Origin of the sequence: Chelatococcus asaccharovorans (genome assembly GCF_003201475.1) — a bacterium.
GTDB classification, from domain to species: Bacteria; Pseudomonadota; Alphaproteobacteria; order Rhizobiales; family Beijerinckiaceae; genus Chelatococcus; species Chelatococcus asaccharovorans.
Genome location: NZ_QJJK01000021.1, coordinates 1 through 84,777, shown reverse-complemented (window position 1 = coordinate 84,777; position 84,777 = coordinate 1). Strand labels below are relative to the sequence as shown.

At 62.8% G+C, this 84,777-nt stretch carries 88 protein-coding genes and 2 pseudogenes; 45 read left to right on the top strand and 45 right to left on the bottom strand.

The window, feature by feature from the left end; translation table 11 throughout:
* Together C7450_RS35260 and C7450_RS31750 are read left to right on the top strand one after the other, a co-directional pair.
* Positions 1-105, top strand: a 105-nt coding sequence (locus C7450_RS35260) for a Tn3 family transposase (protein WP_146227607.1), incomplete at its 5' end; no start/stop codon positions are given.
* A 129-nt stretch (positions 106-234) separates the two neighbouring features.
* On the top strand, positions 235-1,152 hold the full coding sequence (locus C7450_RS31750; protein ID WP_068185016.1) for a recombinase family protein: 918 nt from the start codon (positions 235-237) through the stop codon (positions 1,150-1,152).
* A 50-nt stretch (positions 1,153-1,202) separates the two neighbouring features.
* On the opposite strand, the gene C7450_RS31745 is transcribed toward C7450_RS31750, so the two are convergent.
* From C7450_RS31745 to repA, 5 genes are all read right to left on the bottom strand, one after another.
* A complete protein-coding gene (locus tag C7450_RS31745) occupies positions 1,203-1,715 on the bottom strand; it encodes a hypothetical protein (RefSeq protein ID WP_110378430.1) in 513 nt (170 codons plus the stop codon).
* Between the two features lie 184 nt (positions 1,716-1,899).
* The gene (locus tag C7450_RS31740; protein ID WP_068184897.1) at positions 1,900-2,814 is read right to left on the bottom strand and encodes a DUF3991 and toprim domain-containing protein; all 915 of its coding nucleotides are present in this window, start codon (positions 2,812-2,814) and stop codon (positions 1,900-1,902) included.
* A gap of 192 nt (positions 2,815-3,006) precedes the next feature.
* The gene (gene repC, locus C7450_RS31735; protein WP_068184899.1) at positions 3,007-4,290 is read right to left on the bottom strand and encodes a plasmid replication protein RepC; all 1,284 of its coding nucleotides are present in this window, start codon (positions 4,288-4,290) and stop codon (positions 3,007-3,009) included.
* Between the two features lie 237 nt (positions 4,291-4,527).
* Entirely contained in the window at positions 4,528-5,577 is a 1,050-nt protein-coding gene (repB, locus tag C7450_RS31730) for a plasmid partitioning protein RepB (RefSeq protein ID WP_245450281.1), read from the bottom strand.
* Complete coding sequence (repA, locus tag C7450_RS31725; RefSeq protein WP_068185019.1) at positions 5,574-6,797, bottom strand: plasmid partitioning protein RepA; 1,224 nt, start codon at positions 6,795-6,797, stop codon at positions 5,574-5,576. Before repA ends, repB begins: the two co-directional genes overlap by 4 nt.
* A gap of 387 nt (positions 6,798-7,184) precedes the next feature.
* Here repA and traI point away from each other — a divergent pair, with 387 nt between their 5' ends.
* From traI to C7450_RS31660, 13 genes are all read left to right on the top strand, one after another.
* Complete coding sequence (gene traI, locus C7450_RS31720) at positions 7,185-7,808, top strand: acyl-homoserine-lactone synthase (RefSeq protein ID WP_068184905.1); 624 nt, start codon at positions 7,185-7,187, stop codon at positions 7,806-7,808.
* 15 nt (positions 7,809-7,823) lie between these two features.
* Complete coding sequence (gene trbB / locus C7450_RS31715) at positions 7,824-8,792, top strand: P-type conjugative transfer ATPase TrbB (RefSeq protein WP_068184907.1); 969 nt, start codon at positions 7,824-7,826, stop codon at positions 8,790-8,792.
* Positions 8,782-9,165: a TrbC/VirB2 family protein gene (locus tag C7450_RS31710; RefSeq protein WP_068184910.1), complete on the top strand. Its 384-nt coding sequence runs from the start codon at positions 8,782-8,784 to the stop codon at positions 9,163-9,165. The genes trbB and C7450_RS31710 overlap by 11 nt, the downstream gene beginning before the upstream one ends.
* A complete protein-coding gene (locus C7450_RS31705) occupies positions 9,158-9,457 on the top strand; it encodes a conjugal transfer protein TrbD (RefSeq protein WP_068184913.1) in 300 nt (99 codons plus the stop codon). The genes C7450_RS31710 and C7450_RS31705 overlap by 8 nt, the downstream gene beginning before the upstream one ends.
* Positions 9,458-9,465: 8 nt before the next feature.
* Positions 9,466-11,925 carry a conjugal transfer protein TrbE gene (locus C7450_RS31700; protein WP_068184915.1) on the top strand — a complete coding sequence of 820 codons (2,460 nt, stop codon included), beginning with the start codon at positions 9,466-9,468 and terminating at the stop codon, positions 11,923-11,925.
* Positions 11,891-12,706 (top strand): P-type conjugative transfer protein TrbJ, encoded by an 816-nt coding sequence (gene trbJ, locus C7450_RS31695; RefSeq protein WP_068184919.1) that lies wholly within the window; start codon positions 11,891-11,893, stop codon positions 12,704-12,706. Before C7450_RS31700 ends, trbJ begins: the two co-directional genes overlap by 35 nt.
* Positions 12,700-12,876: an entry exclusion protein TrbK gene (gene trbK, locus C7450_RS31690; RefSeq protein ID WP_082736916.1), complete on the top strand. Its 177-nt coding sequence runs from the start codon at positions 12,700-12,702 to the stop codon at positions 12,874-12,876. The genes trbJ and trbK overlap by 7 nt, the downstream gene beginning before the upstream one ends.
* A complete protein-coding gene (trbL, locus tag C7450_RS31685) occupies positions 12,870-14,045 on the top strand; it encodes a P-type conjugative transfer protein TrbL (protein ID WP_082736917.1) in 1,176 nt (391 codons plus the stop codon). The genes trbK and trbL overlap by 7 nt, the downstream gene beginning before the upstream one ends.
* A 14-nt stretch (positions 14,046-14,059) precedes the next feature.
* Positions 14,060-14,725 carry a conjugal transfer protein TrbF gene (gene trbF, locus C7450_RS31680; RefSeq protein WP_245450280.1) on the top strand — a complete coding sequence of 222 codons (666 nt, stop codon included), beginning with the start codon at positions 14,060-14,062 and terminating at the stop codon, positions 14,723-14,725.
* 17 nt (positions 14,726-14,742) lie between these two features.
* Positions 14,743-15,573: a P-type conjugative transfer protein TrbG gene (gene trbG / locus C7450_RS31675; RefSeq protein ID WP_082736918.1), complete on the top strand. Its 831-nt coding sequence runs from the start codon at positions 14,743-14,745 to the stop codon at positions 15,571-15,573.
* A gap of 4 nt (positions 15,574-15,577) precedes the next feature.
* The gene (gene trbH / locus C7450_RS31670; protein ID WP_068184925.1) at positions 15,578-16,039 is read left to right on the top strand and encodes a conjugal transfer protein TrbH; all 462 of its coding nucleotides are present in this window, start codon (positions 15,578-15,580) and stop codon (positions 16,037-16,039) included.
* Positions 16,040-16,050: 11 nt separating this feature from the next.
* Complete coding sequence (gene trbI, locus C7450_RS31665; RefSeq protein ID WP_068184928.1) at positions 16,051-17,355, top strand: IncP-type conjugal transfer protein TrbI; 1,305 nt, start codon at positions 16,051-16,053, stop codon at positions 17,353-17,355.
* Between the two features lie 117 nt (positions 17,356-17,472).
* A complete protein-coding gene (locus C7450_RS31660) occupies positions 17,473-18,108 on the top strand; it encodes a response regulator transcription factor (protein ID WP_068184931.1) in 636 nt (211 codons plus the stop codon).
* A gap of 10 nt (positions 18,109-18,118) precedes the next feature.
* On the opposite strand, the gene C7450_RS31655 is transcribed toward C7450_RS31660, so the two are convergent.
* The gene (locus C7450_RS31655; protein WP_170147546.1) at positions 18,119-19,906 is read right to left on the bottom strand and encodes an ATP-binding protein; all 1,788 of its coding nucleotides are present in this window, start codon (positions 19,904-19,906) and stop codon (positions 18,119-18,121) included.
* Between the two features lie 1,144 nt (positions 19,907-21,050).
* On the opposite strand from C7450_RS31655, the gene C7450_RS31650 reads away from it, so the two are divergent.
* The 3 genes from C7450_RS31650 to C7450_RS31640 are packed head-to-tail and all read left to right on the top strand — an operon-like array spanning position 21,051 to position 25,821.
* The gene (locus C7450_RS31650) at positions 21,051-21,608 is read left to right on the top strand and encodes a MotA/TolQ/ExbB proton channel family protein (RefSeq protein ID WP_210206593.1); all 558 of its coding nucleotides are present in this window, start codon (positions 21,051-21,053) and stop codon (positions 21,606-21,608) included.
* Positions 21,605-23,389 carry a hypothetical protein gene (locus tag C7450_RS31645; RefSeq protein WP_068184934.1) on the top strand — a complete coding sequence of 595 codons (1,785 nt, stop codon included), beginning with the start codon at positions 21,605-21,607 and terminating at the stop codon, positions 23,387-23,389. The genes C7450_RS31650 and C7450_RS31645 overlap by 4 nt, the downstream gene beginning before the upstream one ends.
* A gap of 8 nt (positions 23,390-23,397) precedes the next feature.
* Positions 23,398-25,821: a PDZ domain-containing protein gene (locus C7450_RS31640; RefSeq protein WP_170147545.1), complete on the top strand. Its 2,424-nt coding sequence runs from the start codon at positions 23,398-23,400 to the stop codon at positions 25,819-25,821.
* 8 nt (positions 25,822-25,829) lie between these two features.
* Here the strand turns inward: C7450_RS31640 and C7450_RS31635 are convergent, their stop codons facing one another.
* The 10 genes from C7450_RS31635 to C7450_RS33760 form a co-directional block, all read right to left on the bottom strand.
* Positions 25,830-27,035, bottom strand: a complete 1,206-nt coding sequence (locus C7450_RS31635; RefSeq protein ID WP_146227606.1) for a hypothetical protein — start codon at positions 27,033-27,035, stop codon at positions 25,830-25,832.
* Positions 27,036-27,236: 201 nt separating this feature from the next.
* On the bottom strand, positions 27,237-28,334 hold the full coding sequence (locus tag C7450_RS31630; protein WP_068184941.1) for a hypothetical protein: 1,098 nt from the start codon (positions 28,332-28,334) through the stop codon (positions 27,237-27,239).
* A gap of 138 nt (positions 28,335-28,472) precedes the next feature.
* Positions 28,473-29,039, bottom strand: coding sequence for a hypothetical protein (locus tag C7450_RS31625; protein ID WP_061027590.1), 567 nt, complete (start codon positions 29,037-29,039; stop codon positions 28,473-28,475).
* A 29-nt stretch (positions 29,040-29,068) separates the two neighbouring features.
* Positions 29,069-29,530 carry a hypothetical protein gene (locus C7450_RS31620; protein WP_068184944.1) on the bottom strand — a complete coding sequence of 154 codons (462 nt, stop codon included), beginning with the start codon at positions 29,528-29,530 and terminating at the stop codon, positions 29,069-29,071.
* A 3-nt stretch (positions 29,531-29,533) separates the two neighbouring features.
* Positions 29,534-31,846 (bottom strand): hypothetical protein, encoded by a 2,313-nt coding sequence (locus C7450_RS31615; RefSeq protein WP_146227605.1) that lies wholly within the window; start codon positions 31,844-31,846, stop codon positions 29,534-29,536.
* A complete protein-coding gene (locus C7450_RS31610) occupies positions 31,830-32,495 on the bottom strand; it encodes a hypothetical protein (RefSeq protein ID WP_146227604.1) in 666 nt (221 codons plus the stop codon). The genes C7450_RS31615 and C7450_RS31610 overlap by 17 nt, the downstream gene beginning before the upstream one ends.
* Positions 32,496-32,631: 136 nt before the next feature.
* Positions 32,632-33,093, bottom strand: a complete 462-nt coding sequence (locus C7450_RS31605) for a M23 family metallopeptidase (RefSeq protein WP_068184951.1) — start codon at positions 33,091-33,093, stop codon at positions 32,632-32,634.
* Complete coding sequence (locus tag C7450_RS31600) at positions 33,090-33,518, bottom strand: hypothetical protein (RefSeq protein WP_146227603.1); 429 nt, start codon at positions 33,516-33,518, stop codon at positions 33,090-33,092. Before C7450_RS31600 ends, C7450_RS31605 begins: the two co-directional genes overlap by 4 nt.
* Before the next feature lie 111 nt (positions 33,519-33,629).
* Positions 33,630-34,151 (bottom strand): DUF4189 domain-containing protein, encoded by a 522-nt coding sequence (locus tag C7450_RS31595; protein WP_061027584.1) that lies wholly within the window; start codon positions 34,149-34,151, stop codon positions 33,630-33,632.
* 123 nt (positions 34,152-34,274) lie between these two features.
* Positions 34,275-35,045 (bottom strand): hypothetical protein, encoded by a 771-nt coding sequence (locus tag C7450_RS33760; RefSeq protein ID WP_146227602.1) that lies wholly within the window; start codon positions 35,043-35,045, stop codon positions 34,275-34,277.
* A gap of 68 nt (positions 35,046-35,113) precedes the next feature.
* On the opposite strand from C7450_RS33760, the gene C7450_RS31590 reads away from it, so the two are divergent.
* The 3 genes from C7450_RS31590 (at position 35,114) to C7450_RS33755 (ending at position 37,568) form a co-directional block, all read left to right on the top strand.
* Complete coding sequence (locus C7450_RS31590; protein ID WP_068184957.1) at positions 35,114-35,488, top strand: helix-turn-helix domain-containing protein; 375 nt, start codon at positions 35,114-35,116, stop codon at positions 35,486-35,488.
* Positions 35,489-35,532: 44 nt separating this feature from the next.
* Positions 35,533-37,011: a VIT domain-containing protein gene (locus C7450_RS31585; protein WP_110378426.1), complete on the top strand. Its 1,479-nt coding sequence runs from the start codon at positions 35,533-35,535 to the stop codon at positions 37,009-37,011.
* Between the two features lie 185 nt (positions 37,012-37,196).
* On the top strand, positions 37,197-37,568 hold the full coding sequence (locus tag C7450_RS33755; RefSeq protein WP_068184963.1) for a hypothetical protein: 372 nt from the start codon (positions 37,197-37,199) through the stop codon (positions 37,566-37,568).
* A 219-nt stretch (positions 37,569-37,787) separates the two neighbouring features.
* Here the strand turns inward: C7450_RS33755 and C7450_RS31580 are convergent.
* Positions 37,788-37,892 (bottom strand): annotated as a pseudogene (locus C7450_RS31580) (ATP-binding protein); the annotation flags it as partial.
* A 230-nt stretch (positions 37,893-38,122) separates the two neighbouring features.
* On the opposite strand from C7450_RS31580, the gene C7450_RS31575 reads away from it, so the two are divergent.
* Genes C7450_RS31575 through C7450_RS31560 form a run of 4 tightly spaced genes read left to right on the top strand, consistent with a single transcriptional unit; the run spans position 38,123 to position 42,851 of the window.
* Entirely contained in the window at positions 38,123-38,920 is a 798-nt protein-coding gene (locus C7450_RS31575) for a MotA/TolQ/ExbB proton channel family protein (RefSeq protein ID WP_068184966.1), read from the top strand.
* A gap of 6 nt (positions 38,921-38,926) precedes the next feature.
* A complete protein-coding gene (locus C7450_RS31570) occupies positions 38,927-40,234 on the top strand; it encodes a coiled-coil domain-containing protein (protein ID WP_068184971.1) in 1,308 nt (435 codons plus the stop codon).
* A 22-nt stretch (positions 40,235-40,256) separates the two neighbouring features.
* The gene (locus C7450_RS31565; protein WP_068184975.1) at positions 40,257-41,510 is read left to right on the top strand and encodes a tetratricopeptide repeat protein; all 1,254 of its coding nucleotides are present in this window, start codon (positions 40,257-40,259) and stop codon (positions 41,508-41,510) included.
* A 39-nt stretch (positions 41,511-41,549) separates the two neighbouring features.
* Positions 41,550-42,851: a tetratricopeptide repeat protein gene (locus tag C7450_RS31560; protein ID WP_068184979.1), complete on the top strand. Its 1,302-nt coding sequence runs from the start codon at positions 41,550-41,552 to the stop codon at positions 42,849-42,851.
* Between the two features lie 121 nt (positions 42,852-42,972).
* Here C7450_RS31560 and C7450_RS31555 read toward each other — a convergent pair whose 3' ends face one another.
* Positions 42,973-43,749, bottom strand: coding sequence for a hypothetical protein (locus C7450_RS31555; protein WP_068184982.1), 777 nt, complete (start codon positions 43,747-43,749; stop codon positions 42,973-42,975).
* Complete coding sequence (locus tag C7450_RS31550; protein WP_210206592.1) at positions 43,746-44,306, bottom strand: M23 family metallopeptidase; 561 nt, start codon at positions 44,304-44,306, stop codon at positions 43,746-43,748. The genes C7450_RS31555 and C7450_RS31550 overlap by 4 nt, the downstream gene beginning before the upstream one ends.
* 408 nt (positions 44,307-44,714) lie before the next feature.
* On the opposite strand from C7450_RS31550, the gene C7450_RS31545 reads away from it, so the two are divergent.
* From C7450_RS31545 to C7450_RS31525, 5 genes are all read left to right on the top strand, one after another.
* The gene (locus tag C7450_RS31545; protein WP_068184989.1) at positions 44,715-45,215 is read left to right on the top strand and encodes a tetratricopeptide repeat protein; all 501 of its coding nucleotides are present in this window, start codon (positions 44,715-44,717) and stop codon (positions 45,213-45,215) included.
* Between the two features lie 176 nt (positions 45,216-45,391).
* Positions 45,392-46,192, top strand: coding sequence for a hypothetical protein (locus C7450_RS31540; protein WP_146227601.1), 801 nt, complete (start codon positions 45,392-45,394; stop codon positions 46,190-46,192).
* 34 nt (positions 46,193-46,226) lie between these two features.
* Positions 46,227-47,132 (top strand): hypothetical protein, encoded by a 906-nt coding sequence (locus C7450_RS31535; RefSeq protein ID WP_068184997.1) that lies wholly within the window; start codon positions 46,227-46,229, stop codon positions 47,130-47,132.
* Positions 47,132-48,916: an SUMF1/EgtB/PvdO family nonheme iron enzyme gene (locus C7450_RS31530; RefSeq protein WP_082736922.1), complete on the top strand. Its 1,785-nt coding sequence runs from the start codon at positions 47,132-47,134 to the stop codon at positions 48,914-48,916. Before C7450_RS31535 ends, C7450_RS31530 begins: the two co-directional genes overlap by 1 nt.
* A 107-nt stretch (positions 48,917-49,023) precedes the next feature.
* A complete protein-coding gene (locus C7450_RS31525; protein ID WP_146227599.1) occupies positions 49,024-49,731 on the top strand; it encodes a hypothetical protein in 708 nt (235 codons plus the stop codon).
* A gap of 51 nt (positions 49,732-49,782) precedes the next feature.
* Here the strand turns inward: C7450_RS31525 and C7450_RS31520 are convergent, their stop codons facing one another.
* Positions 49,783-50,289 carry a DUF4189 domain-containing protein gene (locus C7450_RS31520; protein WP_110378424.1) on the bottom strand — a complete coding sequence of 169 codons (507 nt, stop codon included), beginning with the start codon at positions 50,287-50,289 and terminating at the stop codon, positions 49,783-49,785.
* Between the two features lie 109 nt (positions 50,290-50,398).
* Between C7450_RS31520 and C7450_RS31515 the strand changes: the two genes are divergently transcribed.
* The 4 genes from C7450_RS31515 (at position 50,399) to C7450_RS31500 (ending at position 54,517) form a co-directional block, all read left to right on the top strand.
* On the top strand, positions 50,399-50,866 hold the full coding sequence (locus tag C7450_RS31515) for an HAD family hydrolase (protein ID WP_068184792.1): 468 nt from the start codon (positions 50,399-50,401) through the stop codon (positions 50,864-50,866).
* Between the two features lie 209 nt (positions 50,867-51,075).
* On the top strand, positions 51,076-51,537 hold the full coding sequence (locus tag C7450_RS31510) for a hypothetical protein (protein WP_068184794.1): 462 nt from the start codon (positions 51,076-51,078) through the stop codon (positions 51,535-51,537).
* Between the two features lie 8 nt (positions 51,538-51,545).
* Positions 51,546-52,874: a radical SAM/SPASM domain-containing protein gene (locus C7450_RS31505; protein WP_068184797.1), complete on the top strand. Its 1,329-nt coding sequence runs from the start codon at positions 51,546-51,548 to the stop codon at positions 52,872-52,874.
* Between the two features lie 170 nt (positions 52,875-53,044).
* Complete coding sequence (locus C7450_RS31500; protein WP_068184800.1) at positions 53,045-54,517, top strand: ARPP-1 family domain-containing protein; 1,473 nt, start codon at positions 53,045-53,047, stop codon at positions 54,515-54,517.
* A gap of 16 nt (positions 54,518-54,533) precedes the next feature.
* On the opposite strand, the gene C7450_RS31495 is transcribed toward C7450_RS31500, so the two are convergent.
* From C7450_RS31495 to C7450_RS31480, 5 genes are all read right to left on the bottom strand, one after another.
* Positions 54,534-55,337, bottom strand: coding sequence for a hypothetical protein (locus C7450_RS31495; RefSeq protein WP_068184802.1), 804 nt, complete (start codon positions 55,335-55,337; stop codon positions 54,534-54,536).
* Positions 55,338-55,703: 366 nt separating this feature from the next.
* Positions 55,704-56,018 (bottom strand): hypothetical protein, encoded by a 315-nt coding sequence (locus tag C7450_RS31490; protein ID WP_068184805.1) that lies wholly within the window; start codon positions 56,016-56,018, stop codon positions 55,704-55,706.
* Positions 56,019-56,228: 210 nt separating this feature from the next.
* Positions 56,229-56,774, bottom strand: coding sequence for a riboflavin biosynthesis intermediates N-glycosidase (locus tag C7450_RS31485; RefSeq protein WP_068184808.1), 546 nt, complete (start codon positions 56,772-56,774; stop codon positions 56,229-56,231).
* A 194-nt stretch (positions 56,775-56,968) separates the two neighbouring features.
* Complete coding sequence (locus C7450_RS34225) at positions 56,969-57,130, bottom strand: hypothetical protein (RefSeq protein ID WP_170147544.1); 162 nt, start codon at positions 57,128-57,130, stop codon at positions 56,969-56,971.
* Between the two features lie 14 nt (positions 57,131-57,144).
* Complete coding sequence (locus C7450_RS31480; RefSeq protein ID WP_068184811.1) at positions 57,145-57,612, bottom strand: hypothetical protein; 468 nt, start codon at positions 57,610-57,612, stop codon at positions 57,145-57,147.
* An 802-nt stretch (positions 57,613-58,414) separates the two neighbouring features.
* Between C7450_RS31480 and traR the strand changes: the two genes are divergently transcribed.
* On the top strand, positions 58,415-59,242 hold the full coding sequence (traR, locus tag C7450_RS31475) for an autoinducer-binding transcriptional regulator TraR (protein WP_245450279.1): 828 nt from the start codon (positions 58,415-58,417) through the stop codon (positions 59,240-59,242).
* 7 nt (positions 59,243-59,249) lie between these two features.
* On the opposite strand, the gene C7450_RS31470 is transcribed toward traR, so the two are convergent.
* Positions 59,250-59,564 carry a transcriptional repressor TraM gene (locus C7450_RS31470; protein WP_245450283.1) on the bottom strand — a complete coding sequence of 105 codons (315 nt, stop codon included), beginning with the start codon at positions 59,562-59,564 and terminating at the stop codon, positions 59,250-59,252.
* A 391-nt stretch (positions 59,565-59,955) separates the two neighbouring features.
* Here C7450_RS31470 and C7450_RS31465 point away from each other — a divergent pair, with 391 nt between their 5' ends.
* From C7450_RS31465 to C7450_RS31455, 3 genes are all read left to right on the top strand, one after another.
* Entirely contained in the window at positions 59,956-60,189 is a 234-nt protein-coding gene (locus tag C7450_RS31465) for a helix-turn-helix domain-containing protein (protein WP_068184816.1), read from the top strand.
* Positions 60,186-61,445 (top strand): type II toxin-antitoxin system HipA family toxin, encoded by a 1,260-nt coding sequence (locus C7450_RS31460; RefSeq protein ID WP_068184819.1) that lies wholly within the window; start codon positions 60,186-60,188, stop codon positions 61,443-61,445. Before C7450_RS31465 ends, C7450_RS31460 begins: the two co-directional genes overlap by 4 nt.
* Before the next feature lie 191 nt (positions 61,446-61,636).
* The gene (locus C7450_RS31455) at positions 61,637-61,891 is read left to right on the top strand and encodes a type II toxin-antitoxin system Phd/YefM family antitoxin (protein WP_061027572.1); all 255 of its coding nucleotides are present in this window, start codon (positions 61,637-61,639) and stop codon (positions 61,889-61,891) included.
* A gap of 476 nt (positions 61,892-62,367) precedes the next feature.
* Here C7450_RS31455 and C7450_RS31445 read toward each other — a convergent pair whose 3' ends face one another.
* From C7450_RS31445 to traA, 4 genes are all read right to left on the bottom strand, one after another.
* Positions 62,368-62,991, bottom strand: a complete 624-nt coding sequence (locus tag C7450_RS31445) for a TraH family protein (protein ID WP_068184822.1) — start codon at positions 62,989-62,991, stop codon at positions 62,368-62,370.
* Between the two features lie 14 nt (positions 62,992-63,005).
* On the bottom strand, positions 63,006-64,175 hold the full coding sequence (locus C7450_RS31440) for a conjugal transfer protein TraB (RefSeq protein ID WP_245450278.1): 1,170 nt from the start codon (positions 64,173-64,175) through the stop codon (positions 63,006-63,008).
* Positions 64,159-64,647: a conjugative transfer signal peptidase TraF gene (gene traF / locus C7450_RS31435; RefSeq protein WP_068184825.1), complete on the bottom strand. Its 489-nt coding sequence runs from the start codon at positions 64,645-64,647 to the stop codon at positions 64,159-64,161. Before traF ends, C7450_RS31440 begins: the two co-directional genes overlap by 17 nt.
* A gap of 107 nt (positions 64,648-64,754) precedes the next feature.
* Complete coding sequence (gene traA / locus C7450_RS31430; RefSeq protein WP_068184828.1) at positions 64,755-68,348, bottom strand: Ti-type conjugative transfer relaxase TraA; 3,594 nt, start codon at positions 68,346-68,348, stop codon at positions 64,755-64,757.
* A 277-nt stretch (positions 68,349-68,625) separates the two neighbouring features.
* Here traA and traC point away from each other — a divergent pair, with 277 nt between their 5' ends.
* From traC to C7450_RS31405, 5 genes are all read left to right on the top strand, one after another.
* On the top strand, positions 68,626-68,925 hold the full coding sequence (traC, locus tag C7450_RS31425) for a conjugal transfer protein TraC (protein WP_068184830.1): 300 nt from the start codon (positions 68,626-68,628) through the stop codon (positions 68,923-68,925).
* Between the two features lie 4 nt (positions 68,926-68,929).
* Positions 68,930-69,145 carry a type IV conjugative transfer system coupling protein TraD gene (traD, locus tag C7450_RS31420; protein ID WP_068184833.1) on the top strand — a complete coding sequence of 72 codons (216 nt, stop codon included), beginning with the start codon at positions 68,930-68,932 and terminating at the stop codon, positions 69,143-69,145.
* Positions 69,132-71,054 (top strand): Ti-type conjugative transfer system protein TraG, encoded by a 1,923-nt coding sequence (traG, locus tag C7450_RS31415; RefSeq protein WP_068184836.1) that lies wholly within the window; start codon positions 69,132-69,134, stop codon positions 71,052-71,054. The genes traD and traG overlap by 14 nt, the downstream gene beginning before the upstream one ends.
* On the top strand, positions 71,051-71,572 hold the full coding sequence (locus tag C7450_RS31410) for a thermonuclease family protein (RefSeq protein ID WP_082736915.1): 522 nt from the start codon (positions 71,051-71,053) through the stop codon (positions 71,570-71,572). Before traG ends, C7450_RS31410 begins: the two co-directional genes overlap by 4 nt.
* A gap of 155 nt (positions 71,573-71,727) precedes the next feature.
* Entirely contained in the window at positions 71,728-71,988 is a 261-nt protein-coding gene (locus C7450_RS31405) for a WGR domain-containing protein (protein WP_068184839.1), read from the top strand.
* 92 nt (positions 71,989-72,080) lie between these two features.
* Here the strand turns inward: C7450_RS31405 and C7450_RS31400 are convergent, their stop codons facing one another.
* The 9 genes from C7450_RS31400 to C7450_RS31360 all read right to left on the bottom strand — a co-directional run bounded on the left by C7450_RS31400 (position 72,081) and on the right by C7450_RS31360 (position 78,133).
* Complete coding sequence (locus C7450_RS31400) at positions 72,081-72,266, bottom strand: hypothetical protein (RefSeq protein ID WP_068184842.1); 186 nt, start codon at positions 72,264-72,266, stop codon at positions 72,081-72,083.
* A 765-nt stretch (positions 72,267-73,031) separates the two neighbouring features.
* The gene (locus tag C7450_RS31395) at positions 73,032-73,445 is read right to left on the bottom strand and encodes a hypothetical protein (protein WP_061027528.1); all 414 of its coding nucleotides are present in this window, start codon (positions 73,443-73,445) and stop codon (positions 73,032-73,034) included.
* A gap of 147 nt (positions 73,446-73,592) precedes the next feature.
* On the bottom strand, positions 73,593-73,745 hold the full coding sequence (locus C7450_RS34220) for a hypothetical protein (RefSeq protein ID WP_170147543.1): 153 nt from the start codon (positions 73,743-73,745) through the stop codon (positions 73,593-73,595).
* Between the two features lie 322 nt (positions 73,746-74,067).
* Positions 74,068-74,382: a DUF736 domain-containing protein gene (locus C7450_RS31385; protein ID WP_068184848.1), complete on the bottom strand. Its 315-nt coding sequence runs from the start codon at positions 74,380-74,382 to the stop codon at positions 74,068-74,070.
* 684 nt (positions 74,383-75,066) lie between these two features.
* Positions 75,067-75,354 carry a type II toxin-antitoxin system RelE/ParE family toxin gene (locus C7450_RS31380; RefSeq protein WP_061021135.1) on the bottom strand — a complete coding sequence of 96 codons (288 nt, stop codon included), beginning with the start codon at positions 75,352-75,354 and terminating at the stop codon, positions 75,067-75,069.
* Positions 75,351-75,659 carry a type II toxin-antitoxin system RelB/DinJ family antitoxin gene (locus tag C7450_RS31375; RefSeq protein WP_068184851.1) on the bottom strand — a complete coding sequence of 103 codons (309 nt, stop codon included), beginning with the start codon at positions 75,657-75,659 and terminating at the stop codon, positions 75,351-75,353. The genes C7450_RS31380 and C7450_RS31375 overlap by 4 nt, the downstream gene beginning before the upstream one ends.
* 55 nt (positions 75,660-75,714) lie before the next feature.
* Complete coding sequence (locus tag C7450_RS31370; protein WP_068184854.1) at positions 75,715-76,656, bottom strand: adenine nucleotide alpha hydrolase family protein; 942 nt, start codon at positions 76,654-76,656, stop codon at positions 75,715-75,717.
* Positions 76,656-77,207 (bottom strand): hypothetical protein, encoded by a 552-nt coding sequence (locus C7450_RS31365; protein ID WP_068184857.1) that lies wholly within the window; start codon positions 77,205-77,207, stop codon positions 76,656-76,658. The genes C7450_RS31370 and C7450_RS31365 overlap by 1 nt, the downstream gene beginning before the upstream one ends.
* On the bottom strand, positions 77,207-78,133 hold the full coding sequence (locus C7450_RS31360; RefSeq protein ID WP_061021127.1) for an ArdC family protein: 927 nt from the start codon (positions 78,131-78,133) through the stop codon (positions 77,207-77,209). Before C7450_RS31360 ends, C7450_RS31365 begins: the two co-directional genes overlap by 1 nt.
* A 309-nt stretch (positions 78,134-78,442) precedes the next feature.
* On the opposite strand from C7450_RS31360, the gene C7450_RS31355 reads away from it, so the two are divergent.
* Entirely contained in the window at positions 78,443-78,745 is a 303-nt protein-coding gene (locus C7450_RS31355; protein ID WP_068184859.1) for a type II toxin-antitoxin system Phd/YefM family antitoxin, read from the top strand.
* Positions 78,742-79,215 carry a type II toxin-antitoxin system VapC family toxin gene (locus tag C7450_RS31350; protein WP_068184862.1) on the top strand — a complete coding sequence of 158 codons (474 nt, stop codon included), beginning with the start codon at positions 78,742-78,744 and terminating at the stop codon, positions 79,213-79,215. The genes C7450_RS31355 and C7450_RS31350 overlap by 4 nt, the downstream gene beginning before the upstream one ends.
* An 88-nt stretch (positions 79,216-79,303) precedes the next feature.
* Here the strand turns inward: C7450_RS31350 and C7450_RS31345 are convergent, their stop codons facing one another.
* The 6 genes and pseudogenes from C7450_RS31345 to C7450_RS31310 form a co-directional block, all read right to left on the bottom strand.
* On the bottom strand, positions 79,304-79,885 hold the full coding sequence (locus tag C7450_RS31345; protein WP_068184865.1) for a hypothetical protein: 582 nt from the start codon (positions 79,883-79,885) through the stop codon (positions 79,304-79,306).
* 459 nt (positions 79,886-80,344) lie between these two features.
* Positions 80,345-80,674 (bottom strand): hypothetical protein, encoded by a 330-nt coding sequence (locus C7450_RS31335; protein ID WP_068184868.1) that lies wholly within the window; start codon positions 80,672-80,674, stop codon positions 80,345-80,347.
* Positions 80,671-81,555, bottom strand: coding sequence for a DUF7007 domain-containing protein (locus C7450_RS31330; protein WP_068184871.1), 885 nt, complete (start codon positions 81,553-81,555; stop codon positions 80,671-80,673). Before C7450_RS31330 ends, C7450_RS31335 begins: the two co-directional genes overlap by 4 nt.
* Positions 81,552-82,028: a hypothetical protein gene (locus C7450_RS31325; protein WP_068184874.1), complete on the bottom strand. Its 477-nt coding sequence runs from the start codon at positions 82,026-82,028 to the stop codon at positions 81,552-81,554. Before C7450_RS31325 ends, C7450_RS31330 begins: the two co-directional genes overlap by 4 nt.
* Positions 82,029-82,121: 93 nt before the next feature.
* Positions 82,122-83,801 (bottom strand): ParB/RepB/Spo0J family partition protein, encoded by a 1,680-nt coding sequence (locus tag C7450_RS31320; protein ID WP_068184876.1) that lies wholly within the window; start codon positions 83,799-83,801, stop codon positions 82,122-82,124.
* A gap of 303 nt (positions 83,802-84,104) precedes the next feature.
* Positions 84,105-84,683 (bottom strand): annotated as a pseudogene (locus C7450_RS31310) (lactate dehydrogenase); the annotation flags it as partial.
* Between the last annotated feature and the right edge of the window lie 94 nt (positions 84,684-84,777).

Sequence of the window (84,777 nt, the reverse complement as noted above, 5' to 3'; positions counted from 1 at the left end):
AAACGCGATGGAAAGCTGCTATCGCCCGATCTCTTGGCCCATGTTTCGCCGCTCGGATGGGAACACATCAATCTCACCGGAGAATATCGCTGGCCAAAGCCTTAGCGTAGGATTCCGCCCCCTCCCGCAAACGACCCCAAAAATGCCGAACTTCAGCGAATTCATCGAGGCGAATCGACGATTTCGGGCGTGCCGACCCGCCCAATGTGCGCGCTATCCCCTGCCGGCCTGCCGATGAAAGGGCCCGGGTCGAAGCAACGCTTGATCGGCTATGCCCGTGTCTCGACCGACGAACAGGCTACCGAGGCGCAGGAAATCGAGCTGCGCGCCGCCGGCTGCGAAACCATCGTGGTGGAACACGGGTCCGGCGCATCGAGAGCACGGCCGGCGCTGGCCCGGCTCGTCAATACGATCACAGCCGGCGAGGTGCTTGTGGTCGCCCGGCTCGATCGCCTCGCCCGTTCCGTCAGCCACCTTCTCGACGTGATCGAGGATCTCAGCGCCAAGGGGGCGCATTTCCGCTCGCTGCGCGATCCGATCGATACCTCGACGCCGCAGGGCATGTTTTCGCTTCAGGTTCTCGGCGCCGTCGCCCAGCTCGAGCGCGCACTGATCTCCGAACGCACCAAGGCCGGGATCGCGGCCGCCCGGAAAAAGGGAAAACTCCCGGGCAATCCCGGCGTGCGGGCTCGTCGACCGGAAGCAATGGCGAAAATTGCGGCGGCGAGGCAGGCGGCCTATAGCGCGAGCGTCCACGCAACGATGAACGACTGGCTTCCCACGGTTCGACGGATGCGTCCCGACCATCCATGGGACGATGTCGTCCGCGTGCTGAACCAGAAGGGAGCACGGTGGACCGAGGCTCGATTGCGCCGGGCGGTCCGATGGCTCGTCAAGGAACATCTCGCCGATACGGCCTTGCTGAACAAGTCCCCTCCCCGCCTCCCGGAAGATCGGCTGATGACCTTAGTCGCCGGCATCGCGGCATCCAATCCGGACCATTCGATGCGCGATATCGCCATCCAGCTCGAACGCCTGCACGAACGAACGCCGCGCGGGAGCTCCAAATGGTCGCCTTCCTCGGTGAAGAATCTGCTCGATCGCGCCCAAAGAGCGGGGCTCCTTGTCCGCGAGAGTTCCACAACGACGTGATCCGGCGCGAGCCGCTCTCGCTCTGGGCCGGAGGCGTTGGATTGTGGCGGCTAGTTCAGGTTCTGACGGGGCGACAAATCGGGCGCGCTCCGCATTTTGCTCATCACGTCACCGACCGCCATTCGAAGTTCGTCCTGGGCATCATCCATTCCCACGTTCGCGGTGTAGGCTGATAGCGCGGCCAATTTAAGTGCGGCGAGCATGGTCGCCTCACTTCCCAGCTCTCGCGAGACCCTCGTCGTCGGGTGCCGTTTCAGAACATCTGTTGCAGCGCGCGAAATTGCACCGGCGAGTTCGTGGATAAGTGCGTCGAAAGTTTCTATCTCGACGTCGGCCTCCGACCGGCTCGGCCGCGGACCTGGCGACACGTTCCGAATTGCTTGAGTGACTTCCCCAACCGCTGCATCAACCAGACCGACGAGTTCATCGGCACGGGCGTCAAGTTCCTCCCAAGGAATGCAGCGCGTCCCGAGACCCAGTTGCGCACGTAGCTCCGCGGGCGAGCGGGCCGAAATGGAGGCATGGATAGTGAGGCCGCTAGAGCCGTCACCGTAAATGGTCAAGAGCCGGACACGAGGCGGCCGATCGCAACGACGCCGCAGTTCCTCGACCCGATCGAGAGCTGCGGCGATCGCGCTCCGACAGATGTCCGGTTCTCTCCCATTTCGCACCTCCCCAATCCGCCTTCACACGTCGGACATGGTATCCGAGTCGGCTCGTGGCAGCGAGTCGTTACGAGACATTGATTCAACCGTCCGACGTCTGCCCGGCGCGCGATTGCTGAATGTGCTCATTCCAGTCCTCTGCGTCTGGCCACAGCCGGAGATATTGCGCACCCGCTTCGGCTGCGATGTGCCGGAGGCGCTCCGCATAAGTATCCCCCTGGTCGTTGCCATCCGAAGCCGCGACGATCTGCGCGCCCGGTCGGGAAGCGAATGCTCTGATCTGGCTTTCTGTCGACGGCGCCCAACCGCCCCCCGTGCTGGCGTAGGCGCTATCGGGTCGGCGCTCTTCCAAAGCCGCAAGACTCATCGCGTCGATAGCCGCTTCGGTGACGCAAAGGCGAAGCGCCTTGTCGCTTCCAATTGAGAAAAGCGCCTTCCCGCCGCCGCGTGCGAACCCACGCCAATTTGGACCCCGCTCCTCCCAGCCCACAACAATGCCGGAGGCGTCGAAATGCCCCGCCCAAATGGATCCCTTAGGGCCTTCACGGAGCCGGCCGGCAGCGACTGCTGCTGACACGACCGCTTCGGGGATGGCGCGAGTGAGGGTCAAATAGGACCACGCCGCAGAGCCCGGTCTCGGGAGCGCGCGCTCCGACCACCGACTGATGATGGCCCCGGGCGAATATTGTTTCGACTTTCGCTGCCAGGCCGGAGCTGATGGCTCAAAGCCCACCAGATCAGCAACCGCCTTCGCGGCGGAAGCAAAGTCTGGCGAGCCGAGACGCTGGGCAAGAGAAAGCACGTCGCCCTTGGCGTCCGAAGTCGGATCAAACCACCCTCTTCCTTGATGGATGACCACGATGATTTCGCCTTCACCGCGCCGATATTTGATGGCTCTTGGCGTGCTCTCCCGCAGATCGACCTTCCACCCATTGGTTTCGAGAAGCGCTGGGCACGTCACGGCGGCTTTGAGCGCATCGATGTCATAGCGGGGCATGCCGTACCCCTGAAATTATGCCGAGCTTCGCGGACCTTCCCGTTTGAGGGATTACAGTTGTTACCCCACTCTGCCAACCATTTGAAATAACGGTTATTTCTGTCTCACGCGGGCGCTCAGCCCTCGGCGAAGTTCCGCCATATGCCATGCCCGGTAGCGGAAGAGTAACAACTGTAACCCCCCACGCCTCTCTCATTGCGTGCTCCCCGCTCCTCGCTTGAAGGCGCCATCGGCCAGTCCGAACAAGCTCTTTTCGAGGTGCAACTGGCCCTCCACAGCGCGATCGATCATTGCCCGGAAGTAGCCGCCGGGGCTCGATATCTGATCCGGCGATCGAGCAGACTTTTCGAGCACGGTGGCGAGGATTGCCGCTGCGGCGTATCGTCCAACCCTACCCACGCCATCCACCCATCCCGCTTCCGAGAGGCCGATCATCACCCTCATCACAGGCGCTGCCGCAGCGAGTTCAGGCCAACTCCTGAACTCCTTCCCCGCCATCTCGCATGCCTGCGGGCACGCTGCCCGCAGCAATCCGACCGAAACCGATGCAAGCACGGAAGATTGAATTTCATCAACCGAAGTCGAGCGCTTTTCTCCGCGTGAAGCTTCGACGTGCGGCCGAATCAGCTCAGACTTTTTTTCGGTTGATGCGGCGACCGCGAAGCGGTCGTAAGCCTGAGAGGAAATTTCTCGCTCGATAGAGCGAGGCCGTTCATTCTTACTTTCAATAGAGTTTTGAGAGGTTGTATTAATATTAGGGCTGACTCCGATGTCACCCTCGGCTGACATATCATGCTGCACATATTCATCGGTAACTTCGGCCACAATCCCGGTGTGCATGTCCTCCAGCGCCGCGGCCTCTTCTTCCAGGTTAAGGCCAAGGCCCTTCACGCGCTCAAGCTCTTCCGACCATCTCGCAGCAAGCTCCGGATAAGCCTCGCATGCGTCCACAATCGCACGAGAGAGTCGCGTGACCGTCCTGCGCGCCTCTTGCTCGCTGTTTAGCCGCGCCTGGAACTCGTCAACGAGGGCCTTTAGCTCCTTTATGCGAACCTGGGCAGGGGTGAAGTCCAGCCCATAGCCCTTGGAAATATCTCCGTCCTTGCCGCGATAGACGAAGCGCCGGCCGGTCGGGCTGTCCCGATAAGCCACGATACCGGCCTCGACGAGCCGCCGAATGCAACGCGTAACCTGGCGCTCCGATCGGCAGGTGTACTCCGCGAGCTTGGCGTTAGAGATCGCGACGATCGGACGGTTGGCGCCCTTCCAATCGTCCGCCCGGGATAGCCCGATCAGGATGTCCATGATGTGATAGGTCGAGCCGTCTATTCCCAAGATAGGCGCAGCCTTTTTGAGAATGATAGCGACCTCTGCCTTCGACGTTTCAGGAATGTCGTTGGCCATCGCAAGGCGGGCGCTTGCAAGGATTCCCGGCGTGATGCGTCTGAACGACGCGATTTCCATAGATTGGGCCATAACCAGCCATTCCGCGACCCTTCGGTTGCGGCTCCCATCGCTTGAATGAAAGACAGGCCAGCAAATCGGCGCACAACATCACGCCCGGACTGGAAACCAGGGCTTGATTGTGCAAGCACTCCATCATAGAATCAGTTTGTCACTGCTGATGCCGATGGAGCGAACCGCTCTGTTAGCCAGGGATCCAAGGGCTTGCCGATTGCAGTCGGCGAGCCCTTTTCCTGTCTAGGTGTCAGGTCATGACTTCGCCCCTTGTTCCGAACGTTTGAATTCATCCACCAACTCCGGCAGTCGCCCGAGTAACCAAGCTGACAATCCGGGGGCGGCGGCGTTTGGAATTGAGAACTGCGTGGACTTCGGCGTCTTCTTCGTCGTAACGATGAGACCGTCACCGAGATCGACTTCCTGGATCGCCCTCTCCTTCGCCGGCGTCGGCCGATCGAGCGTTCGAAGCACAGCAGCCAATCTGTCGTCGGAGCCCAGTGCCTGCCACTGCTCGGACCCCACCAAACCATTGATGGCTGAATTCAGATCGGGCGGCAGCTTCTGATCCTTGAAGAACGAGCCGAGCTTCTCCCATTTTGGCCGACCAGTCGACTTTGCGGGTCCGATCTTCCGGACCAGCGCCTCGGGAACCGCACTGGCCGTCGCAGTCAGGATCGAGATGTAGGGCAGGGCTTTTTCTTCGTTTCGACCGAGGGCTCTGGCGATGACCTCGCGCGAGAAACCGCGCTTCTTAAGGTCGTTGGCGTATAAGGCCTGTTCGATGAACGAAGGATTCTCCCGCTCGGCGTTCTCGATCCCCTGCGCGACGACAAGTTCCTCGTCCGTTAGTGGCGCGACAACCGCCCGAACAGGAATTCCGAGGATCTGGCATGCGCGATGTCGCCGATGTCCATAGGCGACCTGGTAATGACCTGGGCGATCAGGCAAGGGCCGGACAAGGATAGGAAGCTTCTGCCCCTCCCTGCGAATGCCCTCGACGAAATTCAAAAACTCGGGATCGTCCTCAAAGTCCATCCGGTCGCGCACAAAGGCTGGGTCGACATTCGCCGGATCGAGTTCAACTGCAATCTCGGCCGACTGAAGCTGAGCGCGCAGCCGTTCGTTCTCTGCCTCGACCGCCGAGAAAGTTTGCTGCATCGACTTGACCGCTCCCGACGTACCGGGGGCGTGGGTCCGCGACTTGTCGGCGACCGGGGAGGGGATATGCTTCTCCAGCTCGGCGCGATCGACATTGCCGAACAGGTTCTTCATCCGGTTAGATCGGTCCTTGGCATTCGTCATGGCCGCCCCCACACATGTTTGAGGTGGTTCAGGACCTCCTGATTGACTGCATCGACGGACTCGAGCGCGCGATTGAGAGTGTCCCGCCCAACAGCGCCTCTCGCCATTTCGTAGAGGCTCTTCTTCTCGAGCCCGGCAGACGCGATCGCCGTCGTTTCGACCACGGCCGGCGCCAGCACGTCCGCTCCAAACAGCGATCGGAGGAGCGCTACGATGTTCACCTGCGGGACGTCGTGAGGATCGTGCCGCGTCAGCAGGTATCGGATGAAATCGTGCTTAAGGTCGCCACCGTTCTCCTGGATGACATGGAGGATGTCGCTCGTCATCTTGAGAAACTGATTCATGCTCGATACGTCGAGCATGGCCGGATGAACCGTTACGAGGAGAGCCGTAGCCGCGTAAAGCGCGCCAAGAGTCAGATATCCAAGCTGTGGAGGAGCGTCGATCAGCACGACGTCATAGTCGTCTTCGACGCTGTTGATCACGGAACGTAGCCGGCGAAAGAACATGCCTTCGCCGCGGCCTTCGCCACGAGCGATAGCCTGCGGCGTCTCATGCTCGTATTCCATGAGCTCGAGATTACCCGGAACGAGGTCGACGCCGTCGAAATAGGTCTTTCGGATGACTTCGCGGAGCGGAACACGCAGGTCGTCGTCGTAGCGGATCGCTCCATAGACGGTCTGATTCTCGTCAACGTCCAATTCCGGCTGGAATCCGAACATCGTCGAAAGAGAAGCCTGCGGATCAAGATCGATCGCGAGAACGCGCAGTCCCTGAAGCGCAAGAAAATGCGCGAGGTGGACCGTTGTCGTCGTCTTTGCTGAACCACCCTTGAAATTGGCCACGGCGACGATCTGCAATTTTTCGCCAGGCCGCCGGCGCGGCAGGAAATTCAATGCTTCTTTCGGGCGCTTCTGTGCGAGATGCGCTCGAATCTCGTTGATTTGCGTGAGCGTATAGGCGCGGCGACGATTGTCCCTGCCATGAAGCTCGGGCGCCACGCTCTCGCCGTCCAGCGACATTTGCCTCAAGGTCGATTCGGCGATCCCGACCATTGCGGCGGCCTCGCGCGAGGTGAAAGTCTTCAGCGACTTTTTCGCTTCGGGAGGGTACATCTGTGATCGTAGCGACTGGAGCTGCGCCGCGAGCAGATGCGAGTGCCGCGTGATCTTGGCGATCGACTCCTCGCTATCGGATTTATAGGCACTCACTGCGGTCATATCGCTCTCGACGGAAATTTCCTGATAATCGCTGAAAAAACGTCGGGTGACGATTACGCGATTCCCGTGGGCGGTCAAATCCTATTTGGTTAACAGATACTTAACGACGTGCTCGCGCGGCACGATCGACTCGACCCGTCTGCGGCGTTTAGCGCATTGCAATCAATGCCATAGCTTCACGGCGAACCGAGCAACCAGCCTCGAGACCACTCATACTTTTATTAGGGTAAGACGATCACTATTCGGCGCGTGGCAACCGCCTTTCGGGCTCTCACTACGCCGACTCACCCTCGATTCCGAGAATCGCACTCATAAATTCGCTAGTCGCGGTCGCCATCGGATGGTGGCTTTTAGTTCTCCGACCTTCACGGATTCGGAGCAATACGCATGCGGGCCATCGCCGTCTCATCCAATACCAATAGTAATTCGGCCGTACTTCTCGATTCGATGCACAGACTTCGCGCGCGCGTTTTCGGCGAGCGCATGAAGTGGGATGTCGTCGTCAAGGATGGCCGTGAGGCGGACGAGTTCGATGCTTGCCGACCGACCTATGTGCTGGCGCTATCCGATACCAACCAGGTCGCCGGTTGCGCGCGACTGCTGCCGGCGACCGGACCGACATTGCTGTCGGTGCTGTTCCCTGAACTTGTCGATTCGGGGGCGTTCAACCCGCACGCAGCGATGATCGAGAGCTCGCGCTTCTGCGTCGACACGTCGATTGACACGGGGAGGGCAGGGCAGGCGCTTCACGACGCCACCTGGACTATGTTCGCCGCGATCATCGAATGGTCGATGGCGAACGGCTACCGCGAACTCATCACCGTCACCGATGTTCGCATCGAGCGAATCCTACGCCGCGCGGGATGGCCGATGACGCGGATCGGCGAACCAAAGCCGATCGGAGACACGACTGCTGTGGTCGGCGTGCTTTTCACAGACGAAGCCAGCTTCGAGCGCGTGCGCCCTGCAAGCTACTTCTCCTCGATCAACCCGCTTCCGCAGGCGGCTTGAGAGGGACTCGACGCGATGACGCAATTGCTCTCGCATCCGCGTCTGATCCGCAAGCTGCAGGAGGCTCTCGGCGACCAGCTCTGCGTTGCGCTCGACGACGCTTCCGTGGTCGAGATCATGCTCAACCCGGACGGCCGGCTCTACATTGAACGCCTCGGTCACGGCATGGCCGCGGCCGGAGAGATGAGCAGCGCCGCAGCGGAGATCGTCATCGGCAGCGTCGCCCATGCTCTCAATTCAGAGGCCGATGGGGAGCAACCGATCATCTCCGGGGAGCTTCCCATCGGCGGGCACCGGTTTGAGGGGCTACTGCCTCCGATCGTGAGAGCGCCGACCTTCACAATCCGCCGGCGTGCGTCACGGCTGATCCCACTGGACGACTATGTGAGAACGCGTGTGATGACCGAACGCCAGGCGGACATTATCCGCAACGGCGTCGCCTCGCGCCTCAACATCGTGATCTCCGGCGGAACGGGCTCGGGAAAAACGACGCTCGCGAACGCCATCATCGCCGAAATCAGCGAGACGGCGCCCGACGATCGCGTCCTGATTCTCGAAGATACCGCCGAGATCCAGTGCCCGGCGGAAAACGCTGTCGCGCTCCACACGTCCGACACCGTCGACATGGCGCGGCTGCTGAAGAGCACCATGCGCCTGCGGCCCGATCGCATCATCGTCGGCGAGGTCCGCGACGGTGCGGCGCTCACGCTCCTGAAGGCGTGGAACACAGGCCATCCCGGAGGCGTCGCCACAGTCCACGCCAACACCGCGGAATCGGCGTTGCGCCGGCTCGAGCAATTGACCGCGGAAGCCAGCCAACAGCCGATGCGCGAGGTGATCGGCGAAGCGGTCGACCTTATCGTCTCGATCGAACGGACCACGAGAGGGCGCGTGCTGCGCGACATTCTTCACGTCAACGGCTTCGCCAACGGCCGCTACCAGACCGAATCCTATGTTTCGCAGGAGGAAGCCCATGTCGCATGAACGCCTTGCCACCCGCCTGATTCTGGGGGTCGTGCTCGGCCTGCTGATCGCTCACCCGGCGCTTGCCTCGTCAGGCGGGAGCTTGCCTTGGGAAAGCCCACTCGAGCAGATCCAGAAATCCATCACCGGCCCGGTCGCCGGCTTCATCGCGCTCGCGGCCGTCGCGGTCGCCGGCGGCATGCTGATCTTCGGCGGTGAGCTCAATGATTTCGCGCGGCGACTGATGTATGTCGTGCTCGTCGCCGGCATCCTGCTCGGCGCCACGCAGATCGTCGCCCTGTTCGGCTCGACCGGCGCGTCCATTGGCACGGTAGCGTCAGCATCGAATAGTGCTCCCGTTCCGCCCGGAAGCAGGGCAGGGGCTCATGGCTGAAGCCGGGTCCACGCTCGCACGCTCGCGCATCCATCGCGCACTCTCACGTCCCAACCTGCTGATGGGCGCTGACCGCGAGCTCGTCCTGCTGACGGGCCTTGCGGCGATCATTCTGATCTTCGTGGTTCTGACCTGGTATGCGGCGCTGTTCGGGGTCGCTATCTGGACAGTTGTCGTCGGTCTGCTGCGGATGATGGCGAAAGCCGATCCGGCGATGCGCCGCATCTACATACGCCATGTCGGCTACCGCCAGCACTATCGCCCGACTTCGTCGCCCTGGCGGCGTTTCTGAGGTCCGGTATGGTTGCTCTGCGTTCCTTTCGCCATTCCGGTCCGTCTTTCGCCGATCTCGTGCCCTATGCGGGCCTCGTCGATGACGGCGTCGTCCTTCTCAAGGACGGCTCGCTCATGGCCGGCTGGTATTTTGCCGGCCCGGATTCGGAGAGCTCGACGGACGCCGAGCGCAACGACGTCTCGCGCCAGATCAACGCCATTCTCGCCCGTCTCGGCTCAGGCTGGATGATCCAGGTCGAGGCGTTGCGCATTCCGACGACGCACTATCCAGCGCGCAAGGACGGCCATTTCCCCGATGCGGTCACGCGTGCGATCGACGAAGAGCGCCGCGGCCATTTCGAGCGGGAGAGAGGGCACTATGAAAGCCGGCACGCGCTCATCCTGACCTGGCGGCCGCCTGAGCGGCGCAAGTCGGGCATCGCCAAATACGTCTATTCCGACAGGGACAGCCGCTCGGCGAGTTTCGCGGACACGGCGCTTGCGAATTTCAGGACGTCGATCCGCGAGATCGAGCAATATCTGTCGAACCTGCTGTCGATCCAGCGCATGCGAACCCGCGAAACAACCGAGCGCGGTGGAGAGCGTGTCGCCCGCTACGACGAACTCTTCCAGTTCGTCCGCTTCTGCGTCACCGGGGAAAACCATCCGGTCCGGCTGCCCGATGTCCCGATGTATCTCGATTGGCTCGTCACCGCCGAATATGAGCACGGGCTGACGCCGACGGTCGATGGGCGTTTCGTTGGCGTCGTGGCCATCGACGGTCTGCCGGCCGAGAGCTGGCCGGGCATCCTGAACATCCTCGACCAGATGCCGCTGACCTATCGCTGGTCGTCACGCTTCATGTTCCTCGACGAGATCGAGGCGCGCGAACGCCTCGAGCGCACCCGCAAAAAGTGGCAGCAGAAGGTCAGGCCCTTCTTCGACCAGCTCTTCCAGACCCAGTCGCGTTCGGTCGACCAGGACGCCATGGCGATGGTCGCCGAGACGCAGGACGCGATCGCCGAGGCGGCGTCGCAGCTCGTCGCCTATGGTTACTATACGCCGGTCATCGTGCTGCAGGAGCGCGACGCGGATCGGCTCCGCGAGAAATGCGAGGGCATTCGCCGCGTCATCCAGGCGGAAGGTTTCGGCGCGCGCATCGAAACGCTCAACGCGACGGAAGCGTTCCTCGGGTCGTTGCCTGGCAACTGGTATGCGAACATCCGCGAACCGCTGATCCATACCCGCAATCTCGCCGATCTGCTGCCGCTCAATTCCGTCTGGTCAGGAAACCCGGTCGCGCCATGCCCGTTCTATCCGGAAGGCTCGCCGCCACTGATGCAGGTCGCCTCCGGCTCCACGCCCTTCCGACTGAACCTCCATGTCGACGATGTCGGACACAGCCTGATCTTCGGGCCGACAGGGTCCGGCAAATCCACGCTGCTGGCGCTGATCGCGGCGCAATTCCGCCGCTACAAGGACGCGCAGATCTTCGCCTTCGACAAAGGCCGTTCTCTCATGCCGCTGACGCTTGCCACCGGCGGCGATCACTACGAGATCGGCGGCGGGGCAGGGGAGGGGACTCAACTCGCTTTCTGCCCACTCGCGGAGCTCGGCACCGACGCCGACCGCGCCTGGGCCTCTGAATGGGTCGAGACGCTTGTCGTCCTGCAGGGCGTCGCGGTCACACCCGATCATCGCAACGCCATCTCGCGGCAGGTCTCGCTGATGGCCGCGGCGCCCGGACGCTCGCTGTCGGATTTCGTGTCGGGAGTTCAGATGCGCGAGATCAAGGACGCGCTGCACCACTACACAGTCGACGGGCCTATGGGGCATTTGCTCGACGCCGAGCGCGACGGTCTCGTGCTCGGCGGTTTCCAGACCTTCGAGATCGAAGAGCTGATGAACATGGGCGAGCGCAGCCTCGTGCCTGTCCTCACCTATCTCTTCCGGAGGATCGAGAAGCGCCTGACCGGCGCGCCGAGCCTGATCCTGCTCGACGAGGCCTGGCTGATGCTCGGCCATCCCGTCTTCCGCGACAAGATCCGCGAATGGCTGAAGGTGCTGCGCAAGGCCAATTGCGCAGTCGTGCTCGCCACGCAGTCGATCTCGGATGCCGAGCGTTCCGGCATCATCGATGTGCTGAAGGAATCCTGCCCAACGAAAATCTGCCTACCGAACGGAGCGGCGCGTGAACCAGGAACGCGCGAATTCTATGAGCGCCTGGGATTCAACGAGCGGCAGGTCGAGATCGTCTCGAACGCGATCCCGAAGCGCGAATATTACGTCACCTCGCCCGATGGCCGGCGCCTCTTTGATATGGCGCTCGGGCCCGTCGCTCTCTCCTTCGTCGGGGCGGCCGGCCGCGACGATCTCAAACGCATCACCGCACTCAAGGCGGAACACGGCCCCGCATGGCCGGCACATTGGCTCCAGACAAGGGGGATCGCGCATGCCGAAACGCTACTCGCCGATGACCAGGTTTGAATTTCTGCGCGGCGCGGCGGCCGCGGCGATCACGCTGCCGTTCATGACCAGGAGCGCATTCGCAGGTGGCGGTCTGACCGGGGGCGCCACCGAGTACACCCAGATGCTCAACAATGGCGAACTTATCTCGCTGGTCGGCAAGTCGGCCGAGCAGGTGAACAACCAGATCACGCAGATCACCCAGCTCGCGGAACAGATTCAGAACCAACTGAAAATCTACACCAACATGCTGCAAAACACCGCACAGTTGCCGAGCCATATCTGGGGGCAGATTCAGAGCGATCTCAATCAGCTCCGCAACATCGTCAGCCAGGGACAGGGCATCGCCTTCTCGATGGGCAATATCGACGATGTGCTGAAGCAGCGCTTCCAGAGCTACAGCGACTTCAAGACCAGCCTGCCGAACAATGCCAGTTTCTCGTCGACCTATCAGACGTGGTCCTCGACCAATCGCGACACGATCAGCGGCACGCTGCGCGCCGCGGGACTGACCGCCGATCAATTCTCAAGCGAAGAATCGACGATGTCACAGCTTCGCTCCCAGTCGGAAAGCGCCGACGGCCAGATGAAGGCCCTGCAGGTCGGCCACCAGATCGCGGCGCAGGAAGTCGCGCAGATGCAGAAGCTGCGCGGGCTCGTCTCGCAGCAGATGACCATGATGGCGACCTGGTATCAGTCCGAGCAATCGGAAAAAGACCTATCGCAGGCGCGGCGGCAGGAATTCTTCAATTCGACGGCGCCGTCGACGTCCGGAGGACAGGAGATGCGGCCGAGATGGTGAGGCGCTCCGCCCTGATTATTGCGATCTGCGTCGGCGCGGCGGCAGTCCTCGGCATCTGGGTTTTCGTCGTCGGCCCGTCGAGCGAGGAACGGGCACGCGCGACGGAGTTTTTCGAGACGCCGCAAAAATACGACATGAAGAACGGTCAGGAGATGCGCCCGCGATGGTAGCTTCCTTTCGCTCCTCGAAAATCCTGACCGTCGCCGCCGTCGCGGGATTGGTTCTGTGGACGATCCATCCGGCCGTGGCCGCTGACGGCAGCGTACTGACCACGGTGGAGAATCAGGTCGTCACAGCCGCGAAAGGCTGGGAAACAACGGTCACGAACGCCGCGAAATCGCTGTTCTGGATTCTGGCCGGCATTGAGGTCGGTGTCGCCGCGGTCTGGCTCGCCATTCAGGCGGCGAGCATCGAAGCCTGGTTCGCCGAGCTGGTGCGCCGGATCATGTTCATCGGCTTCTTCGCCTTTGTCCTGACCCAGGGGCCGAGTTTCGCCAAAGCGGTCGTGGACAGCCTGTTCGAGATCGGTGGCGGCTCCGGCTCGGCCTCGCCGGCGAACGTCTTCAATGCCGGCCTGACGGTCGCGTCCGCGATGTCGCAGAAGATCTCCTTCGGCGTGTTTCAGGACAATGCGCTGGCGCTGTCGGCCTCGCTCGCCATGATCGTCAGTGTCATCGCCTTCTCGCTGGTTGCGGCGATCTTCCTCGCGGTGCTCGTCGAGATGTATGTCGGGCTTCTGGCCGGCATGATCATGCTCGGCCTCGGCGGCTCGTCCTTCACCAAGGACTTCGCGATCCGCTATCTCGTATACGCCTTCTCCGTCGGCATGAAGCTCATGTCGCTGGTGATGATCGCCAAGATCGGCTCCGACGTGCTGATCGGGCTCGCGCAGGACAGCACGGTCGGCGACCAATATCAAACCGCGCTCGCGGTAGCCGGAATCGCCGTCGTTATCTTCATCCTCGCAATGTACGTGCCGACCATCGTCCAGGGCGTCGTTCAAGGCGCATCGGTCAGCGGCGGCATGGAGGTGATCCGTCACGGATCGCAGGCTGCGAGTTTCGCGGCCGGCGGCGTGGCGCTCGGTGTCGGCGGGGCGAGCGCCGGCGCGGCCGCCTTCAGCGCGGCGCGCGCAGGCGGCTCATCGTTCGGGGGCGCTGCAATGGCCGGACTGCGTGGCGCGGCATCGGCCGGGGGCGCTCTCGCCTCGGCGGCGAGGGACAAGGCGATCGGTGCGCCCGGCGCCTATGCGGGCTCCCTGCTCGGCCTCGCCAACGCCAAACTCGACAAGGGGAGCAGCGGCTCGCCAACCCCGCCACCCGAGAAACATGACAAATGACGGACGAAACGCGCTTGGCTTCTCCAACAAGATCACCTGAAAATCCCTACATCGCCGCCCGCCAGGAATGGACTGAGCGCTATGGCTCGTACATCCGCGCCGCAACGGCATGGCGCATTGTCGGCATCACAAGCCTTGGTCTGGCGCTGATCAGCACGAGCTACGCGCTCTATCAGAGCACGCAGGTCAAACTCGTCCCCTACATCGTCGAGGTCGACAAGTTGGGCTCCGCGGTCAATGCGGGTTTTCCGGCGCAGATCGAATATGCCGATCCGCGCGTCGTGCGCGCGACGCTCGCCGGGTTCATCACGAACTTCCGCTCGGTGACGCCGGATACCGTGGTCCAGAAGCAATACATCGACCGCGTCTACGCGATGCTGCGCACCACGGACCCCGCGACCGAGAAGGTCAACGCCTGGTTCCGCTCGAGCTCGCCCTTTGAAAAAGCCAAGACCGCGACCGTCGCGATCGAGGTCAACAACGTCGTGCCGCTCTCGCCGCAATCGTTCCAGATCGACTGGACGGAATATGAGCGCGACCGGAAGGGCAAGGAAGTGGCGTCCCGACGCTTCCGGGGCGTGGCAAGCGTCGTGCTGATCCCGCCACAGGATGAGGCCGTGATCCGCCTCAATCCGATCGGGCTCTACATCAAGGACTTCGACTGGACCGCACAGATCTGAAAGGCGCGCCCGTACCCATGACTGCAACAAGATCAAAATTCCGGGCTGTCCTTCTGATCGCGACCGCCCTTGTATCCGTCACCGGCCTTCGTCCGAGCGCCGCCCAGAGCCTGACCGGCAAGGAGGTGAAGGGCATGGACATTTCCGGCCAGTGGCGCGGCCGGGCCGGGCTCGTGACGCGCGGCGCTGACGGCAAGGTGATCTTCCTCTACGGCGAGGTTCAGCCTTCCGTGGTCTGCTCGCCGCTTCAGGTCTGTGACATCGAACTCGATGGCGGCGAAATCGTGCGCGACGTTCTCGTCGGCGACACGGTGCGCTGGAAGGTCGAACCCGCGACCTCCGGCGCGACCGGAGGCCAGGCGATCCACCTCATCGTCAAGCCGACCGAGTCCGGCCTCGTCACCTCCATGGTGGTGACGACCTCGCGGCGCACCTACCACATCCAGCTCAAGTCGCACCCGACCCAATATATGGCGCGCGTGGGCTTCGAGTATCCGGAGGACGTTTCCTCGCGCCTAGCCGACGTGAACGCACGGATCGAAGCCGGCGGGATCGGCGGCGTCCCGGCCGAGCAGTTGAACTTCAGCTATTCGGTTTCCGGCAGCGCCGGCTGGCGGCCGACCCGCGTCTATAGTGACGGCACGAAAACCTACATCCAGTTCCCCGCGTCGGTCGCCTCACGCGACGCGCCGGTCCTGTTCGTGGTCTCGGGCGGCCAGAACCGCATCGTCAATTACAGGATGAAGAGCAACGTGATGATCGTCGACTATGCAATCGACAAGGCGATCCTGATCTCCGGCGTCGGCTTCTGGCATCAAGAGAAAATCACGATTCAGAGGGGAGGGTAACACCGTGGCCAGTCATTTCCTCGCCCCCTTCCGGTTGCCCGCAGCCGCGGCCATCCTCACCGCCCTCCTTCTTTCCGGATGCTCGACCATCGGGACCGACGGGCTGGTGGCGAGCACCGCACCGGCCGAGTTGTCAGCGCCGACCGCCTCGGCAGTAGCGGGCGATCTCGTGCCGCGTCTTGCAGAGCAGATCGGGCAGGGCAAGGCGACGATCGTCCTGAAGCCGGACGGGTCCGCCTTCGGCTCAGCCCTTGAGGCCTCTCTTCGTGGCTGGGGCTACGCCGTGACGACCGACCAGGACACGAAGGATCCTCAGGCCATTCGTCTTGCCTATGTTCTCGGCTCGGTGGATGGGCAGATCCTTGCTCGCCTGTCGACAGGATCGATCGAGATCGGGCGCGTCTATTCCGCGACGGCGGCCGGCGCACAGCCGGCAAGCCCGCTCTCCGTCATGAAGCGCGGTTGAGGGGAGGGGACATGACGCAATCCCTGCAACTCGGCGGCGGCCCAAGCGGTTCTGGCCCCACGCAGAACATACGGCGTCTCAACCGGCTTCCGATCATCGCAGCCATCGTGCTCAGCGTTCTGTTTCTCGCCGTGATCTTCTATGGGCTGATGTCTCGAGGACTGATCTTCGGTTCGAAGCCCGATACGAATGTGGCGGGCGGCGCACCGGCGACGACCTTTGCCGACCAGATGAAACGCGGAGTCGCGGACGGCATCATCGGCGACGGCCAGCAGGCGCAGCCTTTGTCCGCGCCGGTCAGCGAATCGAAACCCACGCCGCAGAATCCTTTCGTCGCGCAGCCGGCGGCGGCTGAACCGAAGAGCAACTCGCTCGAATCCGAGGAAGCGTGGCGGGCGCGTCTCGCCCGGGAAGGGCAGGAGCAATTGCTGAGAGAGCGCCAGCGCCAGCGAATGGCGCGATTGCAGGCCGTCAGCATCGCGCTCGAATCGCCGCTCGCCATCGACACGCAGAAGATCAAGGCGGCGGCCACCACCTCTACGGCGCCGACACCCTCGGCCGGCGCGATAGCGGCATCGCCATCGTCCTCGGCAAGCGATCTCTATAGCCAGGCGCTTCAAGCCGGCCTCAACGGCCAGAACCTCGATCCGAACGGCCAGACCAAGAAGGAGTCCTTCTTCAATTCCGACCTGGCGAAGCTCGGATACCTTCCGAACCAGGTCGTCGCTCCACGCTCGTATTTCGAGCTGAAGCGCGGGTCGGTCATTCCGGCCACGCTGATCACCGGCATCAATTCCGATCTTCCCGGTCGTATCACCGCCCAAGTGAGCCAGAACGTCTACGACAGCGCCACCGGCTATCGTCTGCTCATTCCGCAGGGCACGAAACTGATGGGCCGGTACGACAGCAAGGTCTCCTTCGGCCAAAGCCGCGTTCTCGTCGTCTGGACCGATATCATCTTCCCGAACGGTTCGACGCTCCAGATCGGCGGCATGGCGGGAACGGACACCGAAGGCTATGGCGGGTTCAACGACCAAGTCGACAACCACTACTTCAAGACGTTCGGCTCGGCGATCCTGCTCGCGATCATCGGCACGGGCATGGATATGGCGATTCCGCAGAATTCGACCCTCGCGAACCAGACGACGGCGTCTGACGCAGCGCGGCGCAATTTTGCGGAGACGTTCGGGCGGGTGGCCGAGCGCACCATCAACAAGAACCTCGACGTGCAGCCCACGCTCGAAATCCGCCCCGGCTATCAGTTCAACGTCCTCGTCGATCAGGATATCGTATTCCCGGGCGCATATAAGGGTTGAGGTCAGCGCGACGCCGGAAAGAAGAAGGAACTGGTTGGCTTTCAGGCCAGGTCCGAGACCTTAGTCGCTGGACCTTCAGCCCCTTGCAGTCTTAAGCATTCGTGGAATACTGGATAAATGAAATTCTTGATCGTAGATGATCATCCAGTCTTGCGCGAGGGCATTGCAGCACTGCTGCGCCAAGCCGGATCGGATGTGGACATCATCCAGGCGGGGGATGCAGCGGAAGGTTTGCGGCTGGCTGAAGCGCACGCCGACTTCGATGCTGTCATTCTTGATATGATGTTGCCCGGCATGGATGGAGTGACCGCGCTCGGAAAGTTCGGACTGGTGCGGCCGGAGCTCCCGGTGATTGTCCTGTCGTCCTCCGAGGATCCTGCCGATGCGCGACGCGCTCTGGCGCATGGGGCCCTCGGCTATGTGCCGAAGTCGGCGAGCCAGCATACGTTGCTCGCAGCCATCCGGCTCGTGATGAACGGCGAAGTTTACGTACCGCCTCTCATCCTCAGCGCCCTGACAGCGACGCAGCCCATGTCGCCCGGACATCAAACAATAGCGGGAGTCATTTTGTCGGATCGTCAGCTGGAAGTGCTGCGGCGGCTAAGTATGGGCCAACCGAACAAGATTATTGCCTACGAACTCAATCTCTCGGAGAAGACCGTCAAGGCGCATGTGACGGCAATTTTCAGGATGCTGAATGCTGTGAATCGCACCCAGGCTGCGGCCGCGGCACGTCAAGCCGGGCTCGTCTGACCCAAAGCCATCAGTCGTCGTCCTCGGATTTCTGCGCATGCGCGATCAGGTTGAGCATAGCCGCACGTAACCTGCTGTTCGGTACCGGTTTGTGCAATAGCAGGAGATTGCTTGCTTCTGCTTCAGCAAGGCGGTCGGGCGCCGTGTCTCCGGTAACCAGCAATGCCGGGATCGTTACATTGTATTCTGATCGTAGGTTCTCGATTGCCGCTATACCGGTCTCACCATCGCGCAGACGATAGTCCGAGATGATCAGGTCGGGACGTGTGGGGCGAGACGCAAGTAGCTCGATCGCCTCTATTCCAGAACTGGCCGTGACCACTTCGTAACCCCACCCAGCAAGGAGTTGCTCCATCGCCTCACGGATCGGCGCTTCATCGTCGATCACAACCACAAAAGCCGGTATGAAGGCGCCAGGCGGATCCTGGCGCGTGCCATCTGTGAGAGCAGCCTCGTTGGCACATGGGACCGAGACTTCAAAACAGGAGCCGCGACCGGGACAAGAACGCAAGCCAAGCGGTGCCTTCAGCACGTTGCAGATGCGGCGAACGATAGCAAGCCCAAGACCCAGCCCTTTCGTTCGGTCGCGCTCCGGGTTTCCAACCTGCACATACTCCTGGAAGATGCGATCCATATCCTCCGGAGCAATGCCGATCCCCGTATCCCAAATCTGAATTGCAAGGCGATCCGCTCGCCGCCGGCAGCCGACAAGGATACCTCCACGCAACGTATAGCGGACTGCGTTTGAGACGAGGTTGCGCAGCACGCGTTCGAGCAGGATCGGGTCTGTGTCAACTACGATCGGGCAAGGCCGGCATCTCAGGCGCAGACCCTTGGCCTCAGCTTCGACGGCAAGATCTTTACAGAGTCGATCAAGATAAGGCCCAATCCGGAAGGCTTGGTTCCGAACTTCGACGACGCCAGCATCGAGACGTGAAATGTCAAGAATCGCAGTGAAGAGGCCGTCCATTGCCGCTGCCGAATCCTCGATCCGATCGACCAGGACGTAAGCTTCTTCAGGGAGATCAATACGGCGTAGAGCCCCTGCGAACAGACCAAGGGCATGCACAGGTTGGCGCAGATCATGGCTCGCCGCGGCAAGGAAACTCGACTTGGCTCGGCTGGCGGCTTCGGCGATCTCTTTCTGGCGGCGCAGATCGGCCGCAAGAGCTTCTGTCTGTAAGCGCAACCGAATGGTTTCGGAAAAGGCCCGATTGCTTAAGATTCCGAGCAAGACCATGGCAACGACGAAGATCAGCATCAGCGCGCTGCTGGCCTGCTCGACGGCGGTGTCCTCACGAAGACTTGTCAAAGCATAAGGGAGAGTTGCTGGAAGGAAAAGAGCGAAATAGGCGGGTAGATACGGGCTGAAGGCGGGGATCGCGCCGGCCGTGACTCCGATGGTGACGGCAACGGCGAGGAAGCGGACATCAAAGGCAGCGTCGGGCGTGAGGACCACGGATGCAAGTCCCCAGGCGACGCCCTCCGCCAAAGCGAAAAGAGTGAATACGAGTGGCCAGACCTTTTCTGCCCGCGTGGCAGGCGGTGATCTGCGATAAGCTAACGCCAGGGTCACATGACATATGGCGCAGACGGCAATGGCAGTTGCCCATCCTCCTGCTACGGTGGGGCCAGCCTCGCCAAGACGAACGAGAAATACGCCGAGAACAACAGCTGCAAGAGCAGCAGCGGTAACGCCGGGAATAACCGCACGGAAAATAGCATCAACCTGCTCGCGCCGCAGCCTTTCCTCGGTTGGCGTAAGCCGCATCCATCGATATGGGACCAGCATCGGCATTTTCAATTCCCGCCCTCCCATCGGCGAACGTCATCGGGCGTCGCGGTATCGTTGTCAGCTCTGACTCGTTGTATGATGGCCTCACCCCATCCCAGCGATTGCGCAACGCAAAGGCTATGGGCGGGAGATTGCCGATGATCTACCGTTAAGAAGACCGTCGGCACCAGTATCATTGTGATATCCTGTAGAAGTCTGCCGCGGCGCCAGCCATGTGCTGCCCGTCAGAGTCTGCCCGGCAACCCGTCAGATATTTCAACGGCCATCGCATTGGGCCGCTATCGCTCATATTCCTCGGCATCGTTGCCGATCGCAAACATTGCGCGGGACTCTCCGAGCGGCCCGCCTGCCTTCCTGCATACAATCACCCGTATCGCCTCCAATATGGACACCCTTTCCTTTTAACAAAAAACATGTAACAAACAATCCGCGCCGGACGCTGATAAAGGTCTTAAGACCTTTGGTCCGCGCCCAAGACCAATAACTATTTGTCCATTGTCGAGTGGAAACCGAGAATAGGGGTGGATTCTGTAGTGGCAGGGGAATTCGGTGGCCATTGAAGTGGTCTTGGCCGGCGGCCCTCCATGCAAGCGACTGGTGGAAAGAGCCCGATGCCTCTTATCGTTGAAGAGACCCGATCCGCACAAATTGCTACCGTTCTCGGTGGCTCTGAACACTTCTGCTCTTGCAAACCAACCAACGACTTAGAACGCTCGGCACGACGAACTGCAATGAGAGGCGGTTATTACGATGTCGCGACGATCAAATTTGGAGAGTCAGACAATTTCAGAGCCGAGGATACGCGAACTCAATTCGCGGTATCGCAATAGCGGGAGACCAGACGTTGTTGGCAGAAAATGCACCTTCACCGATCACCGGATTGCAGATATCGCCTGACCCGCTTCCCCCTCTTTCCAATCCAGCATGGCCCGCAATCCCTTCCCGCCGACGCATAAGAACGACCGCGATAGTTTTTGCGGCTATCGTTATCACGTTATTGACTCTCGTCCTGCCGTATAATTCGCCTGGCTCCGCTCTTTTACTTGATCGACAACAGTACAGCATCTTTCCATACCCGTTCACAATTCAGAATATCATATATCTCTTGCTCGCCTGGTCCCTGGCTGACCTCTACGTCAGATGGCGAATGACGAAGCGGGAATACGCCTTTCTGAATGCCGGTTTCCTGCCCGAAGATTCCATAACGATGCTGGAATTGCATGAACTCGGGCCGATCCGTGCCCGGGTGGCCCCGCTCCATGACGCAGAAAGCGGCTTCTTACCGACGCTCATGGATATGACGATCCTGCAGCTTCAGGCGAGCAAGTCGGTCGATCAATCCATGACGCTTCTGACCAATGCTCTCAGTTTGATGGGGGACCGCGTCGAACTGCGCTACCAAATGCTCCGCTACATGGCTTGGTTGATCCCGACCATAGGTTTTCTTGGTACCGTGATCGGCCTGTCACTGGCGCTTCACCTGATTGACCCGAAGAACATGGATCTCGGGCGTGTGGTGGGTGGTTTGTCTGTCTCATTTTACACGACGTTAATCGCGCTCCTGGCCAGCGCATTGCTCGCCTTCGCGCAGCACAGCGTGCAGGAACAGGAGGAGTTGGCCCTCAACGCGGCCGGTCAGTACTGCCTCGCCAACCTGATCAACCGCGTCTACATCGATCAGGAGAAACCGGGCGGAGCGACATGAAACGTCGTAGGCACCAGTCCGACACCAGCGAAGTGGCGTTGATGGCGGTGATGACGAAGGCGATGGGCGCCTTCCTCATCCTCATGGTATTTGCCATGCAATACTATATCCCGGATTTCACCGCTGAACAGATCGCCGCAATCGTCAACCGATCTATTAGCGGGGTCCGCCAGGATCTTGCCAGCGCGGTCGAGCGCATGAAGAGAGGCGACTTCACCAAAGAGGAGTTGGAGGAACTCCAGCGCCAGATCGACGTGGCGCTCGCAAAGCTATCGCAAGCCGAGAGCGACATCGCGCGTCTTCAAACACGGCTCGATCAATCCGTCTCACAGCTCAAGCGCATTGAGGGTGATCGTGCCCGGCTGGAGGCAGAAGGCCAATCGCTTCGGGCCGAGATAGCGCGTTTACGCGCATTCGATCCATCAGCCATGCAAGCAGCGATCGAACGCCTCACCGGAGAACTCTCCGACAAGCTCGCTGAGGTCGAGGCTTTAAAGAATCAACTGCATAAGCTTTCCGGTGCCCGAGCACTCTCCATCCACATGCAGTATCAAAATTGTGGTGATAAAATCATCGCGTTGGCGGTCGCACGGCAAGACGGGCGAGATGGGAAGTCAACTTCCTTGATACCAGTCGATGGTTCGACAGCGTACACGCCGGTCGGAAGGTCGTTTACATCGACTCCCGAGGGCACGAACAGCTATTTCACCTTTCTCGCCGATCCTGTTTATGGAGAAGAGGTATCGCAAGTCTGGCTCGCCCACAGAGCCTTGCCCGGCGATACCTATGCAATCTATCTGAACGACCTCAACCGCGCCATGGAGCAGCAGGCCAATACTCAGGGTCCAAGCATCGAGGAAAGCTCCTGTCATGTTCGCTTGTCGATCTACGATGGCAAAACAAACTTGAACCTCGACCAATCAATCGGTGCGACAAATCCCTTTGCCTTCGGGAAGGCTGTACGTGTGACGCAGGACGCTCTTGTGCCCGTCAACACCTCTTCATCGGAAGCGCAGTGGTTTCAGCGTAATCTATTGGAAGCTCCGTGCAAGGCGCTGACATGCGATCCTAATTCGCAGGAGGCCCGGAAGACGGTGTTCGGACTGCTCGAAGGTATATATCAATACCGCCTGTCCAGGACTCCAACGCCCCGGATCCAGGTGGATCCCAATGCGGTCAATCAGATCGTCGACGATCTGAAAACCGGATTTTTGTCCGGCCAATTCACGCAGAATTCGCTATCTCGCTTTGCTGCGCTCGCTATCGCGCCGCCCGCCGGTTCGGTGACATCAGGGGCCGCTCCAGGTGCTGATATTATCGCTGAAGCCAGAAAAAGACTCGCAGATGCCGACATTCCGTTATCGCTTCAACGCGAATTCCTGACTCGCGCAAGTCAGGGATGGTGGAGTACCGATGAATTCGAAAGACGGATCCAGAGCGTCGCGAAGACAACCGCCTCGGCACCTTCGCCCTCTGGCCCGACCTCCGTGGAGAATCCTGGGCGCGTGATCGCGCTTCTCAGGACACTGACGGATACCGGTTTCATGACACCCGACGTGGCCGCGCGATGGAGCGTGCTGGTGAAGCAGATGCCGCCATCGCCCCCCGCGGCCAGTGTACCGACAGGCCTGAACCGCAACGAGATCATCGCGCAGATGACCAATAAAGGCTTCCCGCCGGAATTTGCCTCATTCGTCGCCGGCCGCATGATGTCCGGCGCGATCAAGCTGGACGACTACATATATGCCATGAAGGTCACAAAAGGAAACACACCCCGATGAGCCGGCGGATGGTTCGATGCCTCCAGGGGCATCCTTTCGATGCAAGCGCCAACGAGGTCTGTCCGATCTGCGCTGCGCGGGAGGCCAAGGGCGGCGTGACGCCCGCCAAGATGCCGGCAAGCGGCGGCGTCCACGGCGAGCAGGCTCCGCCGCCTCCCGCACCCTGGCAAAAGAGTCCGCTCGTGTGGACAGTCGCCGGCATCGTCGTGCTCGGAGCGATCGTTTACGTTTTGCAGCCGAAAACAGTGCCACCGGCGCCGCCCGAATTGCAGAAGCAAGCTTCCGCGGACCGGTCGGCTCCCCCGTCTGAAGCAACACCCGCGCCGCAATCAACCCCACGCCCGGTACCTGTTTCGCCGGCGAACCCGGCTCCCGTGGTCGTCCCCACCCAAGCATCCACGCCGCTGGGGCGTGTTGAGGCAATGGTGGCTGCAATGAAGGCGCTGCGTGCGGCGCCGCTGCCTGCCGGCTTTTCAGCCTGGACGGGCGGACGCGCGCCTGTTGCCGCCGACCTTCCCGACGGCGCAAAGACCCTTCTGCAGATCGGTGGCATCGGCAAGGATGCCTTGGGCACCTATCTGCGCATGGAGGCATCCCGCACTTCCACACCCACAACAAAGGTCAAGCTGCTTGAACAGGCCTTTGTTCTTGGCGAGGCACCCGCTGCGGCACTCGAGATCGCAGAAATCCTCAAAATATCGGACCCGGCGCGGGCTTTCGCCTTCGCACGCGAGGCCGGTGACAGGGGCGTCGTCGCCGGCGATGGACTGGCTGTCGCGCTTGCCGGCGCCAACCCCGCCGCATTTCCGCTTCCCGACGCCGTCCGCCGGCGCTTCTACGAGCGCTCCAACGCGAGCGTGAAGGACGCGGGCGCCGGGCTCGACACCTCAGCACTTCCTGAACCGACCGACGTGCTCTGTGGCCGCGTGCGCAATGGCGATACCGCCGCCATCACGGAAGCCGGGACGCGGGGCAGCAAGGGTGATCTTGAGGCGGCTGGCTGCTTCACAGCGGCTTTGCTCGTGGACTTCAACAATCTGCCGCAAAGCGGCGTGCCAGCAACGCCAGCACGCCCCAATGCCGCGCTGGCGCGGGAGGTCATTTCCCGGCTGACGCCGTCCTCGGACCGGCAGCCAGGTTTTATCGATGCCATGGCGGGAGATTTCGCCCTGGGGGCCAACGGCGGCGACGTCAACCCGGTGGAGGCGGCCATCTGGTTCCTGCACGCAGCGAGCCTCGCACCCGATGTCTCGCTCCCGAGCAACGAGGCGCCAGCGGTCGCGCGTTATGCAGAAGCGATGGCGACGCTGCGTCCGCCAACAAGCGACGCGGTAGCCGTGGTTCTGGATCCGTTGCGCGCCGCGATCATCGAGCCCGCCCCCGCGCCGAAAACGGCCAAGCGGCTGGATATCGGCATTGCCGCATTTCCCGTGCCGTCCAAGCTCGCGTCCGACAACGGATTGACCGCCGGGCAGGGCGCGCTGGTCGGCCGTTTTGTCAGAGGCAGCGCAGCTGAAGCCCAAGGACTGCTTGTAGGAGACATCGTGACGGCGGTGAATGGCAAGCCGGTTGAAAACGCAGACAATCTATCGACACTCGTCGAGCAAACCACAAACGGAAAGCCGGTCTTAGACTTCATCCGTAACGGGCAGCGTCGGACGCTGCAGATCCTTGCCGCAGCTGTACAGGTCGCGCCGGCAGGGCCCGCCCAGCCTGCGCCGCCTGCTCAAGCACGGAATAAGCCTGTCGCGCCTGGGTCGGCCGACCCCGTCTGCTGGTCCGACACCCTGTCGCTGGCTGAGAAGCGCAGTCGTGGTTGCCTCACCGCCGAGGCGAAAACGGGGCCGGGGTCCAGTCTCGCAGTGCTCGACGATCTGCCGTATCTGCGCATCAGCTGCTGCGACGGGCTCACGCCGCGTTTCACCGAAGTGCAGCTTCCCGGCGATCCGCCCGAGGATCTCGCCCGGCGTTGGGTGGCCTGGATGCCCGATCGCTCCATTCTGCTGGTCGATGGCTACACAAGCGCCGCAGCCGCGCAGCAGGCGGCGAGCTATGCGCAATCCACTGCCGACCCTGCCGCGAGATCCGCGTCGAGCGTGCGCTATCAACGAGCCCTGATTGCATTGGATGATCATACGGTACCGGCCCAGGCAAAAATTGATTCCACCATCGTCACTGTTGAATCTGGAAAGTATCCTCTGCCGAGCGGCAGCGGCAATCTCCAGCTCTATACACGGTGCTTCTTCATGATGGTTAGTCGTCCCTATGTGTTGTGCAACGCTCATCTGCCGGGCACTGTCGCCGTCGTCACCTATGTGCGTCAGACGAAGGCAACCGACAGCAAGGTTACGTCAGGACCAATGCAGCTTCTCAGCGCTCTCCTGGCAGAGGGAATGATTAATGGCAGCCTGCCTGCCTCGCCGCCGCCCTGATAGCGCGCCTACGGGTAGCTGTGGTCGAGAGCCTTGGCCTGCTCCCGGAACCAGGCCTCGAATGCCTTGCGTATCTTCGGATCCAGCTTTCCCGTCAGCCCGTCCAGAACACCCCTGAAGAGGGACTCGGCAGGATCACCGGCGGGAGTGATCACCCAAGCAGCAAAGGCGAAGATGGCAGCGTCCTCGTTGCGATAGCCGGAGCTCTCACCGCCCTGAAGGACAGAGTCCGCGAAAGCGGCCATCGACATCGGGTTGCCGCGCACCGCTGCCTCGATCAGGAAATCGCTGCTGTCCTTGGTGCTGAAAGCAATCGCAGCGTCCGCAAAGCGTCTGGTGCCGAAGGCGAGCAGCGCCGTCGCGTCGCCGCCTTCCGCACGGACTGTCAGCGTTTCGATATCCTGCGAGCGTTGTGCGGGCGTCCCGATCGGTGGCGACGCACTGAGGCGGTTGACTATGCTGCTCGTCGTCTCGGGCAGCGCAGCGAGGTCAACACCCGCCTTTTGGAGAATGGCCGTGGCTCTGGTCTCGCCGGCCTTGGCTCGATCGACGATCGACAGGGCACGCCCATCGCCGAGAGAATAGGCTCTGGCGTAGATCGCCGCGGCATTCTTGCTGCCGGTGGTCGTCGGCAATGTCGCGCCATTACCCGAGATGAGCCGCTCATAGGTTCGCGGCTGCACGTCCAGGAGAGCCCCCGCCGCCGAGGAGACGCCGGCATGCGCGGCGAGGTCATTCCAGTCCTGTGCGAGTGCGGGCTCCGGCTTGAGCCGACTGGGATCGAGATCGAGCACCGTCGCAAGCGCGGCGCCGCAAACGAGGCAGCCGAGCGCATAGCCGGCCTCGAATGAAAGGGCAGCGCGATCGAGATCGCCGCGGTTTACGGCCGCGATGCCGCCGAGATAGAGCATGAGGCCGCCGGTGTAGTTAAGTGGGTCGGGCATGGCGTCGATCGCTGCGGAAGCCCTTTTGTCGAACTGTTTTTTCGCCCACGCCGCTGCGGGCATCTTCGCCTGCCGCCAGGTCGGCTGAAGGTCGTGGAACGTATCGAGCGAGGCGAAGATACGGCGGACGCGTTGTTCGGGCGTCAAGGCGACGGTTGCCTGCGTCTGCAGTTCGGACGAGCCCGTGTCATCTGCGGACGCCGAAGCGGCGGGGAAGGCGACAACGATAAGCGCCGCAATCAGGGCGGCAGTCGGCAATGTTTTCTTCATGGCAGTCAGCCCTTTGTTGTTAACTGGTGGATGCCCAAATCCAGCTTCATTGCGCGCCGGTCGCTCGATTGAACCAAGAGATCAATGCTTCGATCAGCTGCCGTACAGACGGCGATGTTCCACATCTTCGATCTTAAGTGGCCGCCCGTCACGCCGGGAGCGCCCGTGGAATTGCTGTAGAAACGGCGGTCGCTTTTCATCTCACTTCGCGCCGCGCCACGCTTGCCAGGCATCGGCGAGGGCTGGATGAAGGGTGCGACCGTCCCCGGACTTTGCCGACGCCGGCAAACACAACAGGTTCCGCTCACCAATATCGACCCTGAACGCGTCTTCGCCGGCGACCGGTGGCTCGATGCGCCGAACCTCCGGCCAGGCGACGCGGCGGCTGCGGCCATCGAGATCGCCGAAGAGATCGCCTGCCGCATTCGGCAGGGCGGTGGTGGTGAAGCCGTCCGCCTCGATCGTCGCGACCGGCCACGAAATTGCCCGGCCACGAGCCTGCCACCCCCTGATGGCGGCGAAGACGATCGCCAAGGCGGTGCAAGCGATGAAGATGCTCCAGCCGAGCAGTCCGAGGAACGCCCCGACGTTCAGATCAACTCCCTTCACCGTCGCTGCCGTGGCGGCCAACAGAAGGATGAAGACGGCAGCGCCCGCGAGCAGCACCGAGCCGCCGAGCGCACGCCAGATCGACGGCGCTGTTCTGACGACCGGAACGAAGAACGTCCCTGTGGCTGCCTGGGCGGCCGACGAAAATCCGGCCAGATAGCGTTCCCGGGCAGCGAGGGTTGTGGCGTGCGCAAGCTCGCCCGACTCGCCGCGCGCCTGCTCGGGGATTTCATAGACGGTCTTCTGAGCTCCGTCCTTCTCCGCCACCGTGACAGGAAACAGGCCTGTCCCGCCTACCGGCCCGATCGCTGCGACGTCGCGCCAGGGAACGAAGCGGCGCCGCCGCCCCAGAGACGCGAGACCGGCATAGGGATAGGGATCGATGAAGATCCCGCCGGGCGTGACGACAAGCGGAGTGATCCGACGCGCGGCGGCATCGGGATCTCGCCCGGCCCACCATGCGCTGAGATGCATCGCGGTGAAGGCGAGGCCGGCCGCGAGCATGCCCAGCCCTCCGATACCGCCGAAGAGCAGCGGGATGGCGTTCGACAGTGTCACCGGTCTGGTCACGAGCTGCAGCAGGCAGAGAATGGAGCCCGCGAGGGAGCAAATACCCAGGATGGAAAACACACCGATCGGGCTGCGAAAGGTCTTGCCTTCGACGCTGAAAGCGATGCTTGGTTCGTCCATGTATTCCCCCGCATTCGTCAGGCGCCGGGCAAGACAGCACTCCGCGCGCCTCGGTTTCGAAATTGTCCATGGTCGGCTCCGCCGGAAAGCGGGACCGCGACCGATCCTCGCAGCGCAAACGCCGCCGCCTCTCGTCATTCAGCCCGCCGGAACCTCCGAGCAGGCCGGCCGCCGGATCTTGCCGTAACGTCCCAGCGCCCCCAGCAGCGACATCTCCTGCCCCCGGCTGGACCAGCCTCCATCCTTGAACTCAAGCGTCACCGTGTAGACCGGCCCCGCCGGCTGCCACGGGCTCCAGACGCCCTTGGTGCCGTCCCTGCCGACCGAGATCTGGCGCGCCGCGGCGGCGCTGTAGGCCAGGCTTCCACGCCAGCCGATGCCGTTGCGCCGGTCGATATCGGTCGTTGTCTCGCGTCCTTCGAGATGCATGTCGGCATAGGCAACGTAGATCGTGTGCCCCTGGGCGCGGCCGGTCGGGGCCGCTCCCAAAGTCTGGGTGAAGCCGCCCGATGATGGCGGCGTGACGTCGATCGCGACGACATGATCCGTGCCGCACTTGATCCGGAACGTCTCGAACAGCGCGTTGGCCTGGCGCTGGGCTTCGAGGCGCGGCGAGGGCACGGTCTGCACCGAAGCGGCCAGGGCGGGGAGCGTGCTCAGCGCCATGACCACGGCCGCGACGGGAAGACGGATGCGAGAGAGCATGGGAACCTCCTCTTGCTGCGTGGGGCGGCTCAGCCGGTGAGCCTGGCGAGATATTTGTTCCAGAAGGCGAGCAGCGGTCCGGTCAGCTTGAAGCGCTCCAGCGCGGCGCAATCGTAGCGGCCGAGCAGGGCAGTCGTGTCGGCGGCGCCGTTGTCGAGTTCGCTTAGCACCATGGCCTGCACCGCCGCCGCCAGCTCGTTGTCCGCCTTCCGCGTCCGGTAAGAACGTTCGAGCCGCTCCAGCCGCGCGTTCTCCTCGTCCGAGAGGATGGTGCAGGCGCGGTGCAGGCTGCGCGTCATGCCGATGGCGTAGGCGATGTTGCTCCGCTGGAAGATCTCCGGCTTGCCGACGATCTCGTCCTCCAGCTTTCCGCTGGTGATGGCGACGATCATCTGGCGGTTCTTGACGGCGATCTTCTGCTGGCTCTCCTGCGCCTGCGCACCGGTCGAGGCGAGCAGGATGAAGGCGGCGAGGGCGAGATACTTGTTCATGGCTCATTCTCCGTCCGTTTCAGGTGATCCGATGAGACGTAGCCGCGCGTCGGCCGCCACGGTATTGCTCCGACTTGCCGACGGATGCCGGCACTCAGTGCAGCCTTCGTCGGCGCTTGCGGCAGCTTCCGTCATGACGGGGCTCGGCGCGGGCTCCAACCGGCCGTTGCGCGCGGCATAGGGGACGTCGGGCTCGATACCGTCCTGGCCGACGACGGCGTGCACCCATCGGTTCTCCGGCTCGTCCCACGCGACCAACAGCGCCCGATCGCCGCCGCTGACCCGTCCCTTTTGCGAGACAACGACCGATTCCCACCCGCCATGGGCGTCACCCTCTTCGCGGCAGATCGCGATGCCGACATTTCCTGTGCGGGCCGTCCCGACATTCATAGCTATAGAGACGCCGCGCCCGCCGCTGATGGCGGAAGACCGGACCCCTTCCGCAATGGCGAAGCCGCCGAGGCCAGCAACCGCCTGTCCTCCTCGGGATTCTCCTCCGTCTCCGGCCCCGGCATGGAGGTTCCAGGCAATTCCTTGGTCTCCCGCAAGCGCCAGGCCCCGCTCACATATTGCGAGACCACGACTTCCGGCCCGCGCGACGCCCAGGCCGGCGACCCAGGCCACGCCACGGTCTCCGGCATGAGCCTCGCCGTCACAGATTGCGACCCCTTCGTTTCCGACCACCGCGAGTGAGGGAGAGCACCCGCGATTCGGATCGCCGCGCAGGATGGCGTGAGGAGCAACAGGAAGAGGGATCTCGTCTACCCATCTCTCCCCCCAAGTTCCCATGTCCGGAACGGGGCCGCGCCGCGACGACACGCGGGCGACACCCCCGTGCCCGGCGACCGCAACATGCCCGTCCAGCACGGATGCGGCGCCGACCGCCCGCAACGCCGCCACAGCACCCCGCAACGTGCCCCGATAGAGCGCCGTCCCGTTCCGGAAACCAATCTGCTCGCCACCACCCGGATGGGGCGCATGTTCGCCCTCGACCCGGACCAGACAGCACGGCGCTCCATCGGTGAGCGCAAGCTCACCTCGTCCCCAGGGCGCTCCGAACCACCATTGGCCATCCTTTCGGCCTGCCGCCAGATCTTCCGCCGGAATATTGGCGCAGAGAACGACGATGTCCTCTTCTCCCACCGGCTCTCGCAGGATTTCCGCTTGCGGATCATGGCTGCGGGCGGCAGCCCACCACTCCACGCCAATGTCGAATGTCGGCGGAGGTGGCATCGCGCTTGCACTTCGCGGCTCCAGGCCTTCGCCTTCCCAAATGTTGCGTGGCCCCATCATCCCATCAATCTGCCGGAATTGGCCATTCGCATAGCGATAAAGTCCGGGCTCGACGCCGCCTGACAAGGAAGAGAATACGGTAAACTCGCGTTCGTCCGAACTCTCCCAGAAGATCAGTGTCGCTTGCTTGCCCAGATGGATGTCGGCTTTGGGGCCCAAGGCCGTTGCGATCATGAGGGCGTTTTCGCCGATGTCCATATCCTCCACGGCATTCCGCGCCACCCCGATCCCGCCACGTCGGACCTCGAGAAAGCGACAACCGAGCGTCGAAACCGCGATTCCCCCGCTCACATTTCCTCGGACCCCACCTAAAATGGCGGCGCCGCCATGCCCCGCGACGACGGTGCTGAAGCGGCTGAAAAAAGTCGCGATCGCCACACCGTAATCTCCGGCCCGCGCCGTGCCGCCGCCCTCGACAATCGAGAGGCCCCCTACGCCGGAAAGCGCCGTGCCCCGCACGCCGGCGATTGCCACACCGGCAATCCCCGGGCCCGAGGGATCTCGCAGATAGAGAGGCGTTTCCACGTCCGTCCCCGCTTCCGCGAGGCCGCAGAAGCCGGCACGGGCAAGTCCTTCATGACCCGCGGTCGCTGTACCGAAATCTCCGGCCAGGGCAACGCCATAGCGATCCTGTACTGCCGACAGAGGCGTCTTCAGGGACGCATCGTCCTCTCCTGCCGCAAAAACACTCAGAGCCGCCATGCGCGTGCCGCGAAACAGCACGAAACCCGAGGCGAAGCTCAACAGGCCGAGGATTTCCAGCCCGTCCGCGCCGACGATCGGTCCGCATGGATCCTCGGCATCGAGCTCGACCACGGCCCACACCGGGCAGTCGAGGTGAGCCATCGCATGTGGTCCACCGAGGTCAAGCAGGCCTTTGAAGCGAAGCGGCGTTTCGAACGCGCCATCCACACTATAGGACGCCTCGATCCTCTCGAAACGTCCGTATGCCGGGAGTTCCAGATCATCGTCCTGACGGGCGCCGCAGAGCACCCGGCAGGGACCTTTACGAGAGCTTGTCATCCGATCCGACTCCAATTTTGTCCCCCCTTGAGCGCGCGGCGCGATACGCCGCCAGGCGTTCACGGAGACGCCCTGCAATGCTGGTCCAGGAATCCTGTCCGTCCCAGAAAACGAGACGGCCGCGTTCGTGGATCGGGCTCTTCAGCTCGATGACGAAGAAGAGCTTGCCTTCGAAGGCCGGCAGATCCATCGAGCGCAGCTCCTGCACCTGCGCCCAGGGGACATGCACGGTCGTGATGTCGCCCTCCCGGTAGCCGACGCCCTCTTCCGTCAGCTCGCGGATGACGACGAGGTCCCGGCCGAGGCTCCGCAGCGGCCTCTCGTCCCGGAGAGCGGCAATGGCTTCCTGCAGCGTACCGAATGCGAATCCGGCGATCGCGATCGTCACGAGCGTGCCCATCGGGATCGGACCGAAGGCGACGAGTTCTTCCCGCAATGACCGGGTTCCGAGCCCGGCCCACCATTTGCGGATCGTCGGGAACCCGTTTTCGGGCACGAACACGAAAATGACGTAAATCGCCACGACTGTGGCGAAGGTGCCGAGGGCGAAGAATATCGCGAATTTCAGCGGCTTGGAGGGCCGCTTGAGTGAACCGTCGAAAGCATCCCTGAAGGTCTCGCCGGTAGCCGGGGCACTCTGTTCGCTCATCATCCCGCATCCTTCGCCAAGCTGGTCTTTTCGATGGTGACGGAAGTCTTCATCATGGCCCCCTCTTGCCAAAACGTGGCGCAAAGACACGCGTGTGGACACGCTTCGCGTGAGATTTCCTGCCGGCATTCTTCAGTCATGGCGCACCTTCGAGCCAGCGCTTCGGATCGACCCAATGTCCCTTCCGCCGCATGGTCAGCGTAAGTGGAGCCGGCATCGTTTCGCCAAGCCAAGCACCGGCGGCAACGCACGCGCCAAAACGGAGGGCCGAGGCCAATAGCGGCCCATAACGCAACTCGGTTCCGTCGCTATGCCGGATCCAGATAAAACCACCACCGTCCGGTGCTGCTTCGAACTTGATAAGGCGTCCCCCCTGCATCGCCCTCACAGCGAGGCCTGCTCGCGTGCTGAAAACAAGAGCCGGGTGCAACACGGCTTTCCCGAGGATAGGGTGCATACGGTAGCCGAAAGGTCGTTGGATGGCTGCGTCCACCGGAGACGCCTTGGTGGACACTGCAGGACATTCGCGGGCGAACGCCCCGAAGGGCTGTATGATCAACGAACCGAGCAGCACGGCCAGGATGTGGTAAAATCTCACGATCCCCCCTCTTCGATTCGGTAAAGCTCCATATCGATTGTATCGCTGTCTCCGAGAATGCTCTGAAGGCAGGGGACAGGGTTGCTGCCCGAACTGCTGGCACAGACGAGCCGGTGGCTCGGCGCGTTGTTCGTGCAGGCGCTGAAATCGACCTCGACATAGGTCGGACCATGTGTCGTCTTGTAGGAGACGCGGGCGCAGGTCGCGACTTCACCATAAAACTGGCTTTCGCGGACGCGGCCGTAGCCGTCCCGGCCCAGGCAGAGGATTTCCGCAGCGTTGGTGCGTTCGGGCTTTTCGCCCTTGGGCAGGACCATCCAGCAACCGCCGGCGGCGAGAGGCGGCCGCTGTTCAGCGCCGGCACATAGCGCTGGAATGACGAAAGCCGAGGCGATGAGGACGAAATAGGCCCAATGATTCCGCATCAAATGCTCCTGTTGCATGGATATGCTGGTCGCACGTGTCCAGCCGGCTCAAGCGGACCGGGCCGGGGAATTGCCGGGCGTCGCCGTCGCTCGCGCGACCGCGCTCCAGCTTTACAGTGAGCAGAACGCCTCTCTCACCGTGCAGCGGCCCTTAGCGTCCTGCTCGCACTCCGCCAGCGTTACTTGGCGTGCGGCCGCGAGCGACCCGCGCCAATCCGTCCACCAATTGCCATCGCTCGTGGTCACGAGGGCGGCGCAAGCATTGAAGAACCAGAGCCGCACCCGGCAGCCCGGCAGTCCCCCGGCCATACAAAATCGCACCGCAGCGGCCTCCGCGCGGGCACGGGATTCGTAGCCGTAAGCCTTTCCCCATCGCAGGGCACCCTTGTCACTGTCTGAGATCGCGATGGCGCCGTAGCTGGACCGGCTGGCACCGCTGCCTGGTGCTGGTCCAAAGGGCGAGAGTCCGTCATTCGATCCGGCGCAGGACCTGTAGCACTGGTTGTCGATGCCGTTGCACATCATCGAGCACTCGTTGTTCTGAGCTGCGGCCGGAAAGGATAGAAGCAACGCCGCACTAAAACACAGCGCCGACAGAATACCGGCGAGACTGAGATAATCAGATTTCGACATTTTCGTTCTCGATTGTGTCAGTAAATATTGACCCCTTCAAAGTGACATTCTTTAGTCTAAGCCTATCTCCCGAATTCGGGCGGTAAATCGGGACTTTGGTCCCGAGACTTTGGTCCCGAGATTCTACGGCGTTGGGAGACGAAGTCGGTTGTAGATGGCGACCAGTCGGCTATGGGTCGCCCGGTCGAATGCCGGATCGCTATCGTTGCGCCGAGAGTATGTTCCCGTCAGCAGAATCGGAATGCCTGGCAGACTGACCGAGCAGGTCGCATTGCGATCTTTAGCTATAGGCTTTGCGATGCAGGCAATCGTTGGATTGCCGCCTGCTGTACTGGTCCGTGCTGTTTCGCCCGTCGATAATCCGACGATATCGGTGATTATCTGACCAGCTGTGTTGGCTCCATCCTGGTCCGGGGCACCCCGTTGAACAATCGGCTTTTTCAGCACGTAGAGTGTTACCGGGCGATCGCCTGCGAAAGAGATCGTTGCGCGCGCAACATACGGCGCGCCCGCTGGGGGATCTATATTGACTTCATATTGCGTAACTTTCTCCGCACCGTCTCCACTTCCGATCGGCGGCAGAAGCTGCGCCACCCCGCCCGCAGCCTGAATACGTTCGGGAGTCGGCGCGGGTGCGGGCTCGGAGCTTGTAGTCAGTTGCAGCGCTTCGTTTGCGATTTCATTGACCCGGTCGAATGCGCTGCCCGTCTTGCTTCCCACGCCCGCAGCCGTCGCCCAGCCCGACAGGGGAGGCTTCGTGCTCGCGCCTGCCGCCTTCGCTTCCATAGCCCCAGCAAGGGACAGGGCCGTCACCACCATGAGAACTCGATGCATCGCCGCACTCCTGCTTTTCATTTCTTTTAACATAAAGTTTGTAAAAAGCAAGAGCGCCATCGAACGTGGACGAAAGGGGCGGCAGGGAGGGCAATTGCTAATGACAGAATATATGTTAAAAGCATCTCATGAAGCTTGATCAACTCGCAACCATCACCGACGCGACAGTTCGGCAAATTCGCTTTCTGATCGCGGAGGGCTTCGTGCCGTCACCTGATGGAGGGCGGACCTATGCCAGCTATGACGACAAACATGTCCGTGCGATCCGACGATTCCAGCGCCTCAAGGCGCTCGGGTTTCCCAATGCCGCCATCCGCATCCTGCTGGATGCGCGGGAGGGCGTGCCGATCCCGGTTGTCGAGGGCGTCACCCTCATCGTCGCGTCGGAACTGATTGGCTGCGATCTGGATGTTGGGCCGATCGTCGAGCGCGCGGGCGCCCGGTTGCGCGAGGCGTTGGGCAAGGTGAGGCCAAAGGCGACCAAAAAACGTGGCGCTGGTTGATATAGGCAAATGGAGTGCGGATCGCGTGGAAAAGAAGGGCTGACATGACGGAGCCGCTGATTGATCCGCTGATGCCTTTTTTCCGGCCTGCCGCAGCGCCGCCCCCGCCTCTTCTGCTGTCGCGCACCGACATCCATCTGTGGCTGACGCCACCCATGGCCCGGCTGCGCATCCATCGCGCCTTCGACAATCAGGAGGGCGTGCCGATCGAGGCCGTCCTCACCATGCCGCCCGCGCTCGATGGCGAAGTCGTGCATGGCGTAGCGGTCACCATCGGCGGGCAGACATGGACGGCGCATGCTCGCGCCCATCGCCGTGGCGAAGGGGAATATGATGGAGCTGCCATCGACGGTAATCGCGCCGTCTTCCTTGAGGAAGCAAAGCACGGTTGGCGCGTGCTATCGATCGCAGGTATTCGGCCCGGCGAGCGCGCGTCAATCGACTGCGACAGCGTCGTCGGTCTCGAAGTTGGCGAACAGGAATTTCTATTGCGTCCCGGTATGGACCGGGATCGCTCTGTTACCCGATTGCCTGACCATCAGGCGCCACGTCGGACAGACATTCACCACCCCGCAACGCTGACCATTTGGGCGACCGAGGAGCTTGGCGTTCATATGATGGGTCAGGATGTGCCTATCGGGATACCCATGCCGATTGATGGCGCGCCTCTGGCCCTTCATATCAGGGTGCCGGCTACCGTACCGCGTACAGCGTCGACGCAGCCGGCCGACATTGCGGCCGAGACAGCCCTTCATGCGGCGAGGCAGATCAGCACCCTTCTTGCCAATCCCGCTGTGGTCGACCGGCAGGCGATCCGCGCGCTGGCGATTTCCGCCAATCTGCTGACAGCTGAGACAAGCCTCGTCTTCATAGGCCCTGAAGGCGAGGCGAGCGGTGTCTTGCCGACCATGCGCAAGGTGGCGCTCGTCGACCGGCCGCGTTCGCCGGTCGAGCCGATGGTGCCAGCCGCTCCAACCGTCGTTCCCGAAGCGTCGCCGCCCGCTCCATATCCGCCGGAGGTCCCGCCCGGGGTCCCGCCGGTCGTACCGGGACGAGCCCGATTTCGCCTTCCACGCTTTCGGCTTCCGTCGTCGGGTGGCCGTCTCACGTCGCCAGGCGCCCCGCCGCCTTGGAACGTTCGGTTTTCTAATTGGCTACGCCACGTTGTGCGCCGCCGGCCGAAACCGCCGCCGCTCCCCGAACTCGGCGCGCGCCTGGTTGCCGCAGCGCCTCTGGTGTTCTGGCGACAGGATGGCGCGCTCGCTCTGCGCTCCGGGGACGCGGGCCATCTGCCCGAGGCCGTCGCCACACTGGTACGAGAGATCGCCGTCGTCCCGGAGGTCAGCGCAACGGGTCGGGCTTTGCAATTGGCCCCCGAACAACTTGCCATCGGTTTGCTCGCCATGGCAGCAAGCAAACATGCGGGAACACCGCCCGGCCTGCTCGGCTATCTGTTCCCAGACGGTCCTGATACGCCGCCGCCGCCTGTTAGCAGGCTAGCCCGCCGAATGGGGATTGCATGAAGGGATACCGCTCAGGACTCGTGATTGTCTTCCCCATCGCGATCGCTATGGCGGCCTCGCCGGCAGAAACGCGAGAGCGGGGTCCCCTCCTCGCACCTTGGGGCGATCCAGGTATCCGCTTCACACCCGATCAACAGCGCGGTCCCTGGGCGCGTCGATGGGTTGGGGGGGAAGGGGCGGTCAGGATGATGCTCACGATCTACCGCTCGCCCGACGACGCCGAGCGCGTTGCAAATCTTGCGCGTGGACTGGGCGAGAGTCCGGCAGATGATGACGATGCAGCCTTCCTCCACACGCTCCTTCCGAACCGATGGCCGGTCAGGGGGCGCGCGCCTCAGACCATCGCCTACAGCGCCATTGCACGCGGCCTGTGTGTCGACTTCCATATCGGGCGCAGGAGGACAGTGCGCTACAGCCTGTGCAGTGCCAGCCGTCCGGATAGCGCGGCAGTGGCCACGGTCCTGACGCCGAAAGGCGAGGACGGCGCAACAATGGCAGCACTTTTACTGGCACGCTATGCCGCGCGCCACCCCGTGCGTGTGGCCGAGCCGGATTGAGGTCGGCAGCCGAAAGCATTCGCCGCCCCGCTTACTCGACGTAGAGGCCTCCGCCTTTACAAGGGATTCGCTGTGCTTTCGTGCCACTTGCCCAATGAACCGGCCAGTCCCAGCCCCGTGCAATCGACTCGACGATGCCACCATTTTCAACGGCGGAGTAAAAGCCGGCCAGGCGGCGGCGTAAATGTCGCCCGCGGCGATGTTTTGCGGAGGGTTTCTGCCAGCCTTTCTGGCGCGGCTTTGGGCGAGACGGTAGCTTTCGCCGTTCATCTCGAGGATGTTGACGTGGTGTGTGACGCGATCGAGCAGCGCGCCGGTGAAGCGCCCCGCCGAAGGCGAGGCGCGATGATCGGTATCGTCAATCGGTGACGATCATGCCGGCGCGGCGTGCCTGCCTCGTATGCCAGCTCAAGGGATGGTCGGGCGTGAAGAATTTCACGACGGGTGACGGGTCGATTCCCCGGCGGATCCTTGCGCTGTCGGGAGGGTCTGCGATTGCGAAAATGCGATACGAGGGTTAGATTTAACCGATATCTCCACATCGGGAAACTCGTATGGCGGGGTTGAGTGGGGCGACCGCGTTCTCTTCGTTACGTGCGTATGCCGTCGCATTTGTCGTTCTGGCCGTGGCCATCGCAGCCGGCTCCTGGATATTGCCCAAGGGGTCGCCATTGGCCGTGTTCCTGTTCGACCATTCCGACACATCGTTCTTCAGGCGCGTCTATCCGTTCACCATCCAGAACGGCATGTATTTGATGATGGCGTTCGGGCTGGCGGAACTCTGGCGCCGACACGCCGCAACGGCACGTGAGGGACACTATATCGATCAACACCTCCTGCCCGAGGACGACGCGGCCATTCTGCAAGTGGACGATCTCGGCGCGATCCGTCACAAGATCGCCGATCTCAAGGCGAGCAAACAGGCATTTTTGCCCCAACTGATCGACCTGTCGATCCTACAATTGTTCACCAGCCGGTCCCTCGACCAGACGGTCGCCATCTACACCAGCACGCTCGAGCTGATGAGCCACCGGCTCGATCTCGCCTATCAGACGATGCGCTTTCTCGTCTGGTGCATCCCGACCACCGGATTTATCGGCACCGTCGTCGGCATCTCGATCGCGCTGGAGGGCATGCAGGATCCCAAGAACATTGAATTCGAGAAGGTGACGTCGGGCCTTGCCGTGGCGTTCTACACCACGATCATCGCCCTCGTCCTCAGCGCCATTCTGGTGCTGTTGCAAAACGTCGTGCAGCGACGCGAGGAAATGGCGCTCAACCAGGCTGCGGACTACACGTTGCGCAATCTCATCAACCGCGTCTATCTCCAGCCCGATACGAAGGCCGGGTGAGACTCCATGAGAAGGCCGAACCGCTCCATCGAGACCTTCGACATCTCGCTCATGGCGGTGGTGACGAAGGCCATGGGCGCCTTCCTCGTGATGATGCTGCTGCTGCTGCCCTATTATTCGTCGAGTCCGCTCGGCAAGGACGAGGCGCAGGACCTAGCCAAAAAGGTTCAGGACGCCGACGCCAAGATTCAAAACGTGCTTGGCAGGCTCGGGGACAGCGCATTGCGCAGGGATTTGAACGCGGCGCGCGATCAGCTCGGCTCCGGCCAGCAGCTTGTCAATCAATTGAAGCGCTATGTCGATCAGCTCAGTTCGCAGGTGAACCGGCTGGAAGAGCGGCTCAAGATGGTCGCCGCTGATCTTGAGCAGCTCAAGCGGGAAAATGCGCGCCTTGCGCCCCTTGAAGCAGAAAACAGCCGCCTCGAGGAGGAGAACGCCAGGCTCAGGGAAGAACTGGAGAGGCTCAAACAGCAGATCGCACAGTTGCAGCTTTCGACGCCCGAACGGGTCGCGGAGTTGCAGATGCGCATCAGGGAACTCGAGGCGGAGATTGCCCGGCTGCGGCAGGAGAACGCCGGTCTCAGGTCACAGGTCGCGGACCTGCAAAGCCAGGTCGGGCAAATGCGCCAGCGCGTGGCCCAGCTCGAGCAGGAGAATGCCGCGCTCTACGCTACGGCTGCGCGGGTCGCGCCGCTGGAGCAGGAGAATAGGGAGCTAAAGCGTGAAATTGCGGATTCGGAGGCGAAGCGAAGGCGCTATCCGGTGCTGACCGGAACGGTCGTCAGCGACAATTGCGGCGAGACGCTTGCTTTCGGCGCTTACACGAGCGGCACGGTGTTCGCCGGCCAGAATGTGAAATATCTCCTGAATCAAGCGGGTGGCCTCGGAAATCGGAGCAATCCTTTGTCAATCAGACCCCAGACTTCGTCGGCTGCCACGGGACATGTTTCAACCTTCGTGATCAGAAATGACGCCCGTAATCCAAACCGGTATTTCCTGGTTCTCTCCGACCGGCGGCCTCCCAAATCGCAGAACCCAGGTGCCTTGCAGGCCCGCGCAACGGACTGCAGGGCGACGATCTTGGTGTCTTATACGGTCAGTGACAGGCAATACAATACGTGGTGGCAGGATCGAACGATGCGGGCGGGGAGCGCCGTGGAATATGTCGGGGACGTGGTCATTGACGCCGACGACAGTATGAGTCTCGTCGCTCCCTCGCCCGAAGGACAGCAATGGATGGACGATCAGATCGCACACAGCGTCATCCTGCCGCCGGACGCCCCCAGCGTGACGCCGCCTAAACCGCAACCCTGAAGCTCGGAGAGGGGGCACGAGCGTGGCAAAACTGATCCGTTGCTCCGGGGGGCACGTCTTTGACAGCGACGCCCACGAGGCGTGCCCGGAATGTGAGCGGCTTGGCATTCGTCACAGACCGGCATCCGCCTCCGCTTCACAGGCAGGCGGCGGCGATGCCGACAAGCTTCGCCCAAAGCCGAGCCTGCCCGTCAAAGCCGCAGCGCTCGCGGCGGGCGGAGCGGCGCTTCTCGCGCTGGCCGGCTATTTCATGTTCGCTGAACCGCGTGTGATCTCCGATACGGCGATTGCGGAGACCGATGCGGACTTTGCTGCCTGCGATAAGTCAAACCGTCCCGTCGAGGCGTGCGACAAGGCCATCCAGTCGAAGAAGTTCGCGGGACCAGCCCTGAATGCGTTGTACCGGCTGCGTGGCGACGCCTATTTCAGTGCTGGCAAATACGATCTGGCCATCACGGATTTCGACCAGGTTATCGCGCGCGATGCGAATGATTACCTTCCATATTACAACCGCGGCGTCGCCTGGAAGCGGAAGAACGAAACGACGAAAGCAGTTGCGGATTTCAGGAAGGCGATGGCGCTCAATCCGCCGGAAGATATGCGCAAGACTCTGCTGGCGGAGCTAAAGGCGCTCGGCAACGATGACGCCAGAACCAATCCCGCGCCACAGCCATCCGAAAACAATGACGCACCCAAAAAGCCGGAGCCGGCCCCTCCGCCGTCGCAAAAGCAGATCGTGGTGACGCCGAAAGTCCTGACCGACGCCGATAAAATTCGCGCCGATCCGGACTACAAGGCGTGCACGTCCGGACCGTCGCGAATCGACGGCTGCAAGCGCGCCATCGCCTCCGGGAAGTTCGACGGTATCTTCCTAGGCGTTGTTTATAACAATCTCGGGCATGCTTACACACAAATTCCTGACAGGGATGCGGCCCTCGAAAACTTTGACAAGGCGGTGCGGCTCGATCCCGACAATATGACTGCCCGCGCCAACCGCGGCCATATGCTGTATTATAAAAAGGAGTATGACCGCGCATTGTCCGATTTCGAGCAGGCAATCGCACGCAATCCGAATGAACCGTTTTTCCACTACCTGCACGGCATGATCCGCTGGGCCAAGGGGGAGCCCGACGCGGCATCAGCAGATTGCCGGAAGACGATTGATCTCACCCCGCCGGACAACGTCTTCAGGAAGAAATGCGAGGAGGCCATCAGGGAGATTGGACAGGGCAAAACTCGGGCCGAGCCGCCGAACTGGGGTGCTACCGCCAAATAGTCCGCGCAGGCGGACCAGGAGAGCCAGAGGATACAGAGCATGGCAAAACTGATCCGCTGCTCCGGGGGGCACGTCTTTGACAGCGACGCCCATGAGACGTGCCCGGAATGTGAGCGGCTTGGCATTCGTCACAGACCGGCATCCGCCTCCGCTTCACAGGCAGGCGGCGGCGATGCCGACAAGCTTCGCCCAAAGCCGAGCCTGCCCGTCAAAGCCGCAGCGCTCGCGGCGGGCGGAGCGGCGCTTCTCGCGCTGGCCGGCTATTTCATGTTCGCTGAACCGCGTGTGATCTCCGATACGGCGATTGCGGAGACCGATGCGGACTTTGCTGCCTGCGATAAGTCAAACCGTCCCGTCGAGGCGTGCGACAAGGCCATCCAGTCGAAGAAGTTCGCCGGGGCAGCCCTGAATGCGTTGTACCGGCTGCGTGGCGACGCCTATTTCAGCGCCGGCAAATACGATATGGCCAGCAAGGACTATGACACCCTGCTGGCGCAGTTGAGCGACAAGGAACTCGGCATCGCCATCGCGGAATTCGATCAGGCCATCATGCGCGATGCGAAAGATTACTTTCCCTTTTTCATTCGCGGCGTCGCCTGGAAGCGGAAGAACGAAACGACGAAAGCAGTTGCGGATTTCAGGAAGGCGATGGCGCTCAATCCGCCGGAAGATATGCGCAAGACTCTGCTGGCGGAGCTAAAGGCGCTGGGTAGCGATGATGCCAATCCCACGCCAGAGGCACCAGCGAATAATGACGTGCCCCAAAAGCCGGCGCCGGCCACTCCGCCGCAGGAACAGCAGACAGTGGTTAAGCCGAAAGTTCTCACCGACGCCGATGAAATACGCGCCGACCCGGACTTCAAGGCGTGCACGTCCGGACCGTCGCGAATCGACGGCTGCAAGCGCGCCATCGCCTCCGGGAAGTTCAATGGTGCCGCCCTAGGTATTTTTTATAGCAATCTCGGGCATGCCCACACCCAAACTCGCGACTGGAGTGCGGCCCTCGAATACTTCGAGGCGGCGGTGCGATTCGATCCCGACAATATGAATGCCCTCGTCAACCGCGGCGCGATGCTATATTATAAAGGTGAGTATGATCGCGCGTTGTCTGATTTTGAGCAGGCAATCGCACGCAATCCGAAAGATCCGTTTTTCTATTGGCGGCGAGGATTGGTCCGCTGGGCCAAGGCGGAGCCCGACGCCGCATCGGCCGATTTCCGGAAGACGCTCGAACTCGCTCCGCCTGACAATATCAGGCAACACTGCGAAACGTCGCTCAAGGAGATCGGACAGGGCAAGACGCGATTCGAGCCGGCGGACTGGAAGGCCTCCGCCAGGTAGCCTGCGACTTTCCAGGCGCCAAACCGTCTTCCAGCCAGCCTTGTGATGACCGCGAGCGTCCACAGGACAGCAAATAAAACGATCAGCTTCCGGATATCAGCGCTTTGTTACAAAACACGTCTCATTGCGCGTCCGCCGCACCCTTTGATCGTCCCGAGAGCCATGAGCAAACGGTGGCGGCAATAGTCCCGTAAATCGCGTAAATCAAAACCGCCCCGCCGCCTAGGCTGAACAAGAAGAGGCCGACCAGCGCGCTTATGACGAAGCCTGTTCCCGCAGTCTGAATGATGCGCCCGGCAAAGGTCGTTATGGCCGCAAGACGCGAATCAACCAGTCCTGTAAGGGCGGCGGGAATGAGTCCCACCTTATAGGAATAAGCGAACATGACGCCGAGAAACATCGGCGGCTCCCACGGTCTGACGCCAATGACTATCGCCGTGCCGAGCGCCAGAAGGAAGCCCACGGCGGGGCCAACGATTAGGAAGATAAGTGCGCGTTTCATTTCGATTGACCGCAATCCGGATCGCACTTTCGGCAACTCTTTGGATCCTCCCGAGAGCCGTGAGCAAATGACGGCGGCAATGGCTGCGTAAATCGCGAAAATCAAAACCGCCCCGACGTCGTGTCTGAGCAAGAAGAGGCCGATCAGCGCGCTTATGATGAAGGCGGCTCCGGCGGTCTGAAGGATGCGCCAAGCAAACGTCGTTCTGGCTGCAAGACGCCAATCGATCAACCCTGCAAGGACTGCCGGAACGATTCCCATCTCACAGGAATGGTCGAACATGACGCCCAGAACCGCTGGCTCCCAGGCTTTGACGCCGAACGCCATCGCTGTGCCGAGCACCAGAAGGAAGCTCACGATTGGGCCAACGAATAGGAAGATGAGGGCGCGTTTCATTTCGATTGGTCGCAATCCGGTGTCGGGCTGGTCGAATGATAGCAACGATCGGCCCACTTCAAAGACATAGGGTCGATAGGCTGGCCGTCGTACCTCACTTCAAAGTGGAGGTGAGGATCTGTCGTGAGGCCGGTGACGCCGACGGCGCCGATCGGATCGCCGGGCGCGACACAGGTCCCGACGGTAACGGAGATTGCGTCGAGCAGGGCATAGACGGTCTGATACGAGCCGCCATGATCGACGATCACCCGCTTGCCGTAAGCCTTCCCGGTTCCGGCGGCTGTGACACGACCAAGAAGGGCGGCGACGACCGTGGTTCCGACCGGAGCGGCCCAGTCGATGCCGGCATGCAGGCGAGTACGGTTGAGGAGTGGATGTGTCCGCATACCGAATCCGGCGCCGGGTTGGATCTCGCCGCCTGCTACCGGCCTCTGTAGCACCATGGTCGCCGGGTCCGGCTCGATGTCCGCGCAATTCGCCGCCCTGGCTTGCTGCGCGCCAATTGCGGTCGAGCAAGCCAGCGCAATGAGTGTCCCGAAAGTGAGCAGGTTTCGCATGGTCCGCATGTCCCTCGACTCGAATGCCGTGGCGACCGGATCGCTCAATCGTGCCGGAATGACCATTGCCAGGGATTGCCTGGGCTTGCCCGATAAGCTGGCGGCGCGGACGGCCAAGGTCACGAGGAGGCCATGAGCCCGCGTCTCCGTCCAATGCCTGTCAATACCCGGCAATAGTGACCGCGGGTCAGGAGCTCTAGATGGCAGCCAGTCGAAACCACGAAAGGATGCGAGATGCGTTACCGGATTGTGTTGTGCCTTGTCTCCATGACGGTGTGTGGCTCAGCTAAGGCGGGTGAGGTGGTTCATCCTGGGGATTGTCTCAAGGTCAAAACGGTCGAGCAGCGAATTGCCACTTGCACCGCTTCCATCGATATTTTTGAAAAATTGGGAGAGGGTATCGCGGTCATGGCCGCCCTGGACAAGAACTTCATGCCGGCTCTCGGTATCACGTATGAAACGCGCGGGACGGCTTTCATGGAATTGCGGGACTGGGAGCGCGCCAAGAGCGATCTCGACAAAGCAATCCGCGCCAACCCGAATTATCTGATGTCCTACCTCAGCCGCGGCAAGGTGGAACTGGCGACCGGCAACTTCGATCCCGCCATCGCGGATTTCTCGAAGATCATCGAAGTCTCCGGGGACGTGGGACAGCCCGAGACGCGCATCTGGAGAGGCTTGGCCTGGATGAAAAAGAACGAGTTGCAGAAGTCGCTCGCGGATTTCTCCGAGGCCATAGCGCTCAAGCCCGATTATGCCGACGCCTATTTTAGCCGGGGCATGGTGAGGGAACGCCTCGCACAGCGCACATACGCTGTTCTCGACTACCGGACGGCGCTCGGCTTTGTGCCCAATCACCGGCAAAGCCGGGCAGCATTGCGGCGCCTTGGCATCGAACCATCGCCGTGAGCGTGCCGCGCGCCGATCTAAAGTGTGAGCCTGTACGCAAAGAGATTCTTCCCGGCCACTCGATCATGCGCAGGTGCGACAGGGTGAGCTGTCAAGAATGATCACTACAGGTTCTCCGTTGCTGACGTATACTGGGACAGGGCGAGCGATCAGCCTGCGCGGACGACGAGGGGCGCTTGACCCCGCTGATGATAACCGCAGCTTCAAGGCAGATGAGTTTTAGATCAAACGAAATGGGGGCGACCGTGAAATTTTATATCAGCGAAATCTTGTCTGTTATCGCTCTCTATTTATTCCTGTACGTTGTGCTTGCATTCCTGCTCACAGCTTATGGAACTGTAGCGCTCTGGTATTTGATCTGGATCGCCTGCATGGGTGGCGCGGTGGCGCTAACATGGTTGGTAGCCAATCAAAGGGAGGGCGTGAACCGGCTGAGCACATTTCTTGCGATCGCGGCGGCGGCGGTTCTCGCTCTGGGATGTCTGACGCTCTTTCCGCATGGCAAAAACACCATTGGCTATTATACACTTCTATTGAGTTTCATTGTCGTGCCGGGCGTTTCTCTGGGGACCGGAGCGGTGCGTCTATTCCTCGGCCCATGGCGACCGCTGACACGAAAGGCCCTCGCTGTCGGCGCCATCGCAGGTGTCATTGGCGTGGTTATGATTATGCTGATTATGAACAATCTGGGGGCCGCGAAACTATTCGTAGGCATGTTCACCATACCAGTCGTGGACATCTTCGGCTTCGACCCATTTTCGTTTCTTGGTTTGCAATCCGGCATTTATGTGCGCCGAACCTTGTTGCAGGAGCCGCTTGGTGAATTGAAATTGGGCGGGGGGCTGTTGTTTTTTCTCGCGCTTCTTTTCCAGGGCGTACAATCGGCGCTGGCGGCCATCTGGGATACTCTCGTGCTTGGTGTCGGCGCCTTTGCAACGAGCTGGGCCGGAACGCGACTGCTCCTGAGAGGGCCGTGACGACTTTCTCCATGATACTCCGGGTGAGGGCTTGATGTCGAAGATCCACAGCCTTTACGTCAAGTGGCGGGCCTTCCGTGATCTCGTCGGTCATCCGAAGTCGGATGCCGAACTGGCACGGGAGATTTTCGGCGACGATGACGGGCCGGTGCGATTCACCAAGGTGCTCCATGGCGATGTCGGCTGCGCGCCATGGATCGCCGACGAGATTGTCAACCACATCAACAAGCGGATCGCGGGCTTTCGCGGCGCCCGCTCTCTTCCCGTCCTGTCGTCGCAGACCTTCAAGGGAAGCGACCTTGCGTTGCCTGTCTACGCATTCACAAACAGGCTGATCGCGGCTGCGGGCGCAGTGGACGAGGACCGGCTCGAGCGCGGGCATGCGGGGCTGCTTGAGGAGCTGGCGATCGCTTCCCCCACGGCCCAGGCTGAATCCAGGCTAGTGGTCGAGCGCTATCAAGGAACGCGCTCGTTCGCGCCGTTTGTCCCATCAGGCCGCCGCGTGGAGTTCAGGCCCGGAGATAAGGGCCAGATCGCCTTCACCGGCGTATCCAAGGCGCCGGTGGCCGGCTACGCGATGTTGACCCGCGATCCGGCGGGGAACGGCCAGCGGCTGTGGGAAGCGGATTGGGCCGAGACGGTGCTCTGGCTGCCATCCCCGTTCGTGCCGACACTGAGCGATGGCCGCGCATTGCTGATGCCCGAGCCGCAACCCGCCTCGCCGCTTCCCGGCCGCTTTATCGTGACGTCAGTCCTCGTGTGGGACGGGAAGGCCATCGCCAAACTCGATCCGCGTGGCGCCAATCCGCCGACTGCCGCGCTCGACGAGGAAGAAACGACGCGCTTTTTGACAAACTTGCGCCGGGTTCTTGACGACAAGCAGAGGAAATGGGCGGGCGCCGTGACGGCTGGCGCCGCTGAATATACGGTGACGGCTTGATGCCGCAGGAACATGGGGGTGAGGTGATGTCTGGTTCGGCGCCGGGCACGGGCAAGGATACGCTGCCGCGACGCAGACAGAGGATTGCGCTTCTGGTCGGCAATGCCGCCTATCCTGGCCAGCGGCTCGCCAATCCCGTCAATGACGTGCGTCTTATCGAACGCACGATGCGCCTTCTGGACTTCGACGTGGAAGTCGTGATCGATGCGACCAAGGCGCAGTTCGAGACGGCGATCGTGCGATTTGGCGAGCGTATTGAGCAGGCGGAGCTGCTCGAAGCGTCATTCTTTTACTACGCGGGGCATGGCGTCCAGTACCAAGGCGACAATTTCCTCTTGCCGATCGATGCCGAGATCCAGGCGACGCGCTATCTCAAGAGCGGGGCTGTAAAAGCCGATGCCGTGGTCGAGCAGTTGGCACTCAACAGCGCCGCGGACCACATCGTCGTGTTCGACGCCTGCCGCAACAATCCGATCCCCGAAGCCTACAACTCGACGCGTGATGTCACGCAAGGGCTGGCCGATATTCGTAACACCCCGAGTGGCACGCTCATTACCTTCTCGACAGGGGCAGGAAAGGTCGCCCTCGACGGCGATGATGGCCCTAACAGTCCCTATGCCGCCGCTCTCGCGCACAAGTTGGCACTGCCTGGCCGGCGGATTCTCGAAATCTTCGGTGAGGTCAATGGCGAGGTCGGTCGCCGGACCAATGGCAGGCAAGTCCCGGCAATGTTCCTGTCGGGCGCTCTGCCTATGATTGTGCTGCGGCCAATATCAGCCGACGTGCACGCTGAAGCGAAAACAATGACAGTAATCGGTAATCAAATTCAGCAATCTGCCGGCCAGTTTGTGAGTTTCAACGTCGGCGTTGGCGGCGTTGGCCTCAGCGGCAAGCGGGCTTTCCTGCCCGGCAACGGTGTCCACGAGTCTTTCAAGGACATCGACGTGGGGCCGGAGATGGTCGTCGTGCCAGCCGGCACGTTCACGATGGGCACGGGCGAGGACGAATACGGCGACTTGAATGAACGGCCAGCCCATGCCGTCACGATCGTCCGACCGTTTGCGGTCGGCCGTTGCTGCGTAACGGTGAACGAATATCGGAGCTTCGTCGACGCGACGGGGCATCCTACTCACGAGCCGATCTTTTCCCGTGCCGGCGCGTTTTTTGCCTTCGGTGATCTCGTCGTAACAACGAAGCCCGGCCGGAACTGGCGCCGGCCTGGCTTCGCCCAGACCGACGACCACCCTGTTGTGGGCGTGAGCTGGGCGGACGCGAACGCTTACGTCACATGGCTCGCAGCAAGGACAGGGCAGCCCTATCGCCTGCTGTCTGAGGCCGAGTGGGAGTATGCCGCGCGCGCGGGTTCATCCGACCGTTACGCCTGGGGGCGGGACATCACCCGGGCGCGCGCCAACTTTGACGACGACCCCGAGCTTCGCCGCCGCCATCCGACCGCCTGGCGATATCAGGCCCGCCGGGGCACTTGTCCGGCGGTACACTACGATCCCAACGCCTGGGGCCTTTTCAACATGCATGGCAACGTGGCCGAGTGGGTCGAAGACGATTGGCACGAAGACTATCAGGGGGCGACGGGCGACGGCACGCCCCGGGTCGACCGACAAGCGGACGATCCGTCGCTTCCTGCCCTAAAGGTCATTCGTGGCGGTAGTTGGGACAGTACAGACTCCCATGTGCGCAGCGCCTCGCGCTCGTCCATCCATGCAAGCTGGGCGACGAGCTGGATCGGCTTCCGTGTCGCCAGAGACATCAACGACAGCGCCTGACCTAATTCCTCCGGGCAAGGTTCGCCAATGCCCGGCAACTCCTGCCAATGGTGGCGGCGGATCCGCGGTGGCTAGGTATGGGCAACCAAACCACGGGAGACTATGCGATGAAAAAAATAGTTGCACTGACGCTCGTTACCGCCGCCATGGCCCTCGCGGGCTGCGACATGCCGGACAAGCTCGAAAAACCCAATCCTGTTGCTGAATGGACCTGGACCGGCAACCCCAAACTGGACAACGGAGGAACGATCTCGCTGAACCTTGGCGGGGATGGAAATTTCAAGGCTCGCAGCACGCCCCCCGGCGAGGAGGCAAGGTCGGTCGAGGGCCGATGGACGGTGGGCGAAAGCTGGAACGAGAAGGCCTGCGGGGACCGGATCAGTCTTTCGGATGAGGACAGGCTCACACGGACCGCGGACGGCAAAGTTGAGAATCATCGCGTATCGCGGGCTTCCATTGGTTTGCTATATTGGGTTGCCAAGGGAGCCGAGTTGCCCAGCGGAGCGAAAATCGTCAGCAAGCAGAATATGACCGATTCTGGTGCTTCCAATCCTTTTGATGCTTCGTTGCGGACCGTGGTCGCAAACAATCTGCTGCCGCATAGCATTCCTCCCCTTCCGGACCACGCAAAAGGGGAGTTTTGGCTGGTGGAGGAGAACGCGGAACTGGTCAGAACCGGCCGCGCCGCGGTCGCGTCGGGCAGCCTCGTGCAGTACCCATTCGCGCTGCTCGCCGAATGCTTCGGTTCGCCGGATAAGGACGCCAAGGTTCGCTTGATGTTTCGCTCCCGGAATCTCACAGCCGCAGCATCCTGAACGGAGCGGCCCTGCGGCGACAGCAAGGCCGGAGCACGGATGGACCAGCGATCACCTGTCGGGGCAGACGGTGCGGGCTATCGCGCACGCCTTCCCGCCGCCGTCGCCGCATTGCTTGAGCGCGCGCGCCTCGGCATTGGCGCGGGGATCTCCCCACGCCGCGCCGAAGAATCCGCCTGTGGCGGTGGCGAGAGCCGCGCACGCATTGCGCGACCACATGACAACACGGCAATCGTTGCCGTCCGCGGAAGTCCCACGGCGGCAATAATCCATGGCCGCCGCTTCCGCTTCGGCGCGCGAAGCCCTCGAATAGGCGTAGCCATGATGATCCGTCCGCGGCGAATAGGCGATGGCCTGATAGGCTTCGGAACGACAGGACATGTAGCAAATGGTCTGCTGGGTCGAGCAACCACGCTCGTCGACGCCAGATCCCTGCATGCAGAAATAGTAGCGGCTGTCGCAGTTCGAGTGGCAGGAATCGGCGACCGCCTCCACGGGGCCGAATGTCAAAACCGCCGCCAGCATGGCGCCAACCTGCTTTGGAAACTCATCAAGCATGATCGCCCCTTCGCGCTCGGGGATATTTTTGGAAATCTGCGTTCTGGAGCGCTCCGCTGTCAAATACACTTATACCAACAGGCGATGAGCCCGCGAACAAGGGAGAGGCATGGTGCGCATTTTTGTTGATATGGATGGCGTACTCGCCAACTTTGACGCCCACCACGAAGCTGTCTTTGGCATCCGTCCGGACAAGAAAGTCGACAATGTGAACTGGCAGCAGGTCCGCGATCATAAAGGCTTCTATGCCGGTATTCCGCCCATGGATGACATGATGGAGCTTTGGAATTTCGTCACGAAACATGATCCTTACCGCATCGTGCTCACCGGCATCCCGTATTCGGTCGAGGAAGCCGAAAGCAATAAGCGGGGATGGATCGCGAAACACCTCGGGGACCACGTCGAGGTTCGATGCTGCAAGTCGAGAGACAAGTCCCTGCATGCCGAACCTGGCGACATCCTGATTGATGACTGGGACAAGTACCGTCATCTCTGGGTGAAGCGGGGCGGCACCTGGATCACCCACACCTCCGCCACGAATACGATTGCGGAACTGACAAAAATCTTCGGAGATTGACAGCGGTGCACATCCAGATCGGCATGCCCGGCGCAACTGGGCGAAGCATCCAAAATCTTTGACGGCGTTGGTTCGGTCACAAATATGCTCAAGTGACCGTAGGAATATAGTGCATTAACAATGTTGTGCGGACAGCACATCATCCAGGATCATGACATCTGGATTGCCGCTTCGGGGCGGCCCGTCGCAAGCAGATTGAGAGGTTCGATATGGCCCTGACTGTCCGCGCGTTTCTCAAATTCATTTTGAGCGCTTTTGCCATCGGCCTCGGCGGAATGGGCGCCTCCGCTACGGAGGGGGATCGGCATGAGGTGACGACATTGTCGAATCTCATCGGGCGGCTGCGGAGCGATGCAGCGTTGCGCGCCCGGTTTGCCGGGAATCCTCGCGGCACCCTGTCCGAACACGGGATCGATCCCTCGCCTTACAATTTGCCCGATGCGATGAACGCGGAGCAGATGGGCCGTCTGCTTGCTCAGAATTCGCCTGCGCTTGCGCCGAATGACGAGCCGCCCCCGGCACCGCAGCGGCCGGCAGCGCCGGCCGCTGTCTACGGTCCTCCCCCGCGGACGCCCGTGCAGGAGCCCGCGCCGCCGGTGCCGCAAGAGAAACAGCCGCTGCGCGGGATCCACACGATCATCTACGGCCCTCCGCCCGGACCGCGGAAGTAGCGCCGGCCATGCCGCACCCTCCGACATACGACGGCAATCCGCAGCAGCTTGCCCGCTGGCGGCCGGAGCATGATGCCCCGCCGAGCATTGCGGTCTGGGAGATCACGCTTCGTTGCGATCTGGGCTGCTGCCATTGCGGCTCGCGCGCCGCTCGCGCGCGGCCGGATGAACTGAGCACGACTGAGGCTCTCGATCTCGTGCGCCAGTTCGCCGATCTAGGCCTCAAGGAGGTCACGCTGATCGGCGGCGAGTTCTACATGCGCGACGACTGGGACCGGATCGCCGCCGAAATCAACCGTTGCGGCATGTTGTGCAGCATCGTCACGGGCGCGCGCCAAATGACCGCCGAACGGGTCAGTCGCGCCGTCGCGGCAGGGGTCGGGAAAATCTCGATTTCCATCGACGGGCTGGAACGGACCCATGACGCGATCCGCGGCTCCAAAGGCTCATGGAAGGCCGCGACCGCCGCGGCGCGGCGGATCAGCGACAGCGGCATCGATCTCTCGGTGAACACACAGATGAACCGACTCACCATGCCGGAGCTTCCGGCGGTGGCGGACATGCTCGTCGACATCGGCGCGCGAAGCTGGATGGTCATTCTAACGGCGGCGATGGGCCGGGCCGCCGATCATCCGTCGCTGCTGCTGCAACCCTACCATCTGCTCTATCTGTTCCCCCTGCTGGCCGACATCAAGCGTGAGAAACTCGATCCGAACGGGATCGCCTTTTTTCCCGGCAACAACGTCGGCTATTTCGGACCATTGGCGGAAACGCTCCGCTACGGCAGCGAGTTGGGTCACATGTGGGGCGGCTGCGGAGCGGGCGACTCGACGCTCGGCATCGAAGCGGACGGGCGGATCAAGGGCTGTCCGTCGCTGCCGACCTCCGATTATGTGCGCGGCAATATTCGCGAGCGCCCGCTGCGCGAGATCGCGGCAGAGCTCAAGCGGGAGAAAACGGAAGCTCCCACGCAATTGTGGGGTTTCTGCCAGAGCTGCCGATATGCCGCACGCTGCAAGGGCGGCTGTACCTGGACGTCGCATGTCCTGTTCGGCCGGCCGGGCAACAATCCATTCTGCCATTTCCGCGCGCTTACCATGGCCGAGGCCGGCTTGGTTGAGCGACTCGAGCCGGTCGCCGTGGCGCCGGGCAAGCCGTTCGACTTCGGACATTGCCGGATCGTGGAGGCACCGTTTGGGCCGGACATAGAATCTGATCCCCTCATCGGGATGACCAAGCTCAGTCAGGTCTTCGGTCTCAACGCTGGCGCTGCAGGTCTATGGTCGAAGCAGGAGTTGTCCAACACACTTGAATACAGACAATCAGACAAGACGTAAGCCCGCCGCCAGACATCATATGCCGCACAGCGCAGCGCTGACACAACCGAAGCAGGCGGTGGCGATATGCTTGAGTGAACCATTCAGAATTCTTCAGCCGAATTCACCCCAGCGGCCGTTTCAGAAGCCTATTCTTCCAGACAGTGAGAATCTGCAAAGGAAGTCGCGTCATGCACAATACCAAGCGAATCTTCAGCCTGGCCGCTGGCTCGGCGCTGATTGCAATTCTGCTGTCGGCGACATCTGCCTCAGCCTATACGGTTTCGGCGCCGACGACCTACGGAAATATTTCCGTCTATCTGATCCATGGCTCAAGCAACGACAAGGTCAGGCTGAATACGCTGGACCGCGCGCTCGAAAATGGCGAGGCGCGCGTGACTGTTAGCGAAGCCGGCGTCAGGGTGCAGAATTTTTCCGACACCGCCGTCTTCGTGCCGTTCGGAACCGTCCTCAAAGGCGGCGTTCAGGATCAGGTTGCGGGCGCAGATATGATCGTGCCGCCGCATTCGGAACCGCTCGATCTACCAACCTTCTGCGTTGATCCGTTTCGCGCGCAACCGCGTGCCGGCGAAAGCGAGGGGCTGCTCGTCGGCATCGGCACGACCATGCCGTCGCTCACCGCCAAACTGATCATGCTGACCAGTCCAGCCTCCCTGGACACCGGCCCGAACCTGCGCTGGTTGGGCGTGTGGTGGAGTCTTGACGCCATCAAGGCCCGCCTATCAAGCCGGTTCGGTCATCCTTTGACCCCGGCCAAACCGGCAAGCTGGACATTGACGGATAGTCCCAATCCTTCGACCCAACTCCGCGACCGTACAGGCGCGTGGGTCAACGGTCTGGCCCTCGACCTCGATGACGCGAGCCTTGCCGGGGCGGAACGTCCGATCACCGCCGCGCTTGCACCCTTGGCCAATTCGTCGCCCGACATTGTCGGCGCGGCCTTCGTCATCAACGGCCATTGGATCGGCACGCAGATCAACAGTTCGCATGCCTTGTTTGCGATGATCTGGCCGTCGCTGCTGCGCGGTCACGTCATCGAGAGCCTCGTCGAGGAGGGCAAGGTTCAGGTGCCGGTGCCCACCGCGAGCGAGATCGCAGCCACGATCGATCAGCCCTTTGAACCAGCGCAGGGCCAGGCCGTCAGTGGCATTCACAGAAAGAGATATGAAGGACCCAGGTATGGGAGACTCCTGATGCTCGGCCGCGACGATATTGCCGAAAGGAGAATTGCCGGATTCCTGAACGCCTATGAGCCGCGGCAGGACCAGGCAGCCGGCGGCATGACGATCTTCGATAGAGGATCGTCGATGATGACCAGAATCATCGCGGGAGGACAGGTGGTGCAGACAACCCTGTTGCCGAAGCGTGATCCCGCCATTGCAGCAGCGGACCCTGCCGAACTGATCCTCTCCATGCTCACCGCCAGCCAGATCGACGGCCGGGCGCTGCCACCGTTGCAAGAGACACCCTATCTCACTAGACGCACCGTTCTGGACCCGATGACCGGCCATAACCACGACGTCTGGAGCGTCGCCGCGCCGGCCCCCGATGCTCGGCGTGCGGACGGAGCCACCACGGCGCAATGGTCAGATGATGGGAGACGCCTCCCTTTGGCTGGTCGACGCGAAGCGCTTTTCAATTGAGCTGAAAATTAGAGAACTAAGGCTCGACGTGATAACGCAACTGGATCATTTCGCTGGTCGATGTCACGGCCACGCCGAGGCTCCGCGCGAGGTGCTGGAGCGCGGAGGGGAGATCGGTTGCTGCGGCAATCGCCTCCAGCATGGGCTCGGGCAGGGCATCGCCGGTGATGACGGCGACCAGAACCTGCGCTCCCGGTACGGCATCGAGCCGGGCATAGCGGGCGCGCACTGGATCGTTCTGTAGCGGATAGTAAAAGATGCCGTCAGTGCGGGTTTCGCGCCTGCGCAAGGTAGGGTGCAGGCGCTGCCAGCCGACGCGATCCTTGCAGAACAGGGCGACATGCCAATCGGGTTCCGCATCGAGCCGGATGATGACGGATTCGCCGTTCCTGAAGATGGGGACATCCACCTCCAGATCATCGGGGTCATAGATGCCCCGCGTTAGAGGGCGCAGTGTCGGACCATCGGCGCGCTTGCCGCCCTCGCCGATGATTTGCAGGCGGGGCGAGAACGGCGCGGAAAGGACGAGCGAGTCCCAAAGGCTCGGATGCGGCCGTTCGCCGGCCCGCGTCTTGAACTGCTGAAAATCCTCGAGTTCGAGGACTTCCTGAGACACGAAGAGATGGTCACAGACGCTGCCGATATGGCGGATCGGAATATGCGAGGGATGCGTGTACGGCGTGCCGTTCTTCCATCCCGAAACGAGCGGCGGCGCGACGCTCAAGGCCTTCGCCAGACCCGCATAGTTCTTGATGGAGGGATGATTGCTGAAAAGATACTGAAATTTCTCATCGAAATGCTTGATATGCACATCTCGCATCACCCATCTCCGGCCCGCTTTTCGATTCCGCCCGCGACAGCCCTGTTGCCGTCAGATCTCATGGCGCCGTTCCAACGCACGCGGCTGAAGGAACCATAGTTCACAAATCCACCGTTGCTTCCTTAAGTTTGTGCAAAAGCGCCGAAAACTCGGCGTGTGGCGGACGCGTGCATCCAGTCGTAGGTTCTTGGAGCCTGTTTGAAAAGAGTTCGTAACAGGTTGATGGGCCTTGTCCCGGATGCAATGCGGCGCGTAGCGTCGCTTTGCTGATCCGGGACAAGATAGGCTCTCATGATTTTTCAAACAGCCTCTGAGAAGAACGGCGAGGCCGTACCATGGCTGCTCGCCGGTTGCCGGCGCGCGAAGTCAACTCCGCCGTGAGGGCGGAGAAGATTTGCGCCCCGCTGGCGATTGGCTGCTCCGGATCACAATATTCGGCACGCGATTTTCGAGCGCTTCAACCTCGACGATTATCCGGGCGCTCAAGGCATAGGTCCGGCCGCCATGCTCGAAGCGGGCGAACTCAATGCCGGCCGGCACCGTAATCGTTTCGGCGACGGCCGCCGCCTTCTTCTCAAGTTTGCTGGTCGCGGCTCTGAACACCGCCTTCTTCTCAGGCTTGTCGGAATTGCCGAAACTGGCGCGAACCGCCGGGCTGAGGATGACTTTGGTATCGGACATGCTTGCTTCCTTTCAGACACACTTCGCCCCTGATGGCGAAGCGGCGGCTGAAGAAGCAGCAGGTCAGGTCATGCAAAAATCCCAGTCAATGACGAAACTCTACCATGCAGCCGGGGGCCTGAGCAAGGCGGCTGCCATAGCTTACGGCGTGATCTTGACCGGGCGCGGCCTCGCCAGTGCCGGATTGGTCTACCAGTGCGATGGGATCGGTCACTCCCTGCCGCTTACCATGCTCCGCCTGATCTCCATCAGAATTCGGCCGGCCCAGTTGCCGCCATTCCCGTCCGGTCCCACGCCCCAGAACGGTTCGCCTGGAGAATCCTCTATGAGTTCAGCATTTCCAGTTTCTAGCAGCATGGCGGCAAGATCGGCGTTCTGTTCGAATTTAGCGCGATCAGCCCGGCGCATGATATCGGCTTTCACATCGTGCCAATCCGACCGCGGCTCGCGGCCGTTGCGCTTGAACCAGGAATTCTGGGAGATCCGGCGCGGCGCCGTCGGCGGAGCGGCAAGACGCTTCGCAAAGCCTGGGCTCAGGGTGGCGCGTATCGCGTCCCGATAGTCCGGATCGTCCGACTTCTGCGCCTGATAGAAATGCTCCACCGTCGGCCATGTCTCGCCATCCAGATCGATTGGACTCGGGAAGAAATGCGAGAGGAATCCAAACGCCGTGCGGTCACGCCCGAAATAGAGAATGCGGCCATCCGCCGGGATGATGCGCGGGACGGTCAGGACAAAGGGCGCCTGAATTCTCATCGGTTGCCTCCTCGCGGGGGATCGCAGCCCGCAGTTCGCGCATGGTCGGCACGGTCAAGGTGAACCGGCGGGCGCCCGTGTACTCCGCAACTCACTTTTAATTGCCGGCGATCGGCCCCAGCAAAGATAAAGTACCATGGCTCAGCCGTATGCGGACAGAGGCCCGCTCGAAGTTCTGGTCAGGATCGGGTGTCTCAAAAGCTATGATCCTCGTCGCAATGGGCGGAAATCTTATCAGGCGAAACGCTCACCCGTGAATTGCCAACCAGGCTCTGAGTTCCCCAATACCAGACCAGCACCGCGAGCGTCACGACGAGTCCGCAAAAAGCTCCAAGAGTTTCTTGTGCAGTATTCATCCAGTATCACTCCATCAAATAGGCAGGCCCCGACGCTGGATTTCCTGTTTCAGCACCGCTTCGGACTCTGTCAAAACCAGCGGATTCAGAACTTCATTCCATTGCACAAGCAATTCCTCGTTGGTCATGACGGAGAACAACGCCGGAAGGTTGGGCGGATTATGAAGAGGCATAAACTCGATAGGGGTTGCAAACTCACCGCCACCATCGTCGAAGAGCGTCTGGGCTAGGCCCCCTGTCAACATGCACCGATGTGGGCCCTCATTCGCAACAACGCCGTGGTGCAAAACCGGCCCTTCCAGGAAGACGACGCCGGCCAGCGGCCATATCTCGGCAGCTTCGCAGACACCGGGGTCGATATGCCGAGGGATCAAAAGGTCCAGCCCATTCCAGTCTGACCAGAACAGGCCAACGGCCGCACCGGCACCTTTGACGCGTACGAAATAGAGCTTCGTTTGATCCGATGGTATGTCGTCGTCCATCGCAACTCCCCAGCAGCGAAATCTCTTTTAACGAATTTTGTGTAAAAAGAAAGACTGGCAATTTGGGCGCCCGCAAGAAAGGTGACTTTGACAAGGGGAGCGGTAGCGCGGATTGCGGGGGCGAAGATTTTGTTTGTAAAAGCCTGATCGGCGGCCGTCAGGACTGACGTCAACAAAACAATTGATAGCGCAATGCCACACCCGGCTGAACCGAGCGCGGCGGACCATGCCGTCGGCGCCCAGTTTCAGCAGGATGGTGCAACCACTTATCGCGAGGACCCAAATGGCCCGCTCGGTGGCCGTTGCAAGGTGGACAGCATTCGCAGGTTCACATTCGTAAGCCAGAGTCCAGCAAGCAAACCATGTCGGAAGCCGCGATCTCGCGCAAAGGCCCGTGTCGCGTCAGAAACCAGGACCAAAAATCCCTGCTTTCCGCAATTTGAAAAGGCGCTGCACAATGATGCAGGCATTTTGGTCATGCTCTGCAGTCAACACCCATAGCCCGCGATCACGTATACGCCTCCTAAGAGTATCTCAAGCCAGTCAACGGCGACAAGGGACCGTAGGTCTCGCGACAAAAGTCTCGACGAAACCATTATCGCACGGACCTTCGGCTGATTGACCTCCACCAGCCGAATGATAATTGGTCTGAATTGCCTCACTCGAAGCACCATGGGTTTCGATCGCTCTATGGTCAGCTATGTATCGAGGAGGAGCACCGACGCCGGCTTGCCGCAAACATCTTGCGCACAGAACCCCTCGCGTCAGCGCACAAACCAGCCTTTGGCTCCGCGCCATACCGATGGAACCGCTGGCATGGATAACCCGGCACCCGAGCCGAAATCGCTTGTCAACCAATACCAGGAGTGAGCGCAGGCTGGGGCTCCTGATGAACAGTTTTGCGTCGAAACTTGGAGAAATAGCATTGAAGGCATGGTTTCAGCGGCTGACAGATCTCACTTCAATTGCTCGCACGGAAGACATGCTCAAGGATGCGCTTCCCGACTTCGCCGCAGAGCTTGGATTTGACAACTACGCCTATCTCTATATTCACCCGTCCCGAACCTACGCTGTCTCGAACTATCCGAAGGAGTGGCAAAGGCGCTATTTCGAGGCTCGCTACACCTCGATCGATCCGGTCGTGAGAACTGCCGCGACGACGTTGCGTGCATTTGTCTGGAGCGGAGAGCACAGGCAGCGCTCGGAATCGAAAGAGATCCGCCGCTTCTATTCCGAAGCCGGCGACCACGGAATCCGTTCGGGCATCAGCATCCCCGTCCGCACGGCCCGCCGGCATATGTCGATGCTGACGCTCGCATCGAGCAGGCCCACGCTCACGCTGGAACACGACATTGACCAAATCGCGGCTGTCACTGCCGTCGCCTTCCTGCACGCCAAGATCGAGCAACACAGCACAACGCCGACGGCGCAGTTGAGCCTCAGCCTGACACCCCGGCAAGCCAACTGCCTCAAATGGTCTGCGGAGGGAAAATCGATGAAGGCAATCGCGACGATCGAGAACATGTCGTTCGCGACCGTCAACTTTCACCTCAACAACGCCCGTAAAAATCTCGATGCCGTAAGCCTCGCGCAGGCCACAGCGCTCGCGACAAAGCTCGGCCTGATCTGAACGGCGATCAGTCGGCCGGCATCTCCGGCACATGCCCGAGCACATCGAGCAGCGTCGACAGCACGGTCTGCTGCGCGTGCACGTCGATCATCGCCCTGACATAGGCAAGCATGGCGGCGTTGGGCGCGCCCTCCGGCGCGGGATGTTGACTGGCTTCCGCGTGTCGCATCTCGGCGACCTCACGGAGGTAACGATGTTTTCGGATCGCCTCGATAACGATTGGCTCCAGAGCGCTTTTCGGCAGCCCTCCGGTCAGCCCTATGATGGGCCTCAGTACTATCTTCGCCTGCGGCTCTGCCTGATCGTCCCCCGAATGTATCATCATCTCAAATCTACGTCGTGCGTCCGCGGTCCGCCCCCGCCGACAGAATCCTGTGACCCCAAGCCGGGGGGTAGAAAACCGTGTCCACACGGCCCCATGACCTTTAGCACCGAGGCGCCTGGACATACGTCACAGGCCCCCGGCCAAATGGTCAGAGGATGTGGTGCCGTTGCGGCCGGCACCAACCGGTAGACAGGGGTTTCTACTCCCCGGGACGGCGCGTACCGTCTTGATTCGCTTATAAGGCCACGGCCTCTTCAACGCCAGAGCTAACGTCCCGATCGGGATGAATTTCGCCACTTTTTGCTCATGCGGATCAAATCATCCCGATCAGTTCTTTTCGTTGCGCAGGCCGCGAGCGAGTGCCATAATCATCCCGATAGGGACGATCATGCAGGCGACTGGAATCAAGGACAGTAAAAGCCTCGGGGCAATCATCCGAGAGGAACGCAAAGCCCAAAGACTGACACAGGAGCAACTCGCCGGCCTCACGGGCGTCGGCGTCCGGTTCGTGCGTGAGCTCGAAGCCGGCAAGGAAAGCTGTCAGATGGGCCGCGCCCTCCAGGTCGTGGCCGCCCTCGGCCTCAGCCTGTCGGCCGGCCGGCGCGGGGACGCGGCTTCATGAGCCGTTTGCTCGACGTCTATTTCCGCGACGCGAAAGCTGGAACCCTGAAGCAGGACGATAGCGGAGCCTTGGATTTCGCCTATGACGCGGGCTATCTCGCAGGGCCGGAGCCACAGGCGATCTCCTTCTCCATGCCGCCCCGGGAAGATCAATATGGCGATCGCGTCGTTCGACCGTTCTTTTCCGGTCTCTTGCCGGACGAGGGCGCGCGTCAACGTCTCGCCAGCGCGCTTGGCGTTTCCGCCGGCAACACATTCGGTCTGCTCGAAATCATCGGCGGCGAGTGCGCCGGCGCCCTGTCGCTCTATCTTCCCGGCCAGATGCCACCGCCTCCAGGCGATGACGGCATCGAGATTCTCGATGATAGACGATTGCGGGAGATTCTCGGCAAGTTGCGCGAACGGCCGCTTCTGGGGGGCGAGGACGGCGTGCGCCTGTCGCTTGCTGGCGCGCAGGACAAGCTCCCGGTCGTCGTCGAAGGCGAGGCCATCGGACTTGCGAAAGGCGGCCGGCCCACGACGCACATCCTGAAGCCCGTCATTCCGTCGCTGAACGGCGTCGTCGAGAATGAGTTGTTTTGCATGCGCCTCGCCGCGCGCACGGGGATTCCGGTCCCGAAGACCGCGATGCGGCGTGCCGACGACATTCCGTTTCTGCTGGTCGAGCGCTACGACCGCATCCAGGGAAAGGACGGAATGGTCGCACGGCTGCATCAGGAGGACTTCTGCCAGGCTCTGAGCGTGCCCCCGGAGCTGAAATACGAAGACGAAGGCGGCCCTGGCGCGAAGCGTTCGCTGGAGCTGATCGATGCGGCCTGCGCGCGCCCGGCCGCCGACCGCCTGCGTTTCATCCGCATGCTGGTCTTTCATTATCTCGTCGGCAACGCGGACGCCCATGCGAAGAACTACGCGCTGCTCTACAGAACGAGAGTCCCGGATGTCGCCCCGCTCTACGACGTGGTATGCACGGCGGCCTATCCAAGGCTCGCCGGGAAGCTGGCAATGGCTATCGGCGGGCGCTCCGTTCCCGACACGATCCAGTTGCAGCATTGGCTGACGCTCGTCCCGGAGACGCGCGGCGCCGAGCGGCTCCTGATCCGTGATCTCGCCGATGTGGCCGGGCGCATAGAACAGGAGGCGGATGCGTTGCTCGCCGAGATCAATGACGAAGGCATCGATCACGCAATTCTCGGAACAGTCCGCCACGTCATCGCGACGCGCGCCACTCATCTTCTCAGGATCGTCGAAAAGGAATGAATTGCTTGGGATCGTCTCCTCGCACGATCCCGCCGATGCCCGGCGGTTCGATATCGTACCGCACAGTCGAGGTTTGCAGAAGCCGGGGAATCTCTTCGGCAACCACTCCCATTCACCGAGAGAAAAGCATTGCCTCGCATTGACATTTTACGTGAATTGCGTAAATTGCGCGAAATTGAAAGGATACGCTCATGCCGCATGTTCGGGCCGTCCCTGCCAGCGATTTCTCGCGGAATTTTGGAAAGTATCAGGACGAGGCGATCAAAACCGGCATCATCAACGTAACCAGCCATGGCCGCGTTGTTGGAGCCTACCTCTCGGCGACCGAGCTGGAGCATTTCGAGCGCCTCAAGCGAAGGGAACGCGAGGTCCTGAAGATCGGCGAACTCGACGATGAAACGCTCGCTGCGATCGAAGCTGCCGAGTATGGCTCCGAGCCCAGGTGAGTATCCCGACACCGAAGCCCGGCCTCGTCATCCGCTACAGCTTTCTCTGGAGCTCGGAACGCGAGCGGGGTTCTGTCGAAGGGGCGAAGGATCGACCCTGCGCAATCGTGGTGGCAGTCCCTCACGGCGACGACGGACAGATTCGCACTGTCGTCGCACCCATCACGCATAGTCCGCCCGAAGATCCCCGCACATCGCTGGAAATACCGGCCGCTGTGTGCCGGAGTCTGGGACTGGATGGCGCGCGGCATTGGGTGCGGTTCGACGAACTGAACCGCTTCACGTGGCCTGGCTATGATCTCAGGCCCCGACCGGATGGGTCTTATCAATATGGGATGCTGCCGCGCGCCCTGTTTGAGAAGCTCCGCAATGGAATTATCGAGGCACAGAAAGCCCGACGTGGTCGCGTTGTTCCCCGCGATGATTAGGGTTGCGCGAGACACGCCTGCCATCCCGTGGGCGCAAGCAGCAATCAATCACGGCGAGCTCGACCGGTTGGCGCCGATGCCCGACAGATCGATGCGGATGCCCGACTTATTGGGATCGCCGCTCGTCGGCTCCTGCGGCTGAGATGACCGCCCGGCCTCGGCCGGTTGAGGCATTTCCTTTTCCTCCTTGACCTCCGGCGGTTTCGGGCCGCCCGGATCGGGCGCGGTGAACACCGATGTTCCCTCGAACCGGCCACGCTTCCAGGCATCGATGGCATCGTCGAGAACCTGCGGCATGACCTCCTCGGCCGTCGGCCGGCCATACCATTTCCAGACGATCCGCCAGACCTTGCCGAACAGGGCGGTGCCCATGCGGATGTTCTTGCAGGAATCGAAAAGATCGGCCGACAGCTCGGACGGGTCGTTGACGCCGACGCCGGCGGGAAACTGCGTGACGCCGACGCGCACGACGGCATGGCCGACCTGGCTGCGAACGAGCTCGAGCGCTTCTTCTGGCGTCTTGACCGGCGGCACGAGGATGATGCGATCGCCGCTGCGGACGATCACGGCGAGCGGATCGGGGGATCCCGCCGCCTTGATGAACGTCTCGATGATCGCGGGCTTCAGGGAAGGGTCGGCGCATTTCTGGATGAGGTCAGCATCGAGAGCCATGAGCGGATTCCTGCTTAACGGTTGAAGGCGGTGACGAGGGGAAGGTCGAACAGCCGCGCCCAGGCTTCGGTTGCCGCGCGCTGAATCGCCGGAACGGATGTGCCGGCGGCCCACCATCCGTTGGCGATGGCGACGATCGTGTCCGGCCGATGCAGCATGGATTGCAGGACAGGCCAGACCAGAAGCTGCTCATAGCAGATGAGCGGCACAACCCGGCGGCCGGCAACCTCGACGACGGGATCGGCGAAGAAGGTCGCCCCCGCGCCGCCGTTTTCTCCGAGCCATGCCCGCCAGGGCTGCCACATCGACACCGGCACGGGCATTCGCGAGCGATAGAGGATGGCAGCGCCGCGCGCGCCGACCGCCACCATGACATTGTCGTAGCCTGCCGGATCGATGTCAGCCCCACCGGCAACCACGGTGACGTCGCGACCGGCAAGCGCATCGGTCCAGAAGCGCGCGACGGTCGGTGTCAGCAGGCCCAGTGTGCTTTCGGGGAGAACAACGACCTTCGCACCCGCGCGTTCGCGCTCGAGCACCAGCTCAACAAGGGCGTGGTGCTGATCGAGGGCGTTGCCCTGTCCGAGCGAGGCGCTCAGCGACGTGTCGATACCCTGCCATTGATCCGTCGGGGACGGGAAGGTCCAGGACATCGCCGACCAGAGCCAGGCGCATGCAAGGACGAAGGTCGCGACAGGCCACAGGCGCATCGTCATGGCGGCGAGGCCAACCACCGCTGCTCCCAGCCCCCACCATCCCCAACCGGGAAAAAGGACGCCGGCGGCCGTGATCGGATGCGCCCATCCGACGATGCCGAAGGGCGGGATCGCCATCAGCGCGACGGCGATCAGATACCGGATGGCGATCCAACGCCGGCGTCGGCTCCACAGCGCGGCATGGACCGCCACGAAGCTGATGGAGGCGGCAAACCAGAGCAGGATGCCGGCCCAGACCGTCGTGCCGAAGAAGGTGGCGACGCTCTGCGGCAGGCCGCGCGAGGCGGCCAGAAAATATCCGGCCGCCACCGCCGCGGCCGTGATGCGGCTTTTCGATCCCGCCCAAAGCGCCGGAAACAGCATCGCGAGGGGCATGGCGAGCACATGGCCGCTCCAACCGATCCAGCCAACGACAACGGCCGCGACCACAAGAAGAAGGGCGAAGGGACGATCAGGGATCGAGAACAAGGACCGGTCGCGCCAGCCCGAGAAGACCGGCCTCCGGGACCGGCCCGAAATACCGGGAATCATAGGAACCTGCGAAGGATGAGTGAAGAAAGATAAAGCCGGGAGGAACGACACCGCCCGCCCAGGGCGAAAGCAGCCTGCCTTGCCCATCGACGGGACTGAGACGCGAGCGGGGCAGGGACACACCATCGATCTCGACGTCCGCGCCGATGACGACAACGGCGCCGGAACGCGCGACGATCGTCTTGATGAGCGGGGCCGAGCCGCCGTCACACGGCCCGCGCCGGAAATATCCGCGCTCGAGGCCGAAGTCGGAAACCGGCCCGGGCGGTGGGCAGATGAAGACGAGATCGCCGACAGCGGCCGGCCGATCGAGCGGCGCGATCCGCCAGAGCCCGAGCGGCTCGCTCGGCGTCAGATTGAGGCGCAGGCCGCCGAGCCAGGCGATGCCGGCAACCGCCGCCATCATCATGCTCGCCCCCACCAGAACCGCAACGACCTGCCGTTGCCGCCCAGCCCTTTTCCTTCCGGTTGCCACTCCATGTGCCGGCGATCCAGCTTCGCGCCCGATGGTCGACGTCATTGCAGCGTCAGCCCCTTCGTCTGCGTCTGGCGGACGGTCTCGGCCTCTTTGAGGGCGGCGGCCGTGCGTTGCTGTGCGGCGAGCTGCTGCGCGGTCCTGAGATCCGGCCAGGCCGCTTTCAGATCCTCTTTCTGCGCGGCGTTCATGCCGTCCGAAAGCGTCTTGAACGCCTCGCCGTCCGCTTCCCTGGCAGCGATGCCGGTAAGGCTGCGCTCGCCGAAACGCTCGGAGACGGCGCGAGCAAATCCTTCGAGCTCCGCCTCGACCATCTTGTCCTCGAGGGCGAACTCAAGCGCCGACGGGAGATCGTTGCGGTCGATGGCGTCGCGAATGCGTTCGAGCGTCTGTTTCGCCGACGGCGACAGTGCTGGAATGTCGACCGCGACCTTCAGCCTGGTGGCGCGCTCCTCCGCCTCGTAGCGGTGCTCCGCCTCATTGCGCAGACGCAGATAGCGTTCGAGGTCGCGGGCAAGCGCCTGTGCGTTCTTGCCGGCCAGCTCGCGCTCCTGCTTGTCGGCGCGGCTGGCGAGAAGACCCGTCTTTCCCTTCAGGGCGCCGAAACTGTCTGGCTTTTCGGAAAGTTTCGACAGGGTGGTCGCGGCGGCTTGCCTGTCCTTCAGCATGGCGTCGACGTCGACCTTGCGGAAGGAGGATTCCGGATCGGAGAAGACGAGGCGAAAGCGCGTGGAAACCTCCTCCCACTGCTTCTTCAGGGCGGGATCGGCAACGAGCTTGTCCTCGATGATCTGGCCGATTGATTTGGCGAATGTGGTGATGCCGGCGACCATCGGTTTTGCCTCCCGGACGATGTTGGACATGGCGATGTTGGGCGCAGCCTGTTTCGGACGAGCGCCAAGGCCGAAGCGGGCGCCGACGGCGGCGAGGCGCGCGCCGAGATCGGCGAGCTTTTGCTTCTGCCGGGCGGTCCAGCGGACCTTGTCCGCGACGAGCGTGCGGGCGACGCGCATGAGATGAAGGCCGCGCGTTTCGGAGAAGCGCAGCGCGGCGCGATAGGAAGATGCGCGCTCGTAGTCGAGCGTCGTTTCCTTCGAGCCGTCGCGCGACAGACGCTCGCTCAGCCTCCGCATCGCGAGGTCCCGGATCGGCACGACCTGCCAGCTATTGCGCTTGGCCGCAGTCCCATCCGGCAGCGTCACCGTCTGCGCGCCCTTGTGCTCGAGACCGATGCGATCGCCGATCTCGGGATCGGCTTCCTTCATCGCGCGAGCGAGGTCGACGCCCCAGATCGTGCGCTGCTCGCCCTCGCGGTAGGACAGCGTGACGAAGTAACTGTCGCGGTTCTCCGGCTTGTTCTCGAAGGGCGCTTCGCCATGGTCGACCAGGACGCCGCTGGCCCGATTGGCGAACTCCGCCATACCGACATAGAGCTCGGCCGTCTCGCGATGGCGCGTCATGGCGACATAGGTGAGGTGCCGGTCGAGCGTGCTGGATGCCAGCACCTTCACGCGGTCGACGGTCGCGCCCTGCGACTTGTGAACCGTGGTCGCATAGCCGTGGTCGACATTGGCATAGAGATGCTGCTCGACCGTGACCCGGCGGCGGCTTTCGCCTTCGCCGATCTCGGTGACGATCCGGCCGGCGGCGGCTTCGATGACATTCGCGAGCATGCCGTTCTTCACGCCGAGCGATCCCTCGTTCTTGAGGAACACGATGCGGTCGCCGGCGGCGAACTGGCGGATGCCGTCCTCCGTTCGGAACGCAAAGCCCTTGCCGACCAGGTCGCGCTCGACCAGTTTGGCGCGCGCCATCTGGTTGAGCTCCCGCACGTCCCGGCGGCGATGGGCGAGAATGAGGCTGGACTTCGCGGGATCGTAATCCCGGTTCCAGTCCTCGATCAGGGCGCCGATCGCCTCGGCCCGCGTCCATTCGGTTCGCACCATGCCGGCGTCTTCATAGGCGTCGAGGGCGCGCGCCACGTTTCCACGCGCAAGATCCAGCGAGGCGTCGCGCATCCACTGCTCGCGCTGACGGTAGACGGTTTCGAGTTCGGCGTAGCCGATGCGGTCGGCAATCGCGCGGAAGGCGGCGCCCGCCTCGATCGGCTGAAGCTGATCGGGATCGCCGACCAGGACCAGCTTGGCGCCGGCCTTCGTCACCGTTTCGACGAACAGCGCCATCTGGCGCGACGACACCATGCCGGCCTCGTCGAGCACGAACACGGTCTTGTCGTCGAGCTGGTCGCGACCCTTGCTCCAGGCGAGCTCCCACGACGCAAGCGTGCGCGACGCGATGCCGGCTTCCTTCTCCAATCCCTCGGCCGCCTTTCCCGCGAGAGCGGCGCCGACAACACGATACCCGGCGGCTTCCCACACCTCCCGCGCGGCCTTCATCATGGTGGTCTTGCCGGCGCCGGCGCGGCCGACGACAGCCGCGATCCGCGCCTTCCCGGCGACATGGGCGACCGCGTGGCGCTGCTCGTTCGAGAGCCTGGAATGGCGCTCGAACGCCGCCGACAGCACGGGCTTCCGCACGCCATGCGAGGAACGGCCGGCAAGCCAGATTGCCTGACGCGCCATTCCGGCTTCGAGCGCAATCAACTCGTGCGTGGTGTATTTCGCGGGCTCGCGGGCGCCCGACGCAAGAGCGATATGCTCGCGTTCCAGACGCAGGACTTTCGGGTCCTGGAGGATGCGCGCCATCAGATCCTGGAAGGTCGCGGCATCGTCGACATAGCGATGTAGCACCTTGGCAATGTCGCGCTCGGTGAAGACGCTCATCTCGCGCGTGACGACATCCAGCACGATCTCCGGGCGCCGCAAGATCCGCTCGCGGTTCTCGGCCTTGCGCTCCTTGAACAGCGCGATGCGCTCGAGGTCGGGCGGCGTTCCAGCCGTCTTGCTCTTCCGGTCGATCGCCTTGGTGGCGACTCCGATATGGGTGGTCGGCACAAGGTCGATGCCGCGCTCGGCGTAGGAGCGGCCGTCGACGCGAATGTCGAGCCCCGCAAGCGCCAGATGCTTGTTCTGAAGGGCGAGCCATCCCTCGCGCTGTTCGAGGAAGTCGGCTTTGTCACCCGACCAGAGGCGATAGGCGATCTTGCCGGCATCGTTGCGCAAGATCGCGCCGTCCTGGCCGATCACCGGCACCTTCTTCGGCCCGAACCCATCCTCGCCGAGCGGGCGCAGCGTCGTCATCAGGTGGATATGCGGATTGCCGGGCTCGTCATGAAACACCCAGTCCGCCACCTGCCCGCGGGCAAGCACCTGGGTCGCCACGAACTCTTTCACCAGCGCGATATTCCGGTCGACATCGAGCTCGACCGGCAGGGCGATGATGAATTCCTTGGCGAGCTGCGCGTCGGAGCGCTTCTCGAAAGCCTCGACCGCGTTCCAGAACGCTTCGGCAGCACCCGCCACCGAGCGGTCGGCGATCATGGCCTTCGCCCATTCCGGCGCATCGGGCGGCAAAAGGAACTCTTCGTGCCGCAGGCCGCGCTTGGCCGAATAGTCGACCGTCCGCCCCTCCGCCTGATGCTCCATCCGCGCGCAATGCCGGTACGCCGCCGACAGCACGGCGCTGCGGCCGGAGCCGCGCGAAATGAGCTGGGGCGTGAAATGCGTGATGGCCAAGGCGGCGCGATCTCCCGGTCGAGGACGAAACAGACATGTTCGTCGGGAGTGGCGGCGGGGCGCCACCAGACCGGGACAGCCCCGGTCGGTGGCCAAGCAGGACGTCGCGGCAGCGACGTATTACTGCGCCCTTGGACCGCTCCTTCGGAACGGCCGGGATGATTTCAGGCGGCGTCGGCCTTGCCGACTAGCTTTTTTATTAGTCGCCCCATCGGGCGGCTTCCGGGATTCTCCATGCAGACCAGCAACGCTGACCGGCATGGAGAATCCCCCGGAAATGAAGAAACCGTCGTCGAAAATCCGCGAAGAAATCGCCCGCCTGCAGGAACAGTTGAAATCCGCCGAGACACGCGAGGCCGAACGGATCGGGCGCATTGCGCTCCGGGCCGGGCTCGGCGAAATCGCGGTCGAGGAGAGCGATTTGCAGGCGGCCTTCGAGGAACTCGCGGCAAAATTTCGCGGGAAGGGCGGAAAGGCGACCGGAAGAAAAGGGGGAGCCGATACCGGCAGCGAGAATGGCGACGCCGGCGCGAAGGTCGCGGCTGGCGCGTCTGCGGATGGCGCTGGCGAGGTGTGAACGCATGCGCCAGGCGTCATCGACCGAAGCCCGCAAGAAGGACACGCGCGAGAAGATCGAGCTCGGCGGCCTGATCGCCAAGGCGGGTCTTCGCTATGAGAAGCGCGCGGTCCTCCTCGGCGCGCTGATCGAACTCGGCCGCAGGCTGAAGAACGACGAAACGGAACGGGCGCGGCTCGCCGCGATCGGCGCGGAGGCGTTCGGCCGTGACGGCGAATAGGCTCCTGCTGCTGATCGTGCCGATGGCGCTGATGCTCGGTGCCATCTTCGGGCTGAACGGCGTCGGACAGAGCCTTGCCGTTCTCGGCAAGACGGAGGCGCAGCGCCTCCTCTACGTCCGCGCCGGGGTCGCGATGCCCTATATCGTGACAGCGGGAATCGGCGTCATCTTCCTGTTCGCGACCGCTGGCTCCGCGTATATCCGCGCGGCTGCGTGGAGCGTCATCGCCGGATGCGTGTCGGCGATTTCCATCGCCATCGCACGCGAGGCGATGCGCCTGTCCGCGCTTCCCGCAAGCGCCACGTCCGGCCGCTCGCCGCTGGCGCAGATCGATCCGGCGATCATGGTGGGAGCCGGCATCGTGCTGATGGCCGGCATCTTCGCGCTGCGCGTCGCGGTGAAGGGCAATGCGGCCTTTGCCGCACCGGCCCCGAAGCGCGTTCGCGGCCGGCGCGCGCTGCACGGCGATGCCGACTGGATGCCGATGCCGGAGGCCGCAAAACTCTTCGGCGAGGCCGGCGGCATCGTCCTTGGCGAGCGGTATCGCGTCGACAAGGACAGCGTGGCCGCCGAGCCGTTTCGCGCCGCGGCCCGAGAGAGCTGGGGGCAGGGCGGCCGCGCGCCGATGCTCTGCTTCGACGCCTCCTTCGGCTCCTCGCATGGCGTCGTCTTCGCCGGCTCCGGCGGCTTCAAGACGACATCCGTGACGATCCCGACCGCGCTCAAATGGGGGGGCGCGCTTGTCGTGCTCGACCCATCGAACGAGGTCGCGCCAATGGTGATCGACCATCGGCGCGCTGCCGGACGCACCGTGCATGTTCTCGATCCGCGGGAACCGGGAAACGGCTTCAACGCCCTCGACTGGATCGGCCGCTTCAGCGGCACGAAGGAGGAGGACATCGCCGCCGTCGCCTCATGGATCACGAGCGACAGCGGCGGGGTGCGCGGCGTGCGCGACGACTTCTTCCGCGCTTCCGCCTTGCAGCTCCTGACCGCGCTCATCGCGGACGTTTGCCTGTCGGGGCATACGGAAGAAAAGAGCCAGACGCTCCGCCAGGTCCGCGCCAACCTGTCCGAGCCGGAGCCGAAGCTCAGGGCGCGGTTGCAGGAGATCTACGACAACTCGACATCGCAGTTCGTGAAGGAGAACGTCGCCGTTTTCGTCAACATGACGCCGGAGACATTCAGCGGCGTCTATGCCAACGCCGTGAAGGAAACCCACTGGCTATCCTATCCGAACTACGCCGCGCTCGTGTCCGGCTCGACCTTCGTCAGCGACGACCTCGCCGGCGGCGACACCGACGTGTTCATCAACCTCGACCTGAAGACGCTGGAGACACATGCGGGGCTCGCCCGCGTCATCATTGGCGCATTCATGAACGCGATCTACAATCGCAATGGCGAGGTGAAGGGACGCGCGCTATTCCTGCTCGATGAAGTGGCGCGTCTCGGCTTCATGCGGATTCTTGAGACGGCGCGTGATGCCGGCCGCAAATACGGCATCACGCTGCTGTTGCTGTTTCAGAGCATCGGCCAGATGCGCGAAACATATGGCGGCCGGGACGCCGCGAGCAAATGGTTCGAGAGCGCGAGTTGGATCTCGTTCGCGGCGGTGAACGACCCGGAAACCGCCGACTACATCTCGAAGCGCTGCGGCATGACAACGGTCGAGATCGACCAGGTCAGCCGCTCGTCGCAGGCGTCGGGTTCGTCGCGGACGCGATCGAAGCAGCTCGCCTCGCGGGCGCTGATCCAGCCGCACGAAGTGCTGCGCATGCGCGCCGACGAACAGATCGTGTTCACCGCCGGCAACGCACCGCTGAGGTGCGGCCGCGCGATCTGGTTTCGGCGCGACGACATGAAAGTCTGCGTCGGGGAAAACAGGTTTCAACCGGAAGGGAAACCATGATGGGCGCGCGCGGCACGTTGGTCGGCGCGGCATTGGTGCTCTCCATGACCGGCATCGTCTGGATCGTCAATGACGACCGTTTCGGGCGGCCGGCTGCAACTCCGCATGAGGACCGGTCCATAGAGGAATTCACGATCCCGCCTTTGCCGCCGATCGATACGCTCCGGGCGAGGTTCGCGCTCTGCGACGGACCGATCCGCACGAACTGCGTCGTCGACGGCGACACCTTCTGGTTCAAGGGGGACAAGATCAGGATCGCCGATATAGACGCGCCGGAAATTTTCTCGCCGCATTGCGAGGATGAGAAGCGTGCCGGCGCAATCGCGCGGGATCGCCTTCTCGTCCTGCTGAACGCCGGCGGCTTCAGCCTACAATCGGGATGGCGCGACACCGATCGCTATGGCCGCAGGTTGCGCACGGTCACGCGGGACTATTCCTCACTCGGCGAGATGCTCGTCGAGGAGGGCCTGGCCCGCCGCTGGAACGAGCCGGCGCGCGATTGGTGCGCGTTGGATTGAGCCGGCGCGACAGCCCGCATGTTCGTCGGTCTCGCCGGCATGGCCGGCGACGGCCGAAGGATCGTCGGCGTATCATCGCCAACATGAATCAATGAGCCACGAGCGATTCAGAAAACCAATTGGACGTCGACTCCCGGCTGAGAGATTCTGTCGGCATGATCGCACAGCCCTATCAGCTCTATGTCGAACGAACCGACACGGCAAAGAACATGGCGAGGTTCTACGCCATGAGCATCGAGCCGACCCTGTTCGGCGATGTCTGCCTGACGCGCCGCTGGGGCCGGATCGGCGCGCAGGGTCAGATGATGGAGCATCATTTCCTCCGCGAGGAAGAAGCTGTCGGACTGTTCCTCGACCTGCTGCGCCAGAAGCGCAATCGCGGCTATCGCCCCACCGGAAAAGCTGCGCAGGCATAGCCGCGCCACGGCGGGCGCCCACGTTGGCGGGAACCTCGCGTGATGGCGAGTCGGCTCCGACCATACGGCGCCGACGCGACGGCGGCGCCGGCTCAATGAGCCGGCTGGCGATCGTAAGGATTGTATTCGTGGATGATGTCGAGGTCGTCGCCGTCGTCGATCTCGTGGCTCGGCAGGACGCCGTATTCGCCGGCGACTTGAAAGAGCGTGACGGGGACCATCAGGGTGCGGGCGAGGTCGAAAGCGTGGTTCTGGGCGAGGGAGAGGTCGTGCGCCATTTTGAGGCTCCATCCGGAGCGGGCCAATTCCCGCTGATGGCTCCTCGAAGGTCCGGCCCCGGTCGCGATCACCGCGCGGGCGCAGCCACGCGGCCGCACGCTCGCGTAGCGGACCCTTCATGGGTTGATCGTGGAAGATCCGGGGATGGACCAGGACGCCATCAGACCAAGCGGGATTGGACCGCCTCCGGTGCGAGCCGTGCCGGGCGCGATCTTTCCGTTCCCCGGATGAAACGTCGATCCACGCGACGTCCCGAGCCGGTCCAGCGCGGAGCCTCCGTCCTGACCCGCAACGGCTGTCTGTCGACGGCGCTGCATATCGTTCCCGGCCACGCCGACACCGCATTCACGAAACGCTCGACGATCCGTCGGTAAGACGGCATGCGGTCCAAGGTGTGGGATCTCGCGGGCCAGACCGAAGCCGGAGCCACTTGCCTGAGCAGCAGCCGCAGGCCGCCCTTCCGGAGGCCGAGCTATGACGCCGGAGAGACGGTGCGACAATAGTCCGTCAGAAAGATAACCTACGGCCCCGCCAGGGGCGGTAGCCGGCACTGCGAGAGGATCGTGACCCGAATGGGCCGAAACCGCGCAGCGGGTTCGGTTCGCGCAGCGAATAGAGCCGTGCCCCGAAGGGCCTCGCCCAAAATCAACCGATGTCGAAGTGGATGCCGGATTGAAAGATGATCTGTATCGACAACAACCAGACACCACCCCCAACCATCGGCTCCCGTCGAGGCAAGAGACAGACAGACCAGCGGATAAAGCTTAAGTCGAAGACGATGCTTCTGGGAAGTTGGCGCGCAGATACTCAGCAGCCGCTTCAGCTGTCGGGAACGCAGCAAGTTGGCGCGGCTCTTCGTCAGGCCGCTGCGGCTGCCGGATCACCGTCACCTGACCGCCTTCAAGACAGGCGTTGGGCCGCTCCCGGAACTTCAGCCATTCAGCCTGCTTCGCTTCGGCCAACGCGCAAGCAGCATCGTAATCGTCCGCGAAACCGAAATGGGTTGAGCGATCCCACGCCCCGCCATTCAGGCATCGGACCTCGATGCGACCATCCGGTCGTGTGAGGCCGTAAGGGCGATCCCACCATTGATCGAGCTGCGCCTTGCTGCGCGTGTCGTTCGGGGTCGCGTCGAACGTCTTGGGCAATTTGGGGTCGAGTGGAATCCGGTTCGGCATGGAGATCCTCAAATTCGGAAAGAAATTGCCAGAGAGCGAGACGAATTGGGAGAGTAAAATTCGCTTGAGGGCAGACGATTCATGCGCCGCCGACAGGGACACGGGCGCCGGCTATGGCGCCCGCAGGGTCACGCGGAAAAGCCTCCCTCACTGGGGAGGCTCCTCCGCCCAGGTGGCGAGGATCGCGTCGCGCTCGGCGATCGCCGCCGCCAGCTCGGCCTCGATCAGGCGCCGCTCGTCGGCGTAGACGGCGTTCCTGAGCTCGGCCCGCAGTTCCTCGATATGCTGTTCGATCGACATCGTCGTCTCCTTGATGTTTGTGAAAGACGACACCACCGGTCATGGTGGTCCGGAGGGATCAAGGATCGCGCAGCGACCGCCGGAGGCGGCGAGTGGGGGAGCCGATTTTCTGACGTCGCCCCTCGCGGGCGGCGGCTGAAAATTGGGGGCACCGCTCGTCCTTGATGCCTCCGGAGCGCCATGGCACCCTTGGACGAACTGAGCAGTCCCCCGTTCCCGGTTGTGCGCCCGGCAAGCCGGAAGCGGGCTCGATGCCCGGTTCCGGCTTCATTCAGCGCGCAAGAAGCCCCGCCCTGGCGGCGGGGTTCCTGCGTCGCGGGGATCAGGCGTCCCGCTTCGGGCGGTTCCAGATCAGGGCATAGTTCCCTTCAGCCTCGTTCGGCCAGAGCGCCGCCGTGATCGGGGCGTTGAAGCTCGGGTCGTCGAGCTTGACCGAGATGTAGGGCTCGCCGTCGTTGGAGACCGCGTTCCAGCCCGCGCCGACCTCGACACCGTTGCCGGCCGTGATGCGGAAGTCGGGAGCGTCGCGGGAGACGCGCTCGATCGGGTTCAGGCGAGCCCGGAAGCCGACGGTGAGAGTACGGACGTTGCCGGTAATGCCGTTGCCGTTGGAGGTGAAGGTGCCGATGACAGCCATGATAGGTTCCTTTCCGGTTTGCTCGGGCCGCGCCTGTCGTGGCCTCGATGACGGTGAAAGGACCGGAGGCGATCGACCCCGCACCCGGAGGGCCGGAACGAAGTGGAGGGCGGCCGGGCACGGCAATTTTGCTTCGCGATGCAAAGGCGGGCTTGCCCGCCGGCGGAAAATAGCCGGGGCCGGCCGTTGCGAGAAGGCGATCGAGACGCAGTCGTCCTTCGGTCACACCGGACTCTTCGAGGTCTGCGCAGGCGCCTCCCGAACCACAAGGCGAGAAGGAGCCTCACCACGGCACCCGCTCATCAGTGGTGTTCAAGGACCATGTCAACGGCAAGAACATCACCGGCCCGCTCTTACCGCCTCCCGGATGCCCGGCCACGCCCGGCCCCTCGACACCTTCCGCTATAATCCGTCCGCATCATAGCCAGCGACCCGCGAGAACCAGCCAGCATGGATGAGCTCCAGCGTCGGCCAGCCCTACATCACGCTCACGCCGGCATCCCCGCTTGACGACGCTCCATCCGGTGGTGCGGCCGGGTGAGATGGAAAGTGACTATGCGCTGATCTAAACGCAAGGGTGCGCACCCCGCCGACGCGGAGGTCCCATTCCGGCGCGTCACGCCGGGCGCTCGGCGATGAGCGATGGGTAACACCGCGCCACCCAGGGGCAACCTCAAGCCGGATCTACGACAGATCGTCCGGCCATTGCTGCGCTCCGTGAAGAACACGCAGAATGCGAATTGCCTCCGCCGCAACCGTGTAGGCCGCAATATACGGCGTTCCGGTCACGACAAGCTCACGTGTTCCCGAGACCCGGCCGGGCCGGCCGCTCTCGGGGAAGTCGAGCAGACGGCGAGCCGCCGCGACGATTCGTTCGTCAATCGCGACAGCGGCGGCGGGATTTTCCGCCTCGATATAATCGAAGATGCCGTCGCGATCCGCGAGCGCGAAAGCCGACCAGGTGAGCCTCATGCTTTGAGATCGCCGGCCTTGCGGCGGGCAGCGGCGCGACGCTCGGCAAAATGCGCCTCGACCTCATCGTCGGGAAGGTCTGGCCGTGTATCTTCCAGCGCCTCGCGCACCTTGGCCCGAAACCAGGTATCATGCGCCTCGCTGCTCGTGACGAGCTCGAGGGGCAGCACACCCTCGTTGGCGGTGCGGGTGAGGAGAATCCGAACCGCATCCGATACCGTGAGGCCCATGTTTTCGAGCACGGCGGCCGCCCGGTCGCGGATGTCGGCGTCGATTCTGGTCTGGACGAGTGCGTTTGCAGGCATGCTCGTCTCCTTTCTCGATTCAATGTAATGCAATTGAATGACGCTTGCCAGCCCACTACAGGCCGCACATGCCCTCGCACTCATTCGGCCAGAGATCGAGCTGGCCTCGATCGGCGGCCGTCGACAAATCGGCCTGGTCGAGCGGTACGCATGAGCGATGCAGGAACACCTCGCCGCGTATGCCGCGCAAGCCGGTGCGAAGCGCCTTGTCGGCCGCGACGGCATCGGCCCATGCCTCCGGATCGTGGTCGCGCATGCGGCGCCAACGCGCGTTGTCGTGGAAGGGGCATCCGATGCAAGCCGACTTCGGCGGCTCGGGATAGCCATGCCGGCGCAACCATGCGAGACAATCCTGCCTGCTCATCCGCTTCTCGATCAGCGGGAAACGCTTGATCTGCCACGCCTCGAAACTCGGCTTGGCACGAATGACTTCGTCGCAGGAAATGCCGATCCACTGCTCGACGACGGGATACGCCGGCGAGCGTTTACGGGTGAGGTCCACGAGCTCGCGCACCTTCCGGCGGATCGGCACGATCTTGAATTCCGTCGTGCATTGGCGACGGATCATGCCGATGGAGACGGTCTCCGTCGTGGCCCGGCGCGAACCGATCTCGACGAGTTCGCCATCATCGTCCTCGTCGAAGACGGGAACCAGCGCGCCGGCGGGGGTGACGGTTTTCGCGAAGGCCGGGATCGAGGCCCAGCGATTGCCAGCGCCGGCGGCCAGCAGCTCGTCGCGGATGTTGCCGGCCGAAACGACATGGACCGGGAACGGCAACACGTTGCCGGACATCAGCCAGTCGAGATGGTCGTAGACGGCGCTCGGTTCCCAGCCGGTGTCCGCGAAGATCGCGCAGTCGGGCATCGGCCCGATCTCGCCGTGGGCGGCGAGCAACGCCATCGTGGTGGATTGAACGCCGGCGCCGAGGCTGAGCGCGCGCAGGCGGATGGGGGAGGGCTGGAGGCCTTCCCGATCAGCAACCGGAGAGAACAGCATCAGCCTTTCTCCCCGCCGTCGCCTTCGATCCAAAGACGGAGGTCGCGCCGCATCAACCCAATCGGGCCGTTGATCTCGGTGATCCGCGCGTCGCCGGCGACATAGCCGCCGATGCGGAACAGCTCGACGAGATGGCGCATCACGTCGCGATAGAGGTGGCCACCGACAAGAGCAACGTCACGGAAAGTCTGACGCCCGTGATAACCGCAAAGGCGATGGATGTGCATTCCGGGATGCTGCCCAACCTCCTCAATCTGGTCCTGGGTCTCGGGACGCGGCCAGCGCGTCCCGAGATTGCCAGCCTTCATGGCCGCGGCCATCTGCCGGGTCATTTCGGCGTCGTACATCGCGATCGGCGTGGCGGCCGCACGAAAGCCGAGATGGGCGGAGAGGAATGCGACCTGAGCTTTCTCGCCATGAGGGTCGACGGCGCGCAGCGTCCGCCACAAGGGACCGTCATAGCGTTCGATGGCCAGCATGGTGGCCGGGCCGTCGCGCTTCGTCGTTGAACAGGCGAGGATCAGCAGGCGCTGGGAGGGGAGGACAGCCATTATGCTGCCTCCCGCTCGTCGGCAATCGACGGCTGCCTATCGTGCAGATAAGTGACGGCGCGTTGCGCATGGGCGGCGGCCTGGAAGATCGCCTTCTTGTCGTCGGCAAGGACGGCCAACCAGGAATCGAGGTACGATGCGTGATCGGGTCGCGGCTCGAGCTCCGGAACAATGCCGAGATCCGCACAGAGGAAGCAGCTTCCGAGTTCGGCAACCAGCTCCTCGCGCGCCCGCTCGGTGCGATCCTTGCCGTAGCGCGACAGATCGCGGTTCACGCGATGGGGAGCTGCCGTCCAGTGCGTGGCCTCATGGCTCAAGACCGCGACGTATGAAGCAGCATCCCGGAAAGTTGCAACAGGCGGCATCTGGATGAAGTCGCCAGCAGGAGAATAGAACGCCCTGTCGCCACCATGCCGAATCACCGCGCGGGTGTTGGCGAAGAAACGATCGACATGCTCGATCCGCTCGACAGGATCACGGACAGGCTTGGCCTGCGCATAATATTGCGCGGGCAGCCCGTCGATCTGCGCGACATTGAATGCGGTGTAGGCTTTGAGGAACGGGATTTCCCGGTCGAACTCTTCACCGGCGACACCGACTTCGGTCTTCGTGAACCGGCTGGCGAAGACCACCATGGTTCCGCTCTCGCCCTTGCGGACCGCGCCTCCAAGCTCAATGGCCTGCTTGAACGTCATCCAGATGGGCGCTGAAAATCCGCGCGCCAGGGCTTCCGACCAAAGCAACAGCACATTCATGCCGCTATAGGGCAAACCGTTGTGGCGGAGCGGGCGCGTCACGCGGCCAATAGCGTTCGCCGAGTTCCATGGCTGCATCCATGGGCGCACGCCTTTTTCGAGATCGGCGACGATGCGTTCGGTGATCCGCGCATAGATGTCGGTGCGCGAGCCCTTTTCCTTGCTGGTCATGTTCTCAAACCTCCTTGTCGGGGCCGCGCCCATCGCGGCCCGTCGCGGAGGTCCGTGGCCGGGGCGATCAGGAGGGGCGCGCACCCGACCGGGCCCGTCGCATCGCGACGGGCGGGAAGGGCCGGAACGAAGTGGAGGACGGCGAAGCCGTTGCGCGGGCCACCGGCCCCGGCAGGACCGCCAACCGGGACGGGCCGCGGTGGGCGCGCTCCTCCGCTTTCTTTTTGCCCGCTTGCCCATCCCGATCTGGCGCAACGCCACAGGCCGCGCTATATATCTGACTAGCTGACTAGGTAGAAGTGCGAGCCAATGAGCAAGCAGGCGGGACTGAAGAACATAAAGAAAGCCGGACGCCGCCCGGCGGCGGGACGGTGGAAGCTCGAGGACGCGAAAGCGCGCTTCAGCGAAGTGGTCCGCCACGCGCGCGAGGATGGTCCACAGCGTGTGACCGTGCGCGGCCACGATTCGGTCGTCGTGATGAGCGTCGAGGAGTTCGAACGCCTGGTGCCGGAAAAGCCGACGCTGCCGTTCGTCGAGTTCATGGAGAGCCTGCATCTCGGCGGGCTCGATCTTGAGCGCGAGATGGATCGCGGCCGGGATGTCGAGCTTTGAGGGGCTGGCTGCTCGATACGAACGTCGTCGCCGCTCTGATCAATCCGCAGGGTGCGCCGTCGGTCAAGAGCTGGGTCGCGGGACAGGAAGAAGAGACATTCTTCATCAGCGTCCTGACGCTTGGCGAATACGACAGGGGAATCCACAACCTTCCCGACGGTCATGCGGAGCGCCCGCGTTATATCGCGGCGCGCGACGCGTTGGCCGAACGCTTCGGCGATCGTGTCCTTTCGCTGAGCGACGAAGTCGTCCGGCGATGGGGAAGGGTTTCGGGAGAGGGCAAGCGGGCGAGCGGACACGCCCCGCCAGTGATCGACACGATGCTGGCCGCGACGGCGCTCGAACACGATCTCTATCTGGTGACGCGCAACGTGAAGGACGCCAGGCCATCCGGCGTGACGGTGTTCGATCCGTGGAACGACGATGCAGCAATGTTTCCGCTGAGCCCCAAAGCCGGGCGCGTGCGATAGCGACATGCGAACAGGCTGGCCCCTTGCGGGACCGGCCTGTTCGGCAAGGAAGAAGGGGGCGAGGCCGAAGCCTCGCCCGACGGGCGGCTCAACCGAGGGCCGCCATCTGCAATTCGGCCGCCTTGCGGTCGAGGGTCTGGCCGGGATGCTCGACCGGACGCTCGAAGGGCTTCCAGCGCTCGCCAACGATCTGCTCGTAGGCGGCGACTGCGCCTTCGGCGGCCATCCGCAGGGCATGGGCCTGGAGCCCCATGTCGGCGGCGAATTCGCGCTTGCGCTGCGCGGCGCTGTCGAAACCGACGGGGCCATCGAGGTCCTCGTCGCGCAGGTCGTTGGCGGCCTTGGCCGTCATGTCGCGGGCTTCCGTCACCGCGCGGGAGTAGAATTGGCCGGCCCCATGGGCGGAGCCGACATAGGCCCCGACGATGCGCTGGAGGTGGATCTGCATCGCGCGCTCGCCGAGGCCTTCGCCGAGCGCCTCGGCGGTCTCGACGATCATCCGCTCGTGCAGGTCGCGGATGCCGTCGCTGTCGAGCACCGGCGATCCGAAGCTCTCGGCGATCATCAAGGCCTGGGCCGCATCCGGGCAGGCGAGCCGGACCATTTCGAGGGTTGTGCCCTTGCGAAGCTGGACGACGCGGGCGGTCTGGCGGGGAGCGGTTCTGGACATGCGGATTTCCTTTCCATCGGTTGTCCCGAAGGCTCGTACCGGCCCTTGCCGGCCCTCCCTTCGGGTGAGCTCGTGGAAAACCGGCGGTCAGACGGACGCTTCAGGGTCCGGGGCGACCAGGTCGAGCGAAGCCGGCTTGCGGGCAAGCGGGGCCTACGGCCCTGCGCCAACCCGCGGGCCTGCTTTGCCGAGATCGGTCGTTCCGGCCGCAACGCGGCGCGAAGCGGCCTTGAAGCGGCCGGCCGCCGGTTTACGAGCGCAACCTCAAACCGAAGGGAGAGCTGGCAAGGATCCGCGTCATCCCGGCGACCAAGCGCAGGAAAGGGGGGCATGTCCGGATCTCCGCCAGATCGCGGCGGCCGGCCGCAGCATGGGCCTCGGCGTCAATGCCCGCTCTTCCCGGATGTGCGACCGCCGATCGCCGGGCGCTGACATTGCCGCCCGACAGCGCCGCCGCCCTCACGCAGCCTGCGATGGCGAAGAGCCGTGCCGCTCGCGAAAGGCCGCGATCGCCCGATCCTGCCGGGCCAGCTTCCGCGCGAGCGCGTCGATCTCCGGCTGCCGCTCGGCCGAGAGGGCGGCGAGGTTTGCACGGTAGCGTTCGAGGAACGCGCCCGGATCAGGCGGCTTTCCGCGCCGATAGGCCGTGCGGCGCGGCTGCAATTGCGGGATCAACGCCGTCATGCGGCGCGTGATCTGCCGGTCGATCATGTCGAGCTGGCGCTGCGTCTGCCTGCGCGCCTCCTCCATCCGGGCGAGCTGCGCACGGCGGTCAAGAGAAGTGGTCATGGCGCGCTCCCGCGCCTGGCGACGAAGTCCGAAGGGCCGTCCCATGCGCGATGGCGGGCTTCGTCGATGACGAAGCCGAATTGCCCGACCCGATACTCCGTCGACGGCACGAGGAAGCGTCGTTCCTCGACTGCCTGGCCACGCTTCCCGCCGCGCGTGGCGACGCACTCCACGGAGCCCTTCTCATGGTCGGACGTGATCGCCGCGATGACGATCCAGTCGGCCGCGTGCTGTTTCTCGAAAGCAACGCGATCCCGCTCGCGGGATTCGCCAGGTCCAAGGACCGTACCGAAGATCTTCTCCCAGGCATCCGGCCAGCTATCCTTGATGGTGCGCCCCGCGCAGCGGCGTTCGAAGCTGGTGAACAGATGCGGGAAATGGATCGCGACGATCGCCCAGCACTCATCCTCCTCGTACCAGCCGCCATCGGCGCGCAGTATCGGATGGACCTGCGCATTGCGCTCGGCCGATAGGTGAAAGCCGCCGTGACTGGCCGTGTCATAGAAGATGACGCCATCGGCATAGATCGTCGCGCCCTGCGAGGCACCCCACGGCGTGCTCGCGGCGATCCGCGCATCGCGGCGAGCGAGCGCCTTCTTCTCCTGACTGTGCTCGGCCTGTTCGAGGACCGCATTTCGGAATGCCGCCGCATCGGCGAGCTCGCCGGAATGGCCATAAAAGTCGTTACGGGTCCATTCCGGCATGGGCCTGCGGATTCGCCAGCCTGTCGCGAGATAGTGCTTGCCGTCGCTGGCCGGGACCATGGCGAACGCATTGTCGCCGACGAGCGCGACGGCCATGCCGTCAGCGCTGCGGCCAAAAGAAACCCCCGAAATATCGGGGGTTTCGAGATTGCCGTTCAGGTGGGTGAGCGCGTTCATGCCGCTGCCCTCCCCTCGATGACGTCGGCGCCGACCTCGTCGGCGGTGACTTCTTCGAGCACGGCGCGGGGATAGCCGTGGCGTGACAGCCACTCCTTCGCGTCGGCCTCGTGGGTCGCGAGATAGACGAGTTCGGCGTGATCGCCGGCACCGGCGAACACACGGACCGAGCCGATGGCCGGACGTTCGACGATGGTGAAGTGGAGCTTCGAATCCAGCGAGAACGTCCGATGGACGCGGATGGCGATGACGCCGCCGGCGCCATAGTCGGCCTCGTGCAGCGTGAAGCAGGCGGGCACCGCGATGTTGCCGACGCCTCGTTCGCCCTGCTTGCGGGTCAGCCGACCCCGGCTGTTGTTGGACCGCCAGGTCGATAGCTTCTTGTTGAAGCGCGCCGGCGGTTGCGGCGTGCCATCGGACCAGGCGACGATCGAACCGATGGGTGCGTTGTCGAAGATTGTATGCGCGGACATGATGTCCTCCGTGTTTGCGCAGGTGTGGAAACAGAACCGCCGCCGGTTTGGCCGGCGGCGGTGGATCATTCGGAAGGTGAAACGGGGGCGGCGCTATTCGGCCGCCTCCAGATATTCGCCAGCCTCCTCATCGGCCGGGTCCTCTGCGACCATGTCGATGTCCTCCCCCGGCTCGTCATCCTCGTTCGCGGCAGCGTGGGAGGACAGCCAGTGCGAGAGGCCGGCGGCATCCGGAGCGAAGAGCGCTGCGGAATGAACGAAGTGCCCTTCCTTGAAATGCTCGACGAGCGCTGCGCGCGTGTCCTTCACCCTCTGGCGCGGAAGGACCGGCGTGTCCTTGCACGAGGCTTCAAGCGCGGGACGCGACAGGCACGAGAGGAAGTCCTCCGTACCCATGTTCGGCAGGAACGCATTCGCGCCGATCGCCTCGCCCGCGATGCGGGCGACGATGCCGCTCTTGCTGGCGTTCTCCCGGCAAGAGAACACGTCGATCAGCATGGAACGGGCCACGACGCGCAGCGTGTCCATATCGAAGGCGAGCTTGCCCTCGGCATCGAACAGCATGACACCATGCCTGGCGAGCTTGCCGTGGCCGTAGTTGCCGCTGCCTGCGCCCCTCGTGACCGACACGTTCTGCCCCGCGAAGGCGAGGATCAACAGCGCCATCAGCATGTCATCCTCGATCGGCGCGCGGCCGAGCGCTTCGCGCAGCGCATCGGTGCGGTAGTCGCCGATCATCTCAATGCCCTTGTGCGTGACATCGGGACGGGGTTTCGCGACAGAACCAACGTCGTTCTCGTCAGTGCCGTGCGAACCAGCCGCCGACTTCCCCTTCGGCTTCTTCGGCTCGGGCATCCGGTAATGCACCGACTGCACCTTGCCGTCGCGATCAATATACATAGCCGTGCAATCGCCCTTGCCCGGTTTGCCGTGAACGCGCTCGGCCTTCCTGGGCAGTTCGGGCTGACCCCAGCTATTCTGCTCGGTGATGATCCCCTTTTTCGGGAGATGGTTGGTCATCCATTCCTGCTGAGCGCCGAGGAACGCCTCGACATTGGTGGTGTAGCGGCTGTCCTGATCGGCCGGCGCGAACAGATCCTCGGTCCATTCGATGCCATAGGCCTGGGCCAGATCGTCGCCGAAGCTGGCGTCGCGGGCATACATCCGCTTCTTCTGCAGCGCCTGCGCAACGCTCCACCACGACACCTGCGGATCACCCTTTTTCGGCTTGTTCGCCTTCCAGACCTGCTGCTGCTCCTCGAGCGAAGCCGCCGCGATCGTACGAAGCTGCTGCTCGTTCGGCATGTCGCCCCTGGCCATCTGATCGAGCATCGCCGGCAGCACGTTGGCGAGCAGGCGCAGCTTCTTGATCTGGCGGACCGGCAGTGCGAGCGCCACGGCGATCGCTTCCTCGGTCCAGCCGAGCGCGACAAGCCGCTCGATCGCGCGCCATTGGTCAACGGGATTAAGCGCCTCCCGCGCCAGGTTCTCCACCATCGAGCGCATGGCGCCATTGTCGTTCGCGGCCTCGACGACCAGCACGTCGATTTCCTCAAGACCCGCAGCGATCGCCTGCTTCACGCGCCGATGGCCGGAATCGATGATGTAGCCATTGCCGCCGCCGGTTTCGGGCGCGATGACAGGAGGCTGCACGATGCCGACCGCCTTGATGGTCGCCAGCAGCAGTGCATCGGCCTGCGGCGTGGATTTCGTCTGGCGCATGCGGTCGGGATTCTCCTTCAGCGCACGCGGGTCGACCTTCATGAGACGCATGGAATTGCTCCTTCAAGGGTTGCGGACGCGGCCTTCCGCCCGTCCTTTTGTCGTCTTCTTCCCGAAGACACCCTCCGGCCCGCGGAGCGGGCAGACCGGCACAATTGCGGGCGAGCATCCCTGCCCGGTCGGACAAGCGGGGCTCACAGCCCCGCGAAGGACGACGGGACGGGATCGCGCTGGCCGCGATTGAGCGACAGCGTTGCCGGTCAGGCCGCTCTGCGAGGAGGTTTCCCCCTCCTTTTCTCTATTTCCTGCTTTTCGTCCGGAACGCTCTGACCTCAGCCAGGTCGTAGGCTCGGTTCAAGCCGCGAGCGCGCTCGGCGCTGCCGCATCCTCGACGTCGAGCGCCAGAGCCCGCTCGATCTCCACGAGCTGCCGACGCTTGTCGGCGAGTTCGTCGGCGAAGGCGAACTCGCCCTCCCCCCGAGACTGATAGGAGGCGAGCCGGCGGCGCGCATCGGCAAGACGCTGGCGATAGCGCTCCTGCTCCCCCTCGAAATCGTCGAGCGCATGTTCGAGCCGGGCGACCGCGCCGAGCGGCGTCACCGTCATGGGCAAATCGATCTCGTATTCGGCGTTGGTTCGCAGCAGCATGGTGGTGTAGCGATAGCCGTCCTTGCCGAAACGCTGGCCTTCATATTCGAGATCGAAGCCGCCGACCGAGGCGATGATCGCCTCGCCCTCCTGCTGCAATTGCACGAGCGTCAGAATCTCCTTCATCAGAGCCCTGCCCGCCTCCTTGCGCCCGGCGTAGGAGGTGTCCGTCACGTTCATCGTGAAAGCAGCGCCGTCGGTCGGAACAAGACGCTCGATGTCCTGGCCAATTTCCGCGATGCGGCGCGTCGAGATGTCGATATCGCGCTCGGCATCGCGAATCTGGCCCAATGACCTCATAGCTGTTGAAAAACGACAACGAAAGGAACATTCCGGCAACGACAGTTGAAGGTCCGGTTAGGATTGGCGTGATGGCAGA

Bases quoted from the DNA above. Each gene is read 5' to 3' on its own strand.
- trbB (WP_068184907.1), top strand. From the start codon at position 7,824: ATGACGCAATTGCTCTCGCATCCGCGTCTGATCCGCAAGCTGCAGGAG.
- C7450_RS33755 (WP_068184963.1), top strand. From the start codon at position 37,197: ATGATGCTCACGATCTACCGCTCGCCCGACGACGCCGAGCGCGTTGCA.
- C7450_RS31500 (WP_068184800.1), top strand. From the start codon at position 53,045: ATGCACAATACCAAGCGAATCTTCAGCCTGGCCGCTGGCTCGGCGCTG.
- C7450_RS31660 (WP_068184931.1), top strand. From the start codon at position 17,473: ATGAAATTCTTGATCGTAGATGATCATCCAGTCTTGCGCGAGGGCATT.
- trbI (WP_068184928.1), top strand. From the start codon at position 16,051: ATGACGCAATCCCTGCAACTCGGCGGCGGCCCAAGCGGTTCTGGCCCC.
- C7450_RS34225 (WP_170147544.1), bottom strand. From the start codon at position 57,130: ATGAATACTGCACAAGAAACTCTTGGAGCTTTTTGCGGACTCGTCGTG.
- repC (WP_068184899.1), bottom strand. From the start codon at position 4,290: ATGGCCCAATCTATGGAAATCGCGTCGTTCAGACGCATCACGCCGGGA.
- C7450_RS33760 (WP_146227602.1), bottom strand. From the start codon at position 35,045: ATGGCGCTCTTGCTTTTTACAAACTTTATGTTAAAAGAAATGAAAAGC.
- C7450_RS31505 (WP_068184797.1), top strand. From the start codon at position 51,546: ATGCCGCACCCTCCGACATACGACGGCAATCCGCAGCAGCTTGCCCGC.
- C7450_RS31485 (WP_068184808.1), bottom strand. From the start codon at position 56,774: ATGAGAATTCAGGCGCCCTTTGTCCTGACCGTCCCGCGCATCATCCCG.
- C7450_RS31470 (WP_245450283.1), bottom strand. From the start codon at position 59,564: ATGATACATTCGGGGGACGATCAGGCAGAGCCGCAGGCGAAGATAGTA.
- C7450_RS31370 (WP_068184854.1), bottom strand. From the start codon at position 76,656: ATGCTGTTCTCTCCGGTTGCTGATCGGGAAGGCCTCCAGCCCTCCCCC.
- C7450_RS31530 (WP_082736922.1), top strand. From the start codon at position 47,132: ATGCCGCAGGAACATGGGGGTGAGGTGATGTCTGGTTCGGCGCCGGGC.
- C7450_RS31595 (WP_061027584.1), bottom strand. From the start codon at position 34,151: ATGTCGAAATCTGATTATCTCAGTCTCGCCGGTATTCTGTCGGCGCTG.
- C7450_RS31385 (WP_068184848.1), bottom strand. From the start codon at position 74,382: ATGGCTGTCATCGGCACCTTCACCTCCAACGGCAACGGCATTACCGGC.
- C7450_RS31550 (WP_210206592.1), bottom strand. From the start codon at position 44,306: ATGCGAAACCTGCTCACTTTCGGGACACTCATTGCGCTGGCTTGCTCG.
- C7450_RS31620 (WP_068184944.1), bottom strand. From the start codon at position 29,530: ATGAACAAGTATCTCGCCCTCGCCGCCTTCATCCTGCTCGCCTCGACC.
- C7450_RS31445 (WP_068184822.1), bottom strand. From the start codon at position 62,991: ATGGCTCTCGATGCTGACCTCATCCAGAAATGCGCCGACCCTTCCCTG.
- C7450_RS31535 (WP_068184997.1), top strand. From the start codon at position 46,227: ATGTCGAAGATCCACAGCCTTTACGTCAAGTGGCGGGCCTTCCGTGAT.
- trbK (WP_082736916.1), top strand. From the start codon at position 12,700: ATGGTGAGGCGCTCCGCCCTGATTATTGCGATCTGCGTCGGCGCGGCG.
- traI (WP_068184905.1), top strand. From the start codon at position 7,185: ATGCGGGCCATCGCCGTCTCATCCAATACCAATAGTAATTCGGCCGTA.
- C7450_RS31630 (WP_068184941.1), bottom strand. From the start codon at position 28,334: ATGGACGAACCAAGCATCGCTTTCAGCGTCGAAGGCAAGACCTTTCGC.
- C7450_RS31325 (WP_068184874.1), bottom strand. From the start codon at position 82,028: ATGTCCGCGCATACAATCTTCGACAACGCACCCATCGGTTCGATCGTC.
- C7450_RS34220 (WP_170147543.1), bottom strand. From the start codon at position 73,745: ATGTCGATCGAACAGCATATCGAGGAACTGCGGGCCGAGCTCAGGAAC.
- C7450_RS31460 (WP_068184819.1), top strand. From the start codon at position 60,186: ATGAGCCGTTTGCTCGACGTCTATTTCCGCGACGCGAAAGCTGGAACC.
- C7450_RS31375 (WP_068184851.1), bottom strand. From the start codon at position 75,659: ATGCCTGCAAACGCACTCGTCCAGACCAGAATCGACGCCGACATCCGC.
- C7450_RS31395 (WP_061027528.1), bottom strand. From the start codon at position 73,445: ATGCCGAACCGGATTCCACTCGACCCCAAATTGCCCAAGACGTTCGAC.
- C7450_RS31410 (WP_082736915.1), top strand. From the start codon at position 71,051: ATGATGGGCGCGCGCGGCACGTTGGTCGGCGCGGCATTGGTGCTCTCC.
- C7450_RS31555 (WP_068184982.1), bottom strand. From the start codon at position 43,749: ATGAAACGCGCCCTCATCTTCCTATTCGTTGGCCCAATCGTGAGCTTC.
- C7450_RS31495 (WP_068184802.1), bottom strand. From the start codon at position 55,337: ATGCGAGATGTGCATATCAAGCATTTCGATGAGAAATTTCAGTATCTT.
- C7450_RS31600 (WP_146227603.1), bottom strand. From the start codon at position 33,518: ATGCGGAATCATTGGGCCTATTTCGTCCTCATCGCCTCGGCTTTCGTC.
- C7450_RS31480 (WP_068184811.1), bottom strand. From the start codon at position 57,612: ATGGACGACGACATACCATCGGATCAAACGAAGCTCTATTTCGTACGC.
- C7450_RS31360 (WP_061021127.1), bottom strand. From the start codon at position 78,133: ATGACCAGCAAGGAAAAGGGCTCGCGCACCGACATCTATGCGCGGATC.
- repA (WP_068185019.1), bottom strand. From the start codon at position 6,797: ATGACCGCAGTGAGTGCCTATAAATCCGATAGCGAGGAGTCGATCGCC.
- trbJ (WP_068184919.1), top strand. From the start codon at position 11,891: ATGCCGAAACGCTACTCGCCGATGACCAGGTTTGAATTTCTGCGCGGC.
- traR (WP_245450279.1), top strand. From the start codon at position 58,415: ATGGAACCGCTGGCATGGATAACCCGGCACCCGAGCCGAAATCGCTTG.
- C7450_RS31355 (WP_068184859.1), top strand. From the start codon at position 78,443: ATGAGCAAGCAGGCGGGACTGAAGAACATAAAGAAAGCCGGACGCCGC.
- C7450_RS31520 (WP_110378424.1), bottom strand. From the start codon at position 50,289: ATGCTTGATGAGTTTCCAAAGCAGGTTGGCGCCATGCTGGCGGCGGTT.
- C7450_RS31740 (WP_068184897.1), bottom strand. From the start codon at position 2,814: ATGCCCCGCTATGACATCGATGCGCTCAAAGCCGCCGTGACGTGCCCA.
- C7450_RS31610 (WP_146227604.1), bottom strand. From the start codon at position 32,495: ATGAGCGAACAGAGTGCCCCGGCTACCGGCGAGACCTTCAGGGATGCT.
- C7450_RS31515 (WP_068184792.1), top strand. From the start codon at position 50,399: ATGGTGCGCATTTTTGTTGATATGGATGGCGTACTCGCCAACTTTGAC.
- C7450_RS31465 (WP_068184816.1), top strand. From the start codon at position 59,956: ATGCAGGCGACTGGAATCAAGGACAGTAAAAGCCTCGGGGCAATCATC.
- C7450_RS31400 (WP_068184842.1), bottom strand. From the start codon at position 72,266: ATGGCGCACGACCTCTCCCTCGCCCAGAACCACGCTTTCGACCTCGCC.
- C7450_RS31330 (WP_068184871.1), bottom strand. From the start codon at position 81,555: ATGAACGCGCTCACCCACCTGAACGGCAATCTCGAAACCCCCGATATT.
- C7450_RS31365 (WP_068184857.1), bottom strand. From the start codon at position 77,207: ATGGCTGTCCTCCCCTCCCAGCGCCTGCTGATCCTCGCCTGTTCAACG.
- C7450_RS31615 (WP_146227605.1), bottom strand. From the start codon at position 31,846: ATGACAAGCTCTCGTAAAGGTCCCTGCCGGGTGCTCTGCGGCGCCCGT.
- C7450_RS31490 (WP_068184805.1), bottom strand. From the start codon at position 56,018: ATGTCCGATACCAAAGTCATCCTCAGCCCGGCGGTTCGCGCCAGTTTC.
- C7450_RS31625 (WP_061027590.1), bottom strand. From the start codon at position 29,039: ATGCTCTCTCGCATCCGTCTTCCCGTCGCGGCCGTGGTCATGGCGCTG.
- C7450_RS31335 (WP_068184868.1), bottom strand. From the start codon at position 80,674: ATGACCACTTCTCTTGACCGCCGTGCGCAGCTCGCCCGGATGGAGGAG.
- trbG (WP_082736918.1), top strand. From the start codon at position 14,743: ATGACTGCAACAAGATCAAAATTCCGGGCTGTCCTTCTGATCGCGACC.
- traF (WP_068184825.1), bottom strand. From the start codon at position 64,647: ATGATGATGGCGGCGGTTGCCGGCATCGCCTGGCTCGGCGGCCTGCGC.
- C7450_RS31590 (WP_068184957.1), top strand. From the start codon at position 35,114: ATGAAGCTTGATCAACTCGCAACCATCACCGACGCGACAGTTCGGCAA.
- C7450_RS31635 (WP_146227606.1), bottom strand. From the start codon at position 27,035: ATGAAGAAAACATTGCCGACTGCCGCCCTGATTGCGGCGCTTATCGTT.
- C7450_RS31645 (WP_068184934.1), top strand. From the start codon at position 21,605: ATGAAACGTCGTAGGCACCAGTCCGACACCAGCGAAGTGGCGTTGATG.
- C7450_RS31655 (WP_170147546.1), bottom strand. From the start codon at position 19,906: ATGCCGATGCTGGTCCCATATCGATGGATGCGGCTTACGCCAACCGAG.
- C7450_RS31380 (WP_061021135.1), bottom strand. From the start codon at position 75,354: ATGAGGCTCACCTGGTCGGCTTTCGCGCTCGCGGATCGCGACGGCATC.
- C7450_RS31525 (WP_146227599.1), top strand. From the start codon at position 49,024: ATGAAAAAAATAGTTGCACTGACGCTCGTTACCGCCGCCATGGCCCTC.
- repB (WP_245450281.1), bottom strand. From the start codon at position 5,577: ATGACGAATGCCAAGGACCGATCTAACCGGATGAAGAACCTGTTCGGC.
- C7450_RS31750 (WP_068185016.1), top strand. From the start codon at position 235: ATGAAAGGGCCCGGGTCGAAGCAACGCTTGATCGGCTATGCCCGTGTC.
- C7450_RS31640 (WP_170147545.1), top strand. From the start codon at position 23,398: ATGGTTCGATGCCTCCAGGGGCATCCTTTCGATGCAAGCGCCAACGAG.
- C7450_RS31405 (WP_068184839.1), top strand. From the start codon at position 71,728: ATGATCGCACAGCCCTATCAGCTCTATGTCGAACGAACCGACACGGCA.
- trbL (WP_082736917.1), top strand. From the start codon at position 12,870: ATGGTAGCTTCCTTTCGCTCCTCGAAAATCCTGACCGTCGCCGCCGTC.
- C7450_RS31455 (WP_061027572.1), top strand. From the start codon at position 61,637: ATGCCGCATGTTCGGGCCGTCCCTGCCAGCGATTTCTCGCGGAATTTT.
- traD (WP_068184833.1), top strand. From the start codon at position 68,930: ATGCGCCAGGCGTCATCGACCGAAGCCCGCAAGAAGGACACGCGCGAG.
- C7450_RS31560 (WP_068184979.1), top strand. From the start codon at position 41,550: ATGGCAAAACTGATCCGCTGCTCCGGGGGGCACGTCTTTGACAGCGAC.
- C7450_RS31545 (WP_068184989.1), top strand. From the start codon at position 44,715: ATGGCCGCCCTGGACAAGAACTTCATGCCGGCTCTCGGTATCACGTAT.
- C7450_RS31320 (WP_068184876.1), bottom strand. From the start codon at position 83,801: ATGCGTCTCATGAAGGTCGACCCGCGTGCGCTGAAGGAGAATCCCGAC.
- traC (WP_068184830.1), top strand. From the start codon at position 68,626: ATGAAGAAACCGTCGTCGAAAATCCGCGAAGAAATCGCCCGCCTGCAG.
- C7450_RS31345 (WP_068184865.1), bottom strand. From the start codon at position 79,885: ATGTCCAGAACCGCTCCCCGCCAGACCGCCCGCGTCGTCCAGCTTCGC.
- C7450_RS31700 (WP_068184915.1), top strand. From the start codon at position 9,466: ATGGTTGCTCTGCGTTCCTTTCGCCATTCCGGTCCGTCTTTCGCCGAT.
- C7450_RS31650 (WP_210206593.1), top strand. From the start codon at position 21,051: ATGACGAAGCGGGAATACGCCTTTCTGAATGCCGGTTTCCTGCCCGAA.
- C7450_RS31570 (WP_068184971.1), top strand. From the start codon at position 38,927: ATGAGAAGGCCGAACCGCTCCATCGAGACCTTCGACATCTCGCTCATG.
- C7450_RS31710 (WP_068184910.1), top strand. From the start codon at position 8,782: ATGTCGCATGAACGCCTTGCCACCCGCCTGATTCTGGGGGTCGTGCTC.
- C7450_RS31575 (WP_068184966.1), top strand. From the start codon at position 38,123: ATGGCGGGGTTGAGTGGGGCGACCGCGTTCTCTTCGTTACGTGCGTAT.
- C7450_RS31510 (WP_068184794.1), top strand. From the start codon at position 51,076: ATGGCCCTGACTGTCCGCGCGTTTCTCAAATTCATTTTGAGCGCTTTT.
- C7450_RS31585 (WP_110378426.1), top strand. From the start codon at position 35,533: ATGACGGAGCCGCTGATTGATCCGCTGATGCCTTTTTTCCGGCCTGCC.
- C7450_RS31705 (WP_068184913.1), top strand. From the start codon at position 9,158: ATGGCTGAAGCCGGGTCCACGCTCGCACGCTCGCGCATCCATCGCGCA.